At 71.8% G+C, this 82,386-nt stretch carries 76 protein-coding genes, 4 pseudogenes and 1 riboswitch; of the genes and pseudogenes, 37 read left to right on the forward strand and 43 right to left on the reverse strand.

Annotated features, from left to right (window positions below; genetic code table 11):
• Positions 1-168: 168 nt before the first annotated feature.
• From ACWGKT_RS34955 to ACWGKT_RS34980, 6 genes and pseudogenes are all read right to left on the reverse strand, one after another.
• Positions 169-408 (reverse strand): hypothetical protein, encoded by a 240-nt coding sequence (locus tag ACWGKT_RS34955; RefSeq protein WP_453276814.1) that lies wholly within the window; start codon positions 406-408, stop codon positions 169-171.
• A gap of 111 nt (positions 409-519) precedes the next feature.
• A complete protein-coding gene (locus tag ACWGKT_RS34960; protein ID WP_356155199.1) occupies positions 520-1,500 on the reverse strand; it encodes an EamA family transporter in 981 nt (326 codons plus the stop codon).
• 79 nt (positions 1,501-1,579) lie between these two features.
• Positions 1,580-1,894, reverse strand: coding sequence for a hypothetical protein (locus ACWGKT_RS34965; protein WP_453276865.1), 315 nt, complete (start codon positions 1,892-1,894; stop codon positions 1,580-1,582).
• A 33-nt stretch (positions 1,895-1,927) separates the two neighbouring features.
• A pseudogene (locus tag ACWGKT_RS34970) lies at positions 1,928-2,361 on the reverse strand (ATP-binding cassette domain-containing protein); the annotation flags it as partial.
• Between the two features lie 204 nt (positions 2,362-2,565).
• Positions 2,566-3,687 (reverse strand): lipid II:glycine glycyltransferase FemX, encoded by a 1,122-nt coding sequence (locus ACWGKT_RS34975; protein ID WP_453276815.1) that lies wholly within the window; start codon positions 3,685-3,687, stop codon positions 2,566-2,568.
• A 113-nt stretch (positions 3,688-3,800) separates the two neighbouring features.
• Positions 3,801-6,617: an FAD-binding and (Fe-S)-binding domain-containing protein gene (locus ACWGKT_RS34980; RefSeq protein ID WP_453276816.1), complete on the reverse strand. Its 2,817-nt coding sequence runs from the start codon at positions 6,615-6,617 to the stop codon at positions 3,801-3,803.
• A 143-nt stretch (positions 6,618-6,760) separates the two neighbouring features.
• Here ACWGKT_RS34980 and serC point away from each other — a divergent pair, with 143 nt between their 5' ends.
• Entirely contained in the window at positions 6,761-7,879 is a 1,119-nt protein-coding gene (gene serC / locus ACWGKT_RS34985; protein ID WP_453276817.1) for a phosphoserine transaminase, read from the forward strand.
• Between the two features lie 108 nt (positions 7,880-7,987).
• On the opposite strand, the gene ACWGKT_RS34990 is transcribed toward serC, so the two are convergent.
• Both ACWGKT_RS34990 and ACWGKT_RS34995 read right to left on the reverse strand, forming a co-directional pair.
• A complete protein-coding gene (locus ACWGKT_RS34990) occupies positions 7,988-8,539 on the reverse strand; it encodes a hypothetical protein (RefSeq protein WP_453276818.1) in 552 nt (183 codons plus the stop codon).
• Between the two features lie 140 nt (positions 8,540-8,679).
• The gene (locus ACWGKT_RS34995) at positions 8,680-9,672 is read right to left on the reverse strand and encodes a WD40 repeat domain-containing protein (protein WP_453276819.1); all 993 of its coding nucleotides are present in this window, start codon (positions 9,670-9,672) and stop codon (positions 8,680-8,682) included.
• Between the two features lie 111 nt (positions 9,673-9,783).
• Here ACWGKT_RS34995 and ACWGKT_RS35000 point away from each other — a divergent pair, with 111 nt between their 5' ends.
• The 3 genes from ACWGKT_RS35000 (at position 9,784) to ACWGKT_RS35010 (ending at position 11,595) form a co-directional block, all read left to right on the forward strand.
• A complete protein-coding gene (locus ACWGKT_RS35000) occupies positions 9,784-10,467 on the forward strand; it encodes an SGNH/GDSL hydrolase family protein (RefSeq protein WP_453276820.1) in 684 nt (227 codons plus the stop codon).
• 88 nt (positions 10,468-10,555) lie between these two features.
• Entirely contained in the window at positions 10,556-11,146 is a 591-nt protein-coding gene (locus ACWGKT_RS35005) for a Uma2 family endonuclease (RefSeq protein WP_453276821.1), read from the forward strand.
• Positions 11,147-11,169: 23 nt separating this feature from the next.
• Complete coding sequence (locus ACWGKT_RS35010; RefSeq protein WP_453276822.1) at positions 11,170-11,595, forward strand: Uma2 family endonuclease; 426 nt, start codon at positions 11,170-11,172, stop codon at positions 11,593-11,595.
• Here the strand turns inward: ACWGKT_RS35010 and ACWGKT_RS35015 are convergent.
• Complete coding sequence (locus tag ACWGKT_RS35015) at positions 11,567-12,199, reverse strand: hypothetical protein (RefSeq protein ID WP_356155224.1); 633 nt, start codon at positions 12,197-12,199, stop codon at positions 11,567-11,569. The genes ACWGKT_RS35010 and ACWGKT_RS35015 overlap by 29 nt on opposite strands.
• 177 nt (positions 12,200-12,376) lie before the next feature.
• On the opposite strand from ACWGKT_RS35015, the pseudogene ACWGKT_RS35020 reads away from it, so the two are divergent.
• Positions 12,377-13,363 (forward strand): annotated as a pseudogene (locus tag ACWGKT_RS35020) (aldo/keto reductase); the annotation flags it as partial.
• Between the two features lie 179 nt (positions 13,364-13,542).
• Here ACWGKT_RS35020 and thpR read toward each other — a convergent pair.
• Positions 13,543-14,115: an RNA 2',3'-cyclic phosphodiesterase gene (thpR, locus tag ACWGKT_RS35025; RefSeq protein ID WP_356155229.1), complete on the reverse strand. Its 573-nt coding sequence runs from the start codon at positions 14,113-14,115 to the stop codon at positions 13,543-13,545.
• 139 nt (positions 14,116-14,254) lie between these two features.
• Between thpR and ACWGKT_RS35030 the strand changes: the two genes are divergently transcribed.
• Complete coding sequence (locus tag ACWGKT_RS35030) at positions 14,255-14,800, forward strand: GNAT family N-acetyltransferase (protein ID WP_453276863.1); 546 nt, start codon at positions 14,255-14,257, stop codon at positions 14,798-14,800.
• A gap of 19 nt (positions 14,801-14,819) precedes the next feature.
• Here the strand turns inward: ACWGKT_RS35030 and ACWGKT_RS35035 are convergent, their stop codons facing one another.
• On the reverse strand, positions 14,820-16,091 hold the full coding sequence (locus ACWGKT_RS35035) for an MFS transporter (RefSeq protein WP_453276823.1): 1,272 nt from the start codon (positions 16,089-16,091) through the stop codon (positions 14,820-14,822).
• A gap of 157 nt (positions 16,092-16,248) precedes the next feature.
• Positions 16,249-16,686 carry a MarR family winged helix-turn-helix transcriptional regulator gene (locus tag ACWGKT_RS35040; RefSeq protein ID WP_356155236.1) on the reverse strand — a complete coding sequence of 146 codons (438 nt, stop codon included), beginning with the start codon at positions 16,684-16,686 and terminating at the stop codon, positions 16,249-16,251.
• Positions 16,687-16,841: 155 nt separating this feature from the next.
• On the opposite strand from ACWGKT_RS35040, the gene ACWGKT_RS35045 reads away from it, so the two are divergent.
• Positions 16,842-17,024 carry a BrnA antitoxin family protein gene (locus ACWGKT_RS35045; protein ID WP_235455865.1) on the forward strand — a complete coding sequence of 61 codons (183 nt, stop codon included), beginning with the start codon at positions 16,842-16,844 and terminating at the stop codon, positions 17,022-17,024.
• Positions 17,025-17,054: 30 nt separating this feature from the next.
• Here the strand turns inward: ACWGKT_RS35045 and ACWGKT_RS35050 are convergent, their stop codons facing one another.
• On the reverse strand, positions 17,055-18,506 hold the full coding sequence (locus ACWGKT_RS35050; protein ID WP_453276824.1) for an NCS2 family permease: 1,452 nt from the start codon (positions 18,504-18,506) through the stop codon (positions 17,055-17,057).
• A gap of 171 nt (positions 18,507-18,677) precedes the next feature.
• Here ACWGKT_RS35050 and ACWGKT_RS35055 point away from each other — a divergent pair, with 171 nt between their 5' ends.
• On the forward strand, positions 18,678-18,944 hold the full coding sequence (locus tag ACWGKT_RS35055; RefSeq protein ID WP_453276825.1) for a DUF2530 domain-containing protein: 267 nt from the start codon (positions 18,678-18,680) through the stop codon (positions 18,942-18,944).
• Between the two features lie 109 nt (positions 18,945-19,053).
• Positions 19,054-21,450 carry an HAD-IC family P-type ATPase gene (locus ACWGKT_RS35060; RefSeq protein ID WP_453276826.1) on the forward strand — a complete coding sequence of 799 codons (2,397 nt, stop codon included), beginning with the start codon at positions 19,054-19,056 and terminating at the stop codon, positions 21,448-21,450.
• Between the two features lie 100 nt (positions 21,451-21,550).
• Here the strand turns inward: ACWGKT_RS35060 and ACWGKT_RS35065 are convergent, their stop codons facing one another.
• The 5 genes from ACWGKT_RS35065 to ACWGKT_RS35085 form a co-directional block, all read right to left on the reverse strand.
• The gene (locus ACWGKT_RS35065) at positions 21,551-22,402 is read right to left on the reverse strand and encodes a hypothetical protein (protein WP_453276827.1); all 852 of its coding nucleotides are present in this window, start codon (positions 22,400-22,402) and stop codon (positions 21,551-21,553) included.
• 233 nt (positions 22,403-22,635) lie between these two features.
• The gene (locus ACWGKT_RS35070) at positions 22,636-23,502 is read right to left on the reverse strand and encodes a hypothetical protein (protein WP_356155251.1); all 867 of its coding nucleotides are present in this window, start codon (positions 23,500-23,502) and stop codon (positions 22,636-22,638) included.
• A gap of 116 nt (positions 23,503-23,618) precedes the next feature.
• Positions 23,619-24,398 (reverse strand): calcium-binding protein, encoded by a 780-nt coding sequence (locus ACWGKT_RS35075; protein WP_453276828.1) that lies wholly within the window; start codon positions 24,396-24,398, stop codon positions 23,619-23,621.
• A gap of 184 nt (positions 24,399-24,582) precedes the next feature.
• Positions 24,583-27,717 carry a sacsin N-terminal ATP-binding-like domain-containing protein gene (locus ACWGKT_RS35080; protein ID WP_453276829.1) on the reverse strand — a complete coding sequence of 1,045 codons (3,135 nt, stop codon included), beginning with the start codon at positions 27,715-27,717 and terminating at the stop codon, positions 24,583-24,585.
• A gap of 378 nt (positions 27,718-28,095) precedes the next feature.
• A complete protein-coding gene (locus ACWGKT_RS35085) occupies positions 28,096-29,022 on the reverse strand; it encodes a DUF3027 domain-containing protein (protein ID WP_453276830.1) in 927 nt (308 codons plus the stop codon).
• A 255-nt stretch (positions 29,023-29,277) separates the two neighbouring features.
• On the opposite strand from ACWGKT_RS35085, the gene ACWGKT_RS35090 reads away from it, so the two are divergent.
• From ACWGKT_RS35090 to ACWGKT_RS35105, 4 genes are all read left to right on the forward strand, one after another.
• A complete protein-coding gene (locus ACWGKT_RS35090; protein WP_356155263.1) occupies positions 29,278-30,702 on the forward strand; it encodes an MFS transporter in 1,425 nt (474 codons plus the stop codon).
• A gap of 62 nt (positions 30,703-30,764) precedes the next feature.
• On the forward strand, positions 30,765-31,241 hold the full coding sequence (locus tag ACWGKT_RS35095; RefSeq protein ID WP_356155266.1) for a DUF2771 domain-containing protein: 477 nt from the start codon (positions 30,765-30,767) through the stop codon (positions 31,239-31,241).
• Entirely contained in the window at positions 31,205-31,966 is a 762-nt protein-coding gene (locus ACWGKT_RS35100; RefSeq protein WP_453276831.1) for a futalosine hydrolase, read from the forward strand. Before ACWGKT_RS35095 ends, ACWGKT_RS35100 begins: the two co-directional genes overlap by 37 nt.
• On the forward strand, positions 31,956-32,810 hold the full coding sequence (locus tag ACWGKT_RS35105) for a 1,4-dihydroxy-6-naphthoate synthase (protein ID WP_453276832.1): 855 nt from the start codon (positions 31,956-31,958) through the stop codon (positions 32,808-32,810). Before ACWGKT_RS35100 ends, ACWGKT_RS35105 begins: the two co-directional genes overlap by 11 nt.
• 40 nt (positions 32,811-32,850) lie before the next feature.
• Here ACWGKT_RS35105 and ACWGKT_RS35110 read toward each other — a convergent pair whose 3' ends face one another.
• On the reverse strand, positions 32,851-33,234 hold the full coding sequence (locus ACWGKT_RS35110) for a cold-shock protein (protein ID WP_308407528.1): 384 nt from the start codon (positions 33,232-33,234) through the stop codon (positions 32,851-32,853).
• 164 nt (positions 33,235-33,398) lie between these two features.
• Here ACWGKT_RS35110 and ACWGKT_RS35115 point away from each other — a divergent pair, with 164 nt between their 5' ends.
• Positions 33,399-33,650, forward strand: a complete 252-nt coding sequence (locus tag ACWGKT_RS35115; protein WP_235455879.1) for a hypothetical protein — start codon at positions 33,399-33,401, stop codon at positions 33,648-33,650.
• On the opposite strand, the gene ACWGKT_RS35120 is transcribed toward ACWGKT_RS35115, so the two are convergent.
• Both ACWGKT_RS35120 and ACWGKT_RS35125 read right to left on the reverse strand, forming a co-directional pair.
• Entirely contained in the window at positions 33,626-34,261 is a 636-nt protein-coding gene (locus tag ACWGKT_RS35120; protein ID WP_356155277.1) for an HAD family hydrolase, read from the reverse strand. The two genes, ACWGKT_RS35115 and ACWGKT_RS35120, sit on opposite strands and share 25 nt — an antisense overlap.
• Before the next feature lie 203 nt (positions 34,262-34,464).
• A complete protein-coding gene (locus ACWGKT_RS35125; protein ID WP_453276833.1) occupies positions 34,465-35,454 on the reverse strand; it encodes a hypothetical protein in 990 nt (329 codons plus the stop codon).
• Positions 35,455-35,633: 179 nt separating this feature from the next.
• On the opposite strand from ACWGKT_RS35125, the gene ACWGKT_RS35130 reads away from it, so the two are divergent.
• The gene (locus ACWGKT_RS35130) at positions 35,634-38,174 is read left to right on the forward strand and encodes a helicase-associated domain-containing protein (RefSeq protein WP_453276834.1); all 2,541 of its coding nucleotides are present in this window, start codon (positions 35,634-35,636) and stop codon (positions 38,172-38,174) included.
• 71 nt (positions 38,175-38,245) lie between these two features.
• The gene (locus tag ACWGKT_RS35135; protein ID WP_453276835.1) at positions 38,246-39,892 is read left to right on the forward strand and encodes a DNA repair helicase XPB; all 1,647 of its coding nucleotides are present in this window, start codon (positions 38,246-38,248) and stop codon (positions 39,890-39,892) included.
• Positions 39,893-39,894: 2 nt separating this feature from the next.
• On the opposite strand, the pseudogene ACWGKT_RS35140 reads toward ACWGKT_RS35135, so the two are convergent.
• Both ACWGKT_RS35140 and ACWGKT_RS35145 read right to left on the reverse strand, forming a co-directional pair.
• Positions 39,895-40,899, reverse strand: a pseudogene (locus tag ACWGKT_RS35140) (glycosyltransferase 87 family protein); the annotation flags it as partial.
• A 215-nt stretch (positions 40,900-41,114) separates the two neighbouring features.
• Positions 41,115-41,300 carry a hypothetical protein gene (locus ACWGKT_RS35145; RefSeq protein ID WP_356151105.1) on the reverse strand — a complete coding sequence of 62 codons (186 nt, stop codon included), beginning with the start codon at positions 41,298-41,300 and terminating at the stop codon, positions 41,115-41,117.
• A gap of 296 nt (positions 41,301-41,596) precedes the next feature.
• On the opposite strand from ACWGKT_RS35145, the gene ACWGKT_RS35150 reads away from it, so the two are divergent.
• Positions 41,597-43,636, forward strand: a complete 2,040-nt coding sequence (locus ACWGKT_RS35150; protein WP_453276836.1) for a HelD family protein — start codon at positions 41,597-41,599, stop codon at positions 43,634-43,636.
• Here ACWGKT_RS35150 and ACWGKT_RS35155 read toward each other — a convergent pair.
• Together ACWGKT_RS35155 and ACWGKT_RS35160 are read right to left on the reverse strand one after the other, a co-directional pair.
• Positions 43,633-44,340, reverse strand: a complete 708-nt coding sequence (locus tag ACWGKT_RS35155; protein ID WP_453276837.1) for a copper homeostasis protein CutC — start codon at positions 44,338-44,340, stop codon at positions 43,633-43,635. The genes ACWGKT_RS35150 and ACWGKT_RS35155 overlap by 4 nt on opposite strands.
• Positions 44,341-44,447: 107 nt before the next feature.
• Positions 44,448-45,128 carry a maleylpyruvate isomerase family mycothiol-dependent enzyme gene (locus ACWGKT_RS35160; protein WP_453276838.1) on the reverse strand — a complete coding sequence of 227 codons (681 nt, stop codon included), beginning with the start codon at positions 45,126-45,128 and terminating at the stop codon, positions 44,448-44,450.
• Between the two features lie 174 nt (positions 45,129-45,302).
• On the opposite strand from ACWGKT_RS35160, the gene ACWGKT_RS35165 reads away from it, so the two are divergent.
• Positions 45,303-45,965 (forward strand): HD domain-containing protein, encoded by a 663-nt coding sequence (locus tag ACWGKT_RS35165; protein ID WP_453276839.1) that lies wholly within the window; start codon positions 45,303-45,305, stop codon positions 45,963-45,965.
• A gap of 10 nt (positions 45,966-45,975) precedes the next feature.
• Positions 45,976-47,043 (forward strand): GNAT family N-acetyltransferase, encoded by a 1,068-nt coding sequence (locus ACWGKT_RS35170; RefSeq protein WP_453276840.1) that lies wholly within the window; start codon positions 45,976-45,978, stop codon positions 47,041-47,043.
• A gap of 31 nt (positions 47,044-47,074) precedes the next feature.
• Here ACWGKT_RS35170 and ACWGKT_RS35175 read toward each other — a convergent pair whose 3' ends face one another.
• On the reverse strand, positions 47,075-47,341 hold the full coding sequence (locus ACWGKT_RS35175; RefSeq protein WP_235455888.1) for a DUF4031 domain-containing protein: 267 nt from the start codon (positions 47,339-47,341) through the stop codon (positions 47,075-47,077).
• Entirely contained in the window at positions 47,338-47,721 is a 384-nt protein-coding gene (locus ACWGKT_RS35180; RefSeq protein ID WP_235455889.1) for a hypothetical protein, read from the reverse strand. The genes ACWGKT_RS35175 and ACWGKT_RS35180 overlap by 4 nt, the downstream gene beginning before the upstream one ends.
• Before the next feature lie 55 nt (positions 47,722-47,776).
• Between ACWGKT_RS35180 and ACWGKT_RS35185 the strand changes: the two genes are divergently transcribed.
• The 5 genes from ACWGKT_RS35185 to ACWGKT_RS35205 are packed head-to-tail and all read left to right on the forward strand — an operon-like array spanning position 47,777 to position 52,214.
• Positions 47,777-48,712, forward strand: a complete 936-nt coding sequence (locus ACWGKT_RS35185) for a MurR/RpiR family transcriptional regulator (RefSeq protein ID WP_453276841.1) — start codon at positions 47,777-47,779, stop codon at positions 48,710-48,712.
• Positions 48,713-48,755: 43 nt separating this feature from the next.
• Complete coding sequence (murQ, locus tag ACWGKT_RS35190; RefSeq protein ID WP_453276842.1) at positions 48,756-49,691, forward strand: N-acetylmuramic acid 6-phosphate etherase; 936 nt, start codon at positions 48,756-48,758, stop codon at positions 49,689-49,691.
• A gap of 16 nt (positions 49,692-49,707) precedes the next feature.
• Positions 49,708-51,186: a PTS transporter subunit EIIC gene (locus ACWGKT_RS35195; protein WP_356151123.1), complete on the forward strand. Its 1,479-nt coding sequence runs from the start codon at positions 49,708-49,710 to the stop codon at positions 51,184-51,186.
• 28 nt (positions 51,187-51,214) lie between these two features.
• The gene (locus ACWGKT_RS35200; RefSeq protein WP_453276843.1) at positions 51,215-51,610 is read left to right on the forward strand and encodes a DUF6336 family protein; all 396 of its coding nucleotides are present in this window, start codon (positions 51,215-51,217) and stop codon (positions 51,608-51,610) included.
• 31 nt (positions 51,611-51,641) lie between these two features.
• On the forward strand, positions 51,642-52,214 hold the full coding sequence (locus tag ACWGKT_RS35205; RefSeq protein ID WP_453276844.1) for a hypothetical protein: 573 nt from the start codon (positions 51,642-51,644) through the stop codon (positions 52,212-52,214).
• Here the strand turns inward: ACWGKT_RS35205 and ACWGKT_RS35210 are convergent.
• On the reverse strand, positions 52,211-53,764 hold the full coding sequence (locus ACWGKT_RS35210; protein WP_453276845.1) for a carboxylesterase/lipase family protein: 1,554 nt from the start codon (positions 53,762-53,764) through the stop codon (positions 52,211-52,213). The genes ACWGKT_RS35205 and ACWGKT_RS35210 overlap by 4 nt on opposite strands.
• Positions 53,765-53,833: 69 nt before the next feature.
• Positions 53,834-54,961, reverse strand: coding sequence for an NADH:flavin oxidoreductase (locus ACWGKT_RS35215; RefSeq protein ID WP_453276846.1), 1,128 nt, complete (start codon positions 54,959-54,961; stop codon positions 53,834-53,836).
• A 245-nt stretch (positions 54,962-55,206) separates the two neighbouring features.
• Here ACWGKT_RS35215 and ACWGKT_RS35220 point away from each other — a divergent pair.
• Positions 55,207-55,449, forward strand: a pseudogene (locus ACWGKT_RS35220) (Scr1 family TA system antitoxin-like transcriptional regulator); the annotation flags it as partial.
• Complete coding sequence (locus ACWGKT_RS35225) at positions 55,430-55,633, forward strand: DUF397 domain-containing protein (protein ID WP_453276847.1); 204 nt, start codon at positions 55,430-55,432, stop codon at positions 55,631-55,633. The pseudogene ACWGKT_RS35220 and the gene ACWGKT_RS35225, both read left to right, overlap by 20 nt.
• 1,692 nt (positions 55,634-57,325) lie before the next feature.
• Here the strand turns inward: ACWGKT_RS35225 and groL are convergent.
• From groL to thrC, 4 genes are all read right to left on the reverse strand, one after another.
• Positions 57,326-58,948 (reverse strand): chaperonin GroEL, encoded by a 1,623-nt coding sequence (gene groL, locus ACWGKT_RS35230; protein WP_356151133.1) that lies wholly within the window; start codon positions 58,946-58,948, stop codon positions 57,326-57,328.
• A 272-nt stretch (positions 58,949-59,220) separates the two neighbouring features.
• Positions 59,221-59,424: a cold-shock protein gene (locus ACWGKT_RS35235; protein ID WP_004986573.1), complete on the reverse strand. Its 204-nt coding sequence runs from the start codon at positions 59,422-59,424 to the stop codon at positions 59,221-59,223.
• Positions 59,425-59,855: 431 nt separating this feature from the next.
• Complete coding sequence (locus tag ACWGKT_RS35240) at positions 59,856-60,131, reverse strand: ubiquitin-like small modifier protein 1 (protein ID WP_235455898.1); 276 nt, start codon at positions 60,129-60,131, stop codon at positions 59,856-59,858.
• The gene (gene thrC / locus ACWGKT_RS35245; protein WP_356151136.1) at positions 60,128-61,411 is read right to left on the reverse strand and encodes a threonine synthase; all 1,284 of its coding nucleotides are present in this window, start codon (positions 61,409-61,411) and stop codon (positions 60,128-60,130) included. Before thrC ends, ACWGKT_RS35240 begins: the two co-directional genes overlap by 4 nt.
• Before the next feature lie 18 nt (positions 61,412-61,429).
• A riboswitch (SAM riboswitch) is annotated at positions 61,430-61,575 on the reverse strand.
• 129 nt (positions 61,576-61,704) lie between these two features.
• Between thrC and ACWGKT_RS35250 the strand changes: the two genes are divergently transcribed.
• Positions 61,705-62,649: a glucosyl-3-phosphoglycerate synthase gene (locus tag ACWGKT_RS35250; RefSeq protein WP_453276848.1), complete on the forward strand. Its 945-nt coding sequence runs from the start codon at positions 61,705-61,707 to the stop codon at positions 62,647-62,649.
• 85 nt (positions 62,650-62,734) lie between these two features.
• Positions 62,735-64,177: an alpha,alpha-trehalose-phosphate synthase (UDP-forming) gene (locus ACWGKT_RS35255; RefSeq protein ID WP_453276849.1), complete on the forward strand. Its 1,443-nt coding sequence runs from the start codon at positions 62,735-62,737 to the stop codon at positions 64,175-64,177.
• On the opposite strand, the gene otsB is transcribed toward ACWGKT_RS35255, so the two are convergent.
• The 3 genes from otsB to ACWGKT_RS35270 form a co-directional block, all read right to left on the reverse strand.
• A complete protein-coding gene (otsB, locus tag ACWGKT_RS35260) occupies positions 64,165-65,031 on the reverse strand; it encodes a trehalose-phosphatase (RefSeq protein WP_453276850.1) in 867 nt (288 codons plus the stop codon). The two genes, ACWGKT_RS35255 and otsB, sit on opposite strands and share 13 nt — an antisense overlap.
• An 89-nt stretch (positions 65,032-65,120) precedes the next feature.
• On the reverse strand, positions 65,121-65,354 hold the full coding sequence (locus ACWGKT_RS35265) for a DUF3263 domain-containing protein (RefSeq protein WP_356151144.1): 234 nt from the start codon (positions 65,352-65,354) through the stop codon (positions 65,121-65,123).
• Between the two features lie 34 nt (positions 65,355-65,388).
• Positions 65,389-66,639: an extracellular solute-binding protein gene (locus tag ACWGKT_RS35270; protein WP_453276851.1), complete on the reverse strand. Its 1,251-nt coding sequence runs from the start codon at positions 66,637-66,639 to the stop codon at positions 65,389-65,391.
• A gap of 128 nt (positions 66,640-66,767) precedes the next feature.
• Between ACWGKT_RS35270 and ACWGKT_RS35275 the strand changes: the two genes are divergently transcribed.
• From ACWGKT_RS35275 to ACWGKT_RS35285, 3 genes are all read left to right on the forward strand, one after another.
• Entirely contained in the window at positions 66,768-67,709 is a 942-nt protein-coding gene (locus ACWGKT_RS35275; RefSeq protein ID WP_453276852.1) for an ROK family protein, read from the forward strand.
• Positions 67,709-68,851 carry an N-acetylglucosamine-6-phosphate deacetylase gene (gene nagA, locus ACWGKT_RS35280; RefSeq protein ID WP_453276853.1) on the forward strand — a complete coding sequence of 381 codons (1,143 nt, stop codon included), beginning with the start codon at positions 67,709-67,711 and terminating at the stop codon, positions 68,849-68,851. The genes ACWGKT_RS35275 and nagA overlap by 1 nt, the downstream gene beginning before the upstream one ends.
• Positions 68,852-68,983: 132 nt before the next feature.
• The gene (locus tag ACWGKT_RS35285) at positions 68,984-69,934 is read left to right on the forward strand and encodes a 1-phosphofructokinase family hexose kinase (RefSeq protein WP_453276854.1); all 951 of its coding nucleotides are present in this window, start codon (positions 68,984-68,986) and stop codon (positions 69,932-69,934) included.
• A gap of 27 nt (positions 69,935-69,961) precedes the next feature.
• Here the strand turns inward: ACWGKT_RS35285 and ACWGKT_RS35290 are convergent, their stop codons facing one another.
• On the reverse strand, positions 69,962-70,387 hold the full coding sequence (locus ACWGKT_RS35290) for a tautomerase family protein (protein WP_453276855.1): 426 nt from the start codon (positions 70,385-70,387) through the stop codon (positions 69,962-69,964).
• Between the two features lie 44 nt (positions 70,388-70,431).
• The gene (locus ACWGKT_RS35295) at positions 70,432-71,133 is read right to left on the reverse strand and encodes an SDR family oxidoreductase (protein ID WP_453276856.1); all 702 of its coding nucleotides are present in this window, start codon (positions 71,131-71,133) and stop codon (positions 70,432-70,434) included.
• A gap of 86 nt (positions 71,134-71,219) precedes the next feature.
• Between ACWGKT_RS35295 and ACWGKT_RS35300 the strand changes: the two genes are divergently transcribed.
• Positions 71,220-71,777, forward strand: a complete 558-nt coding sequence (locus ACWGKT_RS35300; protein ID WP_453276857.1) for a winged helix-turn-helix transcriptional regulator — start codon at positions 71,220-71,222, stop codon at positions 71,775-71,777.
• Positions 71,778-71,888: 111 nt separating this feature from the next.
• Here ACWGKT_RS35300 and ACWGKT_RS35305 read toward each other — a convergent pair whose 3' ends face one another.
• Positions 71,889-72,809: a carbohydrate-binding protein gene (locus ACWGKT_RS35305; RefSeq protein WP_453276858.1), complete on the reverse strand. Its 921-nt coding sequence runs from the start codon at positions 72,807-72,809 to the stop codon at positions 71,889-71,891.
• A 118-nt stretch (positions 72,810-72,927) separates the two neighbouring features.
• A complete protein-coding gene (gene cdgB / locus ACWGKT_RS35310) occupies positions 72,928-74,580 on the reverse strand; it encodes a diguanylate cyclase CdgB (protein ID WP_356151162.1) in 1,653 nt (550 codons plus the stop codon).
• Between the two features lie 328 nt (positions 74,581-74,908).
• Here cdgB and ACWGKT_RS35315 point away from each other — a divergent pair, with 328 nt between their 5' ends.
• Positions 74,909-75,493, forward strand: coding sequence for a flavin reductase family protein (locus tag ACWGKT_RS35315; RefSeq protein WP_453276859.1), 585 nt, complete (start codon positions 74,909-74,911; stop codon positions 75,491-75,493).
• Positions 75,494-75,563: 70 nt separating this feature from the next.
• Entirely contained in the window at positions 75,564-76,049 is a 486-nt protein-coding gene (locus tag ACWGKT_RS35320; RefSeq protein WP_453276860.1) for a GNAT family N-acetyltransferase, read from the forward strand.
• Positions 76,050-76,057: 8 nt separating this feature from the next.
• Here the strand turns inward: ACWGKT_RS35320 and ACWGKT_RS35325 are convergent, their stop codons facing one another.
• Positions 76,058-76,903: a sigma-70 family RNA polymerase sigma factor gene (locus ACWGKT_RS35325; RefSeq protein ID WP_235455920.1), complete on the reverse strand. Its 846-nt coding sequence runs from the start codon at positions 76,901-76,903 to the stop codon at positions 76,058-76,060.
• A 217-nt stretch (positions 76,904-77,120) separates the two neighbouring features.
• On the reverse strand, positions 77,121-77,558 hold the full coding sequence (gene arfB / locus ACWGKT_RS35330; protein ID WP_356151168.1) for an alternative ribosome rescue aminoacyl-tRNA hydrolase ArfB: 438 nt from the start codon (positions 77,556-77,558) through the stop codon (positions 77,121-77,123).
• Between the two features lie 145 nt (positions 77,559-77,703).
• Here arfB and ACWGKT_RS35335 point away from each other — a divergent pair, with 145 nt between their 5' ends.
• The 3 genes from ACWGKT_RS35335 (at position 77,704) to ACWGKT_RS35345 (ending at position 80,975) form a co-directional block, all read left to right on the forward strand.
• Positions 77,704-78,279, forward strand: coding sequence for a TerD family protein (locus ACWGKT_RS35335; protein ID WP_235453633.1), 576 nt, complete (start codon positions 77,704-77,706; stop codon positions 78,277-78,279).
• 312 nt (positions 78,280-78,591) lie between these two features.
• Positions 78,592-79,101, forward strand: coding sequence for an N-acetyltransferase family protein (locus tag ACWGKT_RS35340; RefSeq protein ID WP_453276861.1), 510 nt, complete (start codon positions 78,592-78,594; stop codon positions 79,099-79,101).
• A 317-nt stretch (positions 79,102-79,418) separates the two neighbouring features.
• Positions 79,419-80,975, forward strand: coding sequence for a M4 family metallopeptidase (locus tag ACWGKT_RS35345; RefSeq protein WP_453276864.1), 1,557 nt, complete (start codon positions 79,419-79,421; stop codon positions 80,973-80,975).
• 31 nt (positions 80,976-81,006) lie between these two features.
• Here the strand turns inward: ACWGKT_RS35345 and ACWGKT_RS35350 are convergent, their stop codons facing one another.
• Positions 81,007-82,287: a M1 family metallopeptidase gene (locus ACWGKT_RS35350; protein WP_453276862.1), complete on the reverse strand. Its 1,281-nt coding sequence runs from the start codon at positions 82,285-82,287 to the stop codon at positions 81,007-81,009.
• Between the last annotated feature and the right edge of the window lie 99 nt (positions 82,288-82,386).

The raw sequence follows: 82,386 nt of genomic DNA on the forward strand, positions 1-82,386 counted from the left end.
GCGGAGCGACAGCGCAGCGCCCTTTACTCGGGGCGCGCAAGCACGACACTGGCCAAGAAGCGGGCGGCCCCCACGGCAACCACTCACCCACCAGTTACCCAACCCCGGCCCCCAGCCCCTTGATACGCGGGGCCATGAAGGTGGAGCGCCGCAGCCGCCCGGACCAGTTCATCCGCCGTCGTCTCGACTTCGGCGCTCGCGTGCCTCCTCCGGAGTGCTCACGACATGGGCGAGGTATTCGGCACGGTGGTACGTCTTCGCGCTCTCCGGGTGGCGCTCGATCTCGATCAGAGCCGCCCAGTGGTTGAGGTAGGCGTGGGCGGGCCCGAGGGAACCGTGCTCGACGGCCTCGGCCGGCGCTTGGTCCTTGGCCTGGTCGTAAGCGGTCAGAAGTTGCGGTGCGACCACTGCACAGGCGGCGCGCAGGGCGCCGGGGGTGCGGTCCGGACGCGGGATCAGCGGTTTCCGGGCCCGAGCCCGACTCCAGTCCCCGCGCACCCGACCGTGGCGCGAGAAGCGTCAGGGCGCGTTCGTCGGGGTCGGGGCCTTTCCGCGGCCCACCTGGGTGCGTACCGCTCCCATGCTTGCGCCGATGACCAGGGCGATCGCGGCGGCCTGGGTGGCGGTCAGGGACTGGTCCAGGATGAGGAAGCCGGCCGTCGCGGCGATGGCCGGTTCCAGGCTCATGAGGATCGCGAACGTGGACGCGGGCAGGCGGCGCAGGGCGAGGAGTTCGAGGGTGTAGGGGAGCACCGAGGAGAGGACGGCCACCGCCGAGCCCAGGGCCAGCGTGGTCGGGTTCAGCAGCTTGGTGCCCGATTCGACGATCCCCAGGGGGAGGAACAGCAGCGCCGCGACCGCCATGGCCAGCGCCAGCCCGTCGGCCTGCGGGAAGCGCCGGCCCGTACGGGCGCTGAAGACGATGTACGCCGCCCACATCGCCCCCGCCCCGAGGGCGAAGGCGACGCCCACCGTGTCGAGGTCGCTGAAGCCTCCGCCGCCCAGCAGGAAGACGCCGCCGAGCGCCAGGCCCGCCCAGACGGCGTTGACGGCGCGGCGCGACGCCAGGACCGAGAGGGCCAGGGGGCCCAGGACTTCGAGGGTGACCGCGGGGCCCAGGGGGATGCGGGCGACCGCCTCGTAGAACAGGCCGTTCATCGCGCCCATCGTGATGCCGAAGACGACCACCGTGCTCCAGTCGGTGCGCGAGTGGCCGCGCAGGCGGGGGCGGCAGACCACGAGCAGGACCACCGCGGCGGCCAGCAGCCGCAGGGTCACCACGCCGAGCGCGCCGGCCCTGGGCATCAGCGTCACCGCGAGTGCCCCGCCGAACTGGACCGAGATCCCGCCGGCCAGCACCAGCCCCACCGGGCCGAGCGAGCCGAGCGAGCCGAAACGACGCGGGGCGCCCGCGGGGGTGGAGGCGGGGGCCACCGGGGTCGGCGTGGCGGTGCTGGAGGAGGTCACGGGCGGTCCAGGTGCTTGATCAAGAGTGTCCATCACGATGTACTACCGAGTCCAGGGTAATAGACCTCGACAGGTGTGTGAACCCTTTATGTAACTGTCCTGGATGGTGGGATCAGGGGCCGTGCCAGGGTGCCTCGTACACCCCGTAGGCCCCGTGCGTCTCGCGTATCTCGTACGTTCCGTGCGCCCCGTGCGTCTCGTACGCCGGGCGGGTCCAGACTTCCGCCGCGGCCGCGTGGCCCTCGTACCCCGCCAACGGCATCCGCAGCTCCCCCGTTTCCATCACCGCGTTGTTCTGTGAGCGGTGCAGGCGGCAGTACGCCCCTCCCCTCGCCAGCAGTTCCTCATGGCGGCCCGTCTCCACGATGCCGCCGCGGTCGACGACCATCGCGTCCAGTCCGGTCGTCGGCTCGTCCAGGACCAGCACCGGGGCGTCGCGCAGGATCGCGAGGGCGATGGCGAGGCGCTGGAGCTGGCCGCCGGACAGGCGGGCCGAGTTGGGGTCGATCCTGGTGTCGTAGCCGTCGGGGAGCCGTTCGATGAAGTCGTGCGCGTCGGCCGCCCTCGCCGCCTCGACGATCGCCCGCTCGCTGGCGCCGGGGCGGCCGCAGGCGATGTTGGCGCGGACCGTGTCGTGCAGGACGAGGGTCTCCTGCGGGAGGAGCGTGACGTATTCGCGCAGGCGGGCGAGCGGGAGTCCCGCAGCGGTATGCCGTCCAGGAGCAGCTCGCCGGCGTCCGGGTCGCAGAAGCGGAGCAGGAGCTTGGACACGGTGGACTTGCCCGCGCCGCTCGGGTCCGTGATGATCACCAGTTCGCCGGGGCCGACCGTGAAGGACAGGTGCTCCAGGGCGGTGGTGTCGGCGCCGGGGTAGCGGAAGGAGACGTCGCGCACCTCGACCGTGCCGTCCGGGCGCCGGCCCGCGTGGGCCGACTCGGGTCGGTGACCGAGGGCCGTACGTCGAGGATCTCGATGAGCCGCTCCGCGCCCGCGGAGAATTTACACGGCGCCCCCGCCGCAGAACGGCAAAATTGGCAAAGGGGCGCTGTGAAACCTTATGGAAAACCTGGGAGTTGGATGGAAAAGCTGAGAGCCGCCTCAGCGGCGGGCCAGGTAGACGTCGAGCGCCTTGTGCAGCAGCCGGTTGAGCGGGAAGTCCCACTCGCCCACGTACTCGACGGCCTCGCCGCCCGCGCCCGCCTTGAAGCGCAGCAGGCCGAGCAGGTGGTTGGACTCCTCCAGGGTGTCGGTGATGCCCCGGAAGTCGTAGACGCCGGCGCCCAGTTCGTGCGCGTCGGCCATCATGCGCCACTGCATCGCGTTGTTGGGCTGGACCTCGCGCTTGCGGCTGGTGGAGGCGCCGTAGGAGTACCAGACGTGGCCGCCGACGACGATCATGGTGGCCGCGGCGAGCAGATCGCCCTCGTGGTGGGCGAGGTAGAGGCGCATGCGGTCGGGGTGTTCGGTGGTGAGCGCGGTCCACATGCGCCGGAAGTAGGGCAGCGGGCGGGGGATGAAGCGGTCGCGCTCGGCGGTCTCGGCGTACAGCTCGTGGAAGGCGGGCAGGTCGTCGTATCCGCCCTGGACGACCTTGACCCCGGCCTTGTCCGCCTTCTTGATGTTGCGCCGCCACTGCTGGTTGAGCCCGCGGTGGATGTCGTCCAGGGAGCGGCCGGCGAACGGCACCTGGAAGACGTACCGGGGCTGTCCGGCGGCGAAGCCCTCCTCGCCGCCGGGCTCGGTCTGCCGCCAGCCCATGCGGCGCAGGCGGTCGGCCAGCTCGCCGGCGCCCGGTTCGTACGAGGTCGGCTCCACGTCCCCCAGGCGGTGGGCCCCCGGGTCGGCGATCGCCGCCTTCACCGTGTCGGCGCTCCAGCGCCGCGACACGACGGGCGGCCCCATCTTCACCGAGAAGGCGCCCCGCCGCTTCAGGTACGCGAGCATCGGCCGCAGCCATCGCTCCAGCTCGGGCCCGTGCCAGTCGATGGCCGGCCCCTCCGGCAGATACGCCAGATACCGCTTCACCTTCGGCAGCGGGCGCAGCAGCACCAGCCCCGCGCCGACGATCCGCCCCTGCTCGTCGAACCAGCCCAGGCTCTCCGCCTCCCAGTCGGGCTTCACGTCCCCCCACGACGGAAGCTGCATATGGCTCACGGAGGCGCGGCTCGCCACGAAGGCGAGATGCTCCGAGCGGCTGATCGGCCGAAGGGTCGGATTCATGGGCGGCGCTCCTTGGTGAGACGGCTGAGCCCGACAACCCTATGAAGCGGCCGCCCCGAACCCTGGCTCCACACGCCTGACCACCCGCCCCGACGGCCCACCGCCGGTTCCCGTCAACTCACCTCCCGCTCCAGCGCCTCGGCCAGCACCTCCGCCAGATGGCGGCCCCGCACCCCGGCCAGCTGCTCCAGCTGCGTGCGGCACGAGAAGCCGTCCGCCAGGACCACCGTCCCCTCGGCCGCCTCCCGCACCGCGGGCAGCAGCTGCTCCTCCGCGCAGGCCGACGACACCTCGAAGTGGCCCTTCGTGAAGCCGAAGTCGCCGGCCAGGCCGCAGCAGCCGCCGCTCAGTTCGCCGGTGAGGCCGGCCGCCTCGCGCAGCCGGCGGTCGGGCGCGTCGCCGAGGACCGCGTGCTGGTGGCAGTGGGTCTGGCCGGCCACCGGGCGGGCCACCGACGGCGGCGTCCATCCGGGTGCGTACCGCTCCAGCGCCTCCGCGAAGGTGACGACCCGCTCCGCCAGCCGCGCCGCGCGCGGATCCTCGTGCAGCAGCTCGGGCAGGTCGGTGCGCAGGGCGGCGGCGCAGCTGGGCTCCAGGACGACGACGGGGGCCGCGGTGCGCAGGACCGGTTGCATCAGGTCGAGCGTGCGGCGCATCACCTCGCGGGCCCGGTCGAGCTGACCCGTGGAGACGTACGTCAGCCCGCAGCAGACTCCGCCCGGCCCCCGGAGGGCGGGCAGCCGCGGGGTCGGGGGCAGCGCCACCCTGAGCCCGGCGGCCTCCAGTACCCCCACGGCCGCCCGCCCCACCGACGGCGAGAAGTGCTCGGTGAAGGTGTCCGGCCATACGACGACCAGGTCCCCGCCGCCAATCGGGCCGCGTCTGCGCCACCATCGGCTGAACGTCCGCGGCGCCACCCGGGGGATCTCCCGCTCCGGGGCGATCCCGGCCAGTCGCTTCGCCGCCCGCGCCAACGGCCGTACCGAGGCGAGCGTGTTGAGCAGCCGGGCCGTGCGGGTGCGGGCCACCCAGCACAGCCAGAGCGGCAGCAGGCCCATCGCGTAGTGCGCGGCCGGCCGCCGCCGTCCCTGGTAGTGGTGGTGCAGGAACTCCGCCTTGTACGTGGCCATGTCGACCTCGACCGGGCAGTCGGAGCGGCAGCCCTTGCAGGACAGGCACAGGTCCAGCGCGTCCCGGACCTCGGTCGAGCGCCAGCCGTCGGTCACCAGGTCGCCCGCCAGCATCTCGTGCAGCAGCCGGGCCCGCCCGCGCGTGGAGTGCTCCTCCTCGCCGGTCGCCCGGAAGGACGGGCACATGACGGAGGAGCCGGCCCCCGTCGTCGTACGGCACTTGGCGACGCCGACGCAGCGGCGCACCGCGGCCGAGAAGTCACCGCCGTCGGCCGGGTAGCCGAAGGCCACGTCGACCGGGCGGCGCGGCAGCACGGAGAAGCGCAGGTTGGCGTCCAGCGGGGCCGGGCGGACCAGCATGCCGGGGTTGAGCAGGTCGTCCGGGTCCCACACGCCCTTGGCCCGCTCGAAGAGGGCGACGGTCCGCGCGCCGTACATCCTCGGCAGCAGTTCGGCGCGGGCCTGCCCGTCCCCGTGCTCCCCGGACAGCGAACCCCCGTGCGCCACCACCAGGTCGGCCAGTTCCTCGGAGAAGCGCCGGAAGCGGCCGACGCCGGCCTCGGTCAGGAGGTCGAAGTCGATCCGGACGTGGATGCAGCCGTCCCCGAAGTGCCCGTACGGCGTGCCGCGCAGTCCGTGCGTGGTGAGCAGCTCCCGGAACTCCCGCAGATAAGGGCCGAGCCGGGCGGGCGGCACCGCGCAGTCCTCCCAGCCGGGCCAGGCCTCCGTGCCGTCCGGCATGCGCGTCGCCGTGCCGCTCGCGTCCTCCCGGATGCGCCACAGGGAGCGCTGCTCGGCCGGATCGGTGACGATCGAGGCGTCGACGACGTCGGCCGCGCGGACGATCGCCTCCGCACGCGCGCGTGCCTCCCCCGCCGACGCCCCGCCCGTCTCCACGAACAGCCAGGCCCCGCCCCGGGGCAGCCCGGCCGCCGACCGCACCAGGTCGGCGGCCATGCCCTCCACCGTCAGCGGACCGAGCGGCAGCAGGCCCGCCGCCGCCTCGGCGGCCGCGCTCTCGTCCGCGTACGCCAGCACCGCCAGGGCACGCGCGCGGGGTGCCTCGACGAGCCGCACCACCGCTTCCGTCAGTACGCCCAGGGTGCCCTCGGAGCCGCAGAAGGAACGGGCGACGTCGGCGCCCTTCTCGGGCAGCAGCGCGTCCAGCGCGTACCCGGAGATGCGGCGGGGCAGGTCGGGGAAGCCGGTGCGCAGCCGGGCCAGTTCGCCCTCCACCAGCGCCCGCAGGCCCTCCGGCGCGCCGGCCCAGCCCTGCCCGAGCCGCAGCCGCTGTCCGCGCGCGGTGACCACGGACAGCTCCCGCACGCTGTCCGCCGTCGTACCCCAGGCCACCGAGTGCGAGCCGCAGGCGTTGTTGCCGATCATCCCGCCGAGCGTGCACCGGCTGTGCGTCGACGGGTCCGGGCCGAAGCGCAGCCCGTGCGGGGCGGCGGCCTCCTGGAGCCGGTCGAGGACCAGACCGGGCTGGACGACGGCCGTGCGCGCCCGCGGGTCCAGCGCGAGCACCCGGTTCATGTGCCGGGTGAAGTCCAGGACCACGCCCGTGCCCGTCGCCTGGCCCGCGATCGAGGTGCCCCCGCCGCGCGCCACCACCGGCACCCCGTGCGCCCGGCACACCTCCAGCGCCGCCGTCACGTCGTCAACATCGCGTGGCGCCACCACCCCCAGCGGGACGCGTCGGTAATTGGACGCGTCCATGGTGACCAGCGCCCGGGACGTGACGTCGAACCCCACCTCGCCCCGGACGGCTCCGCGCAGCTCCGCCGCCAGTTCCCTCATGCGTCCAGGATGCATCCGACCACTGACAGTGACGGCCCCCGCCCGGACGTCGTAGCTCTTCACAAGTCCACGGTCCGACGGCGGTCGTCTCATCGAACGGACACGTTTCCGTCCGGTTTCTCCGAAGGGATACGCTCCGGCTCGTGGCTGAGATCCAGATTCCCTCTGACATCAAGCCCGCGGACGGACGTTTCGGCGCGGGTCCCTCCAAGGTGCGGACGGAGGCGCTGGACGCCCTGGCCGCCACCGGTACGTCCCTCCTCGGCACCTCCCACCGCCAGGCCCCGGTCAAGAACCTGGTCGGCAAGGTGCGCGAGGGCATCTCCGAGCTGTTCTCCCTGCCCGAGGGCTACGAGGTCGTCCTCGGCAACGGCGGCTCCACCGCCTTCTGGGACGTCGCGACCCACGGCCTGATCGACAACAAGTCCCAGCACCTCAGCTTCGGCGAGTTCTCCTCCAAGTTCGCCAAGGCGGCCAAGCTCGCCCCCTGGCTGGCGGAGCCCACCGTCGTCGCCACCGACCCCGGCACGCACCCCGAGGCGCGGGCGGAGGCGGGCGTCGACGTCTACGCCTTCACCCACAACGAGACCTCCACCGGTGTCGCCATGCCGATCAAGCGCGTGGCCGGCGCCGACGAGGGCGCGCTCGTCCTCGTGGACGCCACCTCGGGCGCCGGCGGCCTCCCGGTCGACGTGGCCGAGACCGACGTCTACTACTTCGCCCCGCAGAAGTCCTTCGCCTCCGACGGCGGCCTGTGGATCGGCGTCTTCTCCCCCGCCGCGATCGAGCGCGCCGAGCGGATCCACGCCTCCGGCCGCCACGTCCCGGAGTTCTTCTCGCTCCCCACGGCGATCGACAACTCCCGCAAGAACCAGACGTACAACACCCCGGCCCTCGCCACCCTGTTCCTGCTCAACGAGCAGCTGGAGTGGCTCAACGGGCAGGGCGGCCTGGCCTTCTCCACCGGCCGCACCAAGGATTCCTCGACCCGCCTGTACACCTGGGCGGAGGAGTCCAAGTACGCCACCCCGTTCGTGTCCGACCCGGCCAAGCGCTCGCAGGTCATCGGCACGATCGACTTCGCCGACGAGATCGACGCGGCGGCCGTCGCCAAGGTGCTGCGCGCCAACGGCATCGTCGACACCGAGCCCTACCGCAAGCTCGGCCGCAACCAGCTGCGCATCGCGATGTTCCCGGCCATCGACCCGGCCGACGTCGAGGCGCTGACGAAGTGCGTCGACTACGTGATCGAGAAGCTGTAACCGTACGAGGTACGGAGTACGGCTGACTGCGCACGACGAAGAGGGCGCCCGGCAAGTGCCGGGCGCCCTCTTCTCGTACGACCGAACGGGGCCGGACCGGACCGGGGCTCAGGTCAGCGTGTCCGCCGTGGCGCCCTGCACCCTGGCGCTGATGTTCGAGATCTTGCCGTTCTCCTTGAGGATGACGGTGACCCGGACGGGCCGGACGGGGTTCGGCGGGACGATCGGACCGGGCGGGAACACCAGGAAGCGGGGGGAGACGACCACCGGTGAGACCGGTTCGGGAGGCCAGGAGACGGTGTCGGTACTGGCGCCGAAGAAGCGGTAGGTGCCGTGGGTGGTGCGGCCGACGCCGGTGGTGCCGCGCAGGCTGCTGATGATCTGGGCGGTTCCGCCGCCGCCCGCGTTCGCCCGGGTGACCACGGTGACCGTGATCCGGCCGGTGATGTCGACCTGCTCCTTGTTGAGGGTCAGCGGGCCGGACAGCGCCAGATCGGCGGTGGCGAAGTGGACGCCGACAGCGGCGGCGGCCGGGGCGAGGGCCGGCGCGGTCTTGCGCGGGGTGGTCTGGGCCGAGGCGCCGGCCGCGGGAAGGGCCAGGCCCAGGGCGGCAACGAGCAGGCAGGTCTTCTTGGTGGCGCGCAGGGCATGACGACGCATCGAAGCTCCCATCGGCGAGGGCGGGACCACATCGATGTCCACCCCGTCCCGCGAAGCACTCCCAGCCTGCCCGCCCCTGACCGCGGCTGCCCGTCGGCGCATCCGGTCGAGTGAGCGGCGCCGGTTCGGAGCCGGGCGCGTCAGTCGCGTCGCAGCAGCCGTCGCAGGCCGAACACGGCGGCCGCGACGACGGCGACGGCGAGGGCGCCGAGCTTGACGCTGTCGCTCGTGGTGGCGTCGCCGCTTCCGGCCGCGGAGGTGGAACTCCCGTCCCCGGAGGGGGATTTGCCGTCCCCGCCTCCGCCGCCGGGCGCGTCCTGCGCCTCCACCGAGCTGTCCGCGCCCTCGCTGCCGTACATGAGCTTGGTGCCGTCGGTGGAGTAGGTGATCGACTCCCCCTGCCCCTGGAGGGGGACGTTCAGCCGGCCCTTCCGCTCGATCCTGCCGCCGTTCCAGTCGTAGTAGATGCCGCCGAAATAGCCGCGTACGGCGAGTTGCCTGCCGTTGGGCGAGAAGGCGGCGTCCGTGGCCCACAGGTCGACGGTGGCGACGGGCTTGAAGATGTTGGTGCCGGAGGGCGACAGCCGGGCCGGCCCCTCGTACAGGTGCCCGCCGTTCTCCTTCTTGTCGATGATGTACACACGGCCGGTCTTCGGATGGACGACGAGCGACTCGGCGTTCCGCGCCCCGTTGGAGTACTTCACGACGTACTGCGTGGCCTTGATCGTCTGGTTCTTGAGGACCTTGGGCTCGGGCAGCCGGTAGATCCAGACGTACGACCAGCTGCCGTCGAGGTTGTCGCCGATGTCGCCGACGTAGATCTGGTTGTCCGGGCCGATGGAGATGGCCTCCACGTCACGCGGGGTGCCGACCCCGCTCAACGTGATCGTGGCGACGGTCTTGCCGGTGGCGCTGTCCACGGCGTAGATGTACGGCCCGTCGTCGCTGTCGTTGTGCGTCCAGTAGATGCCGGGGTGGAGGTGGGAGGCGGCGAGGCCGCTGGACTCGGTGATCCGCGAGTCCTTGATCGTGAACCCATTGTCACCGTCACCGTCGCCGTCGGCGGCGGAGGCGGGCAGGGCGAGGGCGCCCGTGAGCAGGACCCCGGCGAGGAGGGCGAAGGAGCGACGCATGCCCCAAGCCTGCCATCCCAGCGGCGTGTTCACGGGTCGTGGCCGGGCGCCCGTCGGCGACGTGGTGGGCCTCACACCCCACCCGCCCCCGTGATCGACCATCATGAGCGGATGCTCAGGTTCATGCCCGTCGGTGACTCCATGACGATCGGAAGCGCGGGCGAACACACCTGGCGCTACCGGCTGTGGCAGCACCTGTGCGCGACGCACGACGGCCCCTTCTCGATCGTCGGCCCCCGCGAGACGCTGTACGACAAGATGGCGGACGCCCCCACGTCGTACCTCTACGCCGACCCCGACTTCCCCCGCGCCCATCTGGCCGGCTGGGGCGAGGGCTGGCAGCACATGGCTCCGCTGATCGGCGACGCGGTGAAGCAGTGCCGGGCGGACGTCCTGTTGGTCTCCCTCGGCCTGATCGACCTGGGCTTCTACACGAACGCGGAGCAGACGGCGGACAACGTACGGGCCTTCGTCGCGGCCGCCCGCGAGGCGAACCCGCGCATCCGTATGGTCGTGCTCCCGGTGATCCCGAACATCCGCGCCGCGGCCGACGCGCCCTTCGCCGAGCAGGTGGACCGGTTCAACGTCCTGCTCGCGAAGGCGGTCGCCGACCTGGACGAGCCCCGCTCGCCGATCCTGCTGGCGTCGCCGCCGGAGTCGTACGACATCCATGCCGACACGTACGACGGCACGCACCCGAACGAGAGCGGGGAGCACCGGATCGCGGGGGCGTTCGCGGGGGCGATGTGGGAGGCGTGGGGGGTCGGACAGGCGTACGTGGCTGGAACAGGTTGACTTGATCGCGGCGTCTCCTGGTCACTGTGCGTATCGTTGAGCGGCGCGGCCGCACTCATCGACGGAGCGGCCGGGGAGGAGCGCCACGATGACCGTCCTCGAAGACAGGATCGCGATGGCCGAGAGCGACAACCCGATCACGCTCGACGATTGGTTCGAGCGGCTCGAGAAGATGCCCGTCCCCGAGGGATACAAGGTCGAGATCGTCGAGGGGACCGTCTTCATGTCACCGCAGCGGGACATTCACTGGAAGATCATCCGCCGGATCGTTCGAGCCCTCGAGGACAAGTTCGGCATGGATGTGAATGTACTGTCGGACGTTCGCATCGACTTTCCGGGCATCCTGAACGGTTACGCGCCGGACGTGGCGAAGATCCGCGATGGCGCTGACAAGAACACCAAGGGTCACTGGCGCCACGAGGACGTCGAGTTCGTCGCCGAGGTCATCTCCAAGGGCACCGCCGCCAACGACTACGGCCCCAAGAAGACCGCGTACGCCACAGCCGAAGTCCCGGTCTACGTCATCGCCGACCCCTACCAGCGCAGGTGTCACATCTACACCCAGCCCAAGGAAGGCGACTACGAGATCGAGACCACGGTTCCCTTCGGCAGCGACCTGGACCTCACCAACACGGTCGTCGGCCTCACCCTCAAAACCGACGAGTTCCCTCGGGACTGATCGCCATCGGGGGCAAGATCGACATGGCCGACGAGAACGTCAAGTACTTGGACGACTGGTTCGAGCGGCTTGAGCGACTGCCCCTCCCCGAGGGTTACAAGGTCCCCGGTCACCAGAACGGCTTCTGCCCCGACGTGGCCAAGCTCCGCGACGGCGCCACGAAGGACGAGGAGGGCCGCTGGCGGTACGAGGACGTCGAGTTCGTCGCAGAGGTGATCTCGGCGGGGACCGCGCAGAACGACTACGGCCCCAAGAGGACGGCCTACGCGCTCGCCGCGGTCCCGGTGTACCTCGTGGCCGACCCCTATCAGGGCAAGTGCCACATGTACACCGAGCCCAAGGACGGCGACTACACCTGCGAGCTGCGTGTCGATTACGGCACCGACGTCGACCTGCCCGGCACGCCCCCGGGCCTCACCCTCAAGACCGACGCGTTCCCGCGTGGCTGACCGCCGTCGGGGCCGGCATGCGGAGGCTGTCGAGGAGTTGCCGGTACGTCCGGGGCATCGACGCCGCCTGCTTCGCGGTGCTGATGCTCACCAGCTGAACGAAGTGCCTGCCGTCGTAGATGAAGCGTGTGGCGCCGACGGTTCCGTCCTTGGCGGACAGCCGTGCGTCGAGGGTGCGACGGCCGTTCACGTCGGTGTCCTTGGTGACCGTGCCGGTGAGCACGTCACGGGGGGACTGGGAGTCCCGGTTGTAGGCGTTCAGGAAGGCAGGAAGGCCGACCTTGAGGTCCTGCGCACCGTGGACGTCGAAGACCGAGAAGCCGGTGGCCCGGTCGTCGTTGCCCGTCATGTAGACCCGGCCTGCTATGCCGTCCTTGGCCTTGGTGTACTTCTTGACCATGGGTTTTCCAGGCAGCTCGGCCTTGATGCCGCTCGGGGCGTCGGTGACCTCCACCCAATGACCGGCGGTGACCGCACTGGCGGGCGGCGGTGCCTCCGTGGCGGCGAGCGCACTGGTGGGCAGCAGCACGCCCGCGGTGACGGCGACCGAAGCGGTGAGCAGCGCGTGGCGGCGGATTCGCGTACGAAGAGTCGGAAGAGTCATGGGAATGCACGTCCTGAAGTGGTGGGGTCGGGGTGGAGGAGAGGCCGAACGGCCTGTGTCCATTAGGCCCGGGAGCCGCCCGTCGAGTCATGCCACGGCATCGCGTGGCACGGGAACCCGGGACTTGACACCGAGGCGCTTGCATGGAGCGCACTCCAAGACGTTGGCTTGTGGACCATGAAGTACACGCAGCTAGGACGCACGGGACTCAAGGTCGGCCGACTCGTCCTCGGCACCATGAACTTCGGCCCGCAGACGGACGAAGCCGACAGTCACGCGATCATGGACGCGGCGCTGGACGCGGGTATCAACCTCTTCGACACCGCCAACGTGTACGGCTGGGGTGAGAACAAGGGCCGTACCGAGGAGATCATCGGGAACTGGTTCGCGGGGGGCGGCGACCGGCGCGACAAGGTCGTGCTCGCCACCAAGGTGTACGGCAACATGGCCGCCGACGGCGAGCCCTGGCCCAACCACGACAAGCTCTCCGCGCTCAACATCCGGCGCGCGGTGGACGCCAGCCTCAAGCGGCTGCGGACCGACCACATCGACGTCTACCAGTTCCACCACGTCGACCGCCGCACCCCCTTCGAGGAGATCTGGCAGGCCATCGACGTCCTGGTCCGGCAGGGCAAGATCCTGTACGTCGGCTCCAGCAACTTCCCCGGCTACAAGATCGCCCAGGCCAACGAGATCGCCGCCCGGCGCGGCGGCACCATCGGCCTCGTCAGCGAGCAGTGCCTGTACAACCTCGCCGAGCGCCGCGCCGAGATGGAGGTCATCCCGGCCGCCGAGGAGTACGGCCTCGGCGTCATCCCGTGGTCGCCGCTGCACGGCGGCCTGCTGGGCGGGGTGATCAAGAAGGAGGTGGCGGGCGGCAGGCGTGCCTCCGGGCGGTCCGCCGACGCCCTCGCCAACACCTTCGTACGCGCCCAGATCCAGGCGTACGAGGACCTGCTCGACAAGCACGGAGTGGAGCCGGGCGAGGCGGCGCTGGCCTGGCTGCTGACCCGGCCCGGCGTGACCGGACCGATCGTCGGCCCGCGCACCAAGGAGCAGCTGGATTCGGCGCTCAGGGCCCTGGAGCTGGAGCTGTCGCAGGAGCTGCTGGACGGACTGGACGAGATCTTCCCGGGCCCGGGGCCGTCCCCCGAGGCCTTCGCCTGTTCGCGAGCCGCGGCGGGCGGGGGCTTGTTGGGTGGTGGCCGGGGCGCCGGGGGCACCCCCGCCCCGCCGCGGCGGCGGTCTACTTTCCGACCGCCGCCATCACCACCACCACGAGCATCAGCACGAGCGCACCGGCCATGATCCGGTTCCGGGTTTTCGGGTCCACGTGTCCGAGACTAACCGGCCCCGCCCAGTGCCCAGCGGGCGACCGCCTCGTACCGGGGCTGCTCCCCGGGCACCCCGGACCTGGGCAGATTGCTGCGCACGAGGGCCAGTTCGGCCACGGTCCAGGTGCGGCTCGTGAAGTCCGTGAGGCTCGCCACATACGGTCGTACGTCCACCGAGTGCTGGCTGCGCGCCACCGTCAGGTGGGCCTTGTAGCGCCGGTGCTCCCCCATCGGCACGCCCGCCTTCCGCGCCGCCGCCTCCGCCCGGTCGGCGAGCAGCCGCAGCGTCTCCAGGTCGCCCTCGGCCCCGGTCCACAGCGCCCGCCCGTGCCCGAACTGCCCGCCGCCCGAGAGCGCCAGCGGGAACGGGGGCGTGCGGTGAGCCGCGCGCTCCAGCCGGTCCGACAGCTCCGGTACGAGTTCGTCGTCGACCTCGCTGTAGAACGCGAGCGTGAAGTGCCAGCCGGGACGGCCGGTCCAGCGCAGCCCGTCCGCCCCGGGCAGCTTCCGCAACAGGGCCACCTCGGCGGCGAGTTCGCTGGTGACGTCCTCCGGGGGCAGCACGGCGGCGAAGAGTCTCATGGCCTCACCCTTCCAGGGAACGGACCTGGGCGCACCGGAGAAAAGGAGGGGCAGGCGCCGCCTCGGCCGCCATGATCGGGCCATGGAGATCAAGGAGAGCCGAGAACGCACCCGGAGCGGCGCGGCACCCGAGGAGCCCATGGAATCCAGGGAGCCCACGGAACACCACGAGATCCGCATCCGCGAAGGCGGGGCCGGCGACATCCCCGTCATCCTCGGCCTGCTCGACGGGGCGCTGGCGTGGCTGGTGGCGCAGGGGCGTACCCGGCAGTGGGGTACCACGCCGTGGTCGGCGAATCCGCGGGCCGTCGGCCTGGTCCACCGGTTCGTCGGCGAGGGCACGCCCTACATCGCCGAGATCGACGGTGTCCCGGCCGGCACCCTGACGCTCAGCGCGGGGCCCGGACCGGATGTGGCGCCCGTCGACGAGCCCGAGCGCTACGTCCACCTCTTCGCCTCGGACCACCGTTTCCGGGGCCGGGGCGTGGGCAGCGCCCTGCTCGCGCATGCCGCCGAGGTGACCGGGCGGCTCGGGATCTCCCTGCTGCGCCTGGACTGCTACGCGGGCGACGACGGCAGGCTGGTCGCCTACTACGAGGACAACGGCTTCACCCGGGCCGAGCCCTTCACGTCCGGCGAGGACGAGTGGCCGGGGCAGGTGATGACCCGGAGGGTCCCGCGGTGAACCCTCCGGGGCCGGGTGTTCACGCCGTCGTCGCGAGTTGCTCCCGCTCGCGCGGGACGAAGCGGACGCTGGGGTGGCCGTGGTTCCAGGCCACCGTCAGGCGCAGGCCGCCGGCGCGGGCGAGGATCAGGCCGATCGTGCCGGCGGCGGCCGCCGCGATGCCGCCGCCCAGGGCGAAGCCGACGCGGGGGCCGTAGGTGTCGGTGATCCAGCCGACGACCGGGGCGCCCAGCGGCGTACCGCCCATGAAGACCATCATGAACAGGGACATCACCCGGCCGCGCATGGCGGGGTCGGTGCCCATCTGGACCGCGCTGTTCGCCGTGACGTTGACCGTCAGGCCGAAGGCGCCGATCGGGATCATGAGCAGCGCGAACAGCCAGTACGACGGTGCCAGCGCGGCCACCATCTCCAGCGTGCCGAAGACCACCGCGGCCGCGATCAGGACGCGGTGCCGGGCCGTGCCGCGGCGGGCCGCGAGCAGCGCGCCGACCAGGGAGCCGACCGCCATCAGCGTGTTGAAGAGGCTGTAGGCGCCGGCCCCGCCGTCGAAGATGTCGTCGGCGTAGGCCGACAGCCACACCGGGAAGTTGAAGCCGAAGGTGCCGATGAAGCCGACCAGGACGATCGGCCAGATCAGCTCGGGGCGGCCGGCGACGTAGCGCAGGCCCTCCCGCAGCTGGCCCTTGCCGCGCGGCGCGCGCTCGACCACGTGCAGCTCACGTCCACGCATCAGCAGCAGGCCGACGAGCGGGGCGACGAAGGACAGGCCGTTGAACAGGAACGCCCAGCCCGTGCCCACGCCGGTGATCAGCAGTCCGGCGACGGCGGGGCCGACCAGCCGGGCCGACTGGAAGTTGGCGGAGTTGAGGCTGACCGCGTTCTGCAGCTGCTCGGGGCCGACCATCTCGGAGACGAAGGACTGGCGGGCCGGGTTGTCGACGACCGTGGCGAGGCCGACGGCGAAGGCGGCGAGGTAGACGTGCCAGACTTGGACGTGTCCGCTGAGGGTCAGGACGGCGAGCGCGATGCCGGTGACGGCCATCGCGGTCTGCGTGACGAGCAGCGTGGGGCGCTTGGGCCAGCGGTCGACGAGGACGCCGCCGTAGAGGCCGAAGAGCAGCATCGGCAGGAACTGCAGGGCCGTCGTGATGCCGACGGCCGCGGAGGAACCGGTGAGGCTGAGCACCAGCCAGTCCTGGGCGATGCGCTGCATCCAGGTACCGGTGTTGGAGACGACCTGGCCGATGAAGAAGAGCCGGTAGTTGCGGATGCTCAGCGAGCTGAACATCGTGGTCCTGCCGGGGCCGGTGGTAGTAGGGGCGTTCGGTGCGGGGGCGGAAGGTGCTCCGGGTCCCGTACTCAAAGTGGGTTCGCCTCCTTGGTTGATTGCTCGTTCGCCTCCGGGGCGCTGGAGCCGGTGCGGCTCGCTCGCGGAGCGAAGTGGGTTACAGGTGGGCGAGCTTCTCCAGTACGGGGGCGGCGGCTCGAAGTTTCGCCCACTCGTCCTCGTCGAGGCCCTCGACCAGGCCGGCCAGGAACGCGTTGCGCTTGCGGCGGCTCTCTTCGAGCATCGCCTCGGCCTGTTCGGTCCTGGTGACGACCTTCTGGCGCCGGTCCTCGGGGTGCGGGTCCAGGCGGACCAGCCCCTTGGCCTCCAGCAGCGCGACGATGCGGGTCATCGAGGGCGGCTGTACGTGCTCCTTGCGGGCGAGTTCGCCCGGGGTGGCCTGGCCGCAGGTGGAGAGGGTGCCGAGCACCGACATCTCGGTGGGGCTCAGCGATTCGTCGACCCGCTGGTGCTTGAGCCGACGGGACAACCGCATCACGGCGGAGCGCAGGGAGTTCACGGCGGCCACATCGTCGCCATGCGTAAGGTCCGGCATGTTCTTTAGAGTAACTCATTACTCTCGCTAAGGACCACCGGAGACACGCCGAGGTGCCCGTGACGATGACCACTGAAACAGCACATCACTCATACGGGTGATCCGCACGCGGAACGTGACACACCCCACCGAAGGGTGCCGCGACCCTCGTAGACATGGGGACCAGCGTGCTCAGCCTGCGGATGGACCACGATCTGCTGGAACGACTCCGGCTTCACGCCGCCAAAAGAGGAATGAGCGTCCAGGACTATGTCGTCCGGACGCTCATTCGGGATGACTTCGACGAGCGGTTCCAGGCCGCCGTCGAGGAGACGGAGAAGTTCTACGGCGTCACGTGAGCGCGGCTCACGCGGTCGGCCGAGCGCGGCTCAGGTAAGGCCGAGGGCCGGCATCAGGTAGTAGAAGGCGAACACCGCGGAGACGACGTACATCGGCACCGGCACCTCCCGGCCGCGCCCGGCCGCCAGGCGCAGCAGCACGAAGGTGATGAAGCCCATGCCGATGCCGTTGGTGATCGAGTAGGTGAACGGCATCATCACCATCGTGACGAAGGCCGGCATCGCGAGGGTGTAGTCGGCCCAGTCGATCTCCTTCACCGAGCCGGCCAGGATCAGGAAGCCGACCGCGATCAGCGCCGGGGTGGCGGCCTGGGACGGGACCATCGTGGCGACGGGGGTCAGGAACAGGGCCACGGCGAACAGTCCGCCGGTGATCACGTTGGCGAAGCCGGTGCGCGCGCCCTCGCCGACGCCCGCCGTGGACTCCACGAAGGCGGTCGTGGCCGAGGAGGAGCTGGCGCCGCCGGCCGCCACGGCGAGACCGTCGACGAAGAGCACCCGGTTGATGCCGGGCATCTCGCCCTTGGCGTTGGTCAGCTTGGCCTCGTCGCTGACGCCCATGATCGTGCCCATGGCGTCGAAGAAGCAGGACAGCAGGACGGTGAAGACGAAGAGGATGCCCGTCAGGACGCCGACCTTGCCGAAGCCGCCGAAGAGGCTGACCTGGCCGAGCAGCCCGAAGTCCGGGGCCGAGACGGGGTTGCCGGGCCACTTCGGGGTGGTCAGACCCCAGGAGGGGACCTTGGCGACGGCCTCGATGATCAGCGCGAGCACGGTCATCGTGACGATGGAGATGAGGATCGCGCCGGAGACCTTGCGCACGATGAGCGCGAGCGTGAGCAGCACACCGAGGATGAAGACGAGGACCGGCCAGCCGTTGAGATGACCGTCCGCGCCCAGCTGGAGCGGGACGGTGGTGTGGGCGGCGTCCGGGATGCGGCTGACGAAGCCCGAGTCGACGAGCCCGATCAGCATGATGAACAGGCCGATACCGATGGAGATCGCCTTGCGCAGGCTGTAGGGCACGGCGTTCATGACGCGCTCGCGCAGACCGGTCGCCACCAGCAGCATGACGACGAAGCCGGCGAGGACGACCATGCCCATCGCGTCGGGCCAGGACATGCGAGGTGCGAGCTGGAGCGCGACGACCGAGTTCACGCCGAGGCCGGCGGCGAGGGCGATCGGGACGTTGCCGATGACGCCCATGAGCAGGGTCGTGAAGGCGGCGGTCACCACGGTGGCCGTGACCAGCTGGCCGTTGTTCAGCTGGTGCCCGTACATGTCCTTCGCGCTGCCGAGGATGATCGGGTTCAGCACGATGATGTAGGCCATCGCGAAGAACGTGGCGAAGCCGCCACGGATCTCGCGCGCCAGCGTGCTGCCCCGCTCGGAAATCTTGAAGTAGCGGTCGAGGGCGCCGTAGGCAGGCGCTGCGCCCGGCTGCTCGGGGGCGGGGACCTTGGCAGGAGCCGAGGTGGACATGCGGTACCTCATCACCCATGGGACTCCCCCGAGACCCATTGGACTTTCATACGAACAGAAGCGGCCAGAGACAAACGGTTTCAGTATGAACGTATGAGTCGGAGTTCGCTATCTCCGCGCGTAGACCGCAGCACCCGCACCGCACCCGACGGCGCCTCGTAAGCTGTGCGCATGACGAAGTGGACCCCCAAGCACGAGGCGCCGGAGCCCCTGGAAGGCCCCGTGGTCGCCACCATCACCGGCGGCACGATCGTGTGGTTCGTCCTCTTCCTCGCCCAGCTGCCCTTCTACGGCTGGTTCGACGACCACGGCCACACCTGGTGGCTGTGGACCTGCCTGGCCGGCGGCGGCCTCGGCCTGATCGGCATCTGGTACGTCCGCAAGCGGGACGCGGCGATCAAGCGCGCGGCGGCCATGGAGACGGCGCCGGTCGACTAGGACCGTCTCCACGGGCCCTACAACCCACGCACGACCCTTCTCCTCCCCAGGTCGGATCTTCCGGCCACTCGGCAGGTGAAGCCGCAAATCCGCACGTACCGTCGAATGCATGACGCACATCGATGCGGGCGCGGAGCTCGACCCTGTGCACCCGATACCCGTTCCGGTGACCCCGTCGACCGGCCTGACGGCCGCCGAGGTCGCGGAACGGGTCGCACGCGGCCAGGTCAACGACGTCCCGGTGCGCAGCAGCCGCACGATCGCCGAGATCGTCCGGGCGAACGTCTTCACCCGCTTCAACGCGATCATCGGCGTCCTGTGGGTGATCACGCTGTTCGTCGCGCCGATCCAGGACAGCCTGTTCGGCTTCGTGATCATCGCCAACACCGGCATCGGCATCGTCCAGGAGTGGCGGGCGAAGCAGACCCTCGACTCGCTCGCGGTGATCGGCGAGGCCCGGCCCACCGTCCGCCGGGACGGCATCGCCACCGAGGTCGCCACCCACGAGATCGTCCTCGACGACCTGATGGAGATCGGTCCGGGGGACAAGATCGTCGTCGACGGCGTCTGCGCCGAGGGCGACGGTCTTGAGATCGACGAGTCCCTCCTCACCGGCGAGGCCGACCCCGTCGTCAAACACCCCGGTGACCGGGTGATGTCCGGCAGCTTCGTCGTCGCGGGCGGCGGCGCCTTCGTCGCCACCAAGGTCGGCCACGAGGCCTACGCCGCCCAGCTCGCCGAGGAGGCGTCCCGCTTCACGCTGGTCCACTCCGAGCTGCGCAGCGGCATCTCGACGATCCTGAAGTACGTCACCTGGATGATGGTCCCGGCCGCCACCGGCCTCGTCATCACCCAGCTCGTCGTCAAGAACAACGACTTCAAGGACGCCGTCGCCCGCACGATCGGCGGCATCGTCCCGATGGTCCCGGAGGGGCTGGTCCTGCTCACCTCGGTCGCCTTCGCGATCGGCGTCATCCGCCTGGGCCGCAAGCAGTGCCTCGTCCAGGAACTCCCGGCCATCGAGGGCCTCGCCCGCGTGGACACCGTCTGCCTCGACAAGACGGGCACGCTCACCGAGGGCGGCATGGACGTCACCGAGCTCAGACCGCTGGGCGACAGCGACGAGACGTACGTACGACGGGTCCTCGGGGCCCTCGGCGAGTCCGACCCCCGGCCCAACGCCTCCCTCCAGGCCGTCATCGACGCCTACCCGGACAGCGAGGAGTGGCGCTGCGTCGAGTCGCTGCCCTTCTCCTCCGCCCGCAAGTACAGCGGCGCGACCTTCAGCGAGGGCGACGGCGAGACCAGTACCTGGCTGCTGGGGGCGCCCGACGTGCTCCTCTCCGACGGCGACCCGGCCCTCGCCGAGACCGAGCGGCTGAACGAGGAGGGACTGCGGGTGCTGCTGCTGGCCCGCGCCGCCCGCGAACTCGACGACCCCGACGTCGCCAAGGGCGCAACTGCCACCGCCCTCGTCGTCCTGGAGCAGCGGCTGCGGGCCGACGCGGCCGACACCCTGAGCTACTTCGCCGACCAGAGCGTGCACGCCAAGGTGATCTCCGGCGACAACGCGGTGTCGGTGAGCGCGGTCGCGGCCAAGCTCGGGCTGGGCGGCCGGGCGGTGGACGCGCGCCGGATCCCGAAGGACCCCGAGGGGATGGCGGACGCCCTCCACGAGGGCACCGTCTTCGGCCGCGTCACCCCGCAGCAGAAGCGGGAGATGGTCGGGGCGCTCCAGTCCCGCGGGCACACGGTCGCCATGACCGGTGACGGGGTGAACGACGTCCTCGCGCTCAAGGACGCCGACATCGGCGTCTCCATGGGCTCGGGCTCGGAAGCGACCCGGGCCGTGGCGCAGATCGTGCTGCTCAACAACAGCTTCGCCACGCTGCCGTCGGTGGTGGCGGAGGGCCGGCGGGTCATCGGGAACATCACCCGGGTGGCCACGCTGTTCCTGGTGAAGACCGTCTACTCGGTGCTGCTGGCCGTGCTGGTGGTGTGCTGGCAGGTCGAGTACCCGTTCCTGCCCCGGCACCTGACCCTGCTGTCCACCCTCACCATCGGCATCCCGGCCTTCTTCCTCGCCCTCGCGCCCAACAAGGAACGCGCGCGGCCGCACTTCGTACGGCGGGTGATGCGTTACTCGGTCCCGGGCGGAGTGGTGGCCGGGGTGGCGACCTTCGTGACGTACTTGATCGCCCGCCACTACTACACCGGCGAGGGCGCGCTGGACGCGGAGACCAGCGCGGCCACGCTCACGCTCTTCCTGATCTCGATGTGGGTCCTGGCGATCATCGCCCGCCCCTACACGTGGTGGCGGGTGGCGCTGGTGGCCTCGATGGGCGTGGCGTTCGTGTTCGTACTGATCGTCCCCGCGCTGCAGAGCTTCTTCGCGCTGAAGCTGGTGGGGATCGCGATGCCGTGGACGGCGGTCGCGGTGGCCGCGGTGGCGGCGGTCGCCCTGGAGTTCCTGTGGAAATGGGTCGACCGCCGCTTTCCCGCGTAGCGCTCGGCTTCAGCGGGGTGGGTGGGCTGGTGTTGCGTTTCGGGTGCGGACCCGTTGTGGCTGGTCGCGCAGTTCCCCGCGCCCCTAGCGGGGCGCTGTTCTACTGGACGTCCACGTAGTCTGCCGTGGCGTTGACCGACGGGGTCGTCGCGGTGCCCGCGAAGCTGTAGCGGTAGTAGCCGTCGACCGTCGCCGTGGTCGTGGTCTTCAGGTTGCCGTACGAGTCCGTCTTGACGGTCTTCAGCGTGGTGTAGGTGCTGGAGCCCTTCTTGCGGAACTGGAGCTTGACCGGCTGGGTGGCGTAGCCGGAGTACTTGTTGGTGTCCCAGTTGGCCCGGGTGAGCCGGCCGGTGACCGTGAGGGTCTTGCCCTTCTTGACCGGCTCCGGCGCGGCGTTGACCGTCAGCTTGGACGCGCGCTGGACCTGCAGGCCGCCGAGGCCGCCCTGGGTCTTGGTGTCGCCGCCCTTGGTGATCGCGAGGCCGCCCGCCGTCCAGGCGCCGGCGTCGGCGTTCGCCAGGTCGCCGTCGGCCGGGCGGACGTGGATGGTGGCGGTGCAGTTCAGGACGGTCGTCGAGGCGGCGGTGCAGGTGCCCGGGTCGTCGCTGATGATCATGTTGCTGGGGCTCGTCACCGAGGAGCCCTTGTAGATGAACGGCCCGCTGGCGAAGTTGGCCGCGCTGGTGTCGAGGCTCGCCTCGTGGGTCACCGAGTAGGTGACCGGGACCGCGACGACAGCCGAGGTGCCGACGACGACGGCCTTGCCCTTGTTGACCTTCATGTCGGAGAAGGTGACGTTGAGGGTCGCGGCGGCACCGGCGGAGGCGTCGGCGGAGGTGGCGCTGAACTCCGACCGGGCGGAGGGGGCGTCGGCGGCCTGTGCGGCCGGCGCGACGAAGGCGGAGAGGGCCAGGGCGCCGGTGACGGCGGCCACGGTGGCACGTATGCGCATGTACGTTCCCCTGAGTGGAGAAAGGTGGGCACGGGGCCCAAGTGATTGTGGAGTCTGTTGACTCACGCGATCAGATCCGTGACGGCAGTGACTGGTTGTACGGATGTTGCGCCGTCACGAGAGATTTTGTGCGCGGATTGCCAGTCGATGATCATTCCCTGACCGAACAAGACGGTCCCGTGTTCCGGAGCTCCGGAACACGGGACCGTTGGTGTCCTGCCGACCGCTCGTGCTTATCGCACGTCGACGAAGTCACCCGTGGCGTTGACCGCCGGGGTCGTCGTGGTGCCCGCGAAGGCGTAGCGGAAGTAGCCGTCCACGGAGGCGGTGACCGTGCTCTTCAGGTTGCCGTACGAGTCCGTCTTGACGGTCTTCAGCGTGGTGTAGGTGCTGGAGTCCTTCTTGCGGAACTGGAGCTTGACGGGCTGGGTGACGTAGCCCGTGTACTTGTGCGACTCCCAGTTGGCCCGGGTCAGCCGGCCGGTGACCGTGATGGTCTTGCCCTTCGTCACCGGCTCCGGCGAGGCGTTGACCGTCAGCTTGGACAGGCGCTGGACCTTGGTGGTGCCCAGGTCGGCCTGCACCGTGCCGTCCTCGGTGCTGTACTGCAGGGCCAGCCCGCCGCCCGACCAGGTGCCGGCGTCGGAGTTGAACAGCTCGTCGTCACCGGGGTAGATGTCGATGAGGCCCGCGCAGTCGGCGGTCGTCTCCGAGGTGGCGGTGCAGCTGGCCGGGGCGTCACCGAACAGCACGTTGTCCGCGGTCTCCGGCGACGAACCCTTGTAGAGGAAGGGGCCGTTGGCGAAGTCGTCGGAGTTGATGTCGTAGTTGGCGCCGTGGGTCAGCGTGTAGGTGACCTTGGTGGAGACGTGGTTGGTGGTCCCGACCTTGACCGCACCGGCGATCTTGAAGTTCGAGAACGACACGCCCAGGTCGGCGGCGGTGGTGGCGGTGAAGGCGGACTTGCCGGAGGCGGAGAGCGCCTTCACGGCCTGCGCCCGGTAGGACGGGGCGGCGTCGGCGGCCTGCGCGGCCGGCACGACGACGGCGGAGAGGGCCAGGGCGCCGGAGACGGCGGCCACGGTGGCACGAATGCGCATGCGTTCCCTCGAATGCAGAAAGGTGGACACGAGGTCCAAGTGATCGGTGGAGTCCGTTGACTCCACCGATCAGACCCGCGAGGGCGGCGAGAGGTTGTACAGATGTTCGGTGTGCGTCAGCGGACGTCGACGAGGTCACCCGTGGCGTTGACCGCCGGGGTGGTCGAGGTGCCGGCGAAGGAGAAGCGGTAGTAGCCGTCGGCCGAAGCAGTGGTCGTGGCCTTCAGGTTGCCCCGGGAGTCCGACTTGACGGTCTTCAGCGTGGTGTAGGTGCTGGAGCCCTTCTTGCGGAACTGGAGCTTGACCGGCTGGGTGGCGTAGCCGGAGTACTTGGCCGCGTCCCAGTTGGCCCGGGTCAGCGCGCCCGTGACGGTGATGGTCCTGCCCTTCTTCACCGGCTCCGGCGCGGCATTGGCCGTCAGCTTGGACGCGCGCTGGATCGGGAAGCTCTTGACGTTGTCCTTCTGGACGAAGTTGCTGTCCTTGCCCCGGGCGACAGCCCAGACCTTCCAGCCGCCGGCGACCTTGTTGATGAGGTTGGACCGGGCCGTCACGGTGTAGCCGGCCTTGCAGGTCGACTTGGTGGCGTCGACCTTGGTGCAGCTGGAGCGGCCGTCACTGCTGTTGGCGACGGCACCGCTGTCGGCCTCGTCGATGCTCGGGCCGTGGTACAGGATCGCCTGGGCCCAGTCGACGCCCGAGTCGTCCGTCACGGTGAAGGACACCGTGAAGGTCTTGCTCCCGGTCGCGCCGACGACGACGGCCTTCCCCCCGTTCACCACAACGTTCGAGATCTTGGTGTCGCCACGGCTGTCGTCGGCCTGAGCGGCCGGGACGGCGAAGGCGGACAGGGCCAGGGCGCCGGTGACGGCGGCTCCCAGTACTCGAATGCGCATGGATTCCCCAATGATCAGGAGCCTGTTGACTCGCATGATCAGATCCACGAAGGATGGGAACGGTTGTACGGGAACTGAAGCTCTTTTGACCTTGTGTCAGAGATCACGGCGGCGCTCCGCGACAGGCCGGAGGGCCGCCTCGCCGGACATCGTCGGCGAGGCGGCCCTTACCGCCGTGTCGGGCTCAGTCGAACCAGCGGTCCCGGGCCAGTTCTTCCGTGCGGGAGGGGTCTTCCAGTAGGGCCGCGACCTCGAAGCGGCGTGGCCACTGGCCGGACGCCCAGGCGAGGCCGGCGGCCACGCCTTCCAGGGTGGCGGCGTGCAGGACGGCGTCGTTCGCCAGGCGCCAGTCGATCTCCACGCCGTCGACGACGAGCTCCTCGTGCTCGACGTACGTGTCCGGAGTGCGCGGGCCGAGCAGCACCCGTACCGACTCCGGTACGTCGTGCTCGGTGCCCTCGGAGTCCACCGAGCCGGTGACGGACTCGCTCAGCCGCCGCACCTGGAACAGGTCGGCGAGTTCGGCGGCCCGCGACGGCCGTACCGGCAGCAGCGGGACGCCCTCGGTGAAGGGCAGCAGGTCGGGCGAGTCGACGACCACGGCGTCGGCCGCGTCCACGACCTCCACCCGCCCGTCGACCACGGCCCGCAGCTCCTCCGGCAGGGTCACCTGCTCGGGGTCCAGCTCCGCCAGCGCGCTGTACAGCGCGTGCAGCTGGGCGGAGGTGACCGGGCGCTCCGGATCGGCGAGCCGGTCGAGGAGCTCGGCGCCGCCGCCGGGCTCGTCGAGCAGCGCGGCGACCGAGGTGCGCACCCCGAGAGCCCGCAGCACCTGCTCGTCCTCGAACCCGGTGGCGTCCGCCTCGTCGTACAGGCCGCGCAGCAGCGGGTCGCCGCCGGCCGCCAGCAGACCGGCGGGCCTGCGCCCGTCCAGCACCGGGTGCCCGCGCAGCCACCATGCCGTGTACGGCCGTACGACCTCGTGCGTGCCGTCCGGCAGCAGGATCCGCATCGGCTGGGTGAGCGCGTCGCGCAGCGGCGGGCGGGCGAGCAGGGCGAGCGCCTGCGGCCAGTGGTCGTCGTCGACGAGGTCGAGGTCGCGGACGGCGACGAGCTCGGTGGCGACCGGAGGCACGGGGCTGTCCGGGAAGCGGTCGAGGATGTCCTCGCACCACACGTCCACGGCGTCGAGCAGACCGGCGTCGTCGGGCTCGGCGAAGTCGCCCTCGCGGGGCTCCAGTTCGTCCGGGTCGAGGACGACGTCCGTGGCGCGTACGAGGGCGAAGTCGGCCAGCACGCCACAGGCGGCCAGCGGCTGTTCGCCCCACTTCTCGGCCAACCCGGCGTCCACGGCGGCCAGTTCGTCCTCGCGGACGACCTGTGCGAACGGGCTGCCCGGGTAGACCAGTTCGCCCGCGGGGGCGAGTTCGCCGTCCTCGTCCGGCAGGGCCAGGGCGCCGAGCCAGGGTTCGTCGCCCGGTTCCAGGCCCGCGTCGCGAACCAGGGCGAGGACGGTGTCGGCCAGTTCCTCGGGGTCCGGGGCGTCCTCCTCCCAGGACACCGCGCCCTCGTCGTCGAGGGAGGCGGCCACGGCGGCGCGCACCTGCGGTGTGGTGAGGACGGCGCGCGGGGTCGCGGGCAGGGCGCCGAGCTTCTCCAGGATCGGGTGCGCGGCGTCGGGGTGCGCGACCTTCAGGCCCAGCCGGGCGAGGACCTCCGGGTCGATGCGGGCCGCGTCCGGGGTGGGCAGCAGGACCTGGCGGGGGCCGATGGTGGTCCTGCCGTCGGCGAGCGGCACGGGCAGGCCGGACAGCCGGTCGGGGTCGACCCCGGCGAGGCTGTCGTAGAGGCGGTGCCACCACTGCGGGTCCTTCTCCAGCCCGGCCAGCCGGTCGATCGCGTCGGCGAGCGGGAGGCGGGCGACGCCCAGCGTGCGCAGTTCGACGCGACGTTCGAGGCCGGCGGGCAGCAGGGTGGGCAGTACCTCGGCCAGGACCCGGACGGTGTCGGCGCCCGCGCCCTCGACGACCTCGGCGTCGCGCGGCCGCAGGGCCTCGGGCAGGTCGTCGGCGTCGTGGCCGGCGGGCGCGATGGCCGGGGGCAGGAACGCGGTGCGCGGGAGCAGGTCCAGGATCGCCTGCCGCAGCGCCCCGTCGAGCTCGCCCTTGCCCAGCGGGCCGGGGACCAGGCCGATGACGCCCTCGGTCACCGGACGCCATTCGGCGAGGAGTTCGGTGTACGCGTCCGCCGCGCGCCGCACCAGGAAGTCGGTCAGCGGGCCGGGGGCGGCGTGCCGGCGGGTGGTGTCCAGCGGGAAGGAGGCGATGAGCAGGGCGGGTACGCCGAGGGGCTCGTCGCTGGGGGTGGGCGCGTGGACGACCGGGGTGGTGCGGGGGTGGACGGGGGCGCCGTAGCTGTCGACGGGGACGGCCCAGGTGACGGACCAGTGGGGGCGCAGGCGCTCCTCCACCGGGCGGTCGGCGAGCAGGTCGGGGGTGAGCGGGCCGTGCGCGACGGAGGTGCGCCAGTGGGTGAGGCCGTCGCGGGAGTCCTCGACGATGGTGAAGGGCCCGTCGGTGCGGCGGCTGAGCGTGCGGGGGGCGTCGCCGTTGATCTCGACGACCACTTCCTCCAGGCCCGGCAGGGCGAGCAGGAGGGCGTCGTCCACGGCGTGCAGGAGGCGCTCGGCCAGGTCGGTGGCGGCCGCGTCGCGCAGCGGAAGGATGACGACCGTGTCGTACGGGTCGGGGGCGGTGCCCTCGGCGGCGAAGGGCAGGCGCAGCAGCGGGACGTGCCCGTCGCGGCGGCGGATCTCGTCGCCCAGGCCGGGGCTGTGCCGGGCGGTGTCCGCGGCGAGTTCGCGGGCCTCGGCCAGGGACCAGCGCACACCGCCGTGCCGGCCCACGACCGCGGGCTCGTCGGTGACGGAGAGGACGGCGGCGAAGCCGACGCCGAAGCGGCCGACGGCGCCGTGGCCCTCCTGCGGGTCGCGCTTGGCGGAGGCGCGCAGGGTGGAGAGGGACTCGACGCCGGCCTCGTCCAGCGGGGCGCCGGTGTTGGCGGCGAACAGGACGCCGTCGCGGAGGGTGAGGCGGAGCCGGCCGGGGGTCTTCGCCCGGGCGGCGGCGTCGGCGGCGTTCTGGGCGAGCTCGACGACGAGCCGGTCCCGGTAGCCGCCGAGGACCAGGTCCTCCTCCGCGTTGGCGTCCTCGCGGAAGCGGGCGGGGCTGGTGGCCCAGGCGTCGAGAACACCGCGGCGCAGTCGGGCCGTGCCGAAGGGGTCGGCGCCCTCGGCCGCGGGCCGCACGAACTTGCTCACGTTCACCTCTCCATCGTCGGCTGACGACGAAGGTACCGTGCCACCGCCCCCACCTCCGCCGCCCTTCCCACCCACCCCACCGTCCCGGCCGGGGCCGGACACCACCCGGGGGGCTTGGGAGTCGGCGGGGCGGGAACGCTCGGGGGCTTGGCAATCAGCGGCGCAGGGATCGCTCAGGAGCCCCGGAAGTCGACGGGGCGGGCACCCCACCCCCAGGGGGCTCGGGAATCGGCGCGCCTACGCCGTCCAGAAGCCCCGGGAATCGGCCGGCGCGGCCAACATCCGGGAGGCTCGGGAACGGCGGGCCTGCGCCGCCCCGAAGCCCAGGAGTGGCCGACATCCGCCCCCGGGGATGCCCAGCAATACCCCCGTCCGCTTCTAGGAGTGGCCGAGTTCCGCCGTCTCCTCGTCGCCGACCGGGGGGACCGAGCCGGAGTCCGCCGCGGGGCGGAGCGGGAAGACGTCGACCTTGGTCTCGTCGATCACCGGCGGGGCCGGCTGGGGCGGCTTGGGCATGACCGCGGCCTCGGAGTGGCCGCCGCAGCCGTACGCGAGGGAGACGACCCGGCCGTCCGCCGGGGCGAACTCGTTCGCGCAGACGCCGAAGGCCTGGCCGAGGGAGCCGCCCATGGGGACCAGGAAGCCACAGGTGGCGCAGGACGCGGGGGCCGCCTGGGCCATGGGCGTCTTCGGCCCGAAGCCCTCCTCCCAGCGGTCGGCGGCGACATGCAGGCCGTAGCGGGACAGGACCCGGGCGCGTCGCATGCCCAGTTCCTCCGCCAACGCGGCGATCGAGCCGCGGGTGGGTGACGTGGGCTGCTCGGCGGGGGCGCCGGGAGTGACGTCCGCGTCCTCCGCGTCCGCCAGTTCCTCCATCTCCCGGGAGACCGCCGAGTTCGGCGGGGGCACGTCGTCGCCGGAGTAGCCCGGCTCCAGACGCAGGTCCTCCGCGTCGGTGGGCAGCAGGTCGCCGGGACCCATGTCGCCGGGGCGCAGCCGCTCGCTCCAGGGGACCCACTCGGGCGCGAGCAGCGCGTCCGAGCCGGGCAGCAGGACGACCTCGTCCAGCGTCACGATCTTGGCGCGGGACGCCCGGGCCACGGTCGCCGCCCAGCGCCAGCCGCGGTACCCGAGCTCCTTGCACTCGAAGAAGTGCGTGACAACGCGGTCCCCCTCCGACACCAGGCCGACGTGCTCGCCGACCACACCGGGTGCGGCCGCCTCCTCGGCGGCGGCGCGGGCGAGGTCGACGGCCTCGGCGCACAGGCGGTCGGGGGTGCGGCTTCGCGTTGTCGCTGCGCTCACAGGTATCGCTTCTCTCCTACGCCGTCTCACGGGTGCGGCTGCCTCCGGCGGGTGGGACGGACGGAGCGGACCTGTGGACCGCATCGACGTCCGCCTCGATCGCGCTCGGGCGCACCTCTTCCATCCATTCTGCGGGATGGCTGAGATACGCACGCTACCCGGTCACCGGCGCTGGGCCTAGTTCCCGACCGCCCGCCCGACTCGCTCGGCTGCAAAGTGCTCTACGGACCGCGTTCTCAGGGCACTATGAACGTCGTGGCAGCCGCGAGGTCGTCCCAGGGCGCCGCCGGGGTCGGTGGGGTCGGGGGAACAGGTCGAGGTGGCGGTGCGGGCCGGGTGCACGGCGCCGTCCGCGCCGTCGGCCGCGCCCTGCACTTTCCCGTCACCGGCACCGCCCGCGGCATCAGGAAGGCCACGCACGCGCACGGCGCCGGGGAGTCCGGTCTCGGCAAACTGATCGAACTGCACGCGGTGAACGGCGCCGGTGACGTCATGATCACCATCGCGCTCGCCTCCACCGTGTTCTTCTCGGTGCCCACGGACGAGGCGCGCGGCCGGGTCGCGCTCTACCTCGCCATCACCATGGCCCCCTTCACGGTCCTCGCCCCCGTGATCGGCCCGCTCCTCGACCGGCTGCCGCACGGCCGCCGCGCCGCGATGGCCGCCGCGATGCTCGCCCGCGCCCTGCTCGCGCTGATCATCTCGGGCGCGGCGGCCAGCGGCAGCCTGGAGCTGTATCCGGCGGCACTCGGCGTGCTCGTGGCCTCCAAGGCGTACGGCGTCGTCCGCAGCGCCGTGGTGCCCCGGCTGCTGCCACCCCGCTTCTCCCTGGTCAAGGCCAACTCGCGGGTCACCCTGGGCGGGCTCCTGGCCACCGGCATCGCCGCGCCCGTCGGCGCGGGCCTGCAGGCCCTCGGGCCCCGCTGGCCGCTCTACGGCGCCTTCGTGATCTTCGTCGCGGGTACGGTCCTGTCCTTCTCCCTGCCGCCGAAGGTGGACTCGGCCAAGGGCGAGGACGTCGCGCTGCTCGCGGCCGACGAGAGACACCTGCACGGCCCGCACCTCAAACCGGTAAAACGCCCGGGACTGCGCACGGTCGGCCCGGCCGTCACCCACGCCCTCGGCGCCAACGCCGCCCTGCGCTGTCTGTCCGGATTCCTGATCTTCTTCCTCGCCTTCCTGCTGCGCGAGCACCCGCTGGCCGGCGAGAGCGCGGCGGTGTCGCTCGGGATAGTGGTCGTCGCGGCGGGCGTGGGCAACGCGCTCGGCACGGCGGTGGGCGCCTGGCTCAGGTCCCGGACCCCGGAGATCATCATCGTGACCGTGGTCGCGGTGGCGCTGGGCACGGCGATCGTCGCGGCAATCTTCTTCGGCACGTTCCTGGTGGCGTGTCTGGCCGCGGTCGCCGGGTTCGCGCAGGCGCTCGCCAAGCTGTCCCTCGACGCGCTGATCCAGCGGGACGTACCGGAACTGGTCCGTACGTCGGCGTTCGCGCGGTCCGAGACGATGCTCCAGATGGCGTGGGTGTTCGGCGGCGCGGTCGGCATCGTGATGCCGCTCAACGGCACGCTGGGCCTTTCGGTGGCCGCCGCCATGGTGGCGGTCGGCTGGCTGAGCACCGTACGCGGGCTGCTCGGTTCGGCGCGGCACGGCGGCCGGACACGACCGCGAGTGGCGTAACGAAGCGGGCACGCCGCACCCCGCGTGGCCGGTCCGGCCGGGCTGCCCGATAGCCTTCGGCCATGACCATGCAATCCGTTGTGCGACGCCGCCGCGCCGTCGCCGCCGCCGGCGCCGTTTCCGCCGGACTGCTCGTTCTCACGGCCTGTGAGAAGCCGTCCCCGATCGCGACGGTCACCGTCGGCACGAGTTCGGTCAGCTCCGAGGCCACCTGCTACAACGGCGGTGACCCGCTGAACACCGCCTCCCTGGCCAAGTGCCTCAAGGACACGGACATCAAGTCGATCAAGGTGGACCCGGACGCGACCGTGCGCTTCGGTGTCGACCCGGACATCGCGGACAACGGCTGGACGATCCTGATGAACGGTCAGCCGCTCACCGACTCCAGCAAGAAGACCTATCGCACCATCCCGGGCAGCGTGTTCTTCAACGTCCAGTACGGCGCCCAGGGCAACTCCACCCTGGTGTCGATCAAGGAGGGCGAGAAGGACGTCACGGGCCTGTGGTCCTTCAAGCTCAAGAAGGACACCGACTCCTGACCACGTCGTCCGCACGTGTCCTCGTAGCCACCGCCGTTCCCGCCGAACGGGACGCGGTGGCTCGGGCGTTCGCCACGGCCGCGAGCGAGGTGCGGCTCCCGGGAGCGGTGCTCCACCGGATCTCCGGTGAGTTCGCCTGCGACCTCCTCGCCGCCGGCGTCGGCCCGGCGCTCGCCGCCGCCTCCACCGCCACCGCCCTCACCGCCGCCGCCCTCCAGGGCACCCCCTACGACCTCGTCGTCAGCGCCGGGATCGCCGGCGGCTTCCAGCCCGGGGCGCCGGTCGGTTCGCTCGTGGTCGCCGACGAGATCACCGCGGCCGATCTGGGCGCCGAGACGGCCGACGGATTCCTCCCGGTCACCGAACTGGGTTTCGGGACCGTCAGCCACCGTCCGCCGAAAGCACTCGTACGAGCCGTCGCCGCCGCGACCGGGGCGCTCCCCGGCGAGGTACTGACCGTCTCGACCGTGACCGGGACGGCCGCCCGCGCCGCACAGCTCCGCGCCCGTCACCCCCGTGCCCTCGCCGAGGCCATGGAGGGTTTCGGGGTGGCCGAGGCCGCCGCCGCGCACCGGGTGCCCGTCCTTGAGGTACGCGCCGTCTCCAACCCCGTCGGCCCGCGCGACCGCGCCGCCTGGCGCATCGGCGATGCCCTCGCGGCCCTCACCGGGGCCTTCGGGAAGCTCACGTCCGCCTGGGAGAGTTGGAACCCACATGAGTCCTGAGAGCCGACAGCTGCAGATCGCGTACTCGCCCTGCCCCAACGACACGTTCGTCTTCGACGCCCTCGCCCACGGCCGCGTCCCCGGCGCGCCCGCGCTGGACGTCACCTTCGCGGACATCGACATCACGAACGGCATGGCCGAGCGCGGCGAGTTCGACGTGCTGAAGGTGTCGTACGCGGTGCTGCCGTACGTCCTCGACGAGTACGCGCTGCTGCCCTGCGGGGGCGCGCTGGGCCGGGGCTGCGGGCCGCTGGTGCTCACGCGGGAGGCGGGAGGCGACCTTACGGGTCGTACGGTCGCCGTGCCGAGCGAGAAGTCGACGGCCTATCTGCTGTTCCGGCTGTGGGCGGCGGACACGCCGGCGGGCGGGGTCGGCGAGATCGTCGTCATGCCGTTCCACGAGATCATGCCGGCGGTGCGGGACGGGAAGGTCGACGCGGGGCTCGTCATCCACGAGGCGCGCTTCACCTACCAGAACTACGGGCTGCACAAGCTCGCCGACATGGGCGAGCACTGGGAGCACACCACCGGGCTGCCGATCCCGCTGGGCGCGATCATCGCCAAGCGGTCGCTGGGCGCGGACACGCTGCGGCGGCTCGCGGAGGCCATCCACACGTCCGTGCACGCGGCCTGGGACGACCCCGAGGCCTCCCGGCCGTACGTGATGGAGCACGCCCAGGAGATGGACCCGGCCGTCGCCGACCAGCACATCGGGCTGTACGTCAACGAGTTCACGTCGGATCTCGGCGAGGACGGCTACGCGGCCGTCCGGGGCCTGCTCACACGCGCGGCGGCCGAGGGGCTTCTTCCGCCCCTCGGCCCTACGGCACTCGATTTCCCCTGAGAACGGGTACGGATCCGGGAAGTCGACAAACCCCGCGGACTCAGACGTCCAACTGGTCGGCGACCGCCCGCAGCAGGCCCGCGATCTGCTTGCCGGAGGCCTTGTCCGGATAGCGGCCCTTCTCCAGCATCGGCGTGATGTTTTCGAGGAGGGTCGTCAGATCCTGCACGATCGAGGCCAGTTCGTCCGGCTTCTTGCGCTGTGCGGCCGCGACCGAGGGCGTCGGGTCGAGGATGACGACCGAGAGCGCCTGGTCGCCGCGCTGACCGGCGACCACTCCGAACTCCACGCGCTGTCCCGGCTTGAGTACGTCGACTCCGTCGGGGAGAACAGAGGAATGGACGAAGACGTCACCGCCGTCGTCGCGGGAGAGAAAGCCGAAGCCCTTCTCGCTGTTGAACCACTTGACCTTGCCGGTAGGCACGTCTGTCCTCGTCCTCGTACTCGTCGGAAAACTGCTTCGGAAACGGCTCTTGATAGCACTACAGCGGGTCGTCGATGACCCGCCGCTACCAAGGCTAATGGTCTTCGGGCGGGTGACAAGACGTCGCCCGATTGTTCCTACGCGCAGGGAACTACCCTGGTCCGGTGCGTGACAAAACCCAAACGAATTCCGCCGGACCCGGTGACGGACTGATCCGTGCCGGTGCCGTTGTCTTCTTCATCGGTGCCGTGGCCACTCTCGTCACCGTGGCCCCGCTGTTCCTCGGCACGAAACCTTTTCCGACGTACATGTTCGGTTTGAGCATGCTGATGGGCGTCGGCTTCCTCGTGGCGGGCGCCGGTGTGCTGCGCTCGGTCGCGGCGGGCCGCCGTCAGGCGCGCGGCGCCTCGCGGTAGGCGGCCAGCCAGGCGGGGAGCTCGGTGAGGTCCGTCAGGACCACGTCGGCCCCGGCCGCGCGCAGTTCCGCCGCGTCGCACGGCCCCGTGGCCACGGCCACGGACAGGGCCCCGGCGCCGCGGGCACCGCGCACGTCCCCGACGTGGTCGCCGACGTACACGGTCGCGCCGTGCTCGCGCAGGGCCGCCGCCTTCTGCTCGGCCCACAGGTCGCCGATCACCGCGTCGGGCTCCAGGCCGAGGTGGGTCAGGTGCAGCTTGGCGTTCGGCTCGTACTTCGCGGTGACCACGACCGCCCGTCCGCCGGCCGACCGCACGGCCGTGATCGCCTCTCGGGCGCCGGGCATCGCGGGCGTCGCGGCGATCGCGATGGCGGGGTACATCTCGCGGTACAGGTCGCCCATCGGTCCGACCTGCTCCGGCGGGAACCAGTGGACGAGTTCCTCCGCGAGCGGCGGCCCGAGCCGGGTGATCGCCAGGTCGGCGTCGATGTACGTCCCGGTCCGCTCGGACAGCGCCGTGTAGCAGGCGTGGATGCCGGGCCGGGAGTCGATCAACGTCATGTCGAGGTCGAACCCGACGGTCAGCGCGGAAGAAGTCACGGGGGCCATTGTGCCCATCGGCCGGGAGGGGCAGCCGGGCCGGGGCTGTGAGCTCGACGACGGCCTGCCGGCCAGTGCCTGTCGAGGCACTGGGCAGGTGCGAAGTGCGCTGCGGTTCGGCAGCACCCTGAAGGGGCGCGGGGAACTGCGCGACCAGCCACGACGGCGCCGCAGACGACCGACGACACATCACGGCACTTCCAGCGGAGCGCTCAGCGTCGGCGCTGGGAGCGCCACACCAGGTAGAGCGCCGAGGCGACCGCCGCGCCGCGCACCACCCAGGGCCAGGTCTCGGCGACGGCGTCCTTCATGTGGCCCTGGGCGACGGGGTCGCCCCAGCGGCCGTCGCTGCGGCCCCAGAGCCAGGTCACGCCGGCCGCGAGGGCCAGGCCGGGCATCCCCATCACCGCCCACTTGGTCTCCGTCGGGCTCAGGCGGCGGGAGCCGTAGGCGATGAGCCAGCCGAGGGCGAGCGCGAACCAGTTGCCGAGGACGGCACCGGCGACGAGGAGCCCGGCGGCGAGCAGCAGCAGCGGGTTGGTCCAGCCGGTGGCGGGGCGGGGCAGCCCGAGTCGGCGCCGGGCGGCCGGGGCGGGCTCCGGGTCCGTCTCCCGGGCGTCCTCGGCTACGGGCTCGGCATCCTCGGTCCGCTCCTTCCCCTTCTCCCTCTCCTTCGGAGGCGGTTTGAGCAGGTCGGGGATCTCCACGCCGCCGACGAAACCCGGCACGGTGTCGGTCTCCGCGAGCGGTCCGCCCTCCACCCGCCACCAGTCCGGCTGCACGGCACTGCCGCCGAGCTCGTGCTCCGCGGCGAGGTGGGGCGGCGACGGCGCGTCCGAGGGCGCGGGGGTGTCCGGCTCCGCGGGGCGCGGCCGCGGCACGATCCGGCGCAGCCCCTTCGGCGCGCGCTCCGGCCCCGACGCCTCCACCGGCTGTACGGGTACGGAGGCGGCCGGCGTCTGGGGCACACCGGCGGTGCCGCCCGCGGCCGCGACGACCTCGTCCGGGGTGCCCAGCCGGGCGAGGATGCGGCGCACGGCGGCGGGACTGTCGACGGGGGTCTTCGCCCGGTGCCGGTCGATCTCGTTGCGCAGCTCCGACACCAGCCGCATCCGCGTGGCCGACGGCAGCTGCCGCCGGTGCGCCACGTCACCGACGCGGCTCAGATACTCGTAGACGACCTGGTCGCTTTCGATACCCACGAAGTCCCCTCCGGGGCGGGCGTGTTGGATACCCCGTGGTGAGAGACGTTACCGCTGTCGGCGCGGGCCGGGCATCCCACCTCGGCGGGCATACCCGGGGCGGTGCACTTCGGGCCCGGTGGGGGCCCGCGGCGGCAGACCCCGGCGGCACCCGCCCCGACGCCGGTAACGTAGGCGAGATGAGCACCGAGGACCGCCCGGCGCCCCGCTCCCTCGCGGAGGCGCTCCGCGTCAGGGACGACGACTCCCTGGCCGCGCTCCTGCGCAGCCGCCCCGACCTCATCACGCCCGTGCCGACCGACCTCACGCAGCTCGCCACCCGTGCGGGGACGCGCGCCTCGGTCCTGCGCGCGCTGGAGCGTCTGGACCGCTTCGCGCTGCAGACCGCGGAGGCGCTGGCGGTGGCGGCGGACCCGGCGACGTACGACGACCTGCTCGCCCTGATGGCGGGCGACGCGCGGGATCCGGCCGTCGCCGCCGCCCTGCCGCGCGCCCTGGCCACCCTGCGCGAGCAGGCCCTGGTCTGGGGCGGCGAGGACCGGCTGCGGCTGGTGCGCACGGCCCGCGAGCTGCTCGCGCCGTCCCCGCAGCACCCGTCCCCGACGGGGCTCGGCCCGACCGTGCAGGAGGCCACCGCGGGGATGTCCCCGGGGCGGATCCAGGAGATCGTCACCACCGCCGGGCTGCCCACGACCCACGACTCGGTCTCCGCCGTCACCGCGCTCGCCGCCCTCTTCTCGGACCGCGAGCGGATGGCCGCGCTGCTCGACGAGGCGCCCGAGGAATCGCGCGCGGTCCTCGCCCGGCTCGTGTGGGGACCCCCGTACGGCCAGGTCACCCCCGACCCGGCCGCCCATCTGCGCTGGCTGCTCGACCGCGGCCTGCTGCTGCCGACGGCGCCCGGCACGGTCGTCCTGCCCCGGGAAGTGGCACTGCACCTGCGCGGCGGCCACGCCCACCGCGAACCGGAGGCCGTGCCGCCCGCCGTCGAGGCGACCGCGACCCACCGGCCCGCGATGGTGGACGCGACGGCGGCCGGGCAGGCGTACACGGCCCTCGCGACCATCGAGGATCTGCTGAAGGACTGGGACGAGGGCGGACCGGCGGTGCTGCGCGCCGGCGGGCTGAGCGTGCGGGACCTGAAGCGGACCGCCGTCGCGCTCGACGTGCCCGAACCGGTGGCCGCCTTCTGGGTCGAGCTCGCCTACGCGGCCGGCCTGCTGGCCTCGGACGGCGAGGCGGACGAGCGGTACGCCGCCACCCCGGCCTACGACGAGTGGCTGGAGCGGCCCGCCGCCGAGCGCTGGGCGCGGCTCGCGGAGACCTGGCTGACGGCGACCCGGACGTCGGGGCTGATCGGCGGGCGGGACGCGAAGGACCGCGCACTGTCCGCGCTGGGCCCGGGACTCGACCGCTCGGCCGCGCCCGAGGTACGGCACCGTGTGCTGACCCTGCTGGCCGGGCTGCCGGAGGGCGCCGCCCCGGCCGCCGAGTCGGTCCTGGCCCGGCTCCGCTGGGAGCGGCCGCTGCGCGTGCCGCAGCGCGAGGACGACCTGCGCTCCCGCCTCGCCCGGTGGACGCTGTCCGAGGCCGAGCTGCTGGGCGTGACCGGGCGCGGGGCGCTGTCCGCGCAGGGGCGCGCCCTGCTCGGGACGCCCGTGGTGAAGGCGCCGCAGGAGCCGGAGCCGTCCGGCCCCGGCGACAAGCTCCCCGTGCACCACCACCGCCCGTCCCTGCCCCGCGAACCCCTCTCCCCGCCCGAGCAGGCGGTGGCCTCCACCGCGGCCGCCCGGCTGCTCGCGCCGCTGCTCCCCGAGCCCCTGGACCATGTGCTGCTCCAGGCGGACCTGACGGCGGTGGCCCCGGGCCCGCTCCAGCGGCCGCTGGCCGACATGCTGAGCGTGCTCGCGGACGTGGAGTCCAAGGGCGGCGCGACGGTCTACCGCTTCACCCCGGCCTCCGTACGGCGCGCCCTGGACGCCGGCCGCGCCGCCTCCGACCTGCACGACTTCCTCACCGCCCACTCCCGCACCCCGGTCCCGCAGCCGCTGGCGTACCTGATCGACGACGTGGCCCGTAAGCACGGCCATCTGCGGGTGGGCGCGGCCTCGGCGTACGTCCGCTGCGACGACGACACCCTCCTGAACGAGATCCTGGCCGACAAACGGGGATCGGCCCTGGGCCTGCGGCGCCTGGCACCGACCGTGCTGGCCGCCCAGGCCGACCCGACGGCGCTCCTCGACGGCCTGCGCGCGATGGGCTACGCACCGGCCGCCGAATCGGCGGAGGGCGACGTCCTGATCACCCGCGCCCTCGCCCACCGCACCCCGCCCCGCACGGCTCCCGAACCGGTGCCGGACGGCCCGCCGACCCCCGACGCCACCCTCCTGTCGGCCGCGGTCCGCGCGATCCGCGCGGGCGACCTGGCCGCGACGGCCCCGCGCAAACCCGCCGCGGCGTCCGGCGAGCCCGCAGGCACCAGCGGCGACCTGCCCCGCACCAGCTCCGCCGAGACCCTGGCCACCATGCAGGCCGCCGTCCTGACCGGCGAGGCCCTGTGGATCGGGTACGTCAACGCCGAGGGCGCCGCCAGCCAGCGCGTCATCGCCCCGATCCGCGTCGAGGGCGGTTTCGTCACGGCGTACGACCACACGGCGGACGAGGTCCGGACGTATCCGCTGCACCGGATCACCGGGGTGGCGGAGCTGGCGGACGACTGACCGTGATCGGCGGCCGGTAGGGCACACTGGACGTTTGGCCGTACAGAGCCATCTGGGAAAGGCAGCCGCGCGTGAATGGTCCGCTGATCGTCCAGTCCGACAAGACCCTGCTCCTCGAAGTCGACCACGAGCAGGCCGACGACTGCCGTCGTGCCATCGCGCCGTTCGCCGAGCTGGAGCGGGCGCCGGAGCACATCCACACCTACCGGGTCACCCCGCTGGGCCTGTGGAACGCGCGGGCCGCGGGGCACGACGCCGAGCAGGTCGTGGACGCGCTCGTGCAGTACAGCCGCTACCCCGTGCCGCACGCGCTGCTCGTCGACATCGCCGAGACCATGGACCGGTACGGGCGGCTGACCCTCACCAAGCACCCGGCCCACGGGCTGGTCCTGACCACCACCGATCGGCCGGTCCTCGAAGAGATCCTGCGCTCCAAGCGGATCATCCCGCTCGTCGGCGCCCGGATCGACCCGGACAGCGTGGCCGTGCACCCCTCCGAGCGCGGCCAGATCAAGCAGACGCTGCTCAAGCTGGGCTGGCCCGCCGAGGACCTCGCGGGGTACGTGGACGGCGAGGCCCATCCCATCGAGCTGCGCGAGGACGGATGGGCGCTGCGCGCCTACCAGAAGCAGGCCGTGGAGAACTTCTGGCACGGTGGGAGCGGTGTCGTCGTGCTGCCCTGCGGCGCCGGCAAGACGCTGGTCGGCGCCGGGTCCATGGCCCAGGCCAAGTCCACCACCCTGATCCTCGTCACCAACACCGTCTCCGCCCGGCAGTGGAAGCACGAGCTGGTGAAGCGGACCTCGCTGACCGAGGACGAGATCGGTGAGTACAGCGGTACGAGGAAGGAGATCCGGCCGGTCACCATCGCCACCTACCAGGTGCTGACGACCAAGCGGAAGGGGATCTATCCCCACCTGGAGCTTTTCGACTCGCGTGACTGGGGGCTCATCGTCTACGACGAGGTGCACCTGCTGCCGGCCCCCGTCTTCAAGTTCACCGCCGACCTCCAGGCGCGCCGCCGCCTCGGTCTGACGGCGACGCTGGTGCGCGAGGACGGCCGGGAGTCGGACGTGTTCTCCCTCATCGGCCCCAAGCGGTTCGACGCGCCCTGGAAGGAGATCGAGGCGCAGGGGTACATCGCGCCCGCGGACTGCGTCGAGGTGCGGGTCAATCTCACCGACTCCGAGCGGCTCGCCTACGCGACCGCCGAGACGGAGGAGAAGTACCGCTTCTGCGCGACCACCGCGACCAAGCGCAAGGTCACCGAGGCCCTGGTCCGGCGCTTCGCCGGGCAGCAGATCCTCGTCATCGGCCAGTACATCGACCAGCTCGACGAACTGGGCGAGCACCTGAACGCGCCCGTCATCAAGGGCGAGACCTCCAACGCGCAGCGCGAGAAGCTCTTCGACGCCTTCCGGGAGGGCGAGATCAGCGTCCTCGTCGTCTCCAAGGTGGCCAACTTCTCCATCGACCTGCCGGAGGCCACCGTGGCCATCCAGGTGTCGGGCACCTTCGGCTCCCGCCAGGAGGAGGCCCAGCGCCTCGGCCGGGTGCTGCGCCCCAAGGCCGACGGCCACCAGGCCCACTTCTACTCCGTCGTCGCCCGCGACACGATCGACCAGGACTTCGCCGCCCACCGCCAGCGCTTCCTGGCGGAGCAGGGGTACGCGTACCGGATCGTGGACGCGGACGAGATCCTGGCGGAGGGCGCCTGACCGGCCCGGGCCAGCACGGCCAGCAGGACCAGCCCCAGGAGCGGATACGGCGATGCCAGGGGCTGGGCCCACCAGGGCAGGCGCAGGTCCAGGTCCCCCTGGTGCGGCACCAGCCACAGCGTACGGGCGGTGAACACCGCCGCCGTCAGCGCCGCGAGACGGACGCGGTGCTCGGCGAGGAGGACGGCGAGCAGCGGGACGCACCACACCCAGTGGTGGGACCAGCTGATCGGGCAGACGAGCAGGGCCGTCACCGCGGTCAGCAGGATGCCGTGCCGCTCCTCACCGGCCCGTGCCGCCAGCCACAGCCCGGTGACCGCGACGGCCGCCGCCGGGACGAGCCACAGCGGCCCCGGCGCGGGGTCGCCCGACAGCCGCGCCACCAGGCCCTGCAGGGACTGGTTGTCGACGATCCAGGCCTTGCCCACCCGTCCGGTCTCGTAGAGGCGGCGCGTCCAGAAGTCCACGCTGGCCGCGGGCAGCAGCAGCGCGCCGAGCAGGACCGTGCCGCCGAACGCCGCCGTCGCCGTCGCCGCCTCCCGCCCCCGTCCGGTCAGGAGCAGATACACCACGAAGACGGCCGGGGTGAGTTTGACGCCGGCCGCGATCCCGAGGGCCGTGCCCTTGCCCCGGGCGCCCGGGGGTCGGGTGAGGTCCCACAGGATCAGGCAGATGATCGCCAGGTTGATCTGCCCGAACAGCAGCGTCTGGAAGACCGGTTCGAGCCACAGGGACAGGGCGGTGGCCGCACACAGCAGCGGCAGCCGGGGCGTTCGGCCCGCGAGGCGGGCGGACAGGCTGACGAGACCGGCGAGCAGGAGCGCGTTGCCCGCGAGGAACGCGGCCTTCAGGACGGGGACGGGGATCCAGACCGTCGGCACGAACAGGGCCGCCGCGAAGGGCGGGTACGTCGCCGGCAGCCGCCACTCGGTGACCGTGAAGCCGTAGAGATCGCCGCCGTGGACGACGGCCTCGCCCTCGGCCCGGTAGACCAGCACGTCGGCCATCGGGGCGCGCTGTACGACGCAGAGGACGGCGAGGCAGAGCAGGGACAGCAGAGGAAGCAGGCAGAGCAGAGCAGGCAGGGAGAGCAGGGAAGGCCGAGAGGGCTGAGGAGGCCGAGCGGGCAGGGATGCCGCGGGGCGAGAGGGTGCGGGAGGAGAGAGTGCGGAGAGGGGGGAAGGCGTCACCGTCCGTTTTGCCACGGAGGTGAACCTATGGGTTACCTGCGGTGGACGCCCGCTTCCTCGCCGTACTCGCCGAGTATGACCACGCCGAACGCCGCCTCCGCGAACACCTTGACGGCGCGCAGGGCGTCGCCCAAGCGGTGGTGGCGGTGCGGGATGCCCTCGACGGCTGTGGCACCGGACGGTCGGGCCGGGACTGGGTGGATGGTTGCTGCGCTCATGTCTCCATGGTTGCTCCATCGGGGTGTAACCGACATCGGTCTGTGGAGCCAATCCCGGCCGCCCGCGCGTACCCCTGCGGATGGACACCCTCCCCCTAGGGCGGAGGGGCCCGTCCCCTAGGGGATGAAAATCCGTTGGCCCTCACCCGCCGCTCTCATTAAAATCTCCGCTCTTGCCCGCCTCCGCACCGGAGTGCCGCCGTCCGGCCGGAAACCGGACGGCACCCAGAGTCACGGACCACGGACACCGACCGTCCGCGCGTCGCTCGCCCAGCAGGCCCACACGGAGGCACCCCTTGTCCACGCCCACCGACGACCCCCTGGCCCGGGAACGCTCCCACCTCGCCGAGTCCCGCTCCGCGCTCCGCGCCATGCGCGAGGACGTCGAGTCGCTGGACATCAGCAACGTCACCGCGAACTGGGTGAACGCCGAGGTCCTCGCCCGCCAGATCAACGAGCGCATCAAGGCGCTGGCCGACCTCAGCGACACCCCGCTGTTCTTCGGCCGCCTCGACTATCTGCACCCGCCCGGGGCCGACCGGGCCGAGGGCGCGGAGGGCGAACGGTTCTACATCGGGCGGCGGCATGTGCACGACGCCGAGGGCGACCCGATGGTCATCGACTGGCGCGCCCCGGTCTCGCAGCCGTTCTACCGGGCCTCCAAGAAGGACCCGATGGACGTCGCGCTGCGCCGCCGCTTCGGTTACACGGGCGGCGACCTCACGGCGTACGAGGACGAGCACCTCTCCGACCCCGCCGAGGCGGCGACCACCAGCAAGCTGCTCCAGCAGGAGATCGAGCGTCCGCGTGTCGGCCCGATGCGGGACATCGTGGCCACGATCCAGCCCGAGCAGGACGAGATCGTGCGGTCCGGACTGTCGGGGACCGTGTGCGTGCAGGGAGGTCCGGGGACCGGGAAGACCGCCGTCGGCCTGCACCGGGTCGCCTATCTGCTGTACGCCCACCGCGAGCGGCTGGCCCGCACCGGCACCCTCGTCATCGGGCCGAACCGGTCCTTCCTGCACTACATCGAGCAGGTGCTGCCGGCCCTGGGCGAGCTGGCGGTGCGGCAGGCCACGGTCGACGACCTGGTCGCCCATGTGGAGGTACGCGGCACGGACGACGCGGCCGCCGCGATGATCAAGGGTGACGCCCGGCTGGCCCAGGTGCTGAGGCGGGCCGTCGACTCGCACGTGACCATGCCCACCGAGTCGGTCGTGGTCGTGCGCGGCTCTCGCCGGTGGCGCGTCGCGGCGTACGAACTCGAAGAGATCGTACGGGAGTTGCTCGCCCGCGACATCCGCTACGGCGCCGCCCGCGAGGCCCTGCCGCAGCGCATCGCGCATGCCGTGCTGGTCCAGATGGAGCGGTCGGGCGAGGCCCCGGACGACCGGGTGCAGGACGCCGTGGCCCGCAACAGCGCGGTCAAGGCGGCGGTCAAGGCGATCTGGCCGGCCGTCGACCCCGCGAAGCTCGTGCTGCGGCTGCTGACCGACGCGGACTTCCTCGCCGTGCACGCCGAGGGGATCCTCGACGAGGACGAGCAGAAGACGATCCTGTGGGCCAAGCCGGTGCGCAGCGTCAAGTCGGCCCCGTGGTCCGCCGCGGACGCCGTACTGATCGACGAGGCCGGCGACCTGGTCGAGCGCACGCACTCGCTCGGTCACGTGGTGCTCGACGAGGCGCAGGACCTCTCGCCGATGCAGTACCGGGCGGTCGGCCGCCGCTGCACCACCGGCAGCGCGACCGTCCTCGGCGACCTGGCGCAGGGCACCACGCCGTGGGCCACCCGCAGCTGGGACGAGGCACTGGCCCACCTCGGGAAGACGGACGGCGTGATCGAGGAGCTGACCGCCGGCTTCCGTGTGCCGACGGACGTCATCACGTACGCCTCCCGGCTCCTCCCGCACATCGCGCCCGGTCTCACCCCGGTCGCCTCGGTCCGTGAGAACCCCGGCTTCTTCGAGGTCCGTACGATCGCGGACACCGCCGAAGTCGTCGCCGCCTGCCGGGAGTTGCTGCGCAACGAGGGCTCGATCGGCCTGATCGCCGCCGACGCCCGCGTCCCGGCCCTCGCCGAGGCGCTCGCCGCCGCCGGGATCGGCCGCCTGGCCCCCGGTGAGGAGACGACGCGCGAGACCCGGCTCACCCTGGTTCCGGCCTCGCTCGCCAAGGGCCTGGAGTACGACTACGTGGTCCTCGACGAGCCGCGGGCGGTCGTCGACGGCGAACCCGACGAGCGGACCGGCCTGCGCCGCCTGTACGTCGCCCTCACCCGAGCGGTCTCCGGCCTGATCGTCACCCACACGGCCCCGCTGCCGGACCAGCTCGCCTAGGTCCTGTCGCCCTGAACGGCGTCGAGTTCCTGGCGCCACCGCGTCACGGCCGTGGCCGACACCGGGCCCGTCCAGCCGTCCGCGCGGGCGGCGCCGCCGATGTGGAAGCCGTCGATGCCGGCGGCGCGAAGCGCGGGCACGTGGTCGAGGCGCAGTCCGCCGCCTACGAGCAGGGTCTGTTCGTAGCCCGGCTCGCCGCGCCGGCGCGCCTCGGCGACCAGCGTGGGCAGGCCGTCGTCCACGCCGGACGCCGAGCCCGCGGTGAGGTAGGTGTCGAGTCCGGGCAGGTCGGCCAGCTGCTTGCGCAGGGCGTCGCGGTCGGCGGCGCGGTCGATGGCCCGGTGGAAGGTCCAGCGGCAGCCGTCCAGCTCGGCGACGACCCGTTCCACCGCCGCCAGGTCCACCGCGCCGTCCGTGCCGAGGAAGCCGAGCACGAACTGGTCGGCCCCGGCGCCGCGCAGCTCCGCGGCCGCCCGCACCAGGCCCTCGACGTCACCGGCGGCGAATCCGTCGGTCAGCCGCAGCATCACGCGCAGGTCGATGTCGACGGCGGCCCGGATCGCGCCGAAGGTCCGGACCGACGGGGTCAGTCCGTCCGCCGCCATGTCGGTGACCAGTTCGAGGCGGTCCGCGCCTCCGGCCTGGGCGGCGACCGCGTCCTCGGGGCCGAGGGCGATCACCTCCAGGACTGCACGCGTGCTCATAGGACCCCTTCCGTCGGTGTTCCCCTGGAGCGGCTACAGGTCTAGTCCAATCTCAGGGTACGTCGGGAAGGTGCGGGCCCGCGAGATCGCCCCCGGTCAACACGGAGTCATCCGAAGATGTTCATCTGCCCCGCCTCCGCCCCCACCAGTTCGTACGACACCCCCGCGACCGCTCGCCCCGAGTACAGCCGGACGAGCGTGGCGGTGTCCCCGATGAAACGCGCCGGAGTCCGCGTGCCGCTCAGCTCCCCCAGCCGCAGCGACTCGTCCCGGTCGTCCAGGTCGGCGTGCAGCGGCAGATGGCCCTTCTCGCGGGTCACCCGGGCGAGCAGGGTGAGCGCGTCCGGCACCCCGTCCCCGGCATAGGCTCCGGGCACGCCGAAGGTGTCGCGTACGTCCCCGGCGTGCACCCACTCGCCGAGCGCGATCATGTCCAGCACCCCGCCCGCCCGGGCGATCACCGGACCGGCCTCGGTCATCCCGCGCTCCAGCTCGTCCACGACCCGCGCGTTCGTCCACTCGGACCGCTCGGCGATGTCGCGCTCGTTCGACTCGGGCGAGAACACCCCCTTCTCGAAACGGCTCTCCACCACCCGCAGCAGCGCGGCGGAGCAGTGCGCGAGCACGTCCCGCACCGTCCACCCCGGACACGCGGCGGTCGCCAGCGCGAAGTCCGCGTCGGGCCGGGCCCGCAGCAGGGGAATCAGGGCGTCCCGCTCGACGGCCAGCAGCCGTCCGGGCAGTTCGGGGTCGCGCGGCCCGTGTGCGTCCACAGTCAGCTCAGTCATGCCGACCAAGCTAGGCCCTGTCGTCACACTCCCGTCTGCCCCGCGACGCCGTTCCCACTCGCCGCACCGGGCCCCGACCCGAGGACGTCCAGTACGAGGGCCGATGTCCGGCACTCCCCCAGTTCGACGACAGGACCTGGGCGGCCGACGGCACGGGCGCGGGAGAATGACCCCATGGCCGACCTCGACGCCCTCCGCACCCGCTGGACCCGAGCCCTGGAAGGAGCCCGCGGTCCCGGCGGCGGGCCCGACCCCGTGCCGTACGCCGACAACCTGCTCACCCGCTGGCAGGAGCCGCAGCGCCACTACCACACGCTCACCCATCTCACCGCGGTCCTCGACCACGTCGACGTGCTGGAGAAGCACGCGGACGACCCGGACGTCGTACGCCTGGCCGCCTGGTTCCACGACGCCGTCTACCTTCCCGACCGCTCCGAGAACGAGGAGCGCTCGGCCCGGCTCGCCGAGCGCGCCCTGACCGAGGCCGGCGTCCCGGAGGCCAAGGCGGCCGAGGTGGCGCGGCTGGTCCGGCTCACGGTCACCCACGACCCGGCCGAGGACGACCGCGACGGGCAGGTCCTGTGCGACGCCGACCTGGCGATCCTGGCGGCACCGCCGTCCGCGTACGCCGTCTACACCGCGGCCGTCCGCGAGGAGTACCACTTCGTCCCCAGCGACGCCTTCCGCGCCGGCCGCGCCGCGATCCTCGGTCAACTCCTCGATCTGCCCCGGCTGTTCCGCACCCCGCACGGCCGGGCGGAATGGGAGGCGACCGCCCGCTACAACCTCGCCGCCGAGCTGGAAATGCTGTCGACCGCGGCGGATCCGGCGTCCTAGGGTGCGGCCCATGCGTGCATTGGGCGGGGAACAGGTGGAAGAGGCCGTCGCGGGCTGCGTGGCGGCGCTGCGGACGGTCGCGGACCGGGACTGGGAAGGGGTCGACGCCGCGGGGCTGGAGTGGAGTTGCCGGCATACGGCCTTCCACGTCGCGGAGGATCTCATCGCGTACGCCGGCCAGCTGGCGGGCCGCGCCCAGGACGGCTACGTCCCCTTCGAGATCACCCTCGAAGAGGGCACCGACAACGCGGGCCTGCTGCACGTCATCGAGACGACGGGCGCCCTGTTCGCGGCCACCGTCCGCACGACGCCGCGCGAGGTCCGCGCCTTCCACCCGTATCCATTCCGCAGCGCGGACCGCGAGGGGTTCGCCGCGATGGGCATCGCCGAGGTGCTGCTGCACACCCACGACATCGCCAAGTCCCTGGGGATCACCTACGAGCCGTCCGAGGAACTCGCCGAGTCCGTGCTGACCTGGCTCTTCCCGCACGTCCAGCCCGGCCCCGCGCCCTGGCCCACCCTGCTGTGGGCGACCGGGCGCGGCGAGCTGCCCGGCCGCGCCCCGGTCACCGAGTGGCGCTGGCGCAACAACCTGGTCATCCCCACCGAACGCCTCGTGCTGACCGGCCTGCGCCCCGCCGCCGCCCGCGATCTGCGGCTGGGCGGCGACGGCGGCTTCGAGTGGATCGACGGCGGCCCGTACCAGGGCACCCGGGACGCCGCGGAGTTCATGATGAAGGCCTACGAAGCGGGCGTGCACCGGCCCGAGTTCGGAGTCTTCGCGCTGGTCCGGCGCCAGGACGGCCGCGCGGTCGGCGGCATGGGCTTCCACAGCGCCCCGGACGAGGACGGCCGGGTGGAGATCGGCTACGACCTCGTCGAGAGCGCCCGCGGCCAGGGCTACGCGACCGAGGCCCTGCGCGCCCTGGCGGACTGGGCGCTGGCACGGGACGACGTGCACGCGCTGTTCGCGACCGTCGAGCGGGACAACACGGCCTCCCAGGCGGTCGTCACCCGGGCCGGGTTCAAGAAGGTGAGCGAGGAGGAGGAGTTCGCCTACGAACTGCGGCGCCCGTAGCGGCCGGACACCGGACCCGCCCGACGGCCGGTCACCGCACCCGTCTCTTGCGCCTGCGCAACCCGGAGCCGTGCAGCAGCCGCACCACCTCGCGGCTGCTGACCTCCACCGCCCCGGCGGCCACCGCGTCCGCGTACCGGTGCGAGGGAATGTCGTAGTGATCGCGCTCGAAGGCCCGCCGCGGCAGGCCCAACCCGGCGGCGAACAGATGCAGTTCCTCGTACGACTTGTCGCTCACCAGGTGCGACCACATGCGCCCGTGCCCGGGCCAGGCCGGCGGGTCGATGTACACCGTCACGAGGGCGACGCCCCGCCCGCGGCCCGCCCCAGCGCCCCGACGGCCGCGACCTTCACGCCCGCCTTGTGGCACACCCAGTGCGGGTCGGGCCCGAGCTCCGGCTCGACGTCCAGGGCGTGCGGGTCCCCCGAGCCGCACACCGGGCACAGCGGCCAGCGCCCGTACCGCTCCAGCAGCGCGTCCTGCACGTCCTGAGCGATCAGCCCGGCCACGAAGCCGGCGCCCTCCGGCCACTGCTCGACCCACCAGCGCCGCTGCACGACGGAGTCCTCGACCAGGGAGACCACGTCCGCCTCGGCGACATCACCCGCGACCAGATCGGCCAGCACGAGGGCGCGCGCGGCATGCAACGCCTGTTCCAGGGGACTAATGGGCTCCATGGTCCCATTGTGCGCGGTCTTGACCAATGCGCCGATCCGAAAATATCTTTCATACGTGACCCAGGATGTGAAGGAAATTTTCGGCAGCCCGGGCAACCCCGGCAGCGCACCACCGGCCCCCGCCGCCCTCGCCGCCAAAGTGCGTACGCTCGCCCCTTCCATGACCCGCTCCATGCAGCGGGTCGCCGAAGCCGTCGCGAGCGACCCGGCCGGCTGCGCCGCCCTCACCGTCACCGGACTGGCCGAACTCACCGGCACCAGCGAGGCGACGGTCGTCCGCACCGCCCGCCTCCTGGGCTACCCCGGCTACCGCGATCTGCGCCTCGCCCTGGCCGGACTGGCCGCGCAGCAGCAGTCGGGCCGCGCGCCCGCCATCACCACCGACATCGCGGTGGACGACCCCATCGCGGACGTGGTCGCGAAGCTCGCCTACGACGAGCAGCAGACCCTCGCCGACACGGCCGCCGGTCTCGACACCGTGCAGCTGGCCGCGGCCGTCACCGCGCTCGCCGCAGCCCGGCGCACCGACGTGTACGGGATAGGGGCGTCCGGGCTGGTCGCCCAGGACCTCACCCAGAAGCTGCTGCGCATAGGGCTGATAGCCCACGCGCACAGCGATCCGCATCTCGCCGTCACCAACGCCGTGCAGCTGCGGGCGGGGGACGTGGCGATCGCGATCACGCACTCCGGCTCGACGGGGGACGTCATAGAGCCGCTGCGCGTCGCGTTCGAGCACGGGGCCACCACGGTGGCAGTCACCGGGCGACCGGACTCGCCCGTGACGCAGTACGCCGACCACGTGCTCACCACGTCCACGTCCCGGGAGAGCGAGCTGCGGCCCGCCGCGATGTCCTCCCGGACCAGTCAGCTGCTCGTCGTGGACTGCCTGTTCGTGGGAGTCGCGCAGCGCACCTACGAGTCGGCGGCGCCGGCCCTGGCCGCCTCGTACGAGGCGCTGGCCCACCGCCACCGCAGCGCGCCGCGCCCCTAGGGTACGAACCGCACCGAACTGCACCGAAAAGAGCCGCCCCCCGATGACTTCGACATCCGATCCCCGCTCGCTGCGCACCGAGCTGGAGACCCTGACCACCGAAGCCTTCCGTCCCGAACTCGCCGGTATCGACCGGCTGCCCACCCTCGACATCGCGCGGCTCATGAACGGCGAGGACTCGGGCGTACCGGCCGCCGTGGCCGAGCGGCTCCCGCAGATCGCCGCCGCCGTGGACGCCGTCGCCGAGCGCATGGCACGCGGCGGCCGTCTCGTCTACGCCGGCGCGGGCACCGCCGGCCGGCTCGGCGTGCTGGACGCGTCCGAGTGCCCGCCCACCTTCAACACCGACCCCTCCCAGGTCGTCGGCCTGATCGCGGGCGGCCCGGAGGCGATGGTGACGTCCGTCGAGGGGGCGGAGGACTCCAAGGAGCTGGCCCGCGCGGACCTGGACGCGCTGAAGCTCGTCCCCGACGACACGGTGGTCGGCGTCTCGGCCTCCGGCCGCACCCCGTACGCCGTCGGGGCGGTCGAGCACGCCCGTGCCCTGGGCGCGTTGACGGTCGGCCTGGCCTGCAACAGGGACAGCGCGCTCGCGACCGCCGCCGACCACGGCATCGAGGTCGTCGTCGGCCCCGAGCTGCTCACCGGTTCGACGCGGCTGAAGGCGGGCACGGCGCAGAAGCTGGTCCTGAACATGCTGTCGACGATCACGATGATCCGCCTGGGCAAGACGTACGGGAACCTGATGGTCGACGTGCGCGCCTCGAACGACAAGCTCCGGGCCCGCTCCCGCCGGATCGTCGCCCTGGCCACCGGCGCCACGGACGAGGAGATCGAGACGGCCCTCACCGAGGCCGGCGGTGAGGTGAAGAACGCGATCCTGACCATCGTGGCCGGCGTCGACGGCCCGACGGCCGCCCGCCTTCTGGAGGAGTCCGGCGGTCATCTGCGTGCCGCGCTGGCCGTCGCGGGCGGCTGACGCGCACGCTCGGGGGGTGCGCAACGATCCCGCCTCCACCGCAGCCGCCGTCCTCGCCCAGGTCGGCGGCCCCGCGAACGTCACCTCCGTGGCCCACTGCATGACCCGCCTGAGGCTGGGCGTCGCCGATCCGTCGGCGGTGGACGAGCAGGGGCTGCGGGGGTTGCCCGGGGTGCTCGGGGTGGTGGTGGACGGGGAATCGTCCCTCCAGGTGGTGCTGGGGCCGGGGGTGGTCGCCGAGGTCACGGCGGCCGTGTGGGCGCGGGTCGGCGAGCTGCCGGTGCCGGCTGCCGACCGGTCGGGTGAACGGCCGGCCGACACCACGGCCCGGCCCGTCGACACCGCCGCCCACTCGGGCGAGCCACCGATCGACAGCGCCGCCCAGGTGAAGGAGCTGCTCCAACGGCGCAACGCCACCCCCTTCAAGACCGCCCTGCGCCGGGTCGCCGCCGTCTTCGTGCCGCTCATCCCCGCCCTGATCGGCTGCGGCATCCTCGCCGGGGTCAACGGGCTGCTGGTGAACGCCGGATGGCTGCCGGCGCTGACCCCCGCCCTGGCCGCCGTCGCCTCCGCGTTCATGGCGCTGATCCCGGTGTTCGTCGGCTACAACACGGCGAAGGAGTTCGGCGGCACGCCGGTGCTGGGCGGGGCGGTGGCGGCCGTGGTCGTGTACCCGGGCGTGGCGAAGGTGACGGCGTTCGGGGTGCAGCTGGCCCCGGGCCAGGGCGGGGTGCTGGGCGCGCTCGCGGCGGCGCTGCTGGCGACGCGGGTGGAGAAGTGGTGCCGGGGCCGGGTGCCGGGCGCGCTGGACGTGCTGCTCACCCCGACCGTCACCGTCCTGGTCTCCGGCCTGGTCACGCTGTACGGCCTGATGTACGCGGCCGGCGTGGTCGCCACGGCGATCGGCACGGCCGCGAACTGGCTGCTGGCCACCACCGGAGCCGTCGCAGGACTGGTCCTCGGCGGCCTGTTCCTCCCCCTCGTCATGCTGGGCCTGCACCAGGCCCTGATCCCCATCCACACCACCCTCATCGAACAGCAGGGCTACACGGTCCTGCTTCCGCTGCTGGCCATGGCGGGCGCGGGCCAGGTGGGCGCGGCGCTGGCGGTGTACGTCCGTCTGCGCCACGACGTCTCCCTGCGCACGACGATCAGGTCCGCGCTCCCGGCCGGCCTGCTGGGCGTCGGCGAGCCGCTGATCTACGGCGTGTCCCTGCCGCTCGGCCGCCCGTTCGTGACGGCCTGCGCGGGCGGCGCGGCCGGCGGAGCCTTCGTCGGCTTCTTCGCGATGCTCGGCGACAAGGTCGGAGCGACGGCGATCGGCCCCTCGGGCTGGGCCCTGTTCCCCCTGCTGGCAGGAAACCGAAGCCCCGGGACGACGGCGGCCATCTACGGAGGCGGCCTGCTCACCGGCTACGTGGTGGGGTTCGTGGTGACATACCTCTTCGGCTTCACCCGCCGCCCTACCCCACCCGACCCGTCGGCCGCCCGTTAGGGTGCGGGCATGACGGGGCTCGGCACGGATGAGGACGGGGTGTCGGCCGCGGCTGCGGCTCGGGGAGGTCGTGCTGCGCGGGGCGCTGTTCGGGTTGTGTGCCGTGCCCGTGGTGTCGGTGCCGATGCTGTTCGTGAGCGATCACAGCGACCGTGTGGATTTCCTCGGCGGCGTGGGCATCCTGTCGCTGCTGTCCGCCGGGGTCTTCCTCTTCTTCGGACTGTTCTTCTGGTTGGTCTGCATGGGCGACATCCGGCGCTGCCGTGACTGGCGGACCGTGACGGGCCAGTCCAGTGCCCCCACCGTGGCCGCCCCGGTTCTCGCACGGCTCGGCACGCTCGTGCTCGTCCTGGGGCCCGCGGCGCTCGGCCTGAGCGACCTCGTCGACCAGGCCTCCTTCGACAGCTGGCTGTACGGCGACTGAGCCACGGGGCGGGAGTGGGAAGCTGGGGGGCATGAACCACGCCCAGCTCACCGCCCTCGGCCGGGCGCTCCGGCTGCTCGGGGAGCACGGGGAGGCCCTCACGGCCGATACCCCGGACGCCCGGCTGTACGAGATCAAGGCCGATCTGCGGCGCGCCCTCGACCTGCTGGACGAGAGCGTCGCGGCCGGCGCGCCCGCGACCCGCTGCCCCGAGCATCCGCACGGCCCCGTCGACGAGGACGCTCCCGATCTGTGTCTGCTCTGCGAGACCCGGCGCCGGGCCGCCCGGCGCTCGGAGTTCCAGGGCAGCAGGCCGACCGCCGCCGAACCGGTCGCCACCGGCCCCTCCCGTTACGGCGTCCGGGCCGACCGCCCCCAGCCCCAGCAGCGCTGGCTGCCCGAGGCCTGGAACGGGCGCGAGTGGCAGCTGTGCGGAACGCCCCGGCGGGACCGGCGTGAGGCCGAGGCGTATCTGGCCGCCCAGCGGCGCGGGTCCCGGCCCGCCATGGCCTACCGGCTCGTGCACGAGTTCAGCGACTACGAGGTACTGCGGATCTGGGGCACCCCGGTGCAGGTCGACATCGAGCCCATGGGCAACCTCTAGCCGAGCAACGGCAGGGCCGGGAAGTCGTACCCCTCCCACAGGAGTCTGCGGCGCTCCTGGGGGTAGGCCGTGACCGTAGGGGCCGTGTCGAGTATCCGCACCAGGCGGGCCTCGGTGTCGTACGCCGGCCAGCCCGGGTCTCCCGTCCGGGCGAAGGACGTCCAGGAGCGGCGGAAGAGGGCCGACAACTCCTCCGTCTCGGCCGATACGTCCGCCCCCGCGAAGAGCAGACCGCCCACGACCGCGTGGTAGGTGCCGAAGAGCAGGGCGATGTCCAGGGCGTGACAGGCGCCCAGTACGCCGCCGTTGCCCGGGGCCGGCAGGGTCAGTTCGTAGACGTGGGCGCTGCCACCGCCCGTCAGCTGGGCCTCGGCGAGATGCAGGGTCGGCATGGCGAACAGCCAGTCCGTCTGGACCTGTTCGAAGAGCTCGGACGGGGAGGCGGCCGGGATGGCCGCGCGGTAGGCCCGTTCGCCCGCCTCGCCTCCCGGGGCCAGCAGGCGCAGGGTCTGCGTCAGCCGGTCGTCGGTGATGCTGCCGAGCATGCCGCCCATGGCCATGAAGAGCCGGAACTCGTCGCGGTTGTGGCCGACCAGGAGGTCCACGTCCCGGGCCGCGCCCGCCGTAAGGGCCTGCCAGGGCGTGGCGGGCAGGACGTCACCGTCGACGACCGGGGCGAAGGGCGTGACCGTCGGCGCGGCCTGCCCCCAGCCGTCGATGCGGCCGGGCATCTTGGCGCTCAACGCCTGCCCGGCAAAGATCAGTTGCCGCGGATCGACGGTGGCCAGGTCCGCCGCCGTGGGCTTGAGGCCCGCCTCCGCCGCCAGCGCCGCCGCCATGTCCCGCGCCAGCTCGTCGGAGAAGAACGTGCCCGGCATGCTCTGCGCCACCGCCCGCCGGAACAGTCCGCGGGCCCTCGGCATCGCCAGCAGCGAGGCCACCGAGCCCGCTCCGGCCGACTCACCGAAGACGGTGACCTGTTCCGGGTCGCCGCCGAACTCCGCGATGTTCTCCCGCACCCACTCCAGGGCGGCCACCTGGTCGAGCAGGCCGCGGTTGGCGGGAGCGCCGTCCAGGTGGGTGAAACCCTCCACGCCCACCCGGTAGTTGAAGGTGACCACGACGACGTCGCCGTCCCGGGCGATGCGCCGGGCGTCGTAGGACGGCTGGCCCGCGTGGCCCATCTTGTAGGAGCCGCCGTAGATCCACACCATGACCGGGCGGCCGGCGGACCGGTCCGCCTCGGGCGTCCACACGTTCACGGTCAGCCAGTCGTCGTCCGCGGGACCGCCGGTCGCCGCGACCGCATTGCCCTGGACGCCCAGGTCCTGCGGAGGCGGCGGCCCGAACGCGTACGCCTCCCGGGTCCCGGACCAGGGCCGGGCCGGGCGCGGGGCCTGGAACCGGGCCTCGCCGACGGGGGGTTCGGCGAAGGGGATGCCCCGGAACACCGCCAGGGAGTCCTCGTGGCGGCCGCGCACCGCGCCGGTGGCGGTGCGCACCACGGGTCCGGCGGTCTGCGCCCGGTTCTGTGACTCGCTCGTCGTCATGCTCGCTCCTCACTGGTCGTCAGGAGAACGGACGGGAACGATCACGAGTGCCCGGCGGACCGAGCCGGTTCAGCTGAGGGTCTGCAGCGCGGCCGCGTCGTACGGCTTCAGCTCGTCGAAGCGGTCGGTGAGCACCTTCGCCGCCCACTCGGGGTCCTGGAGCAGCGCGCGGCCGACGGCGACCATGTCGAACTCCTCGGCCTCCAGCCGGTCCAGCAGGTTGTCGATGCCCTTGACCGCGGAGCCCTCGCCCTGGAAGGCGCCCAGGAACTCGCTGTCGAGGCCGACCGAGCCGACGGAGATGACCGGCTTTCCGGTGATCTTCTTCGTCCAGCCGGCGAGGTTCAGGTCGGCGCCGTCGAACTCGGGCAGCCAGTAGCGGCGGGTGGAGGCGTGGAAGGCGTCGACGCCGGCGGCGGCCAGCGGCGCGAGGATCGCCTCCAGTTCCTCGGGGGTCTCGGCGAGGCGGGCCGCGTAGTCCTGCTGCTTCCACTGCGAGTAGCGGAAGAGGACCGGGAAGTCCGGGGACACCCGCTCGCGGACCGCCGCGACGATCTCCGCCGCGAACTTGGTGCGGGCCACCGGGTCGCCGCCGTAGGCGTCGGTACGGCGGTTGGTGCCCGCCCACAGGAACTGGTCGAGGAGGTAGCCGTGGGCGCCGTGCAGCTCGACGCCGTCGAAGCCGATGCGCTCGGCGTCGGCCGCGGCCTGCGCGAACGCGGCGACGACGTCGTCCAGGTCCTGCTGGGTCATGGCCTTGCCGGTGGGCTCGGCACCCTCGGTGACCAGGCCGGACGGGCCGACGGCGGGGGCGTCCGCGAACGGCGGCTGGCCCTGCTTGCGGACCATGCCGATGTGCCACAGCTGGGGCACGATCGTGCCGCCCGCCGCGTGCACGGCGTCGGCGACCTTCGCCCAGCCGGCCAGCTGCTCCTCGCCGTGGAACCGGGGCACCCGGTCGCTCTGCCCGGCCGATTCGTGCCCGACGTACGTCCCCTCGGTGACGATGAGCCCGACACCGGCGGCTGCGCGGCGCGCGTAGTACGACAGCACGTCCTCGCCGGGGATACCGCCCGGGGAGAACATCCGCGTCATCGGGGCCATCGCGATCCGGTTGGGCACCGTCAGCCCGTTGATCGAGAGGGGCCGCGAGAGAATCCGGGCCGCGCGGGAGGCGGGGGGCGTCGTGAGGGTCACGTGGGGGCTCCTGATGGGACTCGGCTGACCGATGGGTATGTGCATACGCATTGTTGCACCTACTAAAACAATCACGGGCCCGGGTCTCCCCATTCCGCCCCGGGCCCTTCCTGCCGGTGACCCCGGACACACCCGAAGCGTCAGGACGGCTCGGCCGCCGGGCGCGAACGGGCGTCCCGGTTCAGCCGCCGCACCCTTTCCCGCAGCACCTCGCCCGGTGGCGCGGGCCCCACCGAGTCCGGCGGGACGGAGCGGGTGCGCACACGGCGATGGAGGGTGCCCTGAAGCTGATGGAATTCGAGGACGCCCCTCCGCTGGTCTACTTCGAGGGGGTGCGCACCGGACGGCTGGAGGACGACCCTGTCACGGTCGCCCAACTGAGGTTCACGTTCGATCTCCTCGTGGCCTCCGCGCTCTCGCGGGAGAAGTCCCTGGCCCTGATCGAGGCACTGGCGCAGGATTACGCCCATGAGGAACATCCGCGATGACGACCTGAGCGCGGTCGTATGGCACAAGTCGAGCTACAGCGGTGGTGGCGGCGACTGCCTTGAAGTCGCCGACGGCCACCCCACCCTCATCCCCGTCCGCGACTCCAAGAACCCCGGCGGTCCGAAGCTCCTGTTCCGGACGGGAGCCTGGTCGGCATTCGTCGAGGAGTTGAAGCGAGCCTAGTGTTCAAGTGACCGTTGGGGCCGCCCGCCTCTTGGCCAGTGTCGTGCTTCCGCGGCCCGCCTCAAGGGCGCTACGCGTCGCCTTCGGCGATGGGCCTCCGGCCCACCCTTGACCCGGGCCGCTCCAGCACGGGTGAGAAGCGAGCGGGCGGCCCGGAAAGACGGGTGGCCAAGCGGGGTTTGCGGTGTGGGCTGAGCTGCGTTCGCCCCCGGCGTTGACGGACGCGACCGCACTTCACATGCACGCCGGGCCGACTTGGCGGCTTGCCGCCGGTGGGCGCGTGGCGCGGAGGCCCGACGGAACACATGGGGCCGACTTGGCGGCGATCGGCTGGTGGGTGGGCGCGCGGGCCCGGCGGAACACATGGGGCCAGCTCGGCGACGATCGGCTAGTGGGTGGGCGCGCGGGCCCGGCGGAACACATGGGGCCAGCTCGGCGACGATCGGCTAGTGGGTGGGCGCGCGGGCCCGCTGGGGGCACGCCAGGAAAGCGTGGCGGCTTGCGCCCGGCGGGTGCGTGGCGCGGGGGCCCGACGCGACACGGGAGGCCGACTTGGCGGCGATCGGCTGGTGGGTGGGCGCGCGGGCCCGCTGGGGGCACGCCAGGAAAGCGTGGCGACTTGCGCCCGGCGGGTGCGTGGCGCGACCCGGCGGAACACATGGGGCCGGCTCGGCGGCGATCGGGTAGTGGGTGGGCGCGCCGGCCAGCTGGGGGCACGCCAGGAAAGCACGGCGGCTTGCGCCCGGCGGGTGCGTGGCGCGACCCGGCGGAACACATGGGGCCGGCTTGGCGGCGATCGGCTGGTGGGTGGGCGCCCGGGCCGGCTGGGGGCACGCCAGGAAAGCGTGGCGGCTTGCGGACGCGGGTGGGGTGGGTGTGGAGCGCGGGCGCGCCTCCCACACAGGGGCCGCGAGCTGCGCCCCGACGGGAGCGGGTGAGGTGACGTGTGCAGGGTCGGACGGCAGGCCCCTTCCCGGCCGCCCGGGGTGCCTTGGGCAGTGTTTGGAAGGTTTCGGACACCCCATGGCCCCATCAGCCCTGGATGTTGCGGTCCCGGCTGTCCGAAAACTTCCACTTGGTTCTCGCGCCGTGGCCGATGGGACCGATGAGGGCAATGGGACGAGCGAAGCGTGCCGTCGAGCGCACACCACCGGGACGGCGGCCCCTCCCCCGCAAGCCGCCAAACCCACGCGGCGTGCCTCCACCCAGCCGACGCGCGCCCCCACCCCCCACCGGACGCTCGCCGCCAAGCCCACCCGGCGCTGCTGACGGGCCGACGCGCCACCGCCCCACCGGCCGACCGCCGCCAAGCCCACCCGGCGTGCAGGCGAGACGTGACCGCGCCCGTCAACGCCGGACGCGAACGCAGCCGACGGATGATCGTGAACCCTGCCTGGCCACCCGTCTTTCCCGGCCGCCCGCTCGCTTCTCAACCGGGCTGGAGTGGCCTGAGTCAAGGGTCGGCCGTAGGCCGATCGCCGAAGGCGACTCGGGACGCGGAAGCACGACACTGGCCAGGAAGCGGGCGGCCCCCACGGCAACCACTCCAACAGGCGTAAGAGAAACCCGGCCCGGGCCCCGACCCCCTCCCGCCCGACCGAGTTCGCCGCCGGAAAACGCCCGAGGGCGGCACCCCCCGTTCTCACAGGAGGTGCCGCCCTCGGTCAGGACGGTCGATCAACCAGAGGTCGATCAGAAGTCCATGTCACCGCCCGGCATGCCGCCGCCGGCCGGGGCCGCGGCCTTCTCCGGCTTGTCGGCGATGACGGCCTCGGTGGTGAGGAACAGCGCGGCGATGGAAGCGGCGTTCTGCAGCGCGGAACGGGTCACCTTCGCCGGGTCGATGATGCCTTCCTTGACCAGGTCGACGTACTCGCCGGTGGCGGCGTTCAGGCCGTGACCCGGGGTCAGGTTGCGCACCTTCTCCACCACGACGCCGCCTTCGAGGCCGGCGTTGACGGCGATCTGCTTCAGCGGGGCCTCGAGGGCGAGCTTGACGGCGGCCGCACCGGTCGCCTCGTCACCCTCCAGCTCCAGCTTCTCGAAGACGTTGGTGGTCTGCAGCAGGGCCACGCCACCACCGGCGACGATGCCCTCCTCGACGGCCGCCTTGGCGTTGCGCACGGCGTCCTCGATGCGGTGCTTGCGCTCCTTGAGCTCCACCTCGGTGGCGGCACCGGCCTTGATGACCGCGACGCCGCCGGCGAGCTTGGCCAGGCGCTCCTGCAGCTTCTCGCGGTCGTAGTCGGAGTCGCTGTTCTCGATCTCGGCGCGGATCTGGTTCACGCGACCGGCGACCTGGTCGGCGGAGCCGGCACCGTCGACGATGGTGGTCTCGTCCTTGGTGATGACGACCTTGCGGGCGCGGCCCAGGAGGTCCAGGGTCGCGTTCTCCAGCTTGAGGCCGACCTCCTCGGAGATGACCTCGCCGCCCGTGAGGATGGCGATGTCGCCGAGCATGGCCTTGCGGCGGTCACCGAAGCCCGGGGCCTTGACGGCGACGGACTTGAAGGTGCCGCGGATCTTGTTGACGACCAGGGTCGACAGGGCCTCGCCCTCGACGTCCTCGGCGATGATCAGCAGCGGCTTGCCCGACTGCATGACCTTCTCCAGGAGCGGGAGCAGGTCCTTGACGGAGCCGATCTTGGAGTTGGCGATCAGGATGTACGGGTCGTCGAGCGACGCCTCCATCCGCTCCATGTCGGTGGCGAAGTACGCCGAGATGTAGCCCTTGTCGAAGCGCATACCCTCGGTGAGCTCCAGCTCCAGACCGAAGGTCTGGGACTCCTCGACGGTGATGACGCCTTCCTTGCCGACCTTGTCCATGGCCTCGGCGATGAGCTCGCCGATCTGGGTGTCGGCGGCGGAGATGGAGGCCGTGGAAGCGATCTGCTCCTTGGTCTCGACATCCTTGGCCTGCTCCAGCAGGGCGGCGGAGACGGCCTCGACGGCCTTCTCGATACCGCGCTTGAGGGCCATCGGGTTGGCGCCGGCGGCGACGTTGCGCAGGCCCTCGCGGACCAGCGCCTGGGCGAGCACGGTCGCGGTGGTCGTACCGTCACCGGCGACGTCGTCCGTCTTCTTGGCGACTTCCTTGACCAGCTCGGCGCCGATCTTCTCGTACGGGTCCTCGAGCTCGATCTCCTTGGCGATGGAGACACCATCGTTGGTGATCGTGGGGGCGCCCCACTTCTTCTCGAGGACGACGTTGCGGCCCTTGGGGCCGAGCGTCACCTTCACGGCGTCCGCGAGCTGGTTCATGCCGCGCTCGAGGCCGCGCCGCGCCTCCTCGTCGAACGCGATGATCTTGGCCATGTGAAGTGGTCCCTCCAGGACTGGGGGTGATTCTTCGGACCGCGCCCGCGCCCGCGACGGACGGCTCGCAAGCCCCGTGGTTCCTTGCCCCACTTGGCCTGCGGGCCTCACCGACCCGGTCCTTCGTTGTCACTCTCACCTTCAGAGTGCTAACGCCAATGATTAGCACTCGGGCATGCCGAGTGCAAGCGCCTCCGGGGGATCAGCCTGGGGCGAACAGGACGAAGGGCCCGCACCCCCCGAGGGGTGCGGGCCCTTCGCGCTAAGAACGTTCAGGCGGTGACGCGAACCATGTCGGCCTGCGGGCCCTTCTGGCCCTGCGAGATCTCGAACTCGACCCGCTGGCCCTCTTCCAGGGTGCGGTAGCCGTCCATCTGAATCGCGCTGTAGTGGACGAAGACGTCCGCACCACCGTCGACCGCGATGAAGCCGTACCCCTTCTCCGCGTTGAACCACTTGACGGTGCCCTGAGCCATGCCTAACTCCCCTATTACTGGCCCTTGCACAGATCCACACTTCGTGGATCCGGGTCAGACCTCACCCCCCGGTTGGTTGGGGGCGTGCGCCGGAACGCGTCGACCGCGGCTGAATGTATCTGTCCAACTGCCGTCTGCAACAGGTCAATCGGACGAGAATTCTGGACGTGCCCGGTCCGGAATGTGGCGAGAATTCGCCTGAATTCAGGGCAAGTCGGGCCCTACAAAGGGGATATACGCCGCGAATAGGCCGCGCACTTTGGCTACTTCTTGTCGGGCGTGCGACATCAATCCGGGGCTCGTGACCCGGGGATCGGCGACGAGTTCCCCAACTGTACCGCGATCAACCACACTGAATTGCCCCCTCCGCTTCTCTCACGGAGGGGGCAATCAGATGAACAATCGGTAACTGAAGTTACCCAAGGTAATGATCAGCCGCCCGCGACGGCCGGAATGATCGAGACACCCGCGCCGTCCGGGGTGGCCGTCTCCAGGCCCTGCTCGAAGCGGACGTCGTCGTCGTTGACGTACACGTTCACGAAGCGGCGCAGCTTGCCCTGGTCGTCCAGGACCCGGGCGGCGATGCCCGTGTGGTTCTTCTCCAGGCTCTCGATGACCTCGGCGAGGGTCGCGCCCTCGGCCGTCACCTCGGCCTGACCGCCGGTGTAGGTGCGCAGGATGGTGGGGATGCGGACGGTCACGCTCATGCGAGGCCAGCCTCTCGGAAGGAGTCCAGGTTCGGGCGGATGGTGGCGGTCAGGCCGGTGCCGGCCACCGCGTCGAGGGTCTTGAGGCCGTCGCCGGTGTTCAGGACGACGGTGGTGAGAGCCGGGTCGAGGACCCCGTTCTCGATGAGCTTCTTCGTCACGCCCACCGTCACACCGCCCGCCGTCTCGGCGAAGATGCCCTCGGTGCGGGCCAGCAGCTTGATGGCGTCCACGACCTGTTCGTCCGTCACGTCCTCCACGGCACCACCGGTGCGGCGCGCGATGTCGAGGACGTACGGGCCGTCGGCCGGGTTGCCGATGGCGAGGGACTTGGCGATGGTGTTCGGCTTCTGCGGGCGGACGACGTCGTGGCCGGCCTTGAAGGCGGTGGACACCGGGGAGCAGCCCTCGGCCTGCGCACCGAAGATCCGGTACGGCCGGTCCTCGACCAGACCGAGCTTGATCAGCTCCTGCAGACCCTTGTCGATCTTCGTGAGCTGGGAGCCGGAGGCGATCGGGACCACGATCTGGTCGGGCAGCCGCCAGCCGAGCTGCTCGCAGATCTCGTACGCCAGGGTCTTGGAGCCCTCCGCGTAGTACGGCCGCAGGTTGACGTTGACGAAGCCCCAGCCCTCGCCGGCCGGGTCGCCGATCAGCTCGGAGCAGAAGCGGTTCACGTCGTCGTAGTTGCCCTCGATGCCGACGAGTTCGCCGCCGTAGATCGCGGCCATGACGACCTTGCCCTGCTCCAGGTCGTGCGGGATGAACACACAGGAGCGCAGGCCTGCGCGGGCGGCCGCGGCGCCGACGGCACCGGCCAGGTTGCCGGTCGAGGAGCAGGACAGGGTGGTGAAGCCGAAGGCGCGAGCCGCCTCCAGCGCCTGGGCGACCACCCGGTCCTTGAAGGAGTGCGTCGGGTTGCCGGAGTCGTCCTTCACGTACAACCCGCCGGTCACGCCGAGCTCCGCGGCCAGGTGATCGGCCTTGACGAGCTTGGTCCAGCCGGGGTTCAGGTTGGGCTTGTCGGCCACGTCCGCGGGGACGGGCAGCAGCGGCGCGTAGCGCCAGATGTTCGCGGGTCCCGCTTCGATGCGCCCTCGGAGTTCCTCGGTGTCGTAGGCCGAGAAGTCGTACGCGATCTCCAGCGGGCCGAAACACTCCTCGCAGGCGAACACGGGTCCGAGGGGTACTCGGTGACCACACTCGCGGCAGCTCAGGGCGGCGGCGGGACCGAGGTCGACGCTGCGATCGGTGGTGGTGGCAACAGTCTGCACAGCCATGTGAGGCGAGGCCCTTTCTCCTCATCTTCCTCACGACGCATCTCGCCGTGAGACGGATTTGGCACCTTCCCTAGCCGGGAGCCTCGCTGCACGTGTCAGGAGAACCGACTGGAGGGTTGCCGGGGCTTCATCGGGCCGTTTCCCTCTGCCCCTCTGGATGAGCTGTATGTGGTTGTAAATGCCCACGACCCTCGACATGCGATGGTCATCGGCGTTGTTCAAGACTGTAACCGAAGGCCAGGACAGTTGAGATAGTCGTCCGAACCGCGAGACAACGTGAGGAGCCGCTGACTGTGCTGGAAGAAGTCGAGCGCTGGCTGGCCACCCGCTCCTGGTCCGTGACCGACCGCCCCCTCCACCAGATACTCGCCGCCAAGCAGCGTACGGGTCAGTCGGTCTCCGTCGTGCTGCCCGCGCTGAACGAGGAGGAGACGGTCGGCGACATCGTCGCCGTGATCCGTCACGACCTCATGAGGCAGGTGCCGCTCGTCGACGAGCTCGTCGTCGTGGACTCCGGGTCCACCGACCGCACCTCCGCGGTGGCCGCCGCCGCGGGCGCCCGGGTCGTCCACCGCGACGACATCCTGCCGCGCCTGCCGGCCGTCCCCGGCAAGGGTGAGGTGCTGTGGCGCTCCCTGCTGGTCACCGGCGGGGACATCCTCTGCTTCATCGACGCCGATCTGAGGGAGTTCTCCTCCGACTTCGTCTCCGGGATCGTCGGCCCGCTGCTCACCGAGCCGGACGTCGACCTCGTCAAGGGCATGTACGACCGCCCGCTGGCGGGGGCGGCGGGCCAGGGCGGCCGGGTCACCGAACTGATGGCCCGCCCGCTGCTGAACATGCACTGGCCCCAGCTGGCCGGATTCGTGCAGCCGCTGGGCGGCGAGTACGCGGCCCGCCGCTCGCTGCTGGAACAGCTGCCGTTCCCGGTCGGGTACGGCGTCGAGCTGGGCATGCTGGTCGACGCCCTGCACCTGGTGGGCCTGGACGCGCTCGCCCAGGTCGACGTGGGAGTGCGCAAGCACCGGCACCAGGACGGGCAGGCGCTGGGCCGGATGGCCGCCGCGATCTACCGCACCGCGCAGCTGAGGCTGGCCCGCGGGCACCTCGTGCGCCCCTCCCTCACCCAGTTCGAACGGGGCGAGGACGGCTTCGAGCCACGCACCTACTCGGTGGACACGGAGGAGCGGCCGCCCATGGTGGAGATCGCGGAGTACGCCGCACGCCGGGTGGCCTGAGCCCGGTCGAGAACGGCTGTATACGGCCCCCTGGACGGGTGGACCGTACGTTTGAGCGTTTCCGCGCCGGGCTAGGTTGAGGCGTATGGCTTCCACGCACAGTGCTGAGGTGCTGGTCGCGTCCAATCGCGGCCCGGTTTCGTACGAGGTACGCCCGGACAGCACGGCGGGCGCGCTGCACGCCAAGCGGGGTGGCGGCGGGCTGGTCTCGGGGCTGTCGGCCATCGGGCCGCACACCGACGCGGTGTGGGTGTGCGCCGCGCTGAGCGACGCCGACCGGGAGGCGGTGCGCCGCTCGCACGGCGGGCGGCGGCTGTCCGCGGACGCGACCGGCGGCCAGCAGGTGCGGATGCTGGACATCGACGCGACGGTGTTCGCCGACGCGTACAACGGCGTCGCCAACTCCGTGCTCTGGTTCGTCCACCACATGCTCTACCAGACCCCGCTGGAGCCGGTCTTCGACGCGGAGTTCCGGCGCCAGTGGGCGTCGTACGAGGCCTACAACCGGGCCTTCGCCGAGGCGCTGGCGGAAGAGGCCGCTCAGGGTGCCGCGGTGGTGATCCAGGACTACCACCTCGCCCTCGCCCCCCGGATGCTCCGGCAGCTCCGGCCCGATCTGCGGATCGGCCACTTCTCGCACACCCCGTGGGCCCCGCCGGACTACTTCCGTCTCCTGCCCGACGACATCGCGGCCGAGCTGCTCGGCGGCATCCTCGGCGCCGACCGCGCGGCCTTCCTCACCCGGCGCTGGGCGGACGCGTTCACCGACTGCTGTCACGCGGTGCTCGGCCCCGGGATCCCGTCCGGCACGCGCATCGGCGTGCACGGGCTCGGCGCGGACGCGGACTTCCTGCGCAAGCGGGCGCACGAGCCGGACGTGGCCGAGCGGATGACCGCGCTGCGCGCGGAGATCGGCGAGGGCCGCAAAACGATCGTCCGGGTGGACCGCACCGAGCTGTCGAAGAACATCGTGCGCGGGCTGCTGGCGTACCGGCAGCTGCTGGAGGACCGTCCCGAGTGGCGCGAACGGGTCGTGCACGTGGCCTTCGCCTACCCCTCCCGGCAGGACCTGGCCGTCTACCGCGACTACACGGCTCAGGTGCAACGCGTCGCCGAGGAGATCAACTCGCGGTACGGGACGCCGGGTTGGACCCCGGTCGTGCTGCACGTCAAGGACGACTTCGCGCGCTCCCTGGCCGCCTACCGGCTGGCGGACGTGGCCCTGGTGAACCCGATCCGGGACGGTATGAACCTGGTCGCCAAGGAGATCCCGGTCGTCTCCGACGAGGGCTGCGCGCTGGTGCTGTCCCGGGAGGCCGGGGCGTACGAGGAGCTGGGCGAGGACGCGCTGACGGTGAACCCGTACGACATCGGGGGCACGGCGAGCGCGCTGCACCGGGCGCTGACCATGCCCCTCGACGAGCGGGCGGAGCGGACCAAGCGGCTGGCCGCCGCGGCCACCGCGCTGCCGCCGACCCAGTGGTTCCTGGACCAGCTGCACGCGCTGGACCCCGATCAGTCCAGGTGAGCCGCCAGCGTCCGCAGCAGGCGTACGACCCCTTGCGGACCGTCCACCACCAGGTCCGCCCGTTCGGCCAGTTCCGACACCTCGGAGCTGCCGCTGCACACCAGCAGACCGGGGACGCCGTCGGAGCGGAGCTTGTCCACGGCGGCGAAGGCGGGGAGGTCGCCCAGGTCGTCGCCGGCGTACACCACCGACTCGGCGCCGATCCGGCGGACGTGCTCCAACAGGGCGACGCCCTTGTCCATGCCGGGCGGGCGCAGTTCCAGGACCATCCGGCCCGGTTCGACGATCAGGCCGTGCCGGGTGGCGAGCTCGGCGAGGGGTTCGCGCAGGGCCTCGAAGGCGGCCTGCGGATCGTCGGCGCGGCGGGTGTGGACGGCCACGGCTCGCCCTTTCTCCTCGATCCAGGTGCCGTGCCAGGCGCCGATCCGGTCGAGGAATCCGGGCAGCTCGGCGCGGACGGCCGCGACGCCGGGGTGCGGGGGCGGGGCGCTGACCTCTCCGCTCGCGGCCTCCCAGCGTTCGGCGCCGTAGTGGCCGAGGACGACGAGGTGCTCCAGCCCGGGTACGCCGGCGAAGCCGCCGTGCCGCACGGCGACCCCGGCCGGGCGGCCGGTGACCACGGCCACGGAGGCCACCTTCGGGGCGAGGAGAGCGAGCGCCGGTACGGCCTCGGGGTGGGCCCGGGCCTGTTCGGGGTCGGCCACGATCGGGGCGAGCGTGCCGTCGAAGTCGAGGCCGATCACGGCGGTGCGAGGCCGGGCGAGCAGGGCCGCAAGTCCTTCGCGGCCGGCCGGGGTGGTCGGTGTCGGCAGCGGGTCCATGGGGTCGGTCGAGTCCGTCGTATGGGTGCCCATGGGGCGACCCTATCCAGGGGACGGTGGGTTCACCCATGGGGCAACGGGGGCGCACCGCGGCGCGGCGCGCGCCCGCACGGCCGGGAGTCTCAGCGCTCCGAGCGCCGCTGGTCCCGCACCCGCCGCAGCCGGTTGACGGTCACCGGGTCGTGGGCGAGTGCCCGGGCGTCGTCCAGCAGGGCGTTGAGCAGCTGGTAGTAGCGGACGGGGGCCAGGCCCAGTTCCTCGCGTATCGCCCGCTCCTTGGCGCCGGGGCCCGGAAAGCCCCGGCGTTCCAGCGCGAGGATGGACCGCTCGCGCGAGTCCAGGTCGTCCTGTTCCATGCCCGCACGTTATCCCCCGCGACCGACAGCCGGCTCAGCTCGCGTTGCGGCTGTCCGCGGTCGTCGCCTCTGCCTGCAGGCGGCTGAGGATGCCGGTCGGGCTGCCGCCGGGAGCGACGACCTGGCCGATGCTCTTCTTGACGTCGGCGCTGACCGCGGCCCAGGAGGTCTTGCCGACGGGGTAGAGCGCGGAGGTGGGCAGCTGCTCCAGGAAGGGGTGGAGGTCCTCGTCCCGGGCGGACTGGGCCATGGTGTCGGAGGCCGAGCTGGTGACCGGCAGCAGTCCGTACTGACGGGAGAAGTCGAGGACGTTCTTGTCGGTGTAGACGAAGTCGAGGAAGTCGCCGACCTGGTCGGCGTGGCCGTGCTGTTTGAAGGCCATCATCCAGTCGGCGACGCCCATCGAGGACCTGGACACCCCGGTCCGCCCGGGCATCGGCACCATGCCGAACCGCACGCCCTTCTTGGCGGCCTGCTTCATCAGCGTCGGGTGCCCGTTGAGCATGCCGACCCGGCCGTCGGCGAAGGCGGCGAACGCGTCGGCGCGGTTGAGCTCGCCCGGCGCGACGGGCCCGGTCAGGCCCTTGCCGACCAGCTCGTCCTTGAGCCAGGTGAAGGTGTCCACGTTCTGCGCGGAGTTGATGGTGTAGGTGCCGACGTCGTCGGTGTAGCCGTTGCCGCCGCTGAGCAGCCACTGCATCGTCTCCGCCTGCGCCTCCTCGGGGCCGAGCGGCAGCGCGTACGGGTACTTCACGCCGTCGCCCTTGAGCGCCTCGGCGTCGGCCGCGAGCTCGCTCCAGGTGGTGGGCGGGGTGGTGATGCCGGCCTTGGCGAAGAGGGTCTTGTTGTAGAAGAGGACGCGCGTGGACGCGGCGAACGGGATGCCGTACTGGATGTGGTTCCACTCGCCGGCCTCGGAGAGCTGGGAGAGGAAGCCCGCCTGCGTGGGGATGGAGAGCAGGTCGGAGACCGGGTAGAGCTTGTCCGCGGCCGCGTAGTCGGCGTACGCGCCGATCTGCGCCATGTCGGGCGCGTCGCCGGCGTCCACCATCTCCTTGACCTTGCGGTCGACGTCCTTCCAGGAGTAGACGCTGACGTCGATCTTCACGCCGGAGTGCTTGGCCTCGTAGGCCTTGGCCAGCTGCTCCCAGTACTCCTTGGAGCTGTTCGTCGGCGAGTCGCCGTAGTCGGCGGCCACCAGTCTGAGGGTCACGTCCGAGGATCCCGTGCTCCCACAACCGCCGAGAACCGCCGTCATGCCCAGTGCGGACACCACCGCGATCATTCCTGCCCTACGCCGACGCACTACTACGAACCAACCCTGCTGTCTCGCTGTTCAATATGTGGACCCATAAGGTCTACACCACGTAAGTGGACTAGACCTCTTGCGGGTCGCAGGTCCACACTGTTCCCGTGAGACATGTCATCGCCCTCGACGTGGGCGGCACCGGGATGAAGGCCGCCCTGGTCGGGGACGGCGGCGAGCTGCTGCACCGGGCCCGCCGGGCGACCGGGCGCGAGCGCGGCCCCGGCGCGGTGGTCGAGGGCATCCTGGACTTCGCCGCCGAGCTGCGCGCGTACGGCGCCGAGCGCTTCGGCGAACCCGCGGTCGCCGCCGGCGTCGCCGTCCCCGGCATCGTCGACGAGCGGCGCGGCATCGCCGTCTACGCGGCCAACCTGGGCTGGCGCGACGTGCCCCTGCGCGACCTGCTGGAAAAGCGCCTGGGCAGCCCGGTCGCGCTCGGCCACGACGTGCGCACCGGCGGGCTCGCCGAGGGCCGGATCGGCGCGGGCAAGGGCGCGGACCGGTTCCTGTTCGTGCCCCTGGGCACCGGGATCGCGGGCGCCATCGGGCTGGACGGCCGGGTGGAGGCGGGGGCGCACGGCTTCGCGGGCGAGATCGGGCACATCGTCGTCCGGCCGGGCGGGACCTCGTGCCCGTGCGGGCAGCGCGGCTGTCTGGAGCGGTACGCCTCGGCGTCGGCGGTGAGCGAGGCCTGGGCCGCCGCCTGCGGGGACTTGGACGCGGACGCCTCCGACTGTGCGAAGGCCGTCGCGTCCGGCGATCCGAACGCCGTCCGCGTCTGGCAGGAAGCGGTCGACGCCCTCGCCGACGGGCTGGTCACCGCGCTCACCCTGCTGGACCCGCGCACGCTGATCATCGGTGGCGGGCTGGCCGAGGCGGGGGAAACCTTGTTCACACCGCTGCGGGAGGCCGTCCGGCAACGCGTCACCTTCCAGAAGCTGCCTTCCGTCGTCCCCGCGGCCCTCGGGGACACCGCCGGCTGCCTGGGCGCGGGGCTCCTCGCCCGGGATCTCCTCGAAACCACTGACCCTTCGGAGGTAACCGCCTGATGGCCCCCAGCTTGGTTCTCGCCGGCGCCCGGGTGGTGCTGCCCACCGGGATCGTGAACGACGGCCGTGTGATCGTCGAGGGCACGCGGATCGCGGGCGCGGCGCCCCCGGACGCGCGGGTCGTCGACGTGGGCGGGCACTGGCTGGTCCCCGGATTCGTCGACATCCACAATCACGGCGGCGGCGGCGCGTCCTTCTCCGGCACGGTCGACGAGGTCCTGACGGCCGTCCGCACCCACCGGCTGCACGGCACGACCACGCTGGTCGCCTCCACCGTCACCGACGACATGGACTTCCTCGTCAAGCAGGCCGGTCTCCTGTCGGAGCTGGCCGAGCAGGGCGATCTCGCCGGGATCCACTTCGAGGGGCCGTTCATCTCGCCGTGCCGCAAGGGCGCGCACTCCGAGGACCTGCTGCGCGACCCGGACCCCGCGGAGGTGCGCAAGCTGATCGACGCGGGGCGCGGGAAGGCCAGGATGGTCACCCTCGCCACCGAACTGCCGGGCGGTCTCGACTCGGTGCGGCTGCTGGCGGACCACGGGGTCATCGCCGCCGTCGGGCACACCGACGCGACGTACGAGCAGACGGTCGAGGCGATCGACGCGGGCGCCACGGTGGCCACCCACCTCTTCAACGCCATGCCCGCCCTCGGCCACCGCTCCCCCGGCCCGGTCGCCGCCCTCCTGGAGGACGAGCGGGTCACCGTCGAGCTGATCAACGACGGCACGCATCTGCACCCGGCCGCGCTGGAGCTGGCCTTCCGTCACGCGGGCGCGCGGCGGGTCGCGTTCATCACCGACGCGATGGACGCGGCCGGGATCGGCGACGGCCGCTACATGCTCGGCCCGCTGGAGGTCGAGGTCGCCGAGGGGGTGGCGCGGCTGGTGCACGGCGGCTCGATCGCGGGCTCGACACTGACGCTGGACCGCGCCTTCCAGCGGGCGGTGACCGTCGACGGGCTGCCGGTGGAGGACGTGGTCGCGGCCCTGTCCGCCAACCCGGCCCGGCTGCTGGGCATGGCCAACCGCGTGGGCTCGCTGGAGCCCGGCAAGGACGCCGATCTGGTCCTGCTGGACGACGGCTTCGCCGTCAAGGGCGTGATGCGCCAGGGCGCATGGGTGGTCGCTCCCCAACTGCCCTGATCCGTCCCCCGTACAGCGCGCACATCGAGACGGTGGCCGACCCCGCGGTCTGGGCCGGTCGCCGTCTCTTTGGCATGATCGGGCCCCGGAACGGACAGGCAGGCGCACACACTTCGAGGGAGGTCGGCCCGGGTGATCCTCACGGTCACGCTGAACACCGCTCTCGACATCACCTATCGCGTACGGTCCCTGCGGCCCCACGCGACCCATCGGGTCTCGGACGTCTTCGAGCGGCCGGGCGGCAAGGGTCTCAACGTGGCGCGGGTCCTCGCCGCCCTCGGGCACCGGGTGACGGTCACCGGGTTCGCGGGCGGCGGCACCGGTCTCGCGGTGCGGGACGGGCTCGCGGACCTGCGCGGCGTGGTGGACGCGCTGGTCCCGGTCGCCGGGGCCACCCGGCGCACCATCGCCGTCGTCGACGAGCTGAGCGGCGACACCACCCAGCTGAACGAGCCGGGACCGCAGGTCGCCCCGGCCGAGTGGACCGCCTTCCAGGACGCGTACGGAGAACTGCTGCGCGGGGCTTCGGCGGTGGCGCTGTGCGGCAGCCTGCCGCCGGGGGTGCCGGTGGGCGCGTACGCGGGACTGATACGGACCGCGCGGACCGCGGGCGTGCCCGTGCTGCTGGACACCAGCGGAGAACCGCTGCGCCGCGGGGTCGCCGCCCGCCCCGACATCGTCAAGCCGAACGCCGAGGAGCTGGCCGAACTCACCGGCTCCCACGAGCCGTTGCGCGCCACCCAGGACGCCCGGCGCCGGGGCGCCCATGCGGTGGTGGCTTCCCTGGGCGCCGAGGGCCTGCTCGCCCACACCCCGGAGGGCCGCTGGCGCGCCGCCCCGCCCGCCCGCGTCCTCGGCAACCCGACCGGCGCCGGCGACTCGGCGGTGGCGGGCCTGCTGTCGGGCCTGGTGGAGCACCTGCCCTGGCCGGAACGCCTGGCCCGCGCGGTCGCCCTGTCGGCGGCGACGGTACGGGCGCCGGCGGCGGGCGAGTTCGACCGGGCGACGTACGACGAGCTGGTGGGACGGGTCTCGGTGACGGGTGAGGTCGGCGCGGCCCAGCGGTCGCCCCGACCCGCTTGATGTCCCGCCGGATGCTTGATTTCCCGCCTAATAGGGGGAGGTCGCGTTGTTCTCGGCCCAGAGCCTCTCGGTCTCGGAACCTCCAGGCGGCGGTACGAGCCCGTTGATCATCCAGAGGTCCTCGCTGGTCTCGTCGACGCTGAACTCCCAGTGCAGCCCGGCGTCCCGTTCGAGGTAGGGCTGCAGGATGCGCTTGACCCACTGGGCGGTCCGGCGCCGGCTCTCCTGGTCGGGGTTGTGGCGCGCGATGTGGTCGATGGTGATGCGGACCCCGGCCGGGGTGGGCTCCCCGCCGACGTACATGTTCTCGGGCCGGATCTCGTGGAACAGCGTGACCACGTAGAACCGGGGCAGCCCGATCTCCTCGTAGTGGTCGGTGATGCGGGAGGCGAGTCGCTGCTTCTCCTCGTCGGTGAAGGTTCCGGGCGTGTGGTGAACGGTCCACAGGGGCATGACGGCGGTACTCCTCGATCGGGTGGCGGGGGTCGGATGACGGGTCAGCGGGCGGTCGGGAAGGTCAGGCGCTCCACGGGGCCGGACAGCGCCGCCTTGGTGGTGACGGTGACGTCGTCGGTGAGCACCTCCGTGGCCCCGGCCTCCAGGCCGTCCACGATCCGCGCGGCCACCTCGGCCGGGGTCGCCTTGGGCAGGTTCATGGCCGAGACCATCTCGGTGTCGATGAACCCCGCGTGCACGCCGACGACCTGGGTCTTCTGGCCCGCCAGTTCGACTCGGAGCGAGTTCGTGAGGGACCACGCCGCGGCCTTGGACGCCCCGTAGGCGCCGCTGCCGGCCAGCCAGGACAGCACGGAGTGCATGTTCACCAGCGCGCCCCCGCCGTTCGCGGCCAGGATCGGCGCGAAGGCCCGTGCCACCCGCAGCGGCCCGAAGACGTTGACGTCGAACGTCGTGCGGGCGTCCTCGAAGTCACCCGTCAGCAGCGGGGCCGGCAGCAGGATCCCGGCGTTGTTGAACACGATGTCGACGTCGGTGGCGACCTCCGCGAGGGCGGCGACGGACGCCTCCGAGCGGACCTCCAGCTCGGCGCTCACCACCTGCGGCCGGTCGTCGGTGTACGCCGAGCGGGCGGTCGAGTACACCTTGCGCGCCCCGCGTGCCAGCAGCTCGTCCACCAGTGCCGCGCCGAGTCCCCGCCGGCCCCCGGTGACCATGACCACCTTGTCTGCTACCGCAACCATGGCAGCTCCCATCTGAGTAACGAGTTCGTTAGTGAGATGGAAGCATGAGCCCGCTGACTAACGCAAGCGTTAGCTACACTGGCGGCATGGCGATGAATTTCGAGGAACGGCTGCGCGACCGGGATCCGTGGCCGATCGGCGACGAGTGCTCGGCGGGGCGGGTGCTGGAACTGCTCAGCACCAGGACGGCGTTCCTGGTGGTCCGCGAGTGCTTCTACGGCACGACCAGGTTCGACGACTTCGTGGCGCGGATCGGAGCCTCGGCACCCGCGGTGTCCCGGGCACTCGCCCAGCTGAAGGCCGCGCGGATCGTCGCGCCCGTCCCCTACCGGGAGCCGGGCAGCCGGGCACGCGAGGAGTACCGGCTCACCGAGGCCGGCGAGGAACTGCTGCCGGTGCTCCTGTCGCTGATGCAGTGGGGCGACACGCATCTGCAGGAAGGCCGCCCGCCCCTGTCCTTCGTCGAGGCCGACACCGGCCGTCCCATACGGGTCCGCGTCACCGCCGACCCGGCGCCGCAGACGCCGTCCGACGCCATCGAGATCCGGCTGAACCCCGACTGCCGGTCACCGCTGGCAGCCGCGGTCGGCGCGGCCCAGGAGGCGCGCGAGGCCTCCCGCCCGGGTGATCCGTCGGACGGGTGAGCATGACACAAGGGCCTCCCGCGCGGCTCGTGGTCGTCGGGACCAGGAGCGCCCAGGAGGCCCTGTTGCCGCGGTCGGCGGCTGGTGAGGTCGGTCAGCCGGTGCGGCGCCTCAGTTCTTGACCTGGCCCTTCTTGAGCCACAGCTGGTCCAGCAGGACGTTGCAGCTGTCGCCGTCCCCGCAGGTGATCGAGATCGTGTTGGTGCCCTTCTTGAGGTTGGGCCACACGTAGGAATGGGTCCAGGCGTTGGCCGGGTCGCTCTGGCCCGTCCAGTTCTTCAGGCCGAACTTGCTGCCGAAGGGCTTGCCGTTGACGGTGAGGGTCATCTTGCCGTCCTCGACAGCGCTGTAGTGCGCGAAGATCGTGTAGACGCCGTCCTCGGGAATGCCGTTGACGGTCCAGGTGACCCCCGAGCCCGCCTGGTTGAGGTTCGTCACATAGATGCCGTCCGCCGCCTGGGCGCCCTTGACGTCGGACGCCAGGCTCGCGGTGCCGTCCAGGTGCAGCGCCTTCGCGTCGATCGTCGGCAGCTCGCCCGAGCTGGAGACCGAGCTGGTGCTCGACGGGCTCGGCGAGGCCTTCTGCGACTGGGCCGGGGAGGCGCCCGCCCCGCCGGACTTCTTGTCGTCGTCGCCACCGTTGATCATGGCGACGCTGATGCCGATCACGACCGCGGCGACCACCGCGATCGCGCCGATCAGCAGGCCCTTGGTGTTCGGCCCGCGTCCCCGGCCGCCGCCCGCGCCGGGCTGCTGTATCGGCTGCCGGGTGGTCGGCGCGCCGCCCGGGAGGGTCTCCGGCGCCTGGTAGTGCGCGTTCGGCTGGCTGTAGGTGCCCTGCTGCTGCGGGACCGCCTGCGCCTGCTGGCCGCCGTACGTGCGCTCGCCGACCGAGCGCACTCTGCTGACCGAGTTCGGGTAGCCGTAGCCACCTGACGGCGGCTGGGCACCCCGGGCCTGACCGTCGGCGTAGAGATAGCCGAACGGGTCGTCGTCCTCGGGCGTGCTCGCGCCGTTGTCGCCGGGCGTCATCCCTTGGTACTCCTCAACAGGTGCGGGCGGATGCGGTACAGGTATTGAGTGGCGAGCCTACCCGTTCTCAGTGACCCAAACGGGTGACTCGGACCGCATCAACTCACTGACCTGCGGATCATCCGGCGCGCCTGTGTTGTTTGGGACGAGATCGTTTCTCGACGTACATCCGCTCGTCAGCGGATTTCAACACCTCGTCCGCAGTCATGCCGCAGTGTGCCCATCCGATGCCGAAACTGGCGCCCACGCGCACCGCCCGACCCTCGGCCCGGATCGGCTGGATGATCTCGTTTCGCAGCCGAACGGCCAGGTCCTGGGCGTCGGCCTTGCCGAGCCCGTCGGCGAGGATCACGAACTCGTCGCCGCCCAGCCGGGCCACCGTGTCGCCGTCGCGCACGCCCCGGGTCAGCCGCCGGGCGACCTCGATGAGGACCGCGTCGCCCGCGTTGTGCCCGAACCGGTCGTTGATCGACTTGAAGCCGTCGAGGTCGCAGAAGAGCACCGCGAGACCCTTGGTCCCGTCGTCGCGCTCACCCTCGGGGGCGATCGTGTGCACGTGGTGGTCGTAGGCGTCGAACGCCTCCGGGCCGGCCGCGAAGTCGAAGCCGTGGCCGTTGAGGTCGAAGGCGGGGTGGCCGTAGGCGGCGTCCAGCGACTCCATCTCGTCGGCGTGCGCGGGCCGATGGCACAGGCGGGCCGACAGGCGCGAGCGCAGCTCGGCGGAGTTCGGCAGGCCGGTGAGCGAGTCGTGCGAGGCGCGATGAGCGAGCTGGAGCTCTCGGCGCTTGCGCTCCTCGATGTCCTCGACGTGGGTGAGCAGGAAGCGGGGGCCGTCGGCGGCGTCGGCGACGACGCTGTTGCGCAGCGACACCCAGACGTAGGAGCCGTCGCGGCGGCCCAGGCGCAGCTCGGCGCGGCCGCCCTCGGCGGAGGTACGCAGGAGCGTGCCTATGTCCTCGGGGTGGACGAGGTCGGAGAAGGAGTAGCGGCGCATCGCGGAGGCGGGGCGGCCCAGCAGCCGGCACAGGGCGTCGTTGGTACGCAGTATCCGTCCGTGCTGGTCACCGCCCATCTCGGCTATCGCCATGCCGGAGGGGGCGTACTCGAAGGCCTGCCGGAAGCTTTCCTCGCTGGCGCGCAGCGCCTGCTGCTCCCGCTCCAGGCGGACCAGGGCGCGCTGCATGTTCGAGCGAAGACGCGCGTTGCTGATCGCGATGGCCGCCTGGAACGCGTACATCTGGAGCGCCTCGCGGCCCCAGGCGCCGGGGTGGCGGCCGTTGCGTGGGCGGTCCACGGAGATCACGCCGAGCAGTTCGCCGGAGCCGCTGCCCTGGACGCCGGGCGTGTACATGGGCGCGAAGAGGCGGTCGGAGGGGTGCCACTCGTCCTCGAAGCGGGGCGCGGGTCCGTCCGTGTACCACTGCGGTACGTCGTCGTCGTCGAGCACCCAGCCCTCGGTGTGCGGTATGAACCGCAGGTCGCCCCAGGCCTCGCCCATGTTCAGACGGCGGTCCCAGGAGGCGCGGGAACCGGCCCGGCCGGTGATGAGGGCCTCGGCGGCGGGGTTGCCGGAGAAGGCGGCGACGACGAGGTCGCCGTCGGGGCGCACGAGGTTGACGCACGCCATCTCGTAGCCGAGGGCGTTGACCGCGCCGTCGGCGACGGTCTGCAGTGTGTCCGCCAGGCTACGTGCCGTGTTCATGTCGGCCATGACCTGGTGCAGCTGCCGCAGAGACGCAAGGCGGACATACGGCTCCGACTCGCTCTCCATGCTCGCCCTCCCCCCGAGACCTCGCAGCGAATCAAGGGTTCTCTTCGGCGTATCGTCCTTGCAGGTTTCCACGCCACTGAATCACAGCGCGCTGCCCACTCGGTACACAGGGTCAACAATTAATGGCCCTTGTGACTCAAGTCACAGGCGAACATGAACAATTGAGAGAGGTTTCCGCGTTTTCCCTGTGCGTTTACTGAACGCAAGCTTTGTGAGTGTGCGGACATCATGCACGAACGCTTCATCGGGAGTCGTAGACGAGGTCCTAGGACCCGGTTCGGGCGGAGGGCCGATGCGCCGTGTGCGGGCCGAAGATTAGCGTTTCCGCGTGCTGAACACTTCCCCTGCCCCGCCTTCCCCCACCGCCGCCACCACGCCCCGGCATGCTGAGGGGGTGAGCAACGACGAGTTCCGGGCCGCGATGTCCCGGCTGGCCGCGGGCGTGGTCCTGGTGACCGCCCAGGAGCCGCCGCTGGACCCGGACGACCCCCTGGCGCCGGGCGGCGAGGACGTCGGCATGACCGCCACCGCCTTCATGTCGGTCTCCCTGGACCCGCCGCTGGTCCTGGTCAGCCTGCGCAACGGGTCCCGCATGGACGACCTGCTCGACGAACAGTCCCTGTGGGCGGTCTCCGTCCTCTCCGAGAGCCAGCGCCACATCGCGGGCCGCTTCGCCATGAAGGGCCGCATCAGCGACCGACTGCTGTTCGAGGACATCGCGTACGGGCGCGGCGAGGCGTCCGGCGCGCCCCTGGTGGGCGGTGCACTCGCAACCCTGGAGTGCCGGACCGAGCAGCGGGTGACGGCGGGTGACCACACGCTGGTGATCGGGCGGGTTCTGACCGCGCGGGTGCCGAGTGCGGACGGCGGCGCGTTGCTCTATTTCCGGGGCCGTTACCGGCAGTTGGGGTAATCGAGCGACTCGCGTGCGGCCGGTGGAAATTCTGTGGCCGGTGTGTGACGAGCCCGCATATGGTGCGCGGATGACGTCGACTCCAGCGCCGCGCCTCGAAGAAGTCACACCCGGGAATTTCGAAGCGGCCGTCGGGATTAACGTGCGGCCCGACCAGGAGCACGCGATCTCGCCCGTCGTACAGTCCCTGGCCGAGGCGTACGTCCGTCCGGCCGGCGTCGCCTGGCCTCGGCTCATCGTCGACGGAGACGGCGAGAGCGCGCGTCCGGTCGGTTTCCTCATGGCCTTCCTCGACATCGACTGGAACGACGACGGCACCCTGTTCCGCTCCGGCCTGTGGCGGCTGAACATCGCCGCCGACGAGCAGGGCAAGGGCTACGGCCGGTTCGCCGTCGCGGCCGTGGCCGCGGAGCTGCGCCGCCGCGGCACCGAGCGGCTGTACGTCACCTGGCACCCCGGCCCGACCGGCCCCGAGGGCTTCTACCTCGGGCTCGGCTTCCGGAAGACCGGGGAGATGAGCGGGGACCAGACGGTCGGGGTGCTCGACCTGACGTAGGTCCTGCCCTAGCCGCGCTCGATGTCGAGGGCCGCGAGCCGCTCGGGGTCCGTCACGATGTCGATCACCGCGATGCGGTCGCGTACGAAGGTGAAGGTCAGGGCGCGCTCCGGGCGGCCGGCGCCGGGTACGACCAGGCCCGTCACCCCGTCCACCAGGACCGGCAGGGCCAGGCGGCCGAGGTGGGCGTAGGCCGTCGCGCCGGACGCGACCGCCGCCGCGCCCGTGGTCACGCCGGCGTCGGTGCGGGCCACGACGTCCGGGTCGAGGACCTCCAGCAGCCCCTCGAAGTCGCCGTCGCGCGCGGCGGCCAAAAAGGCGTCGACGATCTCCCGCTGCCGGGCGAGGTCGGCGTCCGGCGCCGGGGCGCCCTGCACGCGTCGCCGGGCCCGGCTGGCGAGCTGGCGAGCCGCCGCGGACGAACGGCCGAGGATGGCCCCGATCTCCTCGAACGGCACCGCGAACAGGTCGTGCAGCACGAAGGCGAGCCGCTCGGCGGGCGTGAGGGTCTCCAGCACGACGAGGAGGGCGATGCCGACGGAGTCCGCCAGGAGGGCGCCCTGCTCGGGGTCGGCGGCGGGCGCCGGGGTCGTCGGGCCGCTCTCCAGGGGCTCCTCGGCGCGGGACTTGCGGGAGCGCAGCATGTCCAGGCAGACCCGGCCCACCACGGTCGTCAGCCAGCCGCCGAGGTTGTCCACCCGCTCGCTCTCGGACCGGCTCAGCCGGAACCAGGCCTCCTGCACCGCGTCGTCCGCCTCGGCGGCCGAGCCGAGCATCCGATAGGCCACGGCGCGCAGATGAGGCCGGTGCGCCTCGAAGCGCCGGGCGAGGAACTCGTTGTCGGTTCCGGTCATCGGTGGTCACTACCCCTCATGCGGTCCGCGGTCCGTCGTCACTGCGTTGACGGATCGCGCGGCACGAATGTGACAGGGGTGGGACGAGAAAGGAGGGGAGGGGAGGGGAGGAGGGGAGGGGACGCGAAAGGACAGGAGGGGATCGGGAGGGGAGGGGACAGGAGAAGACCAGGAGGGGACGGGACGCGGGGACGAACCCCGGAACCCGCCGGAACGGCTACGTCCAGTCCCGGCCGGTACGCCCCCGCTTCGTTTCCGCGCGCTGCTTCTTCTCGCGCAGGCGGCGTTCGTTGATGCCGCGAGGGATTCGGGTGGGCTTGCGGGGCTTGGGCGGGGGCGCGGTGGCCTCGGCCAGGAGCGCCGCGAGGCGCACGGCGGCGGTCTCGCGGTTGCGCCACTGCGAGCGGTGCTCGGAGGCGCGGACGGTGACGACGCCGTCGGCCAGCCGTCCGGCCAGCCGCTCCAGCGCCCGCCGCTTCCACACCTCGGGCAGGGCCTCGGTCTTCGCCAGGTCGAAGCGGAGCTCGACCTGCGAGTCACTGGTGTTGACGTGCTGTCCGCCGGGCCCCGAGGAACGCGAGAAACGCCACATGAGCTCGGCCTCGGGCAGGGAGACGGAGCCACGGATGACGTAAGGACCGGACATGCGTCCCATGTTCCCGGCAGAGTGCGGCTCCCGTCACCCGGTTTTCCCTTTGGTAAAAGAGGTAAAGAGATCCGGAACCACGGGGACCCCTCTCGACGTTCTTCGGGGTGACGGTAGCTTCGTGCACACAGAACTAGGGAAGGGACTCCCAACAATGGCTGTAAGCCTGTCCAAGGGTGGCAACGTCTCGCTCACCAAGGAGGCTCCGGGCCTGACCGCCGTCACCGTGGGCCTCGGCTGGGACGTCCGCACCACCACCGGCACGGACTTCGACCTGGACGCCTCCGCCATCGCGGTCAACGGGCAGGGCAAGGTCTTCTCGGACGCCCACTTCGTCTTCTTCAACAACAAGCAGACCCCCGACAACACGATCGTCCACACGGGCGACAACCGCACGGGCGAGGGCGCGGGCGACGACGAGGCGATCAACGTCAACCTCGCCGGCCTCCCGGCCGACATCGACAAGATCGTCTTCCCGGTCTCCATCTACGACGCCGAGAACCGCGGCCAGAACTTCGGCCAGGTCCGCAACGCGTACATCCGCATCATCAACCAGGCCGGCGGCGCCGAGATCGCCCGCTACGACCTGTCCGAGGACGCCGCCACCGAGACGGCCATGGTCTTCGGCGAGCTCTACCGCAACGGCGCCGAGTGGAAGTTCCGCGCGGTCGGCCAGGGCTACGCCTCGGGCCTGGTGGGCATCGCCCAGGACTTCGGCGTGAACGTCTGAGTCACCCCGTCCGCACCGACCGAGCCCCCGCCCGTCACACGGCCGGGGGCTCGGCCGCGTTCACGCCTCCGCTTCGGATGCGATCCGGCCCGGGCCTCCGCCCGAAGGACGGGCCTCGCGGCGTCATGGAGGTCCCCCCGGCCGAAGGCGGGGGGGAGTGCCGGGCCTCGGCCCTCGTGCTGGACGTACTTGGGTCGGGGGCCGGTGCGACGAGTGGGGTCCCCCTGTCCGAGCGGAGCCGAGAGCGCGGGGGAGCGTGCCAGGCGTCGCGGGGCAGACGGGAACTCGACGGCCGGCCCTAAGGTTGGCCGGGTGATCCTGGAGCCCCTCTCCCCCGGCCTCGACATCCCGGCCCCGCTGCTCACCGAGCTCACCACGCTCTACGCCTCCAACCGTGAGTTCCAGGCCCTCAGCGGCGACTTCCCGGACCCGGACGACATCCGGCCGGAGCAGGTGGCGGCCGCGCTGGCCGACGAGTTGGCACACCCGGACGCCCAGGTGCTGCTGGCCCGCAGCGAGGGGCGGCTGGTCGGGGTCGTCATCACCCTCGCCCGGCACCCCGACCCGGCGGACCCGGATCCGTGGATCGGGCTGCTGATGGTCGACGCGGGTGTGCACGGGCAGGGGCACGGGCGACGGATCGCGGGGCTCGTCGAGGACCGTCTGCGCGCCGCGGGCCGCGGCGCCGTGCGTCTCGCCGTGCTCGACGCCAACCCCGAGGGCCTCGCCTTCTGGACCTCCCTCGGGTACGAGGTCATCGGCCACCGCCCGGACCGCGAGCTCGGCCGCCCCTGCGCCGTCCTGCGCAAGGCGCTGACCTGACGGCGTGAGGGTGACGTCCCGAACCTCACATGCGCTGTGTGGACGGGTAGTTGAGGTGCTTTCAGGCGTCCGCATAACGGACGACAGGTAACAGGTTTCGGATACGATCACGTAAAGTCTTGACTGCGGACTGTCAAAGATCTGGCTTGAATGCCACCCTCTCCTCACTCGCCGCAACTCTGTGCACCGCCTTTGCCCCGCCTGTGCCTCCACCGCGAGGCCAGCCCGAAGGAGATCGAGTGAGTCAGCAGCCCCACTCCACCCGCACCTCCCGCCGGACCGCCGTGCGCGCCGCCGCCCTGGTCGGCTCGGCGGCGATGGTCGTCCTCGCGCTGCAGAACGGTGCCGCCACCGCGGCCCCCGAGCACCACAGCGGCGCCACCGCGCTCCCCCTCACCGCCTCGGCCCGCGCCGGCGCCCTCAAGTCGGCTCAGGAAGCGGCCGGTTCGACGACCCGCGAGCTCGGTCTCGGCAGCAAGGAGAAGCTCGTCGTCCGGGACGTGATCAAGGACGCGAACGGCACCGTCCACACCCGCTACGAGCGCACCTTCGCCGGTCTGCCCGTCCTCGGCGGCGACCTGGTCACCCACGTGGCGAAGAACGGCACGCTCAAGGGCGTGAGCAAGGCGGCCAAGGCCCGCATATCCGTGGCGTCCACCGACGCCGCCGTCTCCCCCGCCGCCGCACGGAAGACCGCCCTCAAGGCCGCCGATTCGGCCAGGGCCACCGCCTCGACCGCCCGCAAGGTCGTCTGGGCGGCGGGCGTCAAACCGGTCCTCGCCTACGAGTCCGTGGTCAAGGGCGTCCAGCACGACGGCACCCCGAGCGAGCTGCACGTCGTCACCGACGCCACCACCGGCAAGGTGATCTACTCCTACCAGGCCGTCGACACCGGCACCGGCACCAGCCAGTACAGCGGCACGGTCGCCCTCGGCACCACCGCCTCCGCCTCCGGAGGCTACGACCTGATCGACGGCGGCCGCGGCGGGCACAAGACGTACGACCTGAACGGCGGAACCAACGGCACCGGCACCCTCTTCCACGACGCCGACGACGCCTGGGGCGACGGCACGGTCACCAACCGCCAGACCGCCGCGGTCGACGCCGCCTACGGTGCCGCCGTCACCTGGGACTTCTACAAGTCCGCGTTCAACCGCAACGGCATCGCGGGCGACGGCAAGGCCGCCTACTCGCGCGTCCACTACGGCAACGCCTACGTCAACGCCTTCTGGTCGGACAGCTGCTTCTGCATGACGTACGGCGACGGCGCGGGCAACGCCGACCCGCTCACCTCGCTGGACGTGGCGGGCCACGAGATGAGCCACGGCCTGACCGCGGCCACGGCGGGCCTGAAGTACAGCAAGGAGTCCGGCGGCCTGAACGAGGCCACCTCCGACATCTTCGGCACCTCGGTGGAGTTCTTCGCCAACAACTCCTCCGACGTGGGCGACTACCTCATCGGCGAGAAGATCGACATCAACGGCGACGGCACCCCGCTGCGCTACATGGACAAACCCAGCAAGGACGGCGGCTCCGCCGACTACTGGTCGCGGACGGTGGGCCGGCTCGACGTGCACTACTCGTCGGGCGTCGCCAACCACTTCTTCTACCTGCTGTCCGAGGGCAGCGGCGCGAAGACGATCAACGGGGTCTCCTACAACTCCCCGACCTACAACGGCTCCGCGGTCACCGGCATCGGCCGCACCAAGGCGTACCAGATCTGGTACAAGGCCCTGACCACGTACTTCACCTCGTCGACCAACTACGCGGGCGCCCGCACCGCCACGCTCCAGGCGGCGAGCGACCTGTACGGGGCGGGCGGCACGGAGTACAACGCGGTGGCGGCGGCCTGGAAGGCCGTGAACGTCAACTGACCCGGCACGACTGCGAGGGCCGGGCCGCCGCTCAGCGGTGGTCCGGCTTTCCCTCGCCGTACAGCCAGTCGTCCCAGATCGCGGCGAAGTCCTCGTCCGGCGCCGTCTTCGCCGTCTTCTCCACGTATCCCGTGAAGTCGGCGGTGTCCGCGTTGCCGTGCCGGTGGGCGGCCGCCCAGCCCTGGATGATGTCGTAGAAGGTGTCGTCGCCGACCTTCTGCCGGATCTTGTGCAGCACCATCGCGCCGCGGTCGTAGACCGGCGGGTCGGAGACGTGCGCGGCACTGGTCGGCTTCGCGGGCGGGAAGTCCCAGATCTCGTCGCCGGCCTCGTCGCTGACGCCGTCGTAGAACGCGTCGAAGGTCTCCTGCGCGCTGGGGCCGCCGTGGTCCTCCGCCCACAGCCACTCCGCGTACGTCGCGAAGCCCTCGTTGAGCCACATGTCCCGCCAGGTCTTCGGGGTCACGGAGTTGCCGTACCACTGGTGGGCGAGCTCGTGGACCAGGGTCGGGGTGTCGACGACGCCGGGGAAGGAAGGGCGGTTCTGGGTCTCCAGGGCGTAGGGCACGTCGTCCACGAGGTCGACGATCGCCCCGGTGGAGGAGAACGGGTACGGCCCGAAGTTGTTCTCCCCCCACTCCATGATCTCGGGGATCTTCGCCAGCACCTCGCGGCTCTCCTCGGCCCGCGACGGATCGACGGCGGTGTAGACGGGCAGGCCGCTCTTCAGGGTCGAGCGGGTGACCCGGTAGTGGCCGATGCCGACGGTGGCGACGTAGGTCGCCATGGGTTCGGCGGTGTGCCAGGCGAAGGTCGTGCGGCCGTGGGCGGTCGTCTCTTCGCCCAACTCCCCGTTGGACACGGCCTGCAGGCCCTCGGGCACGGTGACGGCGATGTCGTACGTCGCCTTGTCGGACGGGTGGTTGTTGCTGGGGAACCAGGCCATCGAACCGGTGGGCTGCCCGAGGGCCAGCGCGCCGTCCGGGGTGCGCAGCCAGCCCTCCGAGGAGCCGTCGGGGTCGGTGTACCTCAGCGGGACGCCCGAGTAGCGCACGGTGGTGGTGAACGTCTCCCCCTTGTCCAGGTCGTCGTGCGGGCGCACGGTCAGTTCCTGGCCGGCGCGGTTCCAGCGGGCGCGGGCGCCCTCGACGGTGACCGATTCGACGTGCAGTCCCTTGAGGTCGAGGTCGAAGGCGGACAGGTCCTGGGTGGCGCGGGCGGTGATCCGCGCGGTGCCGGTGAGGCGGTGGTCGCCCGGGTCGTAGGCGAGGGTCAGACCGTAGTGCGCGACGTCGTAGCCGCCGTTGCCCACCTTCGGGTGCCTCTGTGTTTGTCAAGGTGTCTGGTGCGGTGGCGTAGGCTCGGTTTTGGCGGGTCCGGGAAGTGACTTGTCCGAAGAGCCGGCCGTCGG

The sequence above is a fragment of the Streptomyces sp. NPDC054794 genome, assembly GCF_053611585.1.

What these genes read in the sequence shown, in the direction of transcription:
- ACWGKT_RS34995 (WP_453276819.1), bottom strand. Translation starts at nt 9,672, where the DNA reads ATGCGTCGCTCCTTCGCCCTCCTCGCCGGGGTCCTGCTCACGGGCGCC.
- ACWGKT_RS35010 (WP_453276822.1), top strand. Translation starts at nt 11,170, where the DNA reads ATGGCCGACGAGAACGTCAAGTACTTGGACGACTGGTTCGAGCGGCTT.
- ACWGKT_RS35170 (WP_453276840.1), top strand. Translation starts at nt 45,976, where the DNA reads ATGCGTGCATTGGGCGGGGAACAGGTGGAAGAGGCCGTCGCGGGCTGC.
- cdgB (WP_356151162.1), bottom strand. Translation starts at nt 74,580, where the DNA reads ATGGAGAGCGAGTCGGAGCCGTATGTCCGCCTTGCGTCTCTGCGGCAG.
- ACWGKT_RS35165 (WP_453276839.1), top strand. Translation starts at nt 45,303, where the DNA reads ATGGCCGACCTCGACGCCCTCCGCACCCGCTGGACCCGAGCCCTGGAA.
- ACWGKT_RS35305 (WP_453276858.1), bottom strand. Translation starts at nt 72,809, where the DNA reads ATGACGCCCGGCGACAACGGCGCGAGCACGCCCGAGGACGACGACCCG.
- murQ (WP_453276842.1), top strand. Translation starts at nt 48,756, where the DNA reads ATGACTTCGACATCCGATCCCCGCTCGCTGCGCACCGAGCTGGAGACC.
- ACWGKT_RS35325 (WP_235455920.1), bottom strand. Translation starts at nt 76,903, where the DNA reads ATGACCGGAACCGACAACGAGTTCCTCGCCCGGCGCTTCGAGGCGCAC.
- arfB (WP_356151168.1), bottom strand. Translation starts at nt 77,558, where the DNA reads ATGGGACGCATGTCCGGTCCTTACGTCATCCGTGGCTCCGTCTCCCTG.
- ACWGKT_RS34960 (WP_356155199.1), bottom strand. Translation starts at nt 1,500, where the DNA reads ATGGACACTCTTGATCAAGCACCTGGACCGCCCGTGACCTCCTCCAGC.
- otsB (WP_453276850.1), bottom strand. Translation starts at nt 65,031, where the DNA reads ATGGGCACCCATACGACGGACTCGACCGACCCCATGGACCCGCTGCCG.
- ACWGKT_RS35225 (WP_453276847.1), top strand. Translation starts at nt 55,430, where the DNA reads ATGAGGAACATCCGCGATGACGACCTGAGCGCGGTCGTATGGCACAAG.
- ACWGKT_RS35160 (WP_453276838.1), bottom strand. Translation starts at nt 45,128, where the DNA reads ATGACTGAGCTGACTGTGGACGCACACGGGCCGCGCGACCCCGAACTG.
- ACWGKT_RS35335 (WP_235453633.1), top strand. Translation starts at nt 77,704, where the DNA reads ATGGCTGTAAGCCTGTCCAAGGGTGGCAACGTCTCGCTCACCAAGGAG.
- ACWGKT_RS35070 (WP_356155251.1), bottom strand. Translation starts at nt 23,502, where the DNA reads ATGCGCATTCGTGCCACCGTGGCCGCCGTCTCCGGCGCCCTGGCCCTC.
- ACWGKT_RS35050 (WP_453276824.1), bottom strand. Translation starts at nt 18,506, where the DNA reads ATGTCCACCTCGGCTCCTGCCAAGGTCCCCGCCCCCGAGCAGCCGGGC.
- thrC (WP_356151136.1), bottom strand. Translation starts at nt 61,411, where the DNA reads ATGGCTGTGCAGACTGTTGCCACCACCACCGATCGCAGCGTCGACCTC.
- ACWGKT_RS35000 (WP_453276820.1), top strand. Translation starts at nt 9,784, where the DNA reads ATGCTCAGGTTCATGCCCGTCGGTGACTCCATGACGATCGGAAGCGCG.
- ACWGKT_RS35320 (WP_453276860.1), top strand. Translation starts at nt 75,564, where the DNA reads ATGACGTCGACTCCAGCGCCGCGCCTCGAAGAAGTCACACCCGGGAAT.
- ACWGKT_RS34975 (WP_453276815.1), bottom strand. Translation starts at nt 3,687, where the DNA reads ATGAATCCGACCCTTCGGCCGATCAGCCGCTCGGAGCATCTCGCCTTC.
- ACWGKT_RS34990 (WP_453276818.1), bottom strand. Translation starts at nt 8,539, where the DNA reads ATGCGTCGTCATGCCCTGCGCGCCACCAAGAAGACCTGCCTGCTCGTT.
- ACWGKT_RS35035 (WP_453276823.1), bottom strand. Translation starts at nt 16,091, where the DNA reads ATGTTCAGCTCGCTGAGCATCCGCAACTACCGGCTCTTCTTCATCGGC.
- ACWGKT_RS35030 (WP_453276863.1), top strand. Translation starts at nt 14,255, where the DNA reads ATGGAATCCAGGGAGCCCACGGAACACCACGAGATCCGCATCCGCGAA.
- ACWGKT_RS34980 (WP_453276816.1), bottom strand. Translation starts at nt 6,617, where the DNA reads ATGAGGGAACTGGCGGCGGAGCTGCGCGGAGCCGTCCGGGGCGAGGTG.
- ACWGKT_RS35015 (WP_356155224.1), bottom strand. Translation starts at nt 12,199, where the DNA reads ATGACTCTTCCGACTCTTCGTACGCGAATCCGCCGCCACGCGCTGCTC.
- ACWGKT_RS35210 (WP_453276845.1), bottom strand. Translation starts at nt 53,764, where the DNA reads ATGACGACGAGCGAGTCACAGAACCGGGCGCAGACCGCCGGACCCGTG.
- ACWGKT_RS35180 (WP_235455889.1), bottom strand. Translation starts at nt 47,721, where the DNA reads ATGGAGCCCATTAGTCCCCTGGAACAGGCGTTGCATGCCGCGCGCGCC.
- ACWGKT_RS35265 (WP_356151144.1), bottom strand. Translation starts at nt 65,354, where the DNA reads ATGGAACAGGACGACCTGGACTCGCGCGAGCGGTCCATCCTCGCGCTG.
- ACWGKT_RS35065 (WP_453276827.1), bottom strand. Translation starts at nt 22,402, where the DNA reads ATGCGCATACGTGCCACCGTGGCCGCCGTCACCGGCGCCCTGGCCCTC.
- ACWGKT_RS35290 (WP_453276855.1), bottom strand. Translation starts at nt 70,387, where the DNA reads ATGCCCCTGTGGACCGTTCACCACACGCCCGGAACCTTCACCGACGAG.
- ACWGKT_RS35145 (WP_356151105.1), bottom strand. Translation starts at nt 41,300, where the DNA reads ATGAGCGCAGCAACCATCCACCCAGTCCCGGCCCGACCGTCCGGTGCC.
- ACWGKT_RS35295 (WP_453276856.1), bottom strand. Translation starts at nt 71,133, where the DNA reads ATGGTTGCGGTAGCAGACAAGGTGGTCATGGTCACCGGGGGCCGGCGG.
- ACWGKT_RS35120 (WP_356155277.1), bottom strand. Translation starts at nt 34,261, where the DNA reads ATGGCCCCCGTGACTTCTTCCGCGCTGACCGTCGGGTTCGACCTCGAC.
- ACWGKT_RS35345 (WP_453276864.1), top strand. Translation starts at nt 79,419, where the DNA reads ATGGTCGTCCTCGCGCTGCAGAACGGTGCCGCCACCGCGGCCCCCGAG.
- ACWGKT_RS35240 (WP_235455898.1), bottom strand. Translation starts at nt 60,131, where the DNA reads ATGAGCGTGACCGTCCGCATCCCCACCATCCTGCGCACCTACACCGGC.
- ACWGKT_RS35045 (WP_235455865.1), top strand. Translation starts at nt 16,842, where the DNA reads ATGGGGACCAGCGTGCTCAGCCTGCGGATGGACCACGATCTGCTGGAA.
- ACWGKT_RS35075 (WP_453276828.1), bottom strand. Translation starts at nt 24,398, where the DNA reads ATGCGCATTCGAGTACTGGGAGCCGCCGTCACCGGCGCCCTGGCCCTG.
- thpR (WP_356155229.1), bottom strand. Translation starts at nt 14,115, where the DNA reads ATGAGACTCTTCGCCGCCGTGCTGCCCCCGGAGGACGTCACCAGCGAA.
- ACWGKT_RS35205 (WP_453276844.1), top strand. Translation starts at nt 51,642, where the DNA reads ATGAACCACGCCCAGCTCACCGCCCTCGGCCGGGCGCTCCGGCTGCTC.
- ACWGKT_RS35060 (WP_453276826.1), top strand. Translation starts at nt 19,054, where the DNA reads ATGACGCACATCGATGCGGGCGCGGAGCTCGACCCTGTGCACCCGATA.
- ACWGKT_RS35095 (WP_356155266.1), top strand. Translation starts at nt 30,765, where the DNA reads ATGACCATGCAATCCGTTGTGCGACGCCGCCGCGCCGTCGCCGCCGCC.
- ACWGKT_RS35155 (WP_453276837.1), bottom strand. Translation starts at nt 44,340, where the DNA reads ATGAGCACGCGTGCAGTCCTGGAGGTGATCGCCCTCGGCCCCGAGGAC.
- ACWGKT_RS35200 (WP_453276843.1), top strand. Translation starts at nt 51,215, where the DNA reads ATGAGGACGGGGTGTCGGCCGCGGCTGCGGCTCGGGGAGGTCGTGCTG.
- ACWGKT_RS35055 (WP_453276825.1), top strand. Translation starts at nt 18,678, where the DNA reads ATGACGAAGTGGACCCCCAAGCACGAGGCGCCGGAGCCCCTGGAAGGC.
- ACWGKT_RS35005 (WP_453276821.1), top strand. Translation starts at nt 10,556, where the DNA reads ATGACCGTCCTCGAAGACAGGATCGCGATGGCCGAGAGCGACAACCCG.
- nagA (WP_453276853.1), top strand. Translation starts at nt 67,709, where the DNA reads ATGGCCCCCAGCTTGGTTCTCGCCGGCGCCCGGGTGGTGCTGCCCACC.
- ACWGKT_RS35040 (WP_356155236.1), bottom strand. Translation starts at nt 16,686, where the DNA reads ATGCCGGACCTTACGCATGGCGACGATGTGGCCGCCGTGAACTCCCTG.
- ACWGKT_RS35105 (WP_453276832.1), top strand. Translation starts at nt 31,956, where the DNA reads ATGAGTCCTGAGAGCCGACAGCTGCAGATCGCGTACTCGCCCTGCCCC.
- groL (WP_356151133.1), bottom strand. Translation starts at nt 58,948, where the DNA reads ATGGCCAAGATCATCGCGTTCGACGAGGAGGCGCGGCGCGGCCTCGAG.
- ACWGKT_RS35255 (WP_453276849.1), top strand. Translation starts at nt 62,735, where the DNA reads ATGGCTTCCACGCACAGTGCTGAGGTGCTGGTCGCGTCCAATCGCGGC.
- ACWGKT_RS35235 (WP_004986573.1), bottom strand. Translation starts at nt 59,424, where the DNA reads ATGGCTCAGGGCACCGTCAAGTGGTTCAACGCGGAGAAGGGGTACGGC.
- ACWGKT_RS35130 (WP_453276834.1), top strand. Translation starts at nt 35,634, where the DNA reads ATGAGCACCGAGGACCGCCCGGCGCCCCGCTCCCTCGCGGAGGCGCTC.
- ACWGKT_RS35270 (WP_453276851.1), bottom strand. Translation starts at nt 66,639, where the DNA reads ATGATCGCGGTGGTGTCCGCACTGGGCATGACGGCGGTTCTCGGCGGT.
- ACWGKT_RS35300 (WP_453276857.1), top strand. Translation starts at nt 71,220, where the DNA reads ATGGCGATGAATTTCGAGGAACGGCTGCGCGACCGGGATCCGTGGCCG.